General features: G+C 72.0%; 77 protein-coding genes, 2 pseudogenes and 2 riboswitches (2 of these 81 running past the window's edge). Of the genes and pseudogenes, 44 read left to right on the top strand and 35 right to left on the bottom strand.

Annotation, left to right across the window (positions count from 1 at the left end; genetic code table 11):
- The 8 genes in view from GPA10_RS12025 to GPA10_RS11990 are tightly spaced (at most 52 nt apart) and all read left to right on the top strand, a layout consistent with a single transcriptional unit that may run on beyond the window.
- Positions 1-1,155 carry the 3' end of a beta-ketoacyl synthase N-terminal-like domain-containing protein gene (locus GPA10_RS12025; protein ID WP_157165478.1) on the top strand. It extends 1,389 nt beyond the left edge of the window, so only the last 1,155 of its 2,544 coding nucleotides appear in the window; its start codon lies off the left edge, out of view; the stop codon is at positions 1,153-1,155.
- 5 nt (positions 1,156-1,160) lie between these two features.
- Positions 1,161-10,649: a type I polyketide synthase gene (locus GPA10_RS12020; protein WP_157165477.1), complete on the top strand. Its 9,489-nt coding sequence runs from the start codon at positions 1,161-1,163 to the stop codon at positions 10,647-10,649.
- Positions 10,646-12,307: an FAD-binding oxidoreductase gene (locus GPA10_RS12015; RefSeq protein ID WP_157165476.1), complete on the top strand. Its 1,662-nt coding sequence runs from the start codon at positions 10,646-10,648 to the stop codon at positions 12,305-12,307. The genes GPA10_RS12020 and GPA10_RS12015 overlap by 4 nt, the downstream gene beginning before the upstream one ends.
- A 12-nt stretch (positions 12,308-12,319) precedes the next feature.
- On the top strand, positions 12,320-12,925 hold the full coding sequence (locus tag GPA10_RS12010; protein ID WP_157165475.1) for a hypothetical protein: 606 nt from the start codon (positions 12,320-12,322) through the stop codon (positions 12,923-12,925).
- On the top strand, positions 12,918-14,153 hold the full coding sequence (locus GPA10_RS12005) for a cytochrome P450 (protein WP_058850726.1): 1,236 nt from the start codon (positions 12,918-12,920) through the stop codon (positions 14,151-14,153). Before GPA10_RS12010 ends, GPA10_RS12005 begins: the two co-directional genes overlap by 8 nt.
- 52 nt (positions 14,154-14,205) lie before the next feature.
- Positions 14,206-15,342 carry a methyltransferase gene (locus GPA10_RS12000; RefSeq protein WP_157165474.1) on the top strand — a complete coding sequence of 379 codons (1,137 nt, stop codon included), beginning with the start codon at positions 14,206-14,208 and terminating at the stop codon, positions 15,340-15,342.
- 5 nt (positions 15,343-15,347) lie between these two features.
- The gene (locus GPA10_RS11995) at positions 15,348-15,773 is read left to right on the top strand and encodes a hypothetical protein (protein ID WP_157165473.1); all 426 of its coding nucleotides are present in this window, start codon (positions 15,348-15,350) and stop codon (positions 15,771-15,773) included.
- A complete protein-coding gene (locus GPA10_RS11990; protein ID WP_157165472.1) occupies positions 15,770-17,029 on the top strand; it encodes an MFS transporter in 1,260 nt (419 codons plus the stop codon). Before GPA10_RS11995 ends, GPA10_RS11990 begins: the two co-directional genes overlap by 4 nt.
- Before the next feature lie 48 nt (positions 17,030-17,077).
- Here GPA10_RS11990 and GPA10_RS11985 read toward each other — a convergent pair whose 3' ends face one another.
- The gene (locus GPA10_RS11985; RefSeq protein ID WP_157165471.1) at positions 17,078-17,620 is read right to left on the bottom strand and encodes a hypothetical protein; all 543 of its coding nucleotides are present in this window, start codon (positions 17,618-17,620) and stop codon (positions 17,078-17,080) included.
- A gap of 1,052 nt (positions 17,621-18,672) precedes the next feature.
- On the opposite strand from GPA10_RS11985, the gene GPA10_RS11980 reads away from it, so the two are divergent.
- Positions 18,673-19,293 (top strand): STAS domain-containing protein, encoded by a 621-nt coding sequence (locus tag GPA10_RS11980; RefSeq protein WP_157165470.1) that lies wholly within the window; start codon positions 18,673-18,675, stop codon positions 19,291-19,293.
- Positions 19,294-19,409: 116 nt separating this feature from the next.
- Here GPA10_RS11980 and GPA10_RS11975 read toward each other — a convergent pair whose 3' ends face one another.
- Together GPA10_RS11975 and GPA10_RS11970 are read right to left on the bottom strand one after the other, a co-directional pair.
- Positions 19,410-20,132: a 2OG-Fe dioxygenase family protein gene (locus GPA10_RS11975; protein WP_157165469.1), complete on the bottom strand. Its 723-nt coding sequence runs from the start codon at positions 20,130-20,132 to the stop codon at positions 19,410-19,412.
- Between the two features lie 220 nt (positions 20,133-20,352).
- A complete protein-coding gene (locus tag GPA10_RS11970) occupies positions 20,353-21,972 on the bottom strand; it encodes an alkyl sulfatase dimerization domain-containing protein (protein WP_198351572.1) in 1,620 nt (539 codons plus the stop codon).
- A gap of 782 nt (positions 21,973-22,754) precedes the next feature.
- Positions 22,755-22,924, top strand: a riboswitch (cyclic di-AMP (ydaO/yuaA leader).
- 4 nt (positions 22,925-22,928) lie between these two features.
- Between GPA10_RS11970 and GPA10_RS11965 the strand changes: the two genes are divergently transcribed.
- Positions 22,929-23,645, top strand: a complete 717-nt coding sequence (locus GPA10_RS11965; RefSeq protein WP_157165467.1) for a LysM peptidoglycan-binding domain-containing protein — start codon at positions 22,929-22,931, stop codon at positions 23,643-23,645.
- Between the two features lie 77 nt (positions 23,646-23,722).
- Here the strand turns inward: GPA10_RS11965 and GPA10_RS11960 are convergent, their stop codons facing one another.
- On the bottom strand, positions 23,723-24,517 hold the full coding sequence (locus tag GPA10_RS11960) for a DUF1838 family protein (RefSeq protein WP_157165466.1): 795 nt from the start codon (positions 24,515-24,517) through the stop codon (positions 23,723-23,725).
- A 78-nt stretch (positions 24,518-24,595) separates the two neighbouring features.
- Between GPA10_RS11960 and GPA10_RS11955 the strand changes: the two genes are divergently transcribed.
- Entirely contained in the window at positions 24,596-25,162 is a 567-nt protein-coding gene (locus GPA10_RS11955) for a hypothetical protein (RefSeq protein WP_157165465.1), read from the top strand.
- Between the two features lie 19 nt (positions 25,163-25,181).
- Here GPA10_RS11955 and GPA10_RS11950 read toward each other — a convergent pair whose 3' ends face one another.
- From GPA10_RS11950 to GPA10_RS11930, 5 genes are all read right to left on the bottom strand, one after another.
- Positions 25,182-25,634: a hypothetical protein gene (locus GPA10_RS11950; RefSeq protein ID WP_157165464.1), complete on the bottom strand. Its 453-nt coding sequence runs from the start codon at positions 25,632-25,634 to the stop codon at positions 25,182-25,184.
- Positions 25,635-25,772: 138 nt separating this feature from the next.
- Entirely contained in the window at positions 25,773-26,717 is a 945-nt protein-coding gene (locus tag GPA10_RS11945) for an NADP-dependent oxidoreductase (RefSeq protein WP_157165463.1), read from the bottom strand.
- Positions 26,718-26,788: 71 nt separating this feature from the next.
- Entirely contained in the window at positions 26,789-27,877 is a 1,089-nt protein-coding gene (locus GPA10_RS11940; RefSeq protein WP_343040699.1) for a hypothetical protein, read from the bottom strand.
- A complete protein-coding gene (locus GPA10_RS43660) occupies positions 27,874-28,539 on the bottom strand; it encodes an RNA polymerase sigma factor (RefSeq protein ID WP_343040698.1) in 666 nt (221 codons plus the stop codon). The genes GPA10_RS11940 and GPA10_RS43660 overlap by 4 nt, the downstream gene beginning before the upstream one ends.
- On the bottom strand, positions 28,517-28,753 hold the full coding sequence (locus GPA10_RS11930) for a hypothetical protein (protein ID WP_058850773.1): 237 nt from the start codon (positions 28,751-28,753) through the stop codon (positions 28,517-28,519). Before GPA10_RS11930 ends, GPA10_RS43660 begins: the two co-directional genes overlap by 23 nt.
- A 342-nt stretch (positions 28,754-29,095) precedes the next feature.
- Between GPA10_RS11930 and GPA10_RS42365 the strand changes: the two are divergent.
- The 3 genes and pseudogenes from GPA10_RS42365 to GPA10_RS11920 form a co-directional block, all read left to right on the top strand.
- Positions 29,096-29,377, top strand: a pseudogene (locus GPA10_RS42365) (alcohol dehydrogenase catalytic domain-containing protein); the annotation flags it as partial.
- A gap of 103 nt (positions 29,378-29,480) precedes the next feature.
- Positions 29,481-29,960, top strand: a complete 480-nt coding sequence (locus GPA10_RS42360; protein WP_343040696.1) for a zinc-binding dehydrogenase — start codon at positions 29,481-29,483, stop codon at positions 29,958-29,960.
- Positions 29,961-30,162: 202 nt separating this feature from the next.
- Entirely contained in the window at positions 30,163-31,074 is a 912-nt protein-coding gene (locus GPA10_RS11920) for a S1 family peptidase (protein ID WP_157165462.1), read from the top strand.
- A gap of 76 nt (positions 31,075-31,150) precedes the next feature.
- Here GPA10_RS11920 and GPA10_RS11915 read toward each other — a convergent pair whose 3' ends face one another.
- A complete protein-coding gene (locus tag GPA10_RS11915) occupies positions 31,151-31,510 on the bottom strand; it encodes a YybH family protein (protein ID WP_157165461.1) in 360 nt (119 codons plus the stop codon).
- A 62-nt stretch (positions 31,511-31,572) separates the two neighbouring features.
- On the opposite strand from GPA10_RS11915, the gene GPA10_RS11910 reads away from it, so the two are divergent.
- Positions 31,573-32,547 carry a helix-turn-helix transcriptional regulator gene (locus tag GPA10_RS11910; protein ID WP_157165460.1) on the top strand — a complete coding sequence of 325 codons (975 nt, stop codon included), beginning with the start codon at positions 31,573-31,575 and terminating at the stop codon, positions 32,545-32,547.
- A 252-nt stretch (positions 32,548-32,799) separates the two neighbouring features.
- Positions 32,800-35,403: a DUF6185 family protein gene (locus GPA10_RS11905; RefSeq protein ID WP_157165459.1), complete on the top strand. Its 2,604-nt coding sequence runs from the start codon at positions 32,800-32,802 to the stop codon at positions 35,401-35,403.
- On the opposite strand, the gene GPA10_RS11900 is transcribed toward GPA10_RS11905, so the two are convergent.
- Positions 35,336-36,277 carry an endonuclease/exonuclease/phosphatase family protein gene (locus GPA10_RS11900; RefSeq protein ID WP_157165555.1) on the bottom strand — a complete coding sequence of 314 codons (942 nt, stop codon included), beginning with the start codon at positions 36,275-36,277 and terminating at the stop codon, positions 35,336-35,338. The two genes, GPA10_RS11905 and GPA10_RS11900, sit on opposite strands and share 68 nt — an antisense overlap.
- 342 nt (positions 36,278-36,619) lie before the next feature.
- On the opposite strand from GPA10_RS11900, the gene GPA10_RS11895 reads away from it, so the two are divergent.
- A complete protein-coding gene (locus tag GPA10_RS11895) occupies positions 36,620-36,847 on the top strand; it encodes a DUF5133 domain-containing protein (protein WP_058850744.1) in 228 nt (75 codons plus the stop codon).
- Positions 36,848-36,881: 34 nt separating this feature from the next.
- Here GPA10_RS11895 and GPA10_RS11890 read toward each other — a convergent pair whose 3' ends face one another.
- Complete coding sequence (locus tag GPA10_RS11890; RefSeq protein WP_107450549.1) at positions 36,882-37,325, bottom strand: ATP-binding protein; 444 nt, start codon at positions 37,323-37,325, stop codon at positions 36,882-36,884.
- A 338-nt stretch (positions 37,326-37,663) separates the two neighbouring features.
- Here GPA10_RS11890 and GPA10_RS11885 point away from each other — a divergent pair, with 338 nt between their 5' ends.
- Positions 37,664-38,131: a hypothetical protein gene (locus GPA10_RS11885; protein ID WP_157165458.1), complete on the top strand. Its 468-nt coding sequence runs from the start codon at positions 37,664-37,666 to the stop codon at positions 38,129-38,131.
- Positions 38,132-38,289: 158 nt separating this feature from the next.
- Entirely contained in the window at positions 38,290-39,741 is a 1,452-nt protein-coding gene (locus GPA10_RS11880) for an RICIN domain-containing protein (RefSeq protein ID WP_343040694.1), read from the top strand.
- A gap of 48 nt (positions 39,742-39,789) precedes the next feature.
- On the opposite strand, the gene GPA10_RS11875 is transcribed toward GPA10_RS11880, so the two are convergent.
- The 3 genes from GPA10_RS11875 to GPA10_RS11865 all read right to left on the bottom strand — a co-directional run bounded on the left by GPA10_RS11875 (position 39,790) and on the right by GPA10_RS11865 (position 42,284).
- Positions 39,790-40,602 (bottom strand): GNAT family N-acetyltransferase, encoded by an 813-nt coding sequence (locus GPA10_RS11875; protein WP_157165457.1) that lies wholly within the window; start codon positions 40,600-40,602, stop codon positions 39,790-39,792.
- Positions 40,603-40,611: 9 nt separating this feature from the next.
- Positions 40,612-41,154: a hypothetical protein gene (locus tag GPA10_RS11870; protein WP_157165456.1), complete on the bottom strand. Its 543-nt coding sequence runs from the start codon at positions 41,152-41,154 to the stop codon at positions 40,612-40,614.
- A gap of 188 nt (positions 41,155-41,342) precedes the next feature.
- Positions 41,343-42,284 (bottom strand): ATP-grasp domain-containing protein, encoded by a 942-nt coding sequence (locus tag GPA10_RS11865; protein WP_343040693.1) that lies wholly within the window; start codon positions 42,282-42,284, stop codon positions 41,343-41,345.
- Positions 42,285-42,538: 254 nt separating this feature from the next.
- Here GPA10_RS11865 and GPA10_RS11860 point away from each other — a divergent pair, with 254 nt between their 5' ends.
- From GPA10_RS11860 to GPA10_RS11850, 3 genes are all read left to right on the top strand, one after another.
- Positions 42,539-43,159, top strand: coding sequence for a DJ-1/PfpI family protein (locus GPA10_RS11860; RefSeq protein WP_058850778.1), 621 nt, complete (start codon positions 42,539-42,541; stop codon positions 43,157-43,159).
- A 616-nt stretch (positions 43,160-43,775) separates the two neighbouring features.
- Complete coding sequence (locus GPA10_RS11855) at positions 43,776-45,194, top strand: hypothetical protein (RefSeq protein ID WP_157165455.1); 1,419 nt, start codon at positions 43,776-43,778, stop codon at positions 45,192-45,194.
- Positions 45,195-45,346: 152 nt separating this feature from the next.
- Complete coding sequence (locus GPA10_RS11850; protein ID WP_157165454.1) at positions 45,347-63,811, top strand: non-ribosomal peptide synthetase; 18,465 nt, start codon at positions 45,347-45,349, stop codon at positions 63,809-63,811.
- 62 nt (positions 63,812-63,873) lie between these two features.
- Here the strand turns inward: GPA10_RS11850 and GPA10_RS11845 are convergent, their stop codons facing one another.
- Entirely contained in the window at positions 63,874-67,437 is a 3,564-nt protein-coding gene (locus tag GPA10_RS11845; protein WP_157165453.1) for a S8 family serine peptidase, read from the bottom strand.
- Between the two features lie 313 nt (positions 67,438-67,750).
- Here GPA10_RS11845 and GPA10_RS11840 point away from each other — a divergent pair, with 313 nt between their 5' ends.
- A complete protein-coding gene (locus GPA10_RS11840; RefSeq protein ID WP_343040692.1) occupies positions 67,751-68,452 on the top strand; it encodes a GNAT family N-acetyltransferase in 702 nt (233 codons plus the stop codon).
- 140 nt (positions 68,453-68,592) lie between these two features.
- Positions 68,593-69,420, top strand: a complete 828-nt coding sequence (locus GPA10_RS11830; RefSeq protein ID WP_157165452.1) for an alpha/beta fold hydrolase — start codon at positions 68,593-68,595, stop codon at positions 69,418-69,420.
- 12 nt (positions 69,421-69,432) lie between these two features.
- Here GPA10_RS11830 and GPA10_RS11825 read toward each other — a convergent pair whose 3' ends face one another.
- On the bottom strand, positions 69,433-70,221 hold the full coding sequence (locus tag GPA10_RS11825; protein ID WP_157165451.1) for a helix-turn-helix domain-containing protein: 789 nt from the start codon (positions 70,219-70,221) through the stop codon (positions 69,433-69,435).
- Between the two features lie 331 nt (positions 70,222-70,552).
- Here GPA10_RS11825 and GPA10_RS11820 point away from each other — a divergent pair, with 331 nt between their 5' ends.
- Complete coding sequence (locus tag GPA10_RS11820) at positions 70,553-71,416, top strand: alpha/beta fold hydrolase (protein ID WP_157165450.1); 864 nt, start codon at positions 70,553-70,555, stop codon at positions 71,414-71,416.
- A 36-nt stretch (positions 71,417-71,452) separates the two neighbouring features.
- On the opposite strand, the gene GPA10_RS11815 is transcribed toward GPA10_RS11820, so the two are convergent.
- The gene (locus GPA10_RS11815; RefSeq protein ID WP_157165449.1) at positions 71,453-72,166 is read right to left on the bottom strand and encodes a TetR family transcriptional regulator; all 714 of its coding nucleotides are present in this window, start codon (positions 72,164-72,166) and stop codon (positions 71,453-71,455) included.
- A 110-nt stretch (positions 72,167-72,276) separates the two neighbouring features.
- Between GPA10_RS11815 and GPA10_RS11810 the strand changes: the two genes are divergently transcribed.
- From GPA10_RS11810 to GPA10_RS11795, 4 genes are all read left to right on the top strand, one after another.
- Positions 72,277-72,969 carry a nitroreductase gene (locus GPA10_RS11810; protein WP_157165448.1) on the top strand — a complete coding sequence of 231 codons (693 nt, stop codon included), beginning with the start codon at positions 72,277-72,279 and terminating at the stop codon, positions 72,967-72,969.
- A 372-nt stretch (positions 72,970-73,341) separates the two neighbouring features.
- Positions 73,342-73,866 (top strand): GtrA family protein, encoded by a 525-nt coding sequence (locus tag GPA10_RS11805; RefSeq protein WP_157165447.1) that lies wholly within the window; start codon positions 73,342-73,344, stop codon positions 73,864-73,866.
- Positions 73,867-74,055: 189 nt separating this feature from the next.
- A complete protein-coding gene (locus GPA10_RS11800; RefSeq protein ID WP_157165446.1) occupies positions 74,056-74,436 on the top strand; it encodes a hypothetical protein in 381 nt (126 codons plus the stop codon).
- Positions 74,437-74,574: 138 nt separating this feature from the next.
- Positions 74,575-75,066 (top strand): MerR family transcriptional regulator, encoded by a 492-nt coding sequence (locus GPA10_RS11795; RefSeq protein WP_157165445.1) that lies wholly within the window; start codon positions 74,575-74,577, stop codon positions 75,064-75,066.
- On the opposite strand, the gene GPA10_RS41675 is transcribed toward GPA10_RS11795, so the two are convergent.
- Together GPA10_RS41675 and GPA10_RS11785 are read right to left on the bottom strand one after the other, a co-directional pair.
- Positions 75,042-75,368: a hypothetical protein gene (locus GPA10_RS41675; RefSeq protein ID WP_198351571.1), complete on the bottom strand. Its 327-nt coding sequence runs from the start codon at positions 75,366-75,368 to the stop codon at positions 75,042-75,044. The two genes, GPA10_RS11795 and GPA10_RS41675, sit on opposite strands and share 25 nt — an antisense overlap.
- A complete protein-coding gene (locus tag GPA10_RS11785) occupies positions 75,365-76,924 on the bottom strand; it encodes an amidase (protein WP_246259017.1) in 1,560 nt (519 codons plus the stop codon). The genes GPA10_RS41675 and GPA10_RS11785 overlap by 4 nt, the downstream gene beginning before the upstream one ends.
- 147 nt (positions 76,925-77,071) lie before the next feature.
- Positions 77,072-77,287: riboswitch (cobalamin riboswitch) on the top strand.
- Positions 77,288-77,454: 167 nt separating this feature from the next.
- On the opposite strand from GPA10_RS11785, the gene metE reads away from it, so the two are divergent.
- The 3 genes from metE to GPA10_RS11770 all read left to right on the top strand — a co-directional run bounded on the left by metE (position 77,455) and on the right by GPA10_RS11770 (position 83,156).
- Positions 77,455-79,773, top strand: a complete 2,319-nt coding sequence (gene metE / locus GPA10_RS11780; RefSeq protein WP_343040690.1) for a 5-methyltetrahydropteroyltriglutamate--homocysteine S-methyltransferase — start codon at positions 77,455-77,457, stop codon at positions 79,771-79,773.
- 208 nt (positions 79,774-79,981) lie between these two features.
- Entirely contained in the window at positions 79,982-81,988 is a 2,007-nt protein-coding gene (locus GPA10_RS11775) for an ATP-binding protein (RefSeq protein ID WP_343040689.1), read from the top strand.
- A gap of 286 nt (positions 81,989-82,274) precedes the next feature.
- Positions 82,275-83,156 (top strand): GNAT family N-acetyltransferase, encoded by an 882-nt coding sequence (locus GPA10_RS11770; protein ID WP_157165443.1) that lies wholly within the window; start codon positions 82,275-82,277, stop codon positions 83,154-83,156.
- A gap of 129 nt (positions 83,157-83,285) precedes the next feature.
- Here GPA10_RS11770 and GPA10_RS43655 read toward each other — a convergent pair whose 3' ends face one another.
- Positions 83,286-85,958, bottom strand: a complete 2,673-nt coding sequence (locus GPA10_RS43655; RefSeq protein ID WP_343040688.1) for an aminotransferase class I/II-fold pyridoxal phosphate-dependent enzyme — start codon at positions 85,956-85,958, stop codon at positions 83,286-83,288.
- Complete coding sequence (locus GPA10_RS43650; protein ID WP_343040709.1) at positions 85,955-86,689, bottom strand: VOC family protein; 735 nt, start codon at positions 86,687-86,689, stop codon at positions 85,955-85,957. Before GPA10_RS43650 ends, GPA10_RS43655 begins: the two co-directional genes overlap by 4 nt.
- Before the next feature lie 10 nt (positions 86,690-86,699).
- On the opposite strand from GPA10_RS43650, the gene GPA10_RS43645 reads away from it, so the two are divergent.
- Positions 86,700-86,924: a hypothetical protein gene (locus GPA10_RS43645; protein ID WP_343040712.1), complete on the top strand. Its 225-nt coding sequence runs from the start codon at positions 86,700-86,702 to the stop codon at positions 86,922-86,924.
- Here GPA10_RS43645 and GPA10_RS43640 read toward each other — a convergent pair.
- From GPA10_RS43640 to GPA10_RS11745, 3 genes and pseudogenes are all read right to left on the bottom strand, one after another.
- Positions 86,861-87,187, bottom strand: a pseudogene (locus GPA10_RS43640) (VOC family protein); the annotation flags it as partial. The gene GPA10_RS43645 and the pseudogene GPA10_RS43640 sit on opposite strands and share 64 nt — an antisense overlap.
- 247 nt (positions 87,188-87,434) lie before the next feature.
- Positions 87,435-88,187: a hypothetical protein gene (locus GPA10_RS11750; RefSeq protein WP_157165441.1), complete on the bottom strand. Its 753-nt coding sequence runs from the start codon at positions 88,185-88,187 to the stop codon at positions 87,435-87,437.
- A gap of 26 nt (positions 88,188-88,213) precedes the next feature.
- Positions 88,214-88,639 (bottom strand): tautomerase family protein, encoded by a 426-nt coding sequence (locus GPA10_RS11745; RefSeq protein WP_157165440.1) that lies wholly within the window; start codon positions 88,637-88,639, stop codon positions 88,214-88,216.
- 158 nt (positions 88,640-88,797) lie between these two features.
- Between GPA10_RS11745 and GPA10_RS11740 the strand changes: the two genes are divergently transcribed.
- Positions 88,798-89,289, top strand: a complete 492-nt coding sequence (locus GPA10_RS11740) for a winged helix-turn-helix transcriptional regulator (RefSeq protein ID WP_058846834.1) — start codon at positions 88,798-88,800, stop codon at positions 89,287-89,289.
- Positions 89,290-89,528: 239 nt separating this feature from the next.
- Here the strand turns inward: GPA10_RS11740 and GPA10_RS11735 are convergent, their stop codons facing one another.
- Both GPA10_RS11735 and GPA10_RS11730 read right to left on the bottom strand, forming a co-directional pair.
- Entirely contained in the window at positions 89,529-91,805 is a 2,277-nt protein-coding gene (locus GPA10_RS11735; protein WP_157165439.1) for a glycosyltransferase, read from the bottom strand.
- Between the two features lie 673 nt (positions 91,806-92,478).
- Positions 92,479-93,093 carry a TetR/AcrR family transcriptional regulator gene (locus GPA10_RS11730; RefSeq protein ID WP_157165438.1) on the bottom strand — a complete coding sequence of 205 codons (615 nt, stop codon included), beginning with the start codon at positions 93,091-93,093 and terminating at the stop codon, positions 92,479-92,481.
- Between the two features lie 155 nt (positions 93,094-93,248).
- Here GPA10_RS11730 and GPA10_RS11725 point away from each other — a divergent pair, with 155 nt between their 5' ends.
- Together GPA10_RS11725 and GPA10_RS11720 are read left to right on the top strand one after the other, a co-directional pair.
- Positions 93,249-94,142 (top strand): NADP-dependent oxidoreductase, encoded by an 894-nt coding sequence (locus GPA10_RS11725; protein ID WP_157165437.1) that lies wholly within the window; start codon positions 93,249-93,251, stop codon positions 94,140-94,142.
- Positions 94,143-94,475: 333 nt separating this feature from the next.
- Positions 94,476-95,339, top strand: coding sequence for a restriction endonuclease (locus GPA10_RS11720; protein WP_157165436.1), 864 nt, complete (start codon positions 94,476-94,478; stop codon positions 95,337-95,339).
- Between the two features lie 21 nt (positions 95,340-95,360).
- Here GPA10_RS11720 and GPA10_RS11715 read toward each other — a convergent pair whose 3' ends face one another.
- From GPA10_RS11715 to GPA10_RS11705, 3 genes are all read right to left on the bottom strand, one after another.
- A complete protein-coding gene (locus GPA10_RS11715) occupies positions 95,361-95,810 on the bottom strand; it encodes a peptidase inhibitor family I36 protein (RefSeq protein WP_058846837.1) in 450 nt (149 codons plus the stop codon).
- Positions 95,811-95,896: 86 nt separating this feature from the next.
- A complete protein-coding gene (locus GPA10_RS11710) occupies positions 95,897-96,091 on the bottom strand; it encodes a hypothetical protein (RefSeq protein ID WP_157165435.1) in 195 nt (64 codons plus the stop codon).
- Positions 96,092-96,282: 191 nt separating this feature from the next.
- Positions 96,283-97,188: an alpha/beta fold hydrolase gene (locus tag GPA10_RS11705; protein ID WP_343040686.1), complete on the bottom strand. Its 906-nt coding sequence runs from the start codon at positions 97,186-97,188 to the stop codon at positions 96,283-96,285.
- Positions 97,189-97,656: 468 nt separating this feature from the next.
- On the opposite strand from GPA10_RS11705, the gene GPA10_RS11700 reads away from it, so the two are divergent.
- Positions 97,657-98,016, top strand: a complete 360-nt coding sequence (locus GPA10_RS11700) for a hypothetical protein (RefSeq protein ID WP_157165433.1) — start codon at positions 97,657-97,659, stop codon at positions 98,014-98,016.
- Between the two features lie 144 nt (positions 98,017-98,160).
- On the opposite strand, the gene GPA10_RS11695 is transcribed toward GPA10_RS11700, so the two are convergent.
- Entirely contained in the window at positions 98,161-99,603 is a 1,443-nt protein-coding gene (locus tag GPA10_RS11695) for an aldehyde dehydrogenase (RefSeq protein WP_157165432.1), read from the bottom strand.
- Positions 99,604-99,827: 224 nt separating this feature from the next.
- On the opposite strand from GPA10_RS11695, the gene GPA10_RS11690 reads away from it, so the two are divergent.
- The 3 genes from GPA10_RS11690 to GPA10_RS11680 all read left to right on the top strand — a co-directional run bounded on the left by GPA10_RS11690 (position 99,828) and on the right by GPA10_RS11680 (position 104,420).
- On the top strand, positions 99,828-100,901 hold the full coding sequence (locus GPA10_RS11690; protein ID WP_157165431.1) for an alpha/beta fold hydrolase: 1,074 nt from the start codon (positions 99,828-99,830) through the stop codon (positions 100,899-100,901).
- Positions 100,902-101,076: 175 nt separating this feature from the next.
- The gene (locus GPA10_RS11685) at positions 101,077-101,565 is read left to right on the top strand and encodes a TetR/AcrR family transcriptional regulator (protein WP_157165548.1); all 489 of its coding nucleotides are present in this window, start codon (positions 101,077-101,079) and stop codon (positions 101,563-101,565) included.
- Between the two features lie 86 nt (positions 101,566-101,651).
- Positions 101,652-104,420 carry a helix-turn-helix transcriptional regulator gene (locus tag GPA10_RS11680; RefSeq protein ID WP_157165430.1) on the top strand — a complete coding sequence of 923 codons (2,769 nt, stop codon included), beginning with the start codon at positions 101,652-101,654 and terminating at the stop codon, positions 104,418-104,420.
- A gap of 16 nt (positions 104,421-104,436) precedes the next feature.
- On the opposite strand, the gene GPA10_RS11675 is transcribed toward GPA10_RS11680, so the two are convergent.
- Entirely contained in the window at positions 104,437-105,243 is an 807-nt protein-coding gene (locus tag GPA10_RS11675; protein ID WP_058846845.1) for an alpha/beta hydrolase, read from the bottom strand.
- Between the two features lie 238 nt (positions 105,244-105,481).
- Between GPA10_RS11675 and GPA10_RS11670 the strand changes: the two genes are divergently transcribed.
- Entirely contained in the window at positions 105,482-105,937 is a 456-nt protein-coding gene (locus GPA10_RS11670; RefSeq protein WP_157165429.1) for an SsgA family sporulation/cell division regulator, read from the top strand.
- Here the strand turns inward: GPA10_RS11670 and GPA10_RS11665 are convergent.
- The gene (locus GPA10_RS11665; protein WP_058846847.1) at positions 105,934-106,371 is read right to left on the bottom strand and encodes a cupin domain-containing protein; all 438 of its coding nucleotides are present in this window, start codon (positions 106,369-106,371) and stop codon (positions 105,934-105,936) included. The two genes, GPA10_RS11670 and GPA10_RS11665, sit on opposite strands and share 4 nt — an antisense overlap.
- Positions 106,372-106,576: 205 nt before the next feature.
- On the opposite strand from GPA10_RS11665, the gene GPA10_RS11660 reads away from it, so the two are divergent.
- The 3 genes from GPA10_RS11660 (at position 106,577) to GPA10_RS11650 (ending at position 111,415) form a co-directional block, all read left to right on the top strand.
- On the top strand, positions 106,577-109,381 hold the full coding sequence (locus GPA10_RS11660) for an AAA family ATPase (protein WP_157165428.1): 2,805 nt from the start codon (positions 106,577-106,579) through the stop codon (positions 109,379-109,381).
- An 83-nt stretch (positions 109,382-109,464) separates the two neighbouring features.
- Complete coding sequence (locus GPA10_RS11655; RefSeq protein ID WP_157165427.1) at positions 109,465-109,935, top strand: SsgA family sporulation/cell division regulator; 471 nt, start codon at positions 109,465-109,467, stop codon at positions 109,933-109,935.
- Between the two features lie 226 nt (positions 109,936-110,161).
- Complete coding sequence (locus GPA10_RS11650; RefSeq protein WP_157165426.1) at positions 110,162-111,415, top strand: cytochrome P450 family protein; 1,254 nt, start codon at positions 110,162-110,164, stop codon at positions 111,413-111,415.
- 194 nt (positions 111,416-111,609) lie between these two features.
- Here the strand turns inward: GPA10_RS11650 and GPA10_RS11645 are convergent, their stop codons facing one another.
- Complete coding sequence (locus GPA10_RS11645) at positions 111,610-113,229, bottom strand: tannase/feruloyl esterase family alpha/beta hydrolase (protein ID WP_157165425.1); 1,620 nt, start codon at positions 113,227-113,229, stop codon at positions 111,610-111,612.
- A gap of 216 nt (positions 113,230-113,445) precedes the next feature.
- A protein-coding gene (locus GPA10_RS11640; RefSeq protein WP_198351570.1) for a GDSL-type esterase/lipase family protein crosses the window boundary here: on the bottom strand, positions 113,446-115,343 show its 3' portion. It continues 2,230 nt past the right edge of the window; only the last 1,898 of its 4,128 coding nucleotides appear in the window; its start codon lies off the right edge, out of view; the stop codon is at positions 113,446-113,448.

Genomic DNA, 115,343 nt, shown 5'->3' with positions numbered 1-115,343 from the left:
GTGCTGGCGCCGCCCGTGGGCCCGTACGCCGCCGCGGATCCGGGCGGAACGGACCCGGACGGAACGACCCTGGACGGAACAGCCCCGGACGGAACAGCCCCGGACAGAGTCGATCACGAGGGAACGGGTCGCGGCGGAACGAGTCGCGGTGCCTACGGAGCCCAGGACATGGCCGCTCCGGGGGACCCCGAGCCCTGGCCGGTGGCGCTGTCCGCCCGTACGCCGGAAGCGCTGCTCAAGCTGTGTGCCGACTATCGGCGGCTGTTGACCGCCGCCGAAGTGCCGCCCTCGCTCAGGGACATCGCCTGGACAGCAGGGGCCCGCCGGGACCATCACCCCTGCCGTCTGCTGCTGCTCGCCCACACTCACGAGGACCTCCTCGAAGCCCTCGACCGCGCCCTCGCCGGGGACCCGACCGGATCCCCGGACGCAGTCGGAGAGTCCGACACCACCGGCACCGCGGCGCGACTCGTACGCCGCTACGAAGCGGGGGAGGACATCGCCTGGAGCGACACGCTGCGCCCCGGCCGCACCGTACGCCTGCCCGCGCACCCCTGGACCCACGGCCGCTACTGGGCATCCGCCGCGACCGACCTGGCTGCTGTCACACCGGCCACGACTGCCGCGACGGCCACGAGTACCGCGGCTGGCACGGCCGACCGGTGCGACGCCGTGCGCTCCCATGCCGATCCGAAGGACGCCGTCCAGGCCGTTCAGACGGTCTACGCGGTCCAGGAGGTCCAAGCGGTCCAGGAGGTCCAGGAGGTCCAGGAGGTCCAGGAGGTCCAGGATGTGCGGAGCCACGTCGCCGGCGCTGTCGAACGCGTTCTCGGGTACGTGCCCGATGCCTCCCTGCCTCTGTCCGACGCGGGCATCGGATCCCTGACCGGACTGGAGCTGCGGCACGCCCTCATGGACAGCCTCGGCCTCGACCTGGCCCCCACGCTGATCTACGAGCACCCCACGATCGACGCCCTCTGTCACCACATCCGCGACCTACGGCGCGGCGCGCCGGGCCCGGAGCAGGGAGGCGACGACCTCGACGCGGTCCTCGGCTCGCTCACCGAGCGCTTCGGTCTGCACGAGGCAGCCCGCCTCCTCGACACCGAACTCACCACGTTGTTGGCCGCCCAGGCCGACGAGGAGAACGTCTGATACCCATGAGCGCAGAGCAGCTGACCCCCCTGACCGCGGAGAAACTCCCCCATCTCACCACCGAGCAGCGGGCGCGCCTCGCCGCGCGCATCCGCGCCAGGACGGAGCGACAACCGTCCGGGAAAGCCGATGAGCCGATCGCCATCGTCGGCATGGCCGCACAACTGCCCGGTGCCGCGAGCATCGGCGAGTTCTGGGACCTGTGGTGCGCGGGGTACTCCGGGGTCGGCACGCCACCGCCGGGCCGACACGGCGACCGGCGAGCGGGCTATCTGGAAGACGTGACCCGCTTCGACAGTGCCTCCTTCCGCATCTCGCCCCGCGAAGCGGAGAGCATGGACCCGCAGCAGCGGCTGCTCCTGGAGACCGTCCTGGACGCCCTGTACGACGCGGGCATGCCGCCCGAAGCCGTCGGCGGCACCGGAGTGGGCTCGTTCGTGGGCCTCATGCACGACGACTACGGCCGGATCGGCGCGGAGCGCGGACACATAGACGGGCGCTACGTAACAGGCAACAACTCCAGTCTCGCCGCGGGCCGTCTTGCCTATGTGTTCGACCTGCGGGGGCCTGCCGTCACGGTCAACACGGCGTGCTCCTCATCCCTGGTGGCGGTGCATCTGGCCCGGCAGAGCCTGCTCCTTGAGGAGTGCGACGTCGCTCTCGCCGGTGGCGGCAACCTGCTGCTGCACCCCGACAGCACACTGATGTACGAGCAGGCGGGGGCGCTCTCCCCGGGCGGCGAGTGCCGCACCTTCGACGCGTCCGCCGACGGCTACGTACGCGGTGAGGGCGTGGGGGTGGTCGTCCTGAAGCGGCTGTCCGACGCACTCGCCGCGAACGACACCATTCACGCGCTGATCCGTGCCACGGCCATCAATCAGGACGGGCGCAGCGTGGGGCTCACCGCGCCCAGTGCCAGGGCCCAGCAGCAGTTGCTGGCGGCCACGTTGGCCCGGAGCGGCCTGAGTGCGGACGACATCGGCTATCACCAGGCCCATGGGACCGGTACGGCCCTGGGTGACCCCCTTGAGGTGTCGGCTCTGATGCACGCGGTGACGGGCCGCCGGTCCGCCCGGCAGCACCTGGCCGTCACGTCCATCAAGACCAACATCGGACACCTCGAAGCAGCCGCAGGCATCGCAGGCCTCATCGCCACCACCCTGACCGTACGCGAAGGACTCATCCCCCCACACCGCAACCTCACCCACCCCAACCCCGCCACCGACTGGGACAACGCCCACATCACCATCCCCACCACCCCCACCCCCTGGATCACCACCCACACCCCCCGCCGCGCCACCCTCAGCTCCTTCGGCATCAGCGGCACCAACGCCCACACCATCATCGAACAAGCACCATCACCGGAAAGGGCACCCAAGCCCTCGGTTCCGCGCCCGCCCCGTGGGCCCAGGGAGCGCTACTGGTGGCCGGAACACTCCCAAGGATCAAAGAGCTCCCAGGTCTCCCAGAACTCCGAGGGCTCCGAGGGCTCCGAGGGCTCCAAGGGCTCCGGCGGTACCGCGCAGGCCTTCTCAGGCGCCGAGCAGACCTCCTCGCCCGTGGCACGCGCGCCCCGCAGTTACTTCCCGCACTGGCGCCCCCTCGCCCACCCGGCACGCGTACCCGCGCGCGGCCACTGGCTGTTGCTCGACGACAGCCGGGGCACGGCCGACGTGTTGCGCGAGCGCTTGGCGCGCGACGGCGTCCGCGTCACCGTCGTCGGACATCCCGACGGCGGGGACCCATGGCCCCTGGCGGAGGTACGGGACGCGCTTGCCGCCAAGGACGTCGACGAGGTCGTGTGCCTGGCGGACGAAGCGCTCCCCCAGCGGACTGATGCGCTGCCACAGCCGACTTCGGAGTGCGACGGCGACGCGGTGCTGAGCCAGGTGACCCGCCTGACCACGGCGGTGCTGGACGTCACCCGCGCCCTGGCCCGCTCGCTGCCCGCCGCACGGCTGACCCTCGTCACCCGGGGAGGCCAGGCGACGGAGCCCGGCCAACTCGTCGTACCGCAGCAGTCCGCCGTGTGGGGAATCGGCCGCGTCATCAGCAGTGAACACCCCGAGGTGCGCTGCCGCCGCATCGACCTCGACCCCACCGGCGACGCGGGGAACGACGAGGGCCCGGCCGCCATGCACGAGGGGGACCGACTCGTCGACGACATCGCGGCATCCTCGTCCGACGGGCCCCGCGGGCGCGGCGCCGAGGACGACACGGCTCTGCGTGCCGGGACACGTTACGGCCTACGCCTGAGCGACGAGGCACCGGACGCCGTGAACGATACGGTGAAGCGCACCGGCACCCGGCACGCGGAGAAATCCGAACACGCCGAGCGCTCCGAACACGCCGAGCGCTCCGAACACGCCGAGCACTCCAGGCATGCCGAGTATCCCGTGCACTCCGCGTACTCCGGGTACGTGCCGCGCGGCGACGGAACGTACGTGGTCACGGGCGGTGGCGGAGCTCTCGGGCTGCACTGCGCCCGGTGGCTGGTAGGGCACGGCGCCGGGCGTGTGCTCCTCGTCGGCCGCTCGCCCCGGCCGCCGGAGGCCACCGCACGCGCCCTCGCCGAGCTGACCGCTGGCGGCGCCGAGCTGTCGTACACGCAGGCGGACATCTCCCGCGTGGACGACTGCACGCGGCTCTTCGACGAGCTGACGGCCGACGGCGCTCCCCTGCGGGGCATCGTCCATGCGGCGGGCGTGCTCGACGACAGCCTGATCCTGCACGCCACCCGTGAACAGGCCGAGCGGGTGCTGCGACCCAAGGTGGCCGGCGGGTGGAATGTGCACCGGGCCGCGCTGAAGCAGCGTCACACACTCGACTTCGTCGTGTACTTCTCCTCCCAGGCTGTCCTCCTGGGGACCGTGGGCCAGAGCGCGTACGCGGCAGCCAACGCCTACCTCGACGGCCTCGCCCTGCACGGGCGCGCCCAGGGGCTGCCCGCCCTGAGTGTCGCCTGGGGGCCGTGGGCCGGCGGCGGCATGGCCGACCGGGCCCCGCGCTCGGCCGGCCGGCTGTGGGACGCCGCCGGGATCTCTCTCCTCGCGCCGACCGACGCCACGGCTGAACTGGCGCGCCTCATCGGCGGCGACGCGGCGACCGCGACATGCCTGGCCGTGGACTGGGAGCGGTACCGTCGCCACCTGGGTGGCCGCACACCGGCCCGCCTGCGCACGGCCGAGGAGCCGGAACACCGCTCCGCTCCGCACGCCGCAGACCGTTCCGTCCAAAAGACCGCCGAGCGGCCGGTCCGGGACACCGCCGACCAACCGGCCCGGGGCACCACCGCACGACCAGTCAAGGACACCACCGATCGACCGGCCCAGGACGCCGCCGAAGTGCTCGACCGCGTACTGCGTGACATCCTGCGCCTGCCCCCGGAGGCGTCCGTCGACCCCGGCCGTCCCTTCATGGACCTGGGACTGGACTCCAGCCTCGCGGTGGAGCTCCGCAATCGCCTCATGGCCGATCTGGACGTGCCGCTCAGCTCGACGGTGACCTTCGAGTTCCCGACCGTCGGGGAGTTGGCGGAGCACCTCAGGGACGGTGGTGACACAGCCGTCCGTGCGCAAGGCGCGCCGGCCTCCGCCGGGTCCGCGCCGGAGGCCGGCCGGCAGCCCGTGCGGGCTGCCGACGCCCCCGTGGAGCGGACCCCCTCGGTGGCCGCCCCGAGGGAGGAGGACGAGGACGTCGTCGCGATCGTCGGCATGGCGTGCCGGTTCCCGGGCGGTGCCGACGGCGTCGACGCGTACTGGCGGTTGCTGTGCGAGGGGCGCGACGCCATCACCGATGTCCCGGCCGACCGTTGGCGTACGGAGGACCTCGCGTCCGGCGACGGCGAGCCGCTCGCCGGGTCACTGCGCCGCGGCGGCTTCCTCACCGAGCCCGTGGACACCTTCGACGCCGCGTTCTTCGGCCTCAGCGACCATGAGACCGCCCGTCTCGACCCGCAGCAGCGGCTGCTCCTGGAGACGGCGTGGGAGTCCCTCGCGGACGCGGCGATCGCTCCCGACGGGCTCAAGGGCAGCCGCGGCGGCGTCTTCCTCTCCCTGTACTACAACGACTACGCGCGACTCGCCGAGCGGGCCGGCTCGCACGACGCCCACACCGGGCTCGGCAACCTCAACAGCCTGGCAGCGGGGCGGCTCTCCTACCTGCTCGGGCTGCGCGGGCCGAGCCTGGTCGTGGACACGGCGTGCTCCTCGTCCCTGGTGGCGGTGCACCTGGCACGGCAGAGCCTGCTGCAAGGGGAGAGCGACATCGCCTTCGCGGGCGGAGCCAGCCTCATGCTGACACCGGAGGCCTCGCTCTCCCTCGCGGGCATGCAGGCCGTCGCCGCCGACGGCCGGTGCAAGACCTTCGACGCGTCCGCCGACGGATTCGGCCGGGGCGAGGGGGTGGGGGTGGTCGTTTTGAAGCGGCTGTCCGACGCACTCGCCGCGAACGACACCATTCACGCACTCATCCGTTGCACGGCCATCAACCAGGACGGGCGCAGCGCGGGGCTCACCGCACCCAATGCCAGGGCCCAGCAGCAGTTGCTGGACGCCGCACTGACCCAGAGCGGCCTGAACGCCGACGACATCGGCTACCACCAGGCGCACGGAACCGGTACCGCCCTGGGCGATCCACTCGAACTCAGCGCCCTGACGCACGCGGTGACCGGCCGCCGGTCCGCCCGGCAGCACCTGGCCGTCACATCCATCAAGACCAACATCGGACACCTCGAAGCAGCCGCAGGCATCGCAGGCCTCATCGCCACCACCCTGACCGTACGCGAAGGACTCATCCCCCCACACCGCAACCTCACTCACCCCAATCCCGCCACCGACTGGGACAACGCCCACATCACCATCCCCACCACCCCCACCCCCTGGATCACCACCCACACACCCCGCCGCGCCACCCTCAGCTCCTTCGGCATCAGCGGCACCAACGCCCACACCATCATCGAACAAGCACCACCAGCACTCGACAGGCCGACCGCGGTCGCGGACTCCGGCGGCACCCATGCGCTGCTCCTGTCGGCCCGCAGCGCCGAAGCGCTCCGCGCCCTCGCGGACCGCTATCTCACCCATCTGCGGACGACCCGCGACACCCTGCCCGACATCGCCTGCACCAGCGCCGTCGGACGCACCCACCTGCCGCACCGGCTGGCGGTGCTGGCGGAGGACAAGGAGCAGGCGCGGGCCGCGCTCAGCAGTGCCGTACGCGGCGCACGCCATCCCCAGCTCGTCAGTGGCGGCCGGGCCTCCGGGGGGACGGCCCGCGTCGCCTTCCTGTTCACCGGCCAGGGGTCCCAGTACGCGGGCATGGGACGCGAGTTGTACACCCACTGGCCGACAGCGCGGGCAGCGCTCGACACCTGCGCCCGGACGCTCGATCCGCTCCTCCCCCACCCTCTGCTGTCCGTCCTCCTGGACCCCGAGCAGAGGCAGTTGCTGGACCGCACCCAGTACACGCAGCCGGCGCTCTTCGCCGTGCAGTTCGCGCTGGTGCGGCTCTGGGAGTCCTGGGGGGTGCGGCCGGACGTCGTCATCGGGCACAGCGTCGGGGAGTTCGCGGCGGCGCACACGGCCGGTGCGCTCGGTCTCGATGACGCCCTGAGGCTGCTGGCGCGGCGCGGGCGGCTCATGGGCGCTCTGCCGGAGGGCGGGGCGATGGCCTCCGTGTTCGCCTCCCCGGACACGGTCGCCGAAGCGCTGGACCGCACGGGGGTGCGGGCGCTGTCCGTCGCCGCCGACAACGGACCCTCCCACGTCGTGGTCTCGGGTCCGCACCCCGAGGTGGAGAAGCTCCTCGGGCATCTGCGCGAGCAGGGCGTCCGCACGGTGGCTCTGAACGTGTCCCACGCCTTCCACTCGGCTCTCCTCGATCCCATGCTCGACGACCTGTCGGCGGCGGCGCGCGCCGTCACCCCGCGCACCCCCGAGATCTCCCTCGTCTCCAACCTGACGGGCGAGATCGTCCGCGACGGCGCGGACCTCGACGGCGACTACTGGGCGCGGCACGCCCGCGGCACGGTCCGGTTCCGGGAAGGGGTGCGCCACCTCGCCGACGCGACGCATCTGGTCGAGATCGGACCGGCGCCGGTCCTGCTCCAGTTCGCCCGCGCGTGCCTGCCGGAAGCGCCGGTGGCGGGCTGGCTCCCTTCGCTCCACCCCAAGCATCCGGCTTCCCGGCAGTTGCTCTCCAGCGCCGCGGCGCTGCACGCCCACGGCGTCGACGTGGACTGGTCCGCCGTCCACCGGGAACGGCCGCGTACGAAGGTGTCGCTGCCCGGATACCCCTACGACCGCAGGCGCCACTGGATCGCGGAGGCGGGCGCGTCGGCCGCCGCACCCGGCAACGCGCCCGCGCCCGCGACCGCGACCGGTGACGACGCGCTCATCGGCACCGGCGGTCCGTCCCCGTTCACCGACCACGCGGCCTTCACCGTCGAGCACCGCACCACACAGCCGCCGCTGTTGGCCGCGCACCAGGTGTACGACCGCGTCGTGGTCCCCGGCGCGGTGCATCTCGCGCGGGCCCTCGCCGCGGGGGAGCGGCTGCTCGGGCCCGGTCCCGTCACGGTCGAGCAGGCCGGGTTCACCCGGGCGTTGACGCTGGCACCCGGTGAGACGCGGCGCACGGACACCGTCTGCACGCCCGCGCCGGAAGCGGCGTCCACCTGGAACGTGCGGGTGGCCAGCAGTGACGCCCGGGATGCCGCCGGGAGGCGGCCCATGGACGCGGACTGGACGCTGCATGCGCAGTGCCGACTGCGTGCGGGCACCGGGCCCGAGGAGCCCGGTCGGCGGAAGCCCGGCCACCCTGTCGAGCCCGGCCACCCTGTCGAGCCCGGCCACCCTGCCGAGCCCCGCCACCCTGCCGAGCCCCGCCACCCTGCTGAGCCCCGCCACCCTGCCGAGCCCGGCGGACAGGGCCCCGGGCTTGGTGAGCCCGGTCGACAGGAGAGCGGCCCTGCCGGGCCCGATCGGCAGAAACCCGCTCCTGCCGTGCCCGGTCCGCGGAAACCCGGCCCCATTGAGCGCGGCGCTCAGGAGCCCGGTCGTCCGGAAGAGATCCGGTCGCGGTGCCACGAGGTCGTCACCGAGGACGCCTTCTACGAGCGGTTCTCCCGGCACGCCCTCACCTACGGTCCGGACTTCCGCTGGATCGCGGAGGTCCGGCGCGGGCCGGGTGAGTCCCTCGCGCGTATTCGCGCCGACGGGCCGCACGACCACCTGGCCGACTACCGCTGCCATCCCGGTCTGCTGGACTCCCTGCTGCAGTTGCTCGTCTTCGCCCTGCCGCAGGCGTTCGCCGCGGCGCCCGACGGCCGCGCCACCGTGCCGGTCGCGGTGGAACGCGTGACGTCCTACGGCGTTCCCGGGGGAACGATGTGGGCGCACGCCGTCGCGCACGAGGACGCGGAGGACGACCCGCACACCGGGCGGGGTGACGTCGTCCTGTGGAGGGACGGCGTGGGCCCGGTGCTGCGCCTGGAGGGCGTCGTGCTGCGGCCCGCGCCGCGTGCCACCCTGCTCGGCGAAGGGCATGCCCCCTTCCTGGCCGAGCGCCCCTCGTCCGGCTTGTCGCCGACCGGCTCGCCGCCGTTGGGGACGTACCAGCTGGGCTTCCGCGCCCTCGACGAGGCCGCGCGGGAACTGTCCCCGCGCACGTGGCTGTTGGTGGGCGGCGAGCCGCACGTCGCAGGCCGCCTGGCCGGGGAGCTGCGCGAGCGCGGGCACACGTGCCTGACGCGGCCCGCTCTGCCGGAGTCCCTGCCCGCGGGACCCGTGGAAGTGGTGTGCCTGGATGCCGTGTCGTCGAACTCGGCGAGTGTCTCGGAGATACCGAACACAGTGGCGTCAGCAGCACAGGCCGGACTCCACACCGCCCTGCGGGCGGCCGTCGGAGCGTGCCGGCGACTGCTCGCCGACGGGGCGACCGGTGCGCGCCGTCTGACGTTCGTCACCCGGCGCGCCGTCGCCCGGCGGGACGGTGACACCGTCGATCCGCGGGGTGCCTCCCTGTGGGGGTACGCACGGGTGGTCGCGCAGGAGCACCGCGACCTGGGCGCGCGGCGGCTGGACATCGGCGACATTGAGGGCGACCTGGGGGCGCTGGCCGCGGAACTGGTGGCGGACCGCGCCGACGACGAGGTGGTCATCCGCGACGGCCGTGCCACCGCGACCCGGATCGACACCGTGGAGGACGCGCTCGACACACCGGAGCACAGGTCCCCGGACCTCCAGGATCTCCAGGGCCTCCAGGATCTCCAGGGCCTCTCGGGCCTTCAGGGCCTCTCGGGCTTTCAGGACCCCCCGGACGTCCCGGATGTCCCGGACATCCCCGTGAAAGCCGCCGGGACCTACCTGGTGACCGGCGCCTCCGGAGCGCTCGGCCGGCTGACCGTCCACCTGCTGCTTGCGCGCGGTGCGGGGCGGGTCGCCCTGGTGAGCCGCGGCGGCGCGAACGCCACGCCGCCCGGACCCGCCGAAGCCGACGACCGGGTGCGCGGCTACTCCTGCGACGTCGCCGACCCCGCACAGGTCGACGCGCTGATGGCCCGGCTCCGCACGGAAGGGCCCCCGCTGCGCGGGATCGTCCACGCCGCGGGCGTGCTCGACGACGCCCCGGTCACCCACCTCACCTGGGAGCGCTGCGCCAAGGTGCTCGCCGCCAAGGCCGACGGCGCCTGGAATCTGCACCTGGCCACCCGTGCGGACCCGCTGGAGTTCTTCGTCTGCTTCTCCTCCCTGGCCGCGCTCCTGGGCACGGCAGGCCAGGGCAACTACGCCGCGGCGAACGGCTTCCTCGACGGCCTCGCCCAGCTCCGCAGGTCACAGGGGCTGCCCGCGACCAGCGTCGGCTGGGGCCCATGGAACGTCGGCATGGCGGGCAGGCTGCACGGCCCCGCCCAGGAACGGCTGCGCCGCACCGGACTGCTCCCCCAGCACGCGCACGAGTCGCTGGCCGCCGCCGCCCGCCTGATCACCGGCGGCCCCGCTGCCGGCGCCGTCGCCCGCGTGGACTGGCACGCCGCCACCGGCACACTCCACCTGCCGCACGCCCGTGACCTCGCCTCAGCACCAACGGCACCATCACCATCACCGCCACCGCCACCGCCACCGATATCGGCATCGGCATCGGCATCGGCATCGGCATCGGCGAAAGCGGACACGGACACGGACGCGGAAGCGGCCCGAGCCTCATCCGGCACCAACCCCGCATCCATGCACGACGTCCTGCTCCAGCACCTCACCGACCTGCTCGGCACCTCCGCGGTCCCCGACGCACGGGACGGGACCCAGGGCGACCTCGCCCTGTCCGACCTGGGCGTGGACTCGCTCCTGGGCACGGAGCTGCGCGGCCGTCTCAGCGCCGCCCTCGGCGTCCCGCTGCCCGTCACCCTCATCTACGACCACCCCACCCTGCGGCGGCTCACGGACTATCTGTGCCGTGCGTCGGCGAAGGGCACGAACGACGGGACACAGCCATGACATCAGCGACCGGCCCCGGAACGGCGACGGCCGCGCCCGGTGAGGTATGGGAGGCGTTCGCCCGCGCGGTGGGCAAGGAGCACGTCTCCACCGCCCCCGACGAGATCGCCGCCTGCCTCGACAACACATTGGGCATCACCCGCGCGCTCGCCGGTGTCGTACGTCCCGGCTCCGTCGAGGAGGTACAGGACGTGGTCCGGGCGGCCAACGCCCACGGGCAGCCGCTGTACCCGGTCAGCCGGGGCATGAACGTGGGCAACGGCTCCCGGCTGCCCGCCGGGGACGGTCAGGTGCTCGTGGAGCTGGGCCGCCTCGCGCGCATCCGCTCCGTCGACACCGAGCACGGGTACGCGTACGTCGAGCCCGGCGTCACCCAGCTCGACCTGTCCGCCCACCTGAAGGACTCCGGTGCCCCCTTCTTCCCCGACGTGACCGGCGCCGCCACGGGGGCCAGCGTGCTGGGGAACGCCCTGGAGGGCGGCCTCGGCTACACCAGCCGGGGCCACCACCGCGAGACCCTGTCCGACCTGGAGGTCGTCCTCGGCGACGGCACCCTGCTGCGCACCGGTGTCTTCCCCGGCACCGGCCCCGACCTGAGCGGCCTGTTCGTCCAGTCCAACTTCGGCATCGTCACCTGCGCACGTGTCGAACTCGTCCCGCGGCCCGAGGCCTACGCCTCCTTCCGTGTGGAACTGGCGCGCGACCGGGACCTGGAGCAACTCATCGACGTACTCGTACGGTTACGGCTGCACGGGCAGCTGGACTGTCTGACGCACATCTCCAACCCGCTGCGCGCCATCGGCTCCGTCAAGTCCCGTGACACCACCGCCTACCGGCCCGCCGCGCCCTGGAGCGCGCACGGCGCCCTGTACGGCTCCCGCGCCCAGGTCGCCGCGCAGCGCCGCGGCATCCGCGGGGCCCTGCGCGGCATCGCCTCCGTGCGGTTCTTCACCGACGCCGGTCTCGCCCGCAGGCGGCGCGCGGCCCACACCCTGCACGGTCTCCAGCGCCTCCCGCTCCTCCCCCGCGCCGTGTCCGCGCGGGCGGGTGCGCTGCGCCAGCTCCTGGACAACCACCAGGACATCCACGACCTGATGCGGGGCACCCCGTCGGACGCCGCGTTCGACCACATCAGCCGGAGCCTGGGCTGGGAGCGGCTCGGCCTGATCTGGTACTCGCCCAGCATCGAGGCGCGCGGCGCACGGGTACGGGACGTGGTGCGCGTCGCGGAACCCGTCTACCGCGAGCACGGCTTCGCGTTCTCCGCCAGCTTCATCATGGCGACCACCGACCGCGCGGTGGGCGTGCTCGGCCTCACCTTCGACAAGCACGACCCGCGGGACGTCGCGCGCGCCCATGCGTGCTACGGCCACCTGGTGGCGGAGATGGAGGGAATCGACGTACTCCCCTACCGGAAGAACGTCCTGGACAGTCATCTGACGCGCTACCCGGACCCAGGCCGTGCGCGGGCGCTCGCCCGCCTGAAACGCGCGCTCGACCCCGGTGGCGTCATCGCGCCCCGGCGCTACGGCATCGCCGCCGACGCGGCAGACGCTGCCGCCGCCCGACGAGCAGACGCTGCCACCGAGCAGCAAGCAGACACTGCCGCCGCCCGACGAGCGGACGCTGCCGCCCATGAAGCAGACGCTACGGAATAGGAACCGGCCCTCATGAACCTCGCCGCCTCCGGCCATCCCACCGCACTGAGCCTCAAACGCGCCGCCTCGCCCGCCGAGCGCAGGCAGGCGATGGACTTCGTCCGCCGTGAATACCTGCGCGTCTACAACACCGAACCGGGCGAGCCCGGCACCCTGTGGTACGCCGCCGACGGCCCGGACGTCGTGGCCACCGTCGGCGTGGACCTCGGCACCGCGGACGTGCCGCCAGAGCTGCACCGCATGTACGGCTGCGACGCCGTCGAGGTCGCGCCCGGCTACGCGCCCGACCGCGCCGCCCAGATCACCCGCTGGGTCTCCACCGCGCCGTTCGCCGCCACCGCGGTCATGCACGCAGCGGCCGACTGGTGCCTGGAGCGCGGACGCCCCCACCTGCTGTTCGAGGCCAAGCCGGACATCGTCCGCCATCTGGAGGGCCTCGGCCCGCACCTGCGGCCGGTCACCGACGCGACGCTGCGGTTCGACCAGGTCCCGCTGCCCGACTTCGACTACTACATGAGCGATCCGCCGCCGCGCCTGTACCACCTGCACGCCACCACCCTCGTCGGCCATCTCCGCCCCGTCCTGGAGCAGTTGGCGGGAGGTGCGGGGCATGGCTGAGTCCCCGGTGTCCCTGCGCGAGCTGATGACCCCCGAGGCGGTCACCGATCCCTATCCGCTGTACGCGCGCCTGCACCGGCACGGCGACCCGGTGGTGACGGACGCCTCCGGGGCGCACGTCGTGAGCGGATACGCCGAGTGCCACGCCCTGTTGCGGGACGCCCGCTGCGGCAGCGACGAGACCCGCTCGACGATGTTCGAGGCCATGCGCAGCCGCGGGGACCTCGACGACAAGGACGCCGCGCTCCTGGCGAAGGCGCCGTTCATGCTCCTGGACCCGCCCGAGCACACCCGGTTGCGCAGGCTCGCCCACACCTGTCTGATCCCGGCCTTCGACGGGCTGCCCGAACGCATCGCCCGCATCGTGGCGGAGCTGCTCGACACCGCCGCCGCACAGGAGTCACTCGATGTCGTCGGTGACTACGCCTTCCCGCTGCCCGTACGGATCATCTGCGAGCTGCTCGCGCTGCCGCAGGCGGACTTCCCGCGCCTGGGGCGCTGGTCGGGTGCCCTCGCCCGCAACATGGACCAGGCGTTCAACCTGGACGAGGAGGCGCGCAGGGACGGACGCGAGGCGCGCGGTGCGATCCTCGACTACTTCCACCGGCTCATTCCCGAGCGCCGCGCCCGCCCCGGCGACGACGTCGTGTCGCAGCTCGTCGCCCTCGCGGACCAGGGGGCGGCCGACACCGACGAAGTCGCCGCCGTCTGCTCCCTGCTGCTCGTCGCCGGCCACGAGACGACCGTCAACCTGATCGCCAACGGCGTGCTCGCGCTGACGTCCGACCCGCAGCTGCGCGAGACGGTCGCCGCCGCCCCGGAGGCTGCCAAGGCCCTGGTGGAGGAGGTGCTGCGGTTCGACCCGCCGCTGCACTTCCGCACCCGTGTCGCCCTCGCCGACATCGAGGTGGCCGGACATGTCGTCCCCCGCGGCGCCACGCTGGTCCTGCTGCTCGCCGCGGCCAACCGCGACCCGCGCCGCTTCGACGAACCCGATGTCTTCCGGCTCGACCGGCGCGCCAACCGCCATCTCGGCTTCGGCATCGGCCCGCACGCCTGCCTCGGTGCGGCGCTGGCCCGAGTGGAGGGCGAGTCGGCCCTGGGGGCGTTCGCGCGGCGCGTGCGGAACCCGCAGCGACCGGCCGGGCCCCTGACGTACCGCCCCGGCCTGGCGATGCGGGGACTCGCCGAGCTGCCGATCCACCACGGCGGTATCACCGCTGCCTGACAGCCCCCTCGACCCTTCAGTCCGATCAAGCCCCCTCACACGGAGGAACACCATGACGAACGGCGTCACCACCACCGGCACGACCACAACCACGAGCACGCCCGTGACCACGGCCACGACAGCGCCGGGCGCCACCCCGGCAACGAGCACGGGCACGGGCACGGGCACGATGACGGAGGACCAACTGGGTCTGATCATGCAGGGCCACGTCGCCTTCCAGGCGCTGTGGGCGGCCCACGAACTGGGCGTGTTCCCGCATCTGTCCGCGCACCCGGACGCCACGGCCGACGAGGTGGCCAAGGAGACCGGGCTCCCCGCCTCCTCCCTGGAGGTCCTGCTCGGCGCGCTGCGCGGCCTGGGTCTGGTCGAGGAGCACGACGGCCGGCTGCGCAACGCCCCGCTCGCCGAGGAACACCTCGTACCGGGCAGGCCCGGCTCCTACACGCCGATGCTGGGCTGGCAGCGGCACATCGTCTATCCAGGCCTGAGCGACTTCACGGCGTCGCTGCGCGAAGGCACCAGCGTCGGCCTGCGCAACTTCCCCGGCCCCGGGGACACGCTCTACCACCGTCTCGCGGTGCACCCGGAGTTGCGCGGCGTCTTCCACGAGGCGATGAGCGGTCTGTCCGCGCTGGCCAACCAGGGCCTGAGCGCCAGCGGCGCACTGGGCGGGAGCCGGCATGTGGTGGACGTCGGCGGTGGGGACGGCACCAACGCCATCGCGCTGGCGAGCGCGCACCCCGGGCTCAGGGTGACGGTGTTCGACCTGCCCAGCGTGACGGAGCTGGCCCGGCAGAACATCGAACGCGCCGGTCTCACCGACCGCGTGGGGGTGCACAGCGGCGACATGTTCACCGACACGTTCCCCGACGGCGTGGACGCGGTGCTGTTCTCGCACATACTGAACATCTTCGACCCGCCGGTCAGCGTGACGCTGCTGCGCAAGGCGTACGACACGCTGCCGCCGGGCGGCAAGGTCGCCGTCCTGAACATGATGCAGAACGACACCAAGGACGGCCCGGCCACCACCATGCTGGCGGCGCCGTACTTCCTGGCCGTGGCCTCCGGCCAGGGCCGCCTGTACAGCTGGTCCGAGTACGAGTCCTGGATCCGCGAGGCGGGATTCAGCGGTTACGAGCGCTTCGGCGACCTGCCGTTCTTCCACGGCCTGCACGTGGGGACGCGCTGAGTACGGTGGCGTGGCTGCCCGAGGACCGTGAGGACCAGGACGAACATGACGAACACGACGACCTCGACGACCTCGACGACCGGGATGGGAGAACAACGATGACCATCGCGTGGCACACCCTGACGCCGTCGCAACTGGCGGAACAGGAGGCCCGGTTGCTGACCCTCGACGACCTCCAGGAGCGCTGGGGGGTGTCGTCCCACGAAGTGCACTGGCTGATCATGCTGCGGGGTCTGCCCACCGTCCTCTTCGACGGGACGTGGCGGTTCGTGCCGGAGGACGTGACGGCCTGGGCCGCGGACAACGGCGGCGTGCCGGTCCTGCGGGCGTCCATCCGGGAGGCCCGCGAGCGGTGGCGGCGCGCCCGGGAGGACCTCGACGCCCGCGGCACCCACCCCGCGCTCCGGGAGAAGGCCGGCTCCGCCGAGTGACGCCGAAGAAGCCCGGACCGGCGGCGGCGACCTCGCGGGAGGACGGAACGACGGGTCGGCGCCGCCGGTTCACGCGTCTCCTCGCCGCCACGGCGGTGTCCCGGTTCGGGGACGGCCTGCATCTGACCGCGCTGCCGCTGCTCACCGCGACGGTGACGCCGGACCCCACCGCGTTCGCGGGCGTCACCGTGGCGCAGACGCTGCCGTGGCTCCTGGTGTCGCTTCCGGCGGGCGCCCTGGTCGACCGGCTCGACCGGGGCCGCGTCATCGCGGTGACCAACGGCGTCCAGGCCGCGTTGGCCGCCGCCCTTGCCGTCACCGTCCTCTCGGGTGGCATCGGCCTGCCTGTCCTGTACGCCGTGGCCTTCGCCCTGGGCTGCTGCCAGACGCTCACGGAGAGCGCGGCCGCCGCGCTCGTGCCCCAACTCGTCCCCGCCACCGCTCTCGCCACCGCCAACGGACGGCTCACCGGCGCGGACATCATCGCCGGTCAGCTGCTTGCCGTACCGCTGGCGGGCGTTCTGTTCGGTGCCGTGCACGCGCTGCCGTTCCTGGTGGACGCCGCGACCTTCGCCGCCGCGGGACTGCTGCTCACGGGCCTCGGTGCCGGTCGCGCCCGGCACCCCGACAGCGAGCCCCTCGCCTCCGTCACCAAAGACATCGCAGTCGGTGTGCGCTGGCTCGCCGCCGACCCCGGGTGCCGGTCGCTGGCCCTGGTGGGGGCGCTCATCAACACGGTGCTCACGGGATGCTTCGCCACCTTCGCCCTCTTCGCCCTGCGGCTCCTGGACGTCGGCGACGCCGGGTACGGACTGCTGATGGGCGCCGTCTCCGTCGGCGGGGTGGTGGCGGGCCTCCTCACCGGGACCGCCTGGCGCCGCGGCAGCCCCCGGTTGCTGCTCCTGCTGTCCCTGTGGGTTCCGGCGGTGGCGTGCCTGGCCATCGGCCTGACGAGCAGTCCGCTGCTGGCAGCCGCGATGCTGGCCCTCATCGGGTTCGGCGGCACCGTATGGACCGTCGTCACCATCACCCTGCGCCAAGCCGTCATTCCCGCGCACCTCCAGGGCCGGGTGATGAGCGTCTTCCGCCTGACATCGGCGGGAACCGCCCCCCTGGGCGCGGTACTCGGCGCACTCCTGGTCGACTCCTCCGGCCTGCGCGCCCCCTGGCTCGTCGGCGCGGGCGCCCTGGTGCTGGCCCCGCTCCTCGCGGGCCCGGCGCTGCGCGCGGTCCCCGAGGAGGCCTCGGCGCCCTGACGGCCGATGCCGTCGAGCACCGTCACGGCTCCCGTCCGCCGGTGCGGCCTACGGGGTGAAGGTCGCCGGGTTCTTGGCGGGCCAGGGGTTCACGTCGCCGTCGGAGTTGGCGACACCTCCGATGTACATGCGCCGGAACGCCGGGTAGGCCGTCGCCACGTCGTCGATCCGCTCGGCGGGCACGGCCGTGACCTTGAAGGGCTTGCCGTGGTCGTCGACGACCAACTGCTGCTCACCGTCCTGAGTGATCAGCTTCAGGCGGTAGGTGTACGTGCAGTAGTGCCGGTCGGTGGTGGCAAGGATGTCGAGAACCACCTGCTCCTTCTCGGCCAGGGAGATGGTGCGCCCGGGGAAGTAGGGCTTCCTCTCGTCGATGTCCCCACGCCCGTCGCGGACGTAGGGCACGGGCCGGGCCTCGTCCAGGTCCACGCCCATACGCAGGCTCGTGTCGTTGCCGGCGGGCGGCGAATACATCAGCGTGCCGGTGAGGGGGTCCGTGCAGTGGGCGTCGACCTCCATGTCCGTGATGCGCACCGGCTCCGGCCGCAGCCCCTGCACGACCACCTGTACGTTCGATTCGTGGGGGTCCACACCGCCGCGCGCCCTGGTTGCCGGTGCGGAAGATGCTGGTGGACACGGTGCGGGCACCCGGCGGGTTCTCCTCGTCCGTCAGACGTGCGACCTCGGCCCAGACGAAGGGAGTGGCCGCCAGCAGGACACCCACCGTGAGCGGGCCGATCAGGGGCTCGCGCCACCGCGCCCACCATCCGGAGCCCGGCCCGGGTGCCGGCTCCGGTACCACCGGCGGCACCGCAGGAGGGTGCGGTGGGCGTGGCGGTGGCGGGGGTGTCGTGGGGACCGGGGGTGGTTCGGTAGCAGTCATGGGAGCCCCTGCGGGGAAGTACGGCGATGGTCGAGGGTCGTCGAGGGTGGATGTCAGCGGCGGACGGCACCGGCCCGTGCGGTACGGGCCGGCGCCGCGCGAACTCGCGGCGCCCATCGGCGTCGTGCGCTGCGGCGCACCGGCTTTGCGGGTGTCCGCGAGCACGGGGGAGAGAAGTGGCCGGGACGCCGGTTCTCCCACCCGGCGGACACACAGAGTAGGCGTACGGACGCACCGTGTCCCCAAGATGGGGATATTTACTCGGCGCAGGATCGCTGCCCCGTGGGTATCCACTCGGAGCAGGACCGCCGCCCCGGCGATATCCACTCGGAGCAGGACCGCTGCCCCACCGATCGGGGCCCTTGCCCCGCCGCGGAAGCGTTCAATGCCACCGGAAGAGCGACCACCGGCCCAGGCGTCCCGGAGAACTCCACCGGCCGCTCCTGGCCGACGGGTCGCGGCAGACGCTCCGAGTGCCCGGCGGGCAGCATGATCCACTCCGAGCAGGCATGATGAAGCCTGCCCCGCGGCCCAGGGGCGCTCGTCGACACGGAGACCGCATGGGAGGCGCCTGCCATCGGTCCCTTGCGCCGACACTCGACTCCAGAGGACGCTGAAGGACGGAAGCACGCCGGCACCGGCAGCCGACCGGACGCCGACCACCCGTCCGAGAACGCTCCCCGCACGGACAGCGGACGTACGCGACGACCCATCGCGCCACTCCCGACACGCCCCACCACCCACGGAAAGGGATGGCCGGATGCCGGACACCCCCCTCGCGCCCGCCCATGCCGACAGCGTGCCGCGCGGGAGGCACCTCACGGTGCAGCAAGCCGACGACCACGTCGTGATCATGTGCCTGTCCGGCGTCCTCGACGGCCACAGCGTTCCGGCGCTGACGAGAGATCTCAAGAAGCAGCTTCAGGAGGCCGTGCACACCGGTCGGCGCCTCGTCCTCGACCTGACGGGCCTGCGCCTGATGAGCACGGCCGCCCTGCGCGTCCTGGACACCCACACGCGCCACCTCGAGGACGAACCCGTCCTGATCGTGGCCGCCGTGCCGATGGTCCGCGAGGTCTTCGCCCTCGCCCCCCTGCCGGGCTTGTGCGTGCACACCACCCTCGATGCCGCCCTCGCGACCGTGGCCGCGCTGTCCGTCCCCGGCGCCGCGCCGGAGGGCCCGCAGTTCGAAGGCGTGGCCGTCGCGGAGCGGCCGGAGATCCTGCGCTCCCGCCAACTGCGACGGCAGAGCGCACGGCTGCGCGACAGAAGCATCGCCTTCCGGCGCGCCCAGGACGAGGCCAAGAACGAGGCACTCCAGCTCCAGCACGCGTCACGGCAGCGCACGCCGGGCGAGGACGGGTCCACCGCTCCGTCGTGAGCCGGCAGCCGTGCACCCGCGACGGCGGAGAGCGCGCCTTCCTGGCGGGTCGTAGTCGGCCTCGACGAACGCTCGGCGCACCACGACGGGACCCGGGGCCGCCGCGGACGGCCGGTTCAGCCGCGGGGTGCGAGCGTGGTGACCAGGACATCCCGGCGGGCGGGTCGAGCGGCGTCCAGCGGGTGAATCGGTGAGACGCCGTGCAGCGTCGCACGGTCGTCGTTCAGCAGGAGCGTGCCGGGGGTGTCGAGCGTCGTGCTGGTCAGCTCCGTCCCGTCCGGGGCGTACACCGTGCTCTCGCCCCCGGTGGCGTTCACGCGGTCGATGAGCAGCGAGGTCACCAGGGTGACTCCGTCGCGGTGCCTGCCCTCGGGGGTGGGCTGTCCCTCGCTGCCGGTCTCGGCCACGACCCGGAACGGGTGCACCTTGACGTCCCACGCGTCCGCGTCCTCCAGACACACGGCGACCTGGCCGAGCATGCGGATCAGCGCCGCGAGCACGGGCTCGCCCATGAACGCGTCGGTCAGCGGTTCGAAGTGGCGGTCGACGTCCACGTACAGCGGGTTGCTCTCCTCCGGCTGTACGAAGGCGACATGCGGCTTCGCGTCGATTGTGCCTTCCCTCGACAGACAGAGGTGCCCGTAGCGCCGCAGCCGCCGCGTGCCGGACCTGGCCGCGTACGCGTCCGGCGCCAGCTCCTCCCAGTGCGCGGCGAAGGCTCCCCATACCGTCTCGTCCACACCGAGGCACTGCGCGACGGCAGGCGGCTCCAGCAGACATGCGCCTGTCGAGGCGAGGGCCCGGCGCGCGTCGTGAACCGGCTGCCGCACCTGCCGCATGCCGGCGGCCCCTGCCGCGTCCCTTCGCCCTGCCGCGTCCTTTCGCCCTGTCGTGCTGCTGTGGCCTTCGTCCATAAGCCCATGGTCTGGTGATGCCGCTTGCTTCGCATCCGCTGGGCGCGCGCGCCGGGGCGGCACGCTGCCCTCGTGCGTGGGAGGGCAGCGTCGGCGAACCCGGCCCGGTTGGCGAACCCGGCCCGGTTCGGGATCACCGCCGGGTTCAGAACCCCAAGGGGCTGGCGGCCGCAGCGAGGTCCGCGATGGTCCGGGGGAAGCGCGTGAGGACGCCCTTCGGATCCCGGACGTCCTGAGCAGCGGTGAGCAGGGCATTGCGGAGCCTGCCGTGGGAGGTGAGGTGGGCGAGCTGCCTGAGGGCGTCGGCCTGGAGGGTGCGGGCCTGTTGTTCGTTCTTGGAGTTGACGGCCAGCGGGATGGCGGCGGCGCAGATGACGGGGTCGAGGAGTGCGGCGACCTCGGCGTGGTTCCCGGCTCCGTACGCGCCACGGGCGGCTTCGAGCGCCTTGGCCGAACCGCCCTGGGCGAGCAGGGAGGCCTTGGCGGTGACGGCGAGTCGGGGTGCGCCGAGGTCGGTGCCGGTCAGCCGGGACCAGACCTCTCGTACGGTGCGGGTGGGGGTGTCGGCGTAGCCGGGGGTGGCGAGGAGGGGGGCCGCGGCGCCCGCGTCGGGGGCGGTGGTGGCGGCGTCACGGTGGGCGGTGAGCCATGCGGTGATCCGGTTCGCTGTCCCTTGCTCCTGCCCCGCGTCTTCGGGGGTCCTCCACACCGGTGCGAGGTAGGCGCCGGCTCCGGCGTCGGCGGCGGCGCCGAAAGCCGTGAGGGTGGCGTCCAGGAACGTGGCGCGGGCCTTGCTGGGGCCGCCCAGGAGGCCGGGGCCCGCGAGGTAGACGGTCCTGGCCGCGGGCAGGTAGAGGTTCATCTCGGCCGGGGAGGCGTGGCCGCCGGCGGGCTGAAGGACGATGCGGACGCCGCCGATCTCCAGCGCGTACAGGCCCTCGCGCCAGCCGATGCCGGTCCAGGAAGGCCACTTGGACTCGGCGGTGGCCGCCGGGAGGAGACCGCCGACGGTGTCGGTCGGCGCGAGGAACGTCGCGTCGCCCACCGAGACGGTGTGCCCGAGATCGGAGTCGACGAGTTGCGACGGGGCGATCCCGAGGCGGGTGCCGTAGGCGTAGTCGACCAGCCGGGCCGTGTGCGAGCCTTCGGTGACCTGCCGCAGCAGGGCGTCCGCGAGAAAGCCCTCGGGGGCGTAGACCTTCAGGTCCTTGGGCAAGGCGTCGCCGAACAGGCCGCGGACACCGCCGAAGTGGTCCACGCCGCTCTGGGTGTGGATGACCGCGCGCACCGGCTGCGCGGGCCCGTCCTGCTCGATGACCGAGCGATAGCGCGCCAGCGCCGCACGGGCCGTCTCGTACGAGCCCAACGGGTCGATCACGACCAGACCGCTGCCGCTTTCGACGACGGTCATGTTGGCGAGGTCGTAGCCGCGTATCTGGTGGACCCGGCAGTTCCCGCGATCAGTGACCTGGAAGAGCCCGGCGGTGGAGTTCAGTTGCCCTTGTCGCCACAGCGCCGGCGCGACCGACCCGGGTACCTCGTCGAGGCTCTGCTCCAGGAAGTCGAAGGCGGTGAAGTCCCACACCTTGCTGTCGCTCTTGCTGATGCGTGAGGGCACGAAAGGCTCGTCGGGCGGTGCGATCTGGTACCGGCCGGCGTTCTCGTAGGCAAGGCCGGCGTCCGGCAGGTTCTTGACGGCGTCCTGGTTCTGCCGGGTGACGTACGCACTCGGCTCCACGGGCTGTGGCTCTTCGTTCGTGGCCATTCGGCTGTCCTCCATAGAAGGCGACTGGACCGTATGTGCCCACATGCGGACATACGGTGATCACCGACGCTAGGGAAGCGCTCACCGGCCGACAACAACCCCCCATTCAGGCTGGCTTGAACCGCGACAGGTCCCCCGCGCCGACAGCACGGGCGCCCGGCCATGCCTGACGGGCCATTACACCCCTTCACCGCCACGATAGATGAGAGCTCAATAAATTGATCAATCGGCCGAAAGCAGCTGGCGCCGCCCGACCGCCCATTCCTCACCACAACCATGCAATACCCGTGACGAAAGGCGCAGTTGAAGCGCGCGTCACCCCAACGGCAACGCGAACTCCGCTTACCGGCCCGGCCTGTTGCAGCCTGTTGCACTTAAGCAGGGCAGGCGGCGCCACCTCGAAAAGAACCCCCTCGACATTATGTCCAGTTTTGCACCATAAGATTACTTCTCAATGCCATTGAAGGGATACCTAGACCCTTTCCCGTATTGCATGGCACACGCACGAGATAAAGCACCCCCACATGTGACGAGCAACACTTCGACCTGCACACTTTCCGTGAAATAGGTCACAACAAGGAACCGTGAGCCCGAGAGGGGCGTCCGGCGCATTCCCCTTCCGCGCACAGCGGATTGGGCTTTTCGATCACAGAATGCCGGGGAATTCGATCATCGAAGAAGGACCGCGCACATTCCCCTCCGTGAATTCCCGCCTTGTTCCTGCCCGACTTCCTCGCCTAACCTCACGGTCAATCCGGATGGAACGCCGAATCCTGCCGCTGTCCGGAAACACGCCCACTCACTCACGCACGCACGGCAGGAGCGGGGGACCCAGGTAAGACGCCATTGCCGGAATCCGGCACGGCTCGGGGTGAAGTCGCATGCACAGCTCGCGACCGGACAGCTCCCGTCCGAACCCGACAGCTCACCTCGCAGGCGCCGGAGAGGAATGCGTCATGCCCGCAAAGGGAAAGCACCGCCGCCCCAAGTCCAGCCCGCTCACCCGCGGCATCGCCGCCGCAGGCACGGGCGGAGCCGTGCTCGCGCTCCCGGTGCTCGGGGCGACCACCGCGAACGCGGCCGAGGCCGCCGCCGCGAAGCCCGCGGCGGCACCCAAGACCTACGTGGTCGTCGCGGGCGACTCCCTCTCCGCGATCGCCCGGGAGCACTCCCTGAGCGGCGGCTGGACCAAGCTCTACCAGGACAACCGCCGCGTCATCGGCGCCGACCCCAAGGTGATCCAGCCCGGTATCGAGCTCACCCTCGGCCAGGCCTCCGCCGAGCGGGCCGACCGCTCCGAGCGCACCGGCACGCTCGCCGAGCCCGCCGCCGCCCCCGCGAAGAAGACGTACACCAACGACCTCGACGGCTGGATCAGGGAGTCCCTGGACATCATGGCCCGGCACGGCGTCCCCGGCTCCTACGAGGGCATCCACCGCAACATCATGCGCGAGTCCTCCGGCAACCCGCTGGCCATCAACAACTGGGACTCCAACGCCGTCGCCGGAACCCCGTCCAAGGGGCTGCTGCAGGTCATCGCCCCCACCTTCAACGCCTACCGCCTGCCCGGCACGTCCCTCGACAGCTTCGACCCGGTCGCCAACATCACCGCCGCCTGCAACTACGCGGCCGCCCGCTACGGCTCGATCGACAACGTCAACGGCCCCTACTGAGGCTGCACGCGCCCCGGGCGCGCGGCTGCCTCGGCGGGCTGAGCTGCCGGCTACCCCTCGGCGGGCTGAGCCTCCGGCTACTCCTCAGCAGGCTGAGACGGCGTCTGCTTCGGCGGGTCGAGCTTGCGGAAGTACGTCCAGCTGGTCTCGTTCGGCTCGCTCCACCGCTCCGGAGCGTGGGCGAACTCCGGGTGGTGGCCCGCTATGTAGGCACGGGTGCGCTCGGGGACCTCGGTGTACGAGCCGAGCTTGCGGCCCCGGCAGTGGAAGGTGAGGCCGCCGGGCCGCTGCCCCCGGGCCATCCAGGGCAGCCACGGCGACATCCGGGTCCACGACATGGTGGCGGGGACGCTGGGCGCGGAGCCGTCCAGGTCGGCGCGGTCGGCGAAGAACTGGAAGAGTTCCAGGGCCTTGTAGGTGTCGCCCGCCGAGTGGACGGGATACTCCGCCACGGGCAGGGGCGAGGGGTAGGCGAGCGGTATCTCCAGGCTGAAGCAGACCTGCCCGCCGAGGTCGGTCGTCGGTATCGGGAAGGGACGCCACTTCTGGTTCGCCGGGTCGTTCCAGATGTGCACCACCGGCAGGTCCTGCCAGGTCTCCAGTATCTCGCCGCTCGCCGGGTCGAGGTAGAAGGCGGCCTCGCGGGTGAGGAGCCGGTAGGCGTGCGGGCCGGCCTCGGGGTCCTGGACCAGGCGGGCGACGTTGAGCCCTTCGAGGCCGAAGAGAAGCTGGTACGGCTCGTCGGGGGCCCAGGAGTACACGTTCCCTGTCCACCAGTACGTGACCTCGTCGCCGTCGAGCGAGGCGCGGGTGCGGGCGAAGGAGCGGAGCAGCTCCGCGGGGGTCGTCGTGCTCGTACTCGTACTCGTCATACGGAGTACTCTGCGGGACCGCGGCCGGGCGGCGGCGACCGGGGGCCCACTGACACACCCAGGGGCTAATCTCGGCGCATGCCTCTCACCGTTGATCGACTGACCGGGTACGTGGAGCGGGACCTCGACGCCGATCTGGCGCGCTGGTTCACCGACGCGCCGAAGGCCCGACTCCCGGTGTCGACCCGCCCGGTCGGTCCGTTCCTCACCGGGCTCCCCCGCGACGCCGCGGCCGCGCTGGCCGGCTTCGACCGCAGGGCCCGAGCGGGGGCCCTGCCCGAGGTGCTCGACCTGTACGACTGGTCGTACGCCTTCGACTTCGCGGGCAACGACTGCCGGATCCTCGACTCCGACCACGAGACGGAGCTCACCGACGACGACGTGTGGTCCGTCGGAGCCGACGGTGGAGGCAACTACTACGTCGTGCTCACCAACGGCCGTGTCGCGGTGTGGTTCCACGAGGAGGAGGTCATAGAGGCCGACACCCAGTACGACACCCTCGATGTCTTCGTGTGGTCGGTGGTCCGGTACCACGCCGTACGCGCCGGAGTCCTCGACCTTGCGGAGGTCGAGGCCGACTTCCGCGCCCTCGGACAGCCCGGAGTACTGGAACCGGAGCTCGGGCTCCTCGCCAGACTGTCCTGACACGAACCCCGCGGGGGCGTCATGAGGTGCGGGGAACTCCGAGGTCGTCCAGGAAACCCGTGTAGGCGCAGAGTTGGGCGGTGTAGTCACGGATCAGGGCGATGCACTCGTCCAGGTCCCAGACGCCGACCTCGGGCAACTCCCGCAAGTACTCCCAGGGTTCGTCGGCCTCGCCGGGGTGCAGCGGGTCGGCGCCCGCCTCCCCCTCGACGACGAACATCTCGTCGCGCAGCGCCACCGACACCGAGATGGAGGCCTCGCGGCCCTCGCCGCTCCGCGGGCCACCCCGCAGGCCGAAGGTGACGCCGACGACCGCGGTGGGGTGGACCGCGGGCGTCAGGGTCCCGCCGTAGCGCGGGGAGACGCCTCCCTGGTGCGTGAGGAGCTGCTCGTACCCGTAGGACTGGAAGTCGCGCACTGCTTCATTGAGCGCGGCCATGAGTCTGGCCGCCCCCGCGGCTGAGGCATCCATGGCGACAGGATAGGTCCGCCGCGCCGGCCGCCGACGGCCGATCACCGGCTGCGGGGCTGCCTGGCCTCGTAGCTTCGTGGCCTCTTGAACCTGTGGCCTCAGGAACTTGCGGCCACAGGAACTTGTAGCCTCACGGCTTCATGAGAAGTCGAGGACCAGGCGGCCACGCAGGCCTCCGGCCTCCAGCATGCGGTGGGCCTCGGGCGCCTCCTCGGCGGGCAGGACCTCAGCGACGCGCAGCGTCAGAGTGCCGTCCTCCGCCAGGCGGCGGAGCGCGTCCAGCTTCGCGGTGTCGGTCATGCCGTCCCGCACCATCACCGGTCGCACCCGGATGCCGCGCCCCGCCGGCCCCGGCCAGCCCCGCAGTTCGGCGAGCGTCCCGCCGTCGGCGATCGCGGGTACCACGTCGGTGGTCTGCACCGAACCGTCCACGAGGCCGGGGACACCGTCGGGGGCCAGCGCGCGTATGCGGTCGGCGACGCCCGAGCCGCGCTCGACGACGTGATCGGCGCCGAAGCCGCGTACCAGCTCGGTGTCGTCCGGCCCTGCGTCCGCGATCACGGTCAGCCCGTCGGCCTCGGCCAGCTCCACCGCGTACGCGCCGACGGCGCCCGCCGCGCCCGTCACGGCGACGGTCCCGCCCGGCGGCACGGCAAGGACGTCCAGGGACATGCGTGCGGTGAGGGCGTTCATGAGCAGAGTGGACGCCGCCGGGAAGTCGGCTCCCTCGGGCGCGGGCACCACGGACGCGGCGGGCACCACGACCTGCTCGGCGTAGGCACCGCCGTGCGCGCTCGTGAACAGCACCATAGCGACCACGCGTTGCCCCACGACGAGCCGGCGGTCGGCATCGGGGCCGAGCTGGTCGATCACGCCTGCGGCGTCCATGCCGGGCACGAACGGGGGCCGGCGGCCGGGCATGCGGACGGCGTGGCCACCGGTCCGCAGCATCACATCGGTGGGGCTCACCGCCGCCGCGTGCACCCGGATGCGGACCTCACCCGGACCCGCCTGCGGTTCGGGCAGGTCCAGGACCCGCAATGCTTCGGGGCCGCCGAATTCATGGACACCAATCGCCTTCATGCCGTGCGCAACTTCCGCTGTGAGCAGAGTATTCCGGCGTGTCGGCGTTCCGGCGTTCCGGTGCCCAGGGTTCACGCCTCGGCGCGCAGCACCCTGTCGGAGGGCTCCGCGGCAACGACGAGGACTCCCCGGTGGTCCTCGGAGGGCAGCGACGCACGCCGGACGAGGGTTTCCCATTCCTCCGGCCAGATGGTCGTGGCGTCCCAGAGGACCCCTTCGAGGAGCACGCCGTCCAGCTTGGCGCCGCTGAGGTCCGCCCCGACGAAGTCGTTGCTGGCACGCTGGACTTCAGCGACGGCTCTGGCCAGGGCGTCGGCCTGGTCGCAACCCTGGGCCAGGTCGTCGACGAGGTCCTGTGCGACGGTGTCGACGCCCAGCAGGTGCAGGGGCGGGGACGTCCGCAGGGAGGCGATGGCCGGTACCAGTTCCTCGTCGAGCAGTTGCCGGATGTGGCGCAGGGCGTCCAGGAGGCGACCCGCGGGTTCGGCGAGGAGGGTCTCGACCGTCACGAGGTAGTCGAGTCCGGTGAGGGTCACCGGGGATCGCTGCGGCTTGGGCAGCTGGAGCACCGCCCGCAGTTGTTCCCTCAGCCGGTCCACGACTTGTTCGGTGGTGTGGACGGGCTGAGCGGCCTCTTCGAGGAGGTCGCTGAGCGCGTGGACGGAGTGGACCGCTGTCCGCATGTTCTCAAGCAGGTCGGAGGGCCAGTAGCGGCCCGCGAGACGCAGGGCCTGCTGCCGGTACTTGACCCGCACCGACGAGGGCCGGTCGTACAGCGGCCCCCGCTCTCCCGGGTGCGCGTCGAGAGCCAGGGTCCGCTGCGCCAGGGCGGCGCGTGCCTCACGGGACCGGCGGCGGCTGACGGCGGTGCCGACGGAGCGGTGGGTGGCGGCAAGGAGCCGGTCGAGGGCGAGGTCCGGCGGGCGCAGCTCGGGCGGGCCGCCCTGGGCGCTGACGCGGTCGGTGACGGCGGTGCCCAGGTGCTTGTGGGCTTTGGCCAGCAGGGCTTCGGGGTTGTCGTTGCCGTGGTTGCTGTCGTTGCCGTGGTTGTTGTCGTTACTACGGTTGCTGTCGTTGCTACGGTTGCTGTCCTTGGTGCGGTTACTGTCATTGCTGCGGTTGTTTTCGTTGCTGCGGTTGTCGTGGCCGTGGTCCGTCACGTCGCCCTCCCCTCGTCGTAGCCGTGGCCGTGGCCTTCCAGGCGCAGCCCTTCCCGCAGAGCCGCTCTGGCCCGGGTCAGGTTCTGGCGCACGGCCACCTGTGTGGTGCCCATCGCGCGAGCGCTCTCCCCGGTGGTGAAGCCGTCGAGATGCCAGGCCATGGCGGCGCGTTGCTTGGCGGGAAGTTGCAGGAGCAGGGAGATCACCCGGCGCTCCTCCTCGCCGAGTTCGGCCGCGTGGGCCGGGGTCTGCCAGCGCAGCGTGGTCGGCGGCTCGGGGATGTCGGCGCAGGCCTCTTCGGGTTTCACCTGCTGGCTCACCCACGACCGCCAGGCCACGGTGCGCAGCCAGGCACGGGGATGGGTCAGGGACAGGCCGGGCGCGCACATCTGGGTGAAGGCATCCTGTGCGGCGTCCTGGGCCTCCGCCCAGGACGCGCCGTGCAGGAGCAGGAAGCGGATCAGTGCCGGGTACTGCTCGTGGTGCAGGGCCTCGGCCAGCGCGATGCCGGGCTGGGGGCCCGCGCCGATGCCGACCTGGCCGACGAGGCCGGTGGCGGGGTCGAGGTCCGGGTCGATGTCAGGGTCGATGTCGGGAGTGGTGCCGGGGTGGGGGCCGTAGTCGGTGCCGGGGTCGATGTCAGTGCTGAGTGCTTCCTCCACGGCGGCTACCTCCGTCCAGGTCTGCTGGCAGGGACCGGAACGGACCGGGGCGGAGGTCGCGGGCCGTCGCGTGGCGGATCAGGTCGGACCGGCCGGTCTCGGTGATCCGCGCTATCTCCACGTCGGCTTCCCAGCGCCCTTTGACGGCCTTCACTATGCCGTTGACGATACTGACGGCCACGGTCGCCACCGCTCCGACGATCACAGGATCCATGCCGCACATTCCCCTTCCGGATGGCGTGCGCGGGCGTCGTCCGCGCGACGCACGCACCACAACAGTGCGTATGCGGAGGGGAGTTGTGACATCTGGCTGGTCACAGGGCTCTCCGCTTGAAGCGTGCTCACGTCAACCGCGCGACAGCCCTGCCCCTGCGGGCGGGTAGGGACCGAGCAGCCTCGAACAAGGGACAGCCGGGCTGTGCTTCCCGGCGTTCCTGCTGGTGGGGCTGTTGCCCACGCACGCCCAGGAGGCACACGGTTGACCGGCGCCGCCATGGAATACCGGGCTCCGTAAGCGGGTTCATCGGACATCCCCGGCACAAAGGATGAGTGAGCGATGAAGTCCGTGATCCGTACGGCAGGCGGCGGTCCCGAGGTCCTCCGGTTCGTGGAGCGTCCGGTTCCCGAGCCCGGTCCGGGCGAGGTGCGGGTACGGGTGCACGTGTCGGGTGTCAACCCGACCGACTGGCGCAGCCGCAGGCGCGCGCTTCCGCCGGGCATGGACGAACAGGTGCCCCACCAGGACGGTGCCGGGGTGATCGACGCGGTCGGCCCGCAGGTCGACCCCGCTCGGGTCGGGCAGCGCGTGTGGCTCTGGGAGGCCGCGTGGCAGCGGCCCTGGGGAACGGCACAGCAGTACACGCTCGTCCCCGACGCACAGGCCGTCGCCCTGCCGGACCAACGCGGCCGTCCAGCTCGCCCGCTGGGCCGGGGCGCGTGTCGTGACGACCGTCAGCGGTCCCGTGAAGGGGGCGCTGGCGCGTGCCGCAGGAGCCCACCACGTGGTCGACTACCGCGCGCAGGACGCTGCCGCGGCGATCTCGGCCTTCGCCCCGGGCGGCGTCGACATCGTCGTGGAGGTCGCACCGGGGGTCAACGCCGCCCTCGACGTCGCCGTGGCCGCGCGGGGTGCCGTGGTGGCCTACTACGCGGCAGGCGAGAACGAGCAGTTGTCGGTCCCGGTGCTCACCACCCTGTCGGCGAACCTGCGCTGGCAGAGCGTCTTCGTCTACACCGTGCCCACCGAGGCGAAGCAGCGAGCCTGCGCCGATGTCGCGGCAGCCGTGCACGCGGGCGCCCTGCGCGTGGGCGAGGAGGCCGGACTGCCGTTGCACCGCTTCCCGTTGGAGCGGACCGCCGAGGCCCACACCGCGCTCGAAGAAGGGGCGGTGGTCGGAAAGGTCCTTGTCGACATTCCGTGATGCGGCTGCGCTGTCGCCGAGTTGTGCCTGATACGTGCCTGCTGCCGGTCGGAAGTCTTCCGGGCCCAGGATCGTCGCGACGAACGCGGACGGCGGTGGTGCCGACCGCGGCACGGGCTCGCCGGATTCGCCCCCGGCGGCAGACCGAAGGAGTGCACTCTTGCGCACGTCAAACACCTCTCGTACGTCGGGTGTATCGCGTATGCCACGTACGTCAGGTAAGTCGATCAGCCTGCGCGCCGGCACGGTTCTGGCCGGCGCGGGTGCGTTGGGCCTGGTGTGGGTCGGCATGCCCTCCGCCGCTGCCATCGTCGGCGGGAAGCCGGTCGGGGACGGCGAACGCCCCTTCGTGGTGCAGATCCAGCAGCGGGGTGACGACGGAACCTGGTCGCACTACTGCGGCGGGGCACTCGTCGACAGCCGGGTCGTCGTCACGGCGGCGCACTGCGCCAAGTGGGCCGAGCAGGGGAAGGTGACGATCAGGGTCGTCCTCGGGCGGTCGGATTCGGGGACCGGTCAGGGGACGGTGGTGACCAGGAAACATTTCACCGTGCACAGCCACCCCGCGTTCTCGACCGAGACCAATACCGACCTCGGCCTCGTCGTGCTCGACACCCCCGCCCGTCAGAAGAGCGCGAGCCTGCCGCCCCTGGGGGCGAGGCCGGAGGTGGGCCGCGTGTTGCGGGCGGCGGGCTGGGGGCGCACCGACCTGAACAGCGAGGCCAAGCCCACGCGCCTCCAGGAGGCGGCGCTGCCGGTCACGGAGTTCGACACCGAGGGCGGGACCTGGGACAAGAACTTCCTGTGCGCCGGTACCCCCGAGGTGCGGGTCGGGCCCGGGGACAGCGGAGGGCCGTTGTTCGCCCCGCCCTCCCCCGGCGGGACGGTCGCCCACGGCACCGGCGGTACGGTCGCCCACCGCACCGGCAAGGCAGTCGTCCACGGCCTGGTCACCGGGGACACGAACACCTGCCCGGGGCTGTTCACCAACCTCGCCGACCCGGCCCTCTGGAAGCCGTTCCGCGCCGTCCTCGCGGCGAAGGGGCTCGCACATGTCATCCCGGCCGTCACTCCGGGCCGGGCAACCGGCAAGCCACAACGAAACCTGCGGTGACCCACGTGGGCCACCGCCAGCCGGGCGGCGGCGGGCCGGGACGTACCGACCCACCGCCACCCCGCGCCGGCGCCCGCTACGCGGTGAGTGCAGGCTGGTCCACGGCCCACAGCCACGTCCCGTCCGGCTGACGCCGGGCGATCTCGACGGTCACGTCGCCGTTGGTCAGCGAGGCCGCGGTGATGGCCACGTCGCCGCCGCCGTTCACCAGGGCGAGATGCTGTCTGCCCGGTGAGAGCACCGGCGCCGCCGCGACGAACTGCTCGTACACTTTGCGGATCTCCGCATGCCCGGTCGCGATGTGCCCCGGCGGGAACGCCAGGACGGCGTCCGGCTCGTACAGCGCGACAAGGCCGTCGACGTCGCCCGCGTTGGCGCGCTCGATGAAGTACCTGCCCAGATCGTTCGGCTCGGTGGCCGCTTTGTTGGTTGTCATGCAGGCCAGCCTCCCAATCAATACACGACACCCTTTGTCACGTATTCCAGTAGAGTTTTCCCATGCGCGCCGACCGGTTGGTATCGCTGGTGCTGCTGCTGCGGCAGCACGGCCGGATGTCCGCTGCCGCGCTGGCCCGCGAGTTGGAGGTGTCCACGCGCACCGTGCTGCGCGACATCGAGGCGCTGTCCGCCGCCGGTGTCCCGGTCTTCGCCGAGCGCGGCCGCAACGGTGGGTTCGCGTTGCTGCCCGGCTTCCAGACCGAACTCACGGGGCTGAACCACGACGAGGCACTCGCCCTGCTGGTCGCCGGATCGCGGCGCGGCGCGCAGGCGTTCGGCCTCGGTGCGGCGCTCGCCTCGGCCATGCGCAAGGTGGTGGACGCGCTGCCCGAGAGCTGTCGGGCCACGGCGGCCGGTGCGGCCCAGCGTCTGCTCGTCGATCCGGAGACCGACCTCCTCTCGCGCCGCCTCGACCCCGAGGACGTTCCTGACGCCGTCGTGGCCGAGGTCCTGCGCGCGGTGTTCGACGGACACAAGCTGCGCATCCGCTACGCCGCCGTGGGCCAGGACCCGAAGTGGCGCACGGTGGACCCCATCGGCTTGGTCACCGTCCGCGGCCAGGGCTACTTGCTGGCCACGAGGTCCGGCGCCGACCGCACCTACCGGCTGTCCCGCGTCTCCGCCGCCGAGGAACTCACCGAACCGGCGCAGCGGCCGGACCGGGTCGACCTGGACCGGACCTGGCAGGAACGCAGCACGCGCTTCCGCGCCGGCGGCGACCAGGTCACCGTCCTGGTACGGGTGGATCCGGCGCGGCGCCAGGAACTGGCGGACACCGCGCTGTCCGTCCGCGCCGAAGAAGCCGACGTACCCGGTGCCGACGGCCGGCTGCGCCTCGAAGCGACCTTCCAGGACGCGCGCCACGCCGAGTGGGCGCTGTGGCAGCTCGCCACGAGCGCGGAGGCCCTGGCCCCGCAGTGGTTGCGCGACTCGCTGCGCCAACGGGCCGCCGCGATCGTCTCCTGCTACGAGTGACTGGCCGCACCGGATTCGATCATTGTTCGACCCCCTTTGACGTATGGCTCCGTCAGAAACCGGAGGGCACGCTGAGGCGCAGCAAGCGGCTGAGGTGGAGCGAGTGTCTCGGGGGGCCTGGTGGCGGCATGGTGCAGATGGTTCATCTCATGGCAGGGCGGTGGGCGAGGAACGTGGCGCGCACGCCCCAGGCTTCCTGGGCTTCCCGGGCTCCGCAGGCTTCCTGGGCTCGTTCTTACCACCCTGCCCTGCATGTGGCTCCTGAGTGTGTGCCTCGCGGCACCCGCAGCTGCCGCGTCCGACGACATCTGCGCTTCGGCCGGGCTGCGAGCGACTCGCGTCCAGGCGGAGGCACGTATCGACCACGACGACCGCACCTACTCCAAGGTGTTCAGCACGGTGACGCTCACGGTGCCGATGTCGTGGACGTACGCGGACGAGTTGCTGCTGAGCAAGGACTCCGACGCCTACCGGAAGGCCATGCGGTGTCTGGCCCGCGGCAGCATGAGCGGCCTGGACACACGCTGGGAGGAGTGGCGGTCCGCGGAGCCGGAGGTGACGCCCACCGCGGATCCCACCGGGGTGCGGACATCCCGTGACGAATGGCTGCGGGTCCGCCTGGTCGCCCATGCCTGGGTCGACCAGGAGGGCTCCTTCCCCGTCGGCCCCTGGACCCTGGACGTGGGCAAGGCCCATTGGACGCTCCGCTTGACGCCGCCCGCCGCTCTGAAGTCCGCCTGGTGGGAGCAGGTCACCGTGGACCCGGGCCGACCGGGCGCCCTGTCGGCCGCGGCGGACGGCGTGGACCCGGACGGGGACACGGCACCGGGAACCGGCGCCACGGCGCCGCGAGCCGGCACGGACAAGGGCCGAAGTGTCCTGGTCTGGCCGTCCGACACCGCCGTGGGAGCACCGGCGGTCGCCGTCCGGGTCGAGCCCTCGTGGCCCCGCTCCTTCTCGGCGCAGGACGACTCGTCGCCGTACGCGGCGTTCGACGCGGCCGGCGGCCTCCTGTGGACCGTGGCCCTCGTCCTGACCCTGTGGTACGCGCTGAGGGTCCTGCCCCGGCACGGCGTACCCGATCCGGTCGAGCAGCGAGCCGTCGCCAACCTGCGCGGCTGGAGTCTGGCGCTCCTGGTCGTCAGCGTCGTCGTACGAGGTCCCGATATCTACCTGGGCGCGATCGGTGCCTTCGGCGGTGACGCCTCCGAGGAGTGGGACGCGCAAGCCGTCCATGCCCCGTGGGCCTGGCTGACGTCCGCGGTGGCCGGTGCCGTGCTGCTCTACTTCGCACGGGTGCCCCGCTGGCTCGCTCTGACGGGCGGTGTGCTCGGTGCGGGTGCCGTGGTGCCCGCCGTGCTGTGGGCGGTGGGGGGTTTCGACCCCGGGCGGTTCGTGCGGCCGGGCTCCCCCGGCGGCTGGACCGTGGCGGCAGTGGTGGTCGCCGGGGTCTGCTCGTTCGCGCTTCCCCTGCTGGGCGGAGCGGCGGCCGTGCGCCGCCTGCTGGTCGACGGGGGCCTGCGCCCGAACCGGCGCGCGCGGCCGCGGCCGTGGCCCCTGATCGGTGGAGTCCTCGCTGTCGTCGCGGTCATCGGCGTGTGCTACCTGGTGGCCTCCGAACGGGACTGGAACCGGGCCAGCTGGCTCTCGCCGCACATGGGGGCGCCCGACTACGGGGGGTGGCATCGCTCCGACCTCCGCAACAACTTGCTGTGGTTCACCCCCAACGCGCGCTGGTGGTGGTTCGCGATGCTGTGGGTTCCCACCGGCCTTGCCGTCCTCGCGGTGCTGCGCAGCCGTGTGGCCGGCACGGCGGCCGACAGCCTCGCACGCCGCGGCCCCCAGGGCGCCGACCGGCTGCTGCTCCTGCTCCTCTTCCCCGTCATGGCGGCCATGGACCTCGGCGTGTACACAGCCAGCGGCGCGTTCGTGTGGTGCTGGTTCTTCCTCTACCTCGTCGCGCTCGCGTCCGTCCTGCGTCTGACCCGCGGCCGCGCGGTGGCGGCTCGGCCTCTCGACAGGTCGGGGGAGCCGCTCGGCACCGCGTTGTCGGCGTCCCACCGTGCCGGGCTGCTCGACCGGGCGCGCCGTCACCGGGAGCTGCACGCCCAGTTGCGGCGCCTGGACCAGGGACAGCCCGACGAAGGGACGTCGCGGCGGGACCTGGAAACGCGGCTGCGCCGACTCCACCGCTGGCGCACGGCGGCCGGACGGCCCGACCGGCTCCCCAGCGGTGTCTCCGTGGTGGACGCAGCGCTGGCGCTCGGGCCCTGCCGCACCTGGTGGGAGAACGGCGTCAAGGCGGCGCGCCTCACCCAGCCGATCGCCCTGCCGCTCAGCGCGGGCCTCGTCTGGACGAACCAGCTCCGCGGCGAGGCGCTGACCGGCACCCTGTACGACCGTCTCGGCCTGCCGGACGTCCTCACCCAACTCGTGCTGTGGCAGGTGGGGTACGCGGCCGCCGGGTTCCTGTTCGGGGCGCTCTGGCAGGAACTCCCCGGGCGGCGCGGCCCGGTCAAGGCCATCCCGCTCGCCCTCGCCTACGCCGCGCCCATCGGCGTGTTCGCCCTGGGCAACTGGGGTCTCGGCGAGGAGCAGACCGCTCTGGCCTTCGGGGCGATGGCCATACTTCTCGTCCTCACCCTGACCGGCCTGATGATGGACCTGGAAACGTTCCGCGGCGAACACCCCTACTGGCGGGGCAGGCTGAGCCTGCTGCGGTCCGTCTACCAGATGCGTTACATGTCCGTTCAGCTCGCGTGGGTCCTCGCCCAGGCAGCGGCCGTCGTCACCGTCCTGCAGTACCTGGCCGACAACGGCGGGATGCCGCCGCAGTTCGGCGGCGGCGGGCGGTGACCGAGGCGGGAGGCGTGGGGCGTGTCGTCACCCTCTCTCCCGCCCCGCGCCGACGGCTCTGGCGCGTGGGCGCCACGTCCGTGTGCACCAAGTGGTGGTCCGAGTACGCGGACGGGCGCACCCCTTGCTCGATCGCGGTGAAGTCCCGCAGGAAGACGTAGTCGAACTTCAGGTGCCAGTCGGTGGTCGGTTCGCAGGTGCCGGTGCCGGACCCGGTGGGCGCGGGCAGGCACTGGGGGTCCGCGTCGGTGGCGAGGGCCCACATCCGTGCGAGTTCAGGCGTGTCGGGTACGGCGTTGAAGTCGCCGAGGACGATCGCACGCTCGTGGCGTGCGACCGCAGCGGCAAGAACGCGGGTCTGGCCCGCGCGGACGGCTTCCTGGCGCCGTTGGGCGAGGTGGGTGTTGAACACGCGGACGGGCTTTCCGCCCACGCGGGTGGTGACGGCCATGTATCCACGGTCCTCGGAGCCGCCGTCGGGGTACTCCACGTTCACGCGGTCCGTCATCGGCGCCGCCGAGAGGATCGCCTGCCCGAAGGCGCCGGGGCTCCACGGCCAGCCTCCGCAGCGGCTGCGCTTGCGCAGGACCGACCCGTACTCGACGTGGTAGACGAGCCCGTGCAGGTGCTTCAGGTAGTCCCGGATCCGCTCCACGTCCCGCACGCACGCTTCCTGGAGGCCGACGACCTGGGGCGCGTACGCGGCGATCTCCGCGGCCCTGCCGACGTTGTTCTCGTCGCAGGGGTTGCAGATGTTCCATGTCGCGACCCGGTTCGGCACGGCGTCCTTGACGTCTCCGACGGGCAGCGACCTGGCCCAGAGGACGCCGCTCGGTGCGCTGGGGCCGACGAGCAGCAGGCACACCACGGCCATGGCGCCCCCGAGCAACCGCGTGCCGCTTCCGAGCACCCTTGCCTCCTCACCGTGGACACGTGTGGCATCCGGCGACCTCCCCACGTCGTACGGCACGAGGTTATGCGACGGGGTTGTCAGGACGGCATGCGGTCCACCGGTCCCGTGTCGGCCGCCTGCCGAGGAGTGCAGGACCGCAGGCGGCGGCTCGTTGGCGGGCCACGGCACCACCTCGGGGACGGCGCCGAAGCTTTCGGAGCGTGTTGCCGAGGTCACGGAAAGACCGGGGAATGACGGCGGGGACCCCGGGCACAAGGTGCCTGCATGAACCCGTGCGATTAGAGGCGAAGAGGGAGATACCCCATGCTCATGGCACACCCCGCCGTGCTGAAGAACCTGATCGAGCAGTACGAGACGCTGCGCACCCTGCACGCTGAGAAGGGCACCGCGGAAGCACGGCAGCGGATGGACGACGTCGCCTACACGCTGTGCGTGTCGACCGGCACCCGTGACATCGACGCCGCTCTGATCGCCGCCCGGCACCAGCTTCCCGGCGCTCGTACCGAGGACGACTCCCTCCTCGCCGCCTGACCCGGGCCCGCCGGCCGACCGGACGCCGCTCCGGTCAGCCGGCGGGGCCGTCGGCCAGCGCGACGACCGCGGTGATGCGCTTGCCCACCGGCTCGCGGCGCACCGCGAAGCTCTGGCTGACAGCTATGACGATCTCCAGGCCGTGCTGGCCGACCCGCGCCGGATCCGGCGGCAGGATCGCGGGCAGCGCCGTACTGCTGTCCCACACGGCCACGGCGACGGCGCCGTCCTGGATCTCCAGCGACAGCAGGCACGGCCCCGGCGCGTACTTGCGGGCGTTGGTCACCAGCTCGCTGACCACCAGCTGCACCGTGCCAAGCGCCCGGCCCGACACCGGCCGCCCCAGCACGGCCTGCACATCGGCCAGAAAGCCCCGGGACAGATCCCGGGCAGCCCCGATGTCCTCGCTGTCCTCGAACGCCGCCGACACCGAGAGGACGTCGCTGACCAGCGACTCCCGATCGTCCATGGCCACCATCTCGTACATGCGGTCCGCCTTGTTTCCCAAGCAGTCCTGTTTCACCCGGACCGTATACCCACGAAACGCGGGGACACCGGCCAGGGGGCGAACTGGTTTCGACACGGACCACTGCTCCGCGCGCCCGGCCCCGGCGGTGCCTCCGGCGCGCGGCCCCGGAGCTCCCCCGTGCGGCCTTGGCGCGGGCTCCACACCAGCTTCGTGCGGCTCGGGTACGAGGACCGGCCGTGCACCCCGGGACCCGGCTGGCCCTCGCGGAGTGGCACAGGCGATGGTCGGCACCCAGCCTGTTGAGGGACACGCCCGCTGTCGACCCGCTATCGAAAGGCACCGTTGCCATGTCCGCTCTGCCTCGCGCCGCCGCGACCGCCCTCATCGCCTCACTCGCCGTCCTGGGGACCAGCACCGCCGCCGCGGCGGCCCCCGCCGCTCCCGCCACCGCTCAGGAGCAGCCCGCCGACCCCGCACCCGACCCCGGGAACGGCCTCGGCGGTGTCCTCAACGGGCTCACCGGTGTCGTGACCAAGCTCATCGACTCCCTCAAGCCGCCGCAGCTCGACCAGAACGTCCCCAAGAGCACCGACCCCAGCACCACGACGGGCAGCGCGACGGACACGACGACGGGCACCGCGAGGGACACCGCGACGGACCTCACCGGCGCGACGGACACCACGCCGAGCGGCACCCGCCGGCCCGCCGGTGAGGATGCCCTGGAGATCAACCTCCTCGGTCTCGATGTCCTGGACTCCACCCCCGGCGACCCCAGCGGCCTGGACGCCGGAGCGATCCGCCAGACCACACGCTGACCTGCGAGGGCTCGGAGCGCACCCGGCGGCGTCCACGTACCGGCGCCGAGACCCCGAGGCACCGGATGAACTCCGGGGCGACCGGCCTGCCCACCGGGGCAACCCGGTCTGCCTCTAAGGCCGCTGCCCGTCCCCCGCCGCTGCCATAGCGTCGAGCAGTGAGCCTTTGGACCTCTCTTGAACCAGCATCGGCCACGGTGGAGCCGGGCAGCAGCACGACCGTGCGACTGCGTCTGCGCAACACCGGTGACGTGGTCGACGAGTACCGCTTCGAGCCCGTCGGCGCCCTCGCGCAGTGGATCACCGTGGAGCCGCCCTCGCTACGGCTCTACCCGGGCACGACGGGAACGGTGGAACTCACCCTCGCCCCGCCCCGCACGCCCGACGCGACGGCCGGCCCGAACGCGTACGCGATACGCATCACCCCGACCGAGCACCCGGACGCGGTGACCGTCCCCGAGGGGAACCTGACGATCGCGTCGTTCACCGAGGTGCGGGCCGAGCTGGTGCCGCCGACGGTCAAGGGCCGCCTCCGGGGCCGGCCGAAGCTGGCCGTCGACAACCTCGGCAACACCAAGGTGACCGCGTCGCTGAGCGGCAGCGACAACGGCGAGCAGCTCTCGTACGACATCCAGCCGGGCAACGTGCAGATCGAGCCCGGCCGGGCCGCGTTCGTGAAGGCCACGCTGCGGCCCCGGGAGATCATCTGGTTCGGGTCCAAGCAGGAGCGGCCGTACACCCTCGCGGTGAAGCGGTCGGGCGTGGCGCCGCTCGACGTCGAGGGCACCTATGTGCAGCGGACCTTCCTGCCGCGCTGGCTCGCCACCTTCCTCGGCGTCTTCCTGGCGCTCGCCCTCACCTTCGTCATGCTGTGGATCGCGTACAAACCCAAGGTCTCCAGCGCTGCCCGGGAGCAGCCGCAGGCCGCCGCCAACGCCCTGCCGCCGTCACCGTCGCTGAAGCCGCCCAAGCCCTCCGAGCAGCCCGAGGAGCCGAAGTCCCCCGAGGCGGAGAAGTCCACCGAGGAGGACCCGCCGGACGAGGATGACGAGAAGAAGGACAGCGGCGGAGGCGGAGGCGGGGGCGGCGGAGGCGAGGAGTCCCGGAAAAAGAAGAAGAAGCCCCGGAAGCTGCTGCCCGCCTCCGACATCATGCTGCGCAATCCGACCACCAAGATGTGCGCGGCCCTGCCCGCGGCCGACTCCGAGTCGGCGGGCCGGGTGGTGCAGTCCGCCTGCGACGAGAGCGCCGACGGGCAGCGGTGGGACCTGGAGGTCAAGTACCGCAAGCGGGGTCCCGGCGGCACGGCCCTCTTCCAGATCCGCAACGGCGAGGACCGCAAGTGCGTGGACCTGCCGGACTACGGGGCGCAGCCCACCAGGTCGCCGATCCTGGAGTACGACTGCGAGGGCACGACCGCCGACAACCAGATGTGGTGGCTCGACAAGCAGAAGAGCGGCAAGTACTGGATCCGCAACTACGCCAGCAACAACGAGTGCCTGGACGTGGCGGGTTACAGCACCGGCGGTGAGGGCGCCCACCTGACCCTGTTCACCTGCTCCAACACCGACGACCAGGAGTGGCAGATCGTGCGGCCCTCGGAGGACTGAGGGGAAAAGGGCTGAGGGACTGGGCAGAGAGGCAGGGCTGAGGGGCCGTCAGCCGCGCTGGAAGCAGTGGGAGCGGCCGATGGCGGTGAACCCGCGGCGCTCGTACCACCGCCGCGGCCAGTCGTCCGCGTCTGCCGTCAGGAAGCGGGTCGTGCAGCCCTTGTCGACGGCCCGGCGCAGCGCGGTGGAGAGGACGGCGTCGGCGTGGCCGCGCCTGAGATGGGCCTCCGAGGTGATCAGGTCCTCTATCTGGGCCGTGCCGGTCGCCGGGTCCAGGTAGAGGTCGGCCCACGAGGCGATCTCGCCGTCCTCCGTCCGGGCACCGAGGAACTGGACGACGTCGGCGCCGCGGTGGCGGGCCTCGCGGCGCTCGACGAGGTGGTGGATGACTTCCTCGCCGACATCCGGCAGGAGGCTGCGCCACCGTCGGGCGAGCGGGACCCGCAGCACGTCGAGGTCCACCTCCTGGGCGGCGCCCTGGTCCGGGACCGGGACCGGGCCCGCGTGCAGCATGACGAGGAAGCTGGAGTGGCTGTATCCGGCGCGGATCAGCGGATCCGCGCACGCCCTTCCGGCTTCGTCGTCGAAGACGGTGACGAGCCGGTGCGGCAGATGCCCCAACGCCTCCTCCGCGATGCCGGGCACCGCGTCGAAGTCGACGGTGCCGACACCGGCAGCTCCTCCGCCGGCAGTTCCCTCGCCTGCGGTCAGGTCGATGAAGACCTGGTTGTTCCCCCGGGAGTGGGCGAAGGCGTCGTCGTACACGGCGAACCCGCCCGGCACGTCGACGACACGGGCCGCCTGACGGCGGGCGAAGGCCGACTGGAAGGACATGATCCGCTGCAGCTCCGAGTCCGGCATGGCAGCAGCCTACGGCGTGCGGAGGCCCTCCTCGACAGCATTTTCGACAGCGCCGGACAGGCTCTGGGGGATCGGCCTGCCGGTGCGCGCGTCCAGCAGAGAACGGCCACCCACGGGACGGTCCAACTTCACCGTCTTTCGCTGCGTCCGCACCTGCTTGGTGCAGTCGCCGGTCTCTTCGCGGCCCTTGACGGAGCTCCACAGCACGACGCTGCCGCCGGTCTCCAGGCTGCCCACCGAGGCACCGGCGTCGCAGGCCCCGTGGAGGGCCACCACGGTCACCGAACGCCCGTCCGGGGCCGCTCGGACCAGTCGGTGGAGCGGATGGCCGGGGACGTCGGCGGCCGATCCGATCGATGGCACGGCCGCTGGGGCGGCGGTGGCGCCGTCCCAGGCCTCCGCGACCCGCCGAGCACGGTCCGCGAGCGCATCCGTGTCGCTTCCGGTCCCCTGTTGGCCGCTGCCGCAACCGGCGACTGCCGCCAGTGCGACGACGACGGACACGGCAACTCCGGTGAGCGGACTGCCGGGCGGCATGGTCCTGGTACGCATATGGCCTCCCTCGTACGGGGCAGCGGCAGTCGCCCCTTCCGGGCCTTGGACGCGGCCGGGACGGGAAACGTTCACTGGTCGCGGAGGCGCCTGCCTCAACGGCTGCGGCGCGGCTGCCTCAGCGGCCGCGCCTGCGTCTGCGTCAGCGGCCACGCCTGCGTGCGCGTCAGCGGCCGCGCCGCGCACGCTCACCGCCGGGCGGACATCCTCTTCGCCACGCATGCCGTGACGGCGGGAAGGATCGTCGCGGCGGCCTCGGGGCGCCAGCCCGGGACCGCGTTGACCTCGCAGACGGTGTAGGTGTCGTCGGAGGTGAACAACAGGTCCACTCCGGCGATGTCCAGGCCGAGGGCGCGGGCCGCGCGGACGGCCAGTTCGTCCGCCTTCGGGTAGCGGCCCGTGCACACGGTGGCGGAGCCGCCCTTGGCGATGTTGGCGGTGAGGCCGCCGTCGTGGGAGGTGTGCAGGACCGCGCTCACGGGTTCGCCGTCGACGACGACGACGCGCAGGGTCCGGCCGTGCGACGAGGCCACGTGCTCCTGGAAGAGGAAGGGCGTCTCGCGGGTGAGGCTGCCCGCCACCTCGCGCAGCAGGTACGGGTCGGGGGCGAGGAAGACCTGTCCGCCCTTGGCGCCGCTGACGGACTTCACCACGCACGGCGTGCGCAGGTCGGGGCTGCGGACGACGCCCTCCAAGGGGGCGGTGGCGTAGGAGAGGGTGTCGGGCACCGGCACTCCGGCCACGGCGAGCTCCTGGAGCTGCGAGACCTTGTTGCGGGACCTGAGCTGGGCGTCCAGGGTGTTGACGAGGGTGCTGCCCATGCGTTCGAGGTGCCGGAGCAGGGTGACCTCGCGGTCGCTGCGCATGGGTCCCGCCACCTGGCGTACGCACACCACCTCGGGGGCGGGCAGGTCCGCGCCGCCCAGGGTGCGCAGGACCAGCTTCCCGCCCTGGACGCCGAAGAGCAGTTCGTCGGTGTGCCAGACCGCGAAGCGGGGGCCGTGGACGTCGGCGAGCGCGGTGGCGAGTTCGCGGGTCGACCTGCGCAGCACGGCGGGCCGCTGCCGCACCAGCATCCACACCTCGGCGGGTTCCGCAACGGCCGACAGGGCGTGGCGCGCTGTGTCCACTCCGGCTCCTCATCTCTCGCCGCCCCCGTCTGCCGGCCGCCGGCGGGCCGGTCTCGTTCCACGGGAGGAGCCCGCCGAGTCTACGTCAGCCGGAAGTCCGGCTCCTGTCGTCCGGCTTCCGCTCCTCCGTCCGGAGCCCGAGCAGGACCTCGTCCATGAACTCGCCGACGCCCCAGGCCGAGGACCGCGGCACGCCCTCCCCACGCTTTCCATCCGACCGGGCTGACCTGCGGCAAACGGTTATGCTGCGGCGCATGGACATCGTCATACCGCTGTTCGACCGGTTCGAGCCGCTCGACGCGATCGGACCGTACGAGATCCTCGGCTACGTTCCCGGCGCCACCGTACGGTTCGTCACGGCGGAGCCCGGCCTGGTGCAGGACGTCCTGGGCTCCCTGCCGGTGCATGTCCCGACCGCGTACTCCGAAGTGGAGAGCTGCGACGTCCTGCTGATCCCGGGCGGGGGCAGTTTCCTCACCATGGTGGACGACCCCGACTTCCTCGACTGGGTCCGCCGCGTCCACGCCCGCACCCGGTTCACCACCTCGGTGTGCACCGGCTCCCTGGTGCTCGGCGCCGCCGGGATCCTCGACGGCCTGACCGCCACCACCCACTGGGACGCCGTCGCCTCCCTGGAGTCGTACGGCGCCGTCTACACCGCCGAGCGGGTCGTCCGGCACGACCGGGTGATCACCTCGGCCGGGGTCTCCTCCGGCATCGACATGGCCGTGCAGCTGGCCGCCCTGCTCACCGACGAGGTGACCGCGCAGGCCATCCAGCTCTACACCGAGTACGACCCGCAGCCGCCCTTCGACACCGGTTCGGTGGCCAAGGCCCCGGCGGAGGTCCTCGCGCGGGCCCGCACCCTGGGCTGAGCGGCACCGGGTCCGAGGGGCCGACGTACCGGTACTCGGTGCGTCCGCCGCGCTCCTCGAACAGCTCCAGCCAGGCGGTCGGCTTCACCCGCTGGTCCACGGAGCGCACCACCTCGGGCTTTCGTTCGGCGACGACCGCCACACCTCGTATCCGGCCTCCAGAAGCCCCGACGCATCGGCCGACCGTCCGCAGCGCCGGGCAGCGCGCTGCCGGTCAGCCTGCGGCGCACCTTTCCTAGCGTGTTTCTGACGCGTTCCTGACGTGTTCCTGATGCGTTCCTGACGCACCCCCCGAGTGTCGATACGCACTTTTACCCATACCCCCGGCTCCGTGGTTGGGCGAGCCTGATCTCGCCAACCAGCGCGGGAGCAGGACCAGTTGGCCTGCCGAGCAGTCGAGCGGACCCCGCGGTCGGCACCCAGGGCGTCCAGTCGGCCACCACGCGAGAACGCGTGTCCCGGCGACCGGACAGGACACGTGTGAACCACTTCGATCACCTCCGACGCGGTGCCGGTACGGCGCGCGTCAACCCGCGTACGGCTTATGACGGGCGCCGTCCGACAGCGGACCGGCCGGTGCCCGACGGCACGTCAATCGATTGCTAAGGGGAGACTCATGCCACTCGAACCTGCCGCCCAGTTTCCTGACACCCGGATTCCCGAGACCCGGCGACCCGCCGCCGAGAACGAACGCGGTGTCATCGCCGAGCACTACTACGCCCTCCAGAGCCTGCGCGCGATCGAGGACGCCCGTACGGAGGCGACCGCGGAACCTGTGACACCCGAGGCGCTGCTCGTCGGGCTCTACCAGTCGGCCGAGATCGCCATGTACAACCTGACCGACCTCCTCGACCGCGCGAGCGGCCACCTGCGGGCGCTGGACGTCGACCGCTGCGTCTCCGCCCTGCACTGGGTGCGCAGCTTCCACCGGGTCCTGGTCCGGCTCAGCATCGCCGCCCTGCGCGTCAGCGGCGGTCTGCGCCCCGACACGGAGCGCTGGGACGTGGAGGCGACACCCGCGTACGCCGAGTTCGAACCGGCGCTGCGCCGTTTCGACCGGCAGCTTGCCGAGCTCGCCGAGCAGGGCCGCGTCGACGTCGACGCGGTCATCGCCGAGCGCGGCCTCGAAGACGCGTGGTTCGGAGTGCTGCACTGCGTACGTGTCGCCAACCACGACGCACGTGTGTGGAGCGCCAACCTCGCCAAGTCCGCCCACCCCGCGCCCGGAGCCGTACCGGAGCGACTGCTCGCCGCCGACCGGCTGCGGTACGCCGTGCACGAGCACCATCTGGCAGGCGACACCTACTTCACGCAGTTCCGCGCCCTGCACCAGATACCGGAACTGCTCGTGCGGGAGATCAACGACCGCATCGAGGCGGCGATCCTGCACGCCCGCAAGGGCGACATCGCCCTTGCCGTCGACGTCCTGGACGGCGCCGCCGAACTGTTCGACCCGGTCGAGGTGTGCCTCCCGCCGATCGTCGACAACCTCAGCACCCACGACTACCACCAGATCCGTGAGAACCTCGGCCTGACCAGCGGCAGTCACTCGGTCAGCATGCGCTTCCACCTCTTCACCGACCTGTTCGACCAGTTCGGCGAGGAGCTGGCGCGGCTGCGCGACGAGGGCTGCGAGGACCCGTTCCTGTCGCGCCTCGAACGGCACGGCGTGGGCCTGCGGGTGTTCATCTTCGCCTGGCGCGACATGCACCTCCACCTGCCGCGCAACAACCTCGGCGGCATGGAGACCAAGTCGCTCACCGGTGCCCCCGACGCCATCCGCACCGTGCGCAAGATGCGGGACAACGCGGCCCAGGCCGACCCGACCGCGCGCCTCGACAAGGGTCCGCACATCCCGCTGAGCGCCACCGGCAGCCCCCTCGCCGCCTACCTCGACGGGCCCGACTCCACCGACGGGATGCTCCTGGCCGCGACGGGCGCCTCCACCCAGCTCAACTTCCAGGACGTGCAGGAGCGGCGCGAGTTCTTCTCCCAGCCCTGCCCGTTCAGCAGGCCGCAGCGCCGCGTCGTCTGACCGAGCCCCACGTCCGGTCGTCCAGGACCGCCCGCCGTCCGTGACCCGCCGCGGTCACGGACGGCACGCGGCGTTGCGGCACGAGCCGCCGTACGCCGTCACGCCCCCCACACCTGCCACCCACACGCACCGTCCCAGCTCCGGGAGCTTTTGTGTCGCACCTTCAGGACCCCTCCCCCGCCGGCCTCTCCACGGGCACGCCCCGTGACCTCACCACCTTTCCCAGCCTCTTCCAGGAGCAGGTCGCGTCGGCTCCGGACGCGCCGGCCGTCGCCTCGGGGGACCTCTCGTGGTCCTACGCCGAGTTGAACGCGCGGGCGAACCAGATCGCTCACTGGCTCATCGACCGGGGTATCGGTCCGGAGCGTCCGGTGGGTGTGGCCCTGCCCCGTTCCGCCGAGCAGGTGGCGGTCGTCCTCGGCATCCTGAAGGCGGGTGGCGCCTACCTTCCGATCGACCTCGACTATCCGGGCGAGCGGATCCGCTACATGGTCACGGACGCCGCGCCCGCGCTCGTCCTCACCACGCGGGAGGCGGCGGGGCCGCTGTCCGCGAACCTGACGGCTGCGGGGCCGCTGTCCGTGGATCCGACGGCGGCGGGGCCGTCGGCGCCCACCGGCACAGCGGCAGTCCCCGCGCTCGTCGCCGTCGACAGTCCCGACGTTCGCGCGGCGTTCGCGCACTCCCCCGCCACCGACCCCGCCGACCCGGACCGCACCGTCCCGCTGCTGCCCGCGCATCCCGCGTACGTCGTCTACACCTCGGGCTCCACCGGTCGCCCCAAGGGAGTGACCGTCACCCACACCGGCATCAGCGCCCTGAACAGCGTGCATCTGACCCGGTTCGGTGTCGCTCCGGGCTCCCGCGTCCTGCAGTCGGCCTCGCTCAGCTTCGACGTGGCGATCTGGGACCTGATCATGGGTCTGACCACGGGCGCCACCCTCGTTCTTCCCCAGCGGCAGCGCGTGGTCGGCGACGACCTCGTCGAGGCCCTCGCGCAGGAGCGCGTGACCCATGCCACGCTGCCGCCCAGCGTCGTCGGCACGCTTCCGGCGCACGCCCCGCGGACCCTGACCGACCTGCGTGTCCTGTCGCTCGCCGGGGAGGCGGTGCCGCGCGACCTGATCCGGGACTGGGCGCCCGGCAGACAGGTCATGAACGGCTACGGACCCACCGAGATCACCTGTGCCGCCACCGTGGCCCGGCTCACCCCGGCGCCCCGCGTCCCCATCGGCACCGCGATCCCCGGCACCGATGTGTACGTCCTCGACGAGCACCTCGCCCCGGTGCCCCCGGAGACGCCCGGTGAGCTGTACGTCGCCGGTCCCGGCGTGGCCCGCGGCTATCTGGGGCGGCCCGGCCTGTCCTCCACGCGGTTCCTCGCCGACCCGTTCGGCAAGCCGGGGAGCCGTATGTACCGCACCGGCGACCTGGTGCGCCTCGGTGACGACGGGCAGCTGGAGTACCTCGGCCGCACCGACGAACAGATCAAGCTGCGCGGCCTGCGCATCGAGGTCGGCGAGATCGAGGCCGCGCTCACGGCCCACCCCCGGGTGGCTCAGGCCGTGGTGACCGCCCGCGAGGGCCGCGGCACCGGCAAGCAGCTCGTCGGGTACGTCGTCCCGGCGGCGCCGGACACCGCGGGGCGCGGCGACCGGGGCGGGCAGGGCGGTGGGACCGGCTATCTGGACCTCGGCGCGCGCTGCACGCCGGGCGAGTTACGCGAGTTCGTGGCGCGGCGGCTGCCGGACTTCATGGTTCCGGCGACGGTGCTCGTCCTCGACGGGCTGCCGTTGACACCGAACGGCAAGGTGGACAAGAAGCGGCTGCCCGAGCCGGAGTTCAAGGGCGGCGTGTACCGTGCTCCGCGCACCCCGGAGGAGGAGATCCTCGCGGGCGCGTTCGCCGCCGTTCTCGGCCTGGAGCGGGTCGGTGTCGACGACGACTTCTTCGCCGCCGGCGGTGACAGCATCCAGTCCATCCAGCTCGTCTCCCGGGTCCGGCCCGAGGGCCTGGAGGTCAGCGCGCGGGACGTGTTCGAGTGCCGTACCGTGGCCCGGCTGGCCGAGGCCGCCCGCCGGGGTACGGAACCGGCGGCCGTCCTGGAGGAGTGGGAGGGCGGCGGTGTCGGACGGATGCCGCTGCTGCCCGTGGCACGGATGCTGCGCGGCCGGGGCCCCGGGTTCGACCGGTTCCTACAGGCGATGGTGCTCGAACTGCCCGCCGGCATCGACGAGGAAGGCCTGGCCGCCACTCTCGGCGCCGTCGTCGACCGGCACGACCTGCTGCGCGCCCGCCTCGTGGACGACGACGGTCCGGGCACCGAGGGCACCGGGGGCGCGGAGGGCGCCGCCGCGCTGGAGGTCGCCCCTGCCGGTTCCGTCGACGTGGCCGCCCTGGTGCGCCGTGTCGCGTACGCCGACCCCTGGGACGAGGCCTGGCAGGAGTGCCTGCGGGCCGAACTGGACGCGGCCGCGGGACGTCTCGACCCCGGGGCGGGGGTCGTCGCGCAGTTCGTGTGGTTCGCCCCGGAGGACGGCAGCCGCGCGGGACGGCTGCTGGTCGCCCTGCACCACCTGGTCGTCGACGGTGTCTCCTGGCGCATCCTGATGCCGGACCTCGCGGCGGCCTGGGAGAGCGTCCGCCAGGGCCGGGCCCCGGAACTGCCGCCGGTGGTCACCAGCGTGCGCCGGTGGGCCCACGCCCTGGCCGCCGAGGCGGCCGACGACAAGCGCGTCGCCGAGCTTGAGCTGTGGACGTCGATCGCCGACGGGCCCGACCCGGTCCTCGGCACCCGCCGTCTCGACCCGGCCGTGGACGTCGTCGCCACCCTCACGGAGACCCGTGTCCAGCTGTCGCCGGACACCACGGAGGCCCTGCTGACCACTGTCCCCGCCGCGTTCCACGGCGAGGTCAACGACGGCCTGCTGGCGGCTCTCGCGCTGGCGATCGCCGCGTGGCGGCGGGCCCGCGGGGTCGGGGAGCAGTCCTCCCTGATCCGTCTGGAGGGCCACGGCCGCGAGGAGTCCGCCGTTCCCGGTGCCGATCTGTCCCGCACGGTGGGCTGGTTCACCAGCGTCTTCCCCGTGCGCCTCGACCTGGGCGGCGCCGACCTGGACGACGCCTTCCGCGGCGGCCCCGCCGCCGCCCGGGTGCTCAAGGCCGTCAAGGAGCGGCTGCGGGCCGTCCCGGACAAGGGCATCGGCTACGGGCTCCTGCGCCACCTCAACCCCGAGACCTCCGGCGTCCTGGCCGCGTACGGGCTCGGGCAGGTCGGCTTCAACTACCTGGGCCGGTTCTCCGCGGCCCAGGACCTCCCCGAGGACCTGCGCGGCCTCGGCTTCACCCAGGTCGCCGGCATCAGGGAACTGGAGGCGCTGGATGCGGGGCAGGACGGGCGCATGCCGGCCCTGGCGGAAGTGGACATCAATGCCTCGGTGACGGACACCGGGCAGGGGCCGCGCCTCGGCGCGCTGTTCACGGCGCCGTCCGGGGTGCTCGCGCGGGACGAGGTGCGGGAGCTCGCCGACCTGTGGGTGGCGGCCCTCGAAGGCCTCGTCCGGCATGCGACCCGGCCGGGCACGGGGGGCCTCACGCCGTCCGACGTGCCGCTCGTCGACGTCACCCAGGACGACATCGAGGCCTGGGAGCGGCAGTTCCCGGGGCTCGCCGACATCTGGCCCACCTCGCCCCTCCAGGCCGGGCTGCTCTTCCACTCGATGATGACGGCCGAGTCGGGCTCGGCGTTCGACGCCTACCAGGTGCAGTACGTCCTCGAACTGGCGGGACCGGTGGACCCGTCCCGGCTGCGCGCGGCCGGGCAGGCCGTCCTGGACCGGCACCCGGCGCTGCGTACCGCGTTCGTCCGGGCGGCGGACGGCGGCGACCTGATCCAGCTGGTCGTGGACGGCGTCGAACTGCCGTGGCGGGAGGCCGACCTGAGCGGGGCCGCCGGGGTCGGCGAGAGGGCTGGGGCCGCCGGGGTCGGCGAGAAGGCTGGGACCGTCGGGGTCGGCGAGAGGGCTGGGACCGTCGGGGTCGGCGAGAGGGCTGGGACCGTCCGGGTCGGCGAGAGGGCTGGGACCGTCCGGGTCGGCGAGAAGGCTGGGACCGCTGACGCGGTCGTGTCGGCTGCGGCAGCCGAGGCGGCCGGCGCGGAGCGCGACGCGGCGTTCGAGCGGTTCCTCGCCGACGACCTGGAAGCCCACTTCGACCCCGCGAGGCCGCCGCTGCTGCGGATGTCCCTCGTCAAGCGGGACGCGGACCACAGCGACCTGGTCCTCACGGCCCACCACGCGCTGTTCGACGGCTGGTCGCTGCCACTGATCGCGCGGGACCTGCTGCGCGCCTACGCCGACGGCGGCGCCCCGTCCGCGCCGCCCGCCCACACCTACCGCGACTACCTGGAGTGGCTGGCCCGGCAGGACGACGACGGGTCCGCGCGCGCCTGGCGGGACGAGCTGAGCGGCGTCGACGAACCCACGCTGCTCGCGCCCGGCACCGGAGCGGGCACCGACAGCACCGGCATCGGCCAGGCCGACGTGCCGCTGCCCGCCGCCGAGGCCCGCGACCTCGCCCGCCGGGCGGGCGAACTCGGCGTCACCCTCAACACCCTGGTGCAGGGCGCCTGGGGCATCCTCGTCGGGCAGTTGACGGGTCGTCAGGACGTGGTGCTCGCCGCGACGGTATCCGGTCGTCCGCCCGCGCTGCCGGGCGTCGACTCCGTCGTCGGCATGTTCCTCAACACCGTCCCGGTCAGGGTGCGGTGTGCGCCCGGTGCCTCGCTCGCGCAGCTCCTGACCGGGCTCCAGGGGCGGCAGGCGGCGCTGCTCGACCACCATCACCGCGGCCTGCCGCAGATCCATGAGGACACCGGGCTCAAGGCGCTGTTCGACACGATCATCGGCTTCGAGTCGTTCCCGATGGACCGCTCCGGCATCGCCGAGGCGAGCGAGGCGGCGGGGATCGGCGTCACCGGCATCCGCGCGTTCACCGCGAGCCACTATCCGGTGACCGTGTTCGTGTACCCCGACGGGCCCCACCCGCGGCTCGACATCCAGTACCAGCGCACCGTGTTCGACCAGGCCACGGCCGACGACCTCGCCGCACGCCTCGGCCTCGTCCTGCGCCAGGTGGCGGCGGACCCGGCCCGCCTCGTCGGGCACGTGGAGCTCACCGCGCCCGCCGAGCGCGCGCGGGTCGTCACCGAACTCAACGACACCGCGGCGCCCACACCCGCCCTGACCGTCCCCGGTCTGATCGAGCGGCAGGCGGCGGCGACCCCCGACGCGGTCGCCGTGGCGTGCGGCGCGGTCTCGTACACGTACCGCGAACTGCGGACGCGGGTGAACCGGCTTGCACGCGAGCTGACCGCCCGGGGCGCGGGCCCGGAGACCGTGGTGGGCCTGGCCCTGCCGCGCTCCGCCGACCTCGTCACCGGCCTGCTCGGCATCCTCGCCGCCGGCGCCGCCCACCTGCCCATCGACCCCAAGTACCCCAGTCACCGCCTGGACTTCGTCATCGGCGAGGCCCGGCCGCGGCTGCTCCTCACGGACCGGGACACGGTGGCGGCGCTGCCGGAGACGGACGTCCCGAAGCTGTACCTGGACGACCTCGACCTGGCGGGCACGGTCCCGGACACCACGCCGGCTGCCGGGCTCCGGCCCGACCACGCTGCCTACGTCATGTACACCTCGGGCTCCACCGGCACCCCGAAGGGTGTCGTCATCCAGCACGCGGGTGTCGTCAATGGCGTGACCCGGCTCGCGGAGCGCGTGGGCTCCGGCATGCGGATCCTCGCGGGCACCTCGGTCAACTTCGACGTGTCGGTGTTCGAGATCGTCACGGCGCTGTCCACCGGCGGCACCGTCGAGGTCGTCCGCGACGCGCTGGCCCTGGGCGAGCCCGGCGCCCCGGCGGTGGACGTGGTCAGCACAGTGCCCTCGGTCTTCGCCGGACTCACGGACCAGGTCGCCGCCGACTTCCGCCCCCGGACCCTGGTGTTCGCCGGTGAGGCGCTGCCCGCGTCCCTGGTGCGCCGCGCCCGCGAGGCGCTGCCGGGCGTGACGGTCGTCAACGCCTACGGCCAGAGCGAGACCTTCTACGCCACCGCCTTCCGGCTGTCCGCCGACCGGGACTGGCAGGGCGTGGGCAGCACCCCCATCGGCACGCCGCTCGGCAACATGCGGACGTATGTGCTCGGCCCCGGCCTGACCCCGCTGCCGCCGGGCGTGGCGGGCGAGCTGTATGTCGCCGGGAGCATCGGGCGCGGCTATCTCGGCCGTCCCGGCACGACCGCGGACCGCTTCGTCGCCGACCCGTTCGGTCCGGCGGGGACCCGCATGTACCGCACCGGCGACCTGGCCCGCTGGAACGCCGACGGTGATCTTGAGTATGTGGGGCGGGCCGACGCGCAGGTCAAGGTGCGGGGCTTCCGCATCGAGCCCGGCGAGGTCGAGGCCGCCGTCGTGGACCACCCGGACGTCGATCGGGCGGTGGTGGTCGCCCAGGACGACGGCTCCGCGGCCGGGCGGCGCCTGGTGGCGTACGCAGTCCTGCGTGACGGTGCCGAGGAGGTCGCCGGGTCGCGGAACGGGGGCGGACTGCGGGACGGCGGCGGACTGCGGGACTTCGTGTCCGCCAAGCTGCCCGAGTACATGGTGCCCTCGGCGTTCGTGGTCCTCGACCGGCTGCCGCTGACGCCCAACGGCAAGGTGGACCGCGGGGCACTGCCCCGGCCGGAGTTCACGGGCGCGGCCCACCGTGCGCCGCGCTCGCCGCGCGAGGAGACGCTGTGCGCGCTGTTCGCCGAGGTCCTCGGCGTGGAGCGGGCCGGGATCGGCGACGACTTCTTCGACCTGGGCGGGCACTCGCTGCTCGTCACCAAGCTGATCAGCCGCATCCGTACGGTGCTCGGCGTGGAGGTGCCGCTGCGCACCCTCTTCGCCCACCCCACTGTCGAGCGGCTCGACGCCGCGCTCGCGGACGCCGCGGCCGGGCCGACCGCGCGGCCCCGCCTGACCGCCGCCGCCCCCCGGCCCGAGCGGCTGCCGCTGTCGTACGCCCAGCAGGGCCTGTGGTTCCTGTACCGCCTTGAGGGGCCTTCGGCCACGTACAACATGCCGTACGCCCTCCATCTGCACGGCGATCTGGACGTCGCGGCCCTGGAGGCGGCACTCGGTGACGTCGTCACGCGGCACGAGGCGCTGCGCACCGTGTTCCCCATGGCCGACGGCAAGCCGTACCAGCACGTCCTGCCCCCCGATGAGGCCCGGATCGAGCTGCCGGTGCGGCACATCGACGAGGAGGACCTCGACGCGTCTCTCGCCGTCACCGCCCGGTACGCCTTCGACCTGGCGGGCGAGGTCCCGCTGCGGGCGCGGCTCTTCACGTTCGGCCCGTCCCGCTCCGTGCTCTCCCTGGTGATCCACCACATCGCCACCGACGGCTGGTCCCTGGCCCCGCTCACCCGCGACCTGACGACCGCCTACACCGCGCGCCTCGCCGGGAGGGCGCCGCAGTGGGCGCCGCTGCCGGTGCAGTACGCCGACTACACGCTGTGGCAGCACGAGCTGCTCGGCTCCGACAGCGACCCCGAGAGCCTCCTCAGCCGGCGGCACGCCTACTGGGCCGACCATCTCGCCGGCCTGCCGGACCAGGTCACCCTGCCCTCCGACCGCCCGCGCCCGACGACCGTCACGCACGCCGGTGCTTCCGCGGTGTTCACGCTCGACGCCACCGTGCACCAGGGGCTGGTGGAGCTGGCCCGGAGTGCGGGCGCCACCGTCCACATGGTGCTCCAGGCGGCCCTCGCGGCGCTCCTGACGCGCATGGGCGCCGGGAGCGACATCTCGGTGGGCAGCGGCATCGCGGGGCGCACGGACGAACAACTCGGCGATCTCGTCGGGATGTTCACCAACATGCTGGTGCTGCGCACGGACACCTCGGACGACCCGGCGTTCACGGATCTGCTCGCGCGGGTGCGGGAGACCAGTCTGTCCGCGTACACCCACGACGTGCCCTTCGACGTGCTCGTCGAGAAGATCAACCCCCACCGGTCCGCGTCCCGGCACCCGCTGTTCCAGGTGGCCCTCGCCCTCCAGAACAACGAGGAGGCCCGGTTCGACCTGCCGGGCCTGCGCGTGCGCACCGAGGCCCTGCACACCGGGACGTCCCGTTACGACCTGCTGCTCAGCCTCTCCGAGGCCTTCCACGACCGGGGCGGCGCCGCCGGTGTCACCGTCGACGTCGAGTACTCCACGGAGATGTTCGACGCGGCGGCCGTGGAGACGTTCGTGGCCAGGCTGCGGCGCCTGCTCGTCGCCGTGATCGCCGATCCCGCCCGTCGCGTCGGGGAGGTCGACCTGCTCACGGCGGCGGAGCGCGAGTGGCTGCTGACGGGCGATCGTGTGCCCGCCCCGGCCCCGGAGACGTTCGCGGCGCTCTTCGAGGCCGCGGCCGGTTCGGTACCCGACGCCCTCGCGGTCGAGGACTCCCGGTACGCCTGGTCCTACCGGGAGCTGAACGAGCGGGCCAACCGCATCGCGCACTGGCTCATCGGCGAGGGCGTCGGCCCCGAGGACCTCGTCGGCGTGGCCCTGCCGCGTTCGTCCGAGCAGGTCGCCGCCGTCCTGGGCATCACCAAGGCGGGCGCCGCGTTCCTGCCCGTGGACGCCGACTATCCGGCCGAGCGTGTGCGGCTCATGGTGGAGGACGCCCGCCCGGTGCTGCTCCTGTCGACCCGGTCCGGCGCGGAGCGGCTTCCGACAGGCCTCCCCACGCGGGTGGTCGCTGTCGACGACCCCGACCTGCGGGCCCAGTGGGAGCGGGCAGCCGTCACCGATCCGACGGACGCCGACCGCACGGCGCCCCTCACCTGCGACCACACCGCGTACATCATCTACACCTCGGGCTCCACCGGCCGCCCCAAGGGCGTCACCGCCACCCACAGCGGCCTCACCGGTCTGGGCGCCGACCTCACCGACCGGGGCCGTGTGACGCCCGGCAGCCGCGTCGTACAGCTGTCATCGGCCAGCTTCGACGCGTCCATCCTCGAATACGCCATGGCCTTCCACTCCGGTGCCGCCCTGGTGCTGCCGGATCAGCCGCGCCTCGCGGGCGCCGAGCTGGCCCGGGTCCTGGCCGACGGCCGCATCACGCACGCGTTCATCCCGCCCTCGGTCCTCGCCACCCTCCCCGAGGACGCCCCCCGCACCCTGACCGATCTGCGCACTCTCCTCGTCGGCGCCGAACCCTGCCCACCCGACCTCGTCACCCGCTGGGCCACCCCCGAACGCCACTTTCACAACGTCTACGGCCCCACGGAGTCCACGGCGCTCACCACCATCAGCCGGCCTCTCACCACCCCGCACGTGCCCATCGGCACCGCCCTCCCCCATACGCACCTGTACGTGCTCGACGAGCATCTGCGCCTCGCCCCGCCCGGGGCCCCCGGCGAGTTGTACATCGAGGGTTCCGGACTGGCCCGCGGCTACCTCGACCGCCCCGCACTCACCGCCGACCGCTTCGTCGCCAACCCCCACGGACAACCCGGCTCCCGCCTCTACCGCACCGGCGACCGCGTCCGCTGGAACACCGACCACCAACTCCACCACCTCGGCCGCACCGACAACCAGATCAAGGTCCGCGGCTTCCGCATCGAACCCGCCGAAATCCACACCGCACTCACCGCACTCGATCAGGTCTCCCAAGCCGTGGTGACCACGCACGAGGCCGCACCCGGCGACCAGCGACTCATCGCCTACCTCGTCCCGGCCCCCGGCGCCGCGACCACCACGGCCGACATCCGCACCAGCCTGCGCGAACGGCTCCCCGAGCACATGGTTCCGACGACGTTCGTCACGCTCGACGAGCTCCCGCTCACGCCCAACGGAAAGGTCGACCACCGCGCCCTGCCGGAGCCCGGCCGCGCCTCGGGCGGAGACGGGCGGGCACCGCGCACGCCCCGGGAGGAGACGCTGTGCGCGCTGTACGCGGACACGCTCGACGCGACCGGGGTGACCATCGACGACGGCTTCTTCGAGCTGGGCGGGCACTCGCTGCTCGCGACGAAGCTCATCAGCCGCATCCGTTCCGCGCTCGGGGTCGAGGTGCCGTTGCGGACGCTGTTCGAGCATCCCACGGTGGCCGGGCTCGCCGCCCACCTGGACGCGGCGCCGGACACGCAGGCACCACTGGTGCCCGTCACCCGGCGGCCCGAGCGGCTGCCGCTGTCCTTCGCCCAGCAGCGCCTGTGGTTCCTGCACCGCCTGGAGGGCCCGTCGGCGGCCCACAACATGCCGTTCGTGCTGCGTCTCACCGGTGACCTGGACGTCGCCGCCATGACGGCGGCCGTGCAGGACCTGGTGGCCCGGCACGAGACGCTGCGCACCGTCTTCCGTACGGCGGACGGGTCCCCGTACCAGGACGTCCTGGACCCGGAGCAGACGCCGACAGCGCTGACGGTGCGGCAGGTGTCGCCCGCGGACCTGTGGCCTGCGGTGGAGGAGGCCGCCCGGTACCCCTTCGACCTGTCGGCCGAAGTGTCCCTGCGGGCCTGGCTGTTCCGGTCCGGCCCCACCGAGTCGGTCCTCGCGCTCGTGGTCCACCACATCGTGGCCGACGGCTGGTCCCTCGTCCCGCTGGTACGGGACCTCACCACCGCCTACACCGCGCGCCGCGCGGGCACCGCACCCGGCTGGGATCCGCTGCCCGTCGGCTACACCGACTACACGCTGTGGCAGCACGACCTGCTCGGCTCCGACACCGACCCGGACAGCCGCCTCAGCCGCCAGTACGCCTACTGGGCCCGGCAGCTCGCGGACCTGCCCGAGCTGGTGACCGCCCCGGCGGACCGGCCGCGCCCCGCGCAGCTCGCGTACACCGGCGACATCGCGCTCTTCCCCCTGGACGCCGAACTGCACCAGGGCATCACCGAGCTGGCGACCGCCCACGGCGCCACGCCGTTCATGGTCCTCCAGGCCGCGATGGCCGCCCTCCTGACGCGGCTCGGCGCGGGCACGGACATCCCCATCGGCAGCGGCGTCGCCGGGCGTACCGACGACAACCTGCGCGATCTGGTCGGCCTGTTCGTGAACACCCTGGTGATGCGGACGGACACCTCGGGCGACCCCACGTTCGCGGCGCTGCTCGCACAGGTGCGGGAGACCAGCCTGGCCGCCTACTCGCACCAGGACATCCCCTTCGAGGGTCTGGTGGAGAAGCTCAACCCGCAGCGCTCCGCGTCCCACCACCCGCTGTTCCAGATCGCGCTGGTGCTGCAGAACAACGAGCAGGCGCACTTCGACCTGCCGGGCCTGACGGTGCGCCCCGAGAACGTCGGCACCGGCACGTCCCGCTACGACATGCTGCTCAGCCTGTCGGAGTCCTTCCGCGAACGGACCACGCCGGACGGGGTGACCGTCGAGGTGGAGTACTCCACCGAGCTGTTCGACGCGGAGACCGTCGAGGCGTTCGTGGCCCGCTGGGAGCGACTGCTGCGGGCCGTGGTGGCCGACCCCGGGCTGCGCGTCGGCGCTCCGGAACTCCTTACAGGCGCGGAGCGCGCGCAGCTCCTGGAGCGGTGGGGCCGCGCCGACCAGGACGTGCGTCAGGACACCTGGCCCGCCCTGTTCCAGGCCGTCGCGCACGCGGCGCCCGACGACCCCGCCGTCGAGGACACCGAACAGTCCTGGACGTACGGGGAGTTGAACGAGCGGGCGAACCGGATCGCGCACTGGCTCATCGGCGAGGGCATCGGCCCCGAGCAGGTCGTCGGTGTGGCCCTGCCGCGCTCGTGCACGCAGGTGGCCACCGTCCTCGGCATCACCAAGGCGGGCGCCGCCTATCTGCCCATCGACCCGGACTACCCGGACGAGCGCATCGCCTACCTCGCGGACGACGCCCGCCCGGCGCTCGTCCTCACCGACGCGGCCCTGGCGGAGCGGTGGCCCGCCGCCGCGCCCGCCCCGCTGGTCGCGGTGGACACGCCCGAGGTGCGGGCCGCCTGGGAGCGGGCCGCCGCCACCGACCCCGCCGACGCCGACCGCACCACCGCGCTCACCTCGGCGCACCCCTCGTACGTGATCTACACCTCGGGCTCGACCGGCCGCCCCAAGGGCGTCTCGCTCACCCACGCGGGGCTCGCGTCGGTGCGCGCCACCCAGCTCCGTGACCTCGGCCCCGGCCCCGGCGCACGGGTCCTTCAGTTCGCGTCGCTCAGCTTCGACGTGTCGATGTGGGACCTGGTGGCGAGCCTCACCACCGGCGCCACGCTGGTCCTTCCGGCGCAGGCCAGGGTCGCGGGGGACGAGCTGGCGGGTGCCCTCGCTTATCTGCGGATCAGCCATGTGACCCTGCCGCCGAGCGTCATCGGCACGCTTCCCGACGACGCCCCGCGCACCCTCGGCGGGTTGCGGGTGCTGACCCTCGCGGGCGAGGCCTGCCCGCCCGACCTGGCCGCGCGATGGGCACCCGGGCGGCGCCTGGTGAACGGCTACGGACCCACCGAGACGACGTGTGCCGCCTCGATGGCGCAGCTCACCGGGTCCTCTCGGATCCCGATCGGCGTGCCCGCCGTCAACGCGCGGCTCTACGTCCTCGACACCCGCCTCCGCCTCGTGCCGCCGGGCGTCCCCGGTGAGCTGTACGTGGTGGGCCCCGGTCTGGCCCGCGGCTATCTGCACCGGCCCGGGCTGACCGCCGAGCGCTTCACGGCCGACCCCTACGGCGCGCCGGGCGACCGCATGTACCGCACCGGTGACCTGGTGCGGTGGGGCGGCGACGGGCAGTTGGAGTACCTGGGCCGCAGCGACGAGCAGATCAAGATCCGGGGCTTCCGCGTGGAACCCGGCGAGGTCCAGGCCGCCCTGACGGCCCATCCCGCCGTCGCGCGTGCCGTCGTCACCACCCACGACACGGGCGCGGGCACCGGCACGGCCAGCGGCGACCGGCAGCTCGTCGCGTACGTGGTGCCCGCCACCGACGACACCACGGGCCACGAGCACGTCACCGAATGGCAGACCATCTACGACTCCGTGTACACGGAGGTGCCCGCCCTGCCGCTCGGCACCGACTTCCACGGCTGGAACAGCACGTACACCGGAAAGCCCATCCCGGTCGAGGAGATGCGGGAGTGGCGGGACGCCACGGTCGCCCTCATCCGGGAGCACGAGCCCCGCAACCTCCTGGAGATCGGCGCCGGTTCGGGGCTGCTGCTCGGCCCGCTCGCACCCCATGTGGAGTCGTACTGGGCCACCGACCTGTCCGCCGCGTCCGCGGACCGCCTCGCGGAGCAGACCCGGCACTGGGACCACGTCCACGTACGGCATCAGCCCGCGCACGACTTCACGGGCCTGCCGACCGGGCACTTCGACACGATCGTCGTCAACTCGGTGATCCAGTACTTCCCCGGCCGCCGCTATCTGACCGACGTCCTCGACCAGGCCCTGCGGCACCTGGCGCCCGGCGGGCGGATCGTCGTCGGCGACGTCCGCCACCACGCCCTCCTGCCCTCCCTGCGCACCGCCGCCGCGGCCACCGCGGCCACCGCCGCGACGACATCGGCCCTCTACGACGCCGTCCAGCACGCGGTGCTCAGCGAGGAGGAACTCCTCGTCCATCCGGCCTACTTCACCGACCTCGCACGCCGTCACCCCGACACCACCGGCGTCGACATCCGCCTCAAGCACGGCACGGCCCACAACGAACTCACCCGCCACCGCTACGACGCGGTCCTGCACACCGCACCCGACCCGGCCGACCTCGGCACCCTGCCCGCCGTCCCCTGGCCCGGACACGACCACCCCGGCGAGAGCCCGGACGCGGTCCTGGCGCGCCTGACCGCAGGCACCGCCGGCCCGCTGCGTGTCACCGGCATCCCCAACGCGCGCCTGACCCGCGAGGTCGCCGCCCACCGGGCCACGACGGACAACACCCCGCTGGAGCACATCCGCAGGCTCCTCGACCGCCCCGACCCCGCCGCCGTCGACCCGCAGACCGTCCACATCTGGGCCGAGACCAACGGCCTGCACGCCCGCACCACGTGGAGCGCGCACGCCCTGGACACCTTCGACGCCGTGCTCCTGCCTGCGCCCGTAGGCGGCGGCGTCTGCGTCGGCACGTACGACTCCGTCACCGTGCCGCCCGCGGTCACCAACACGCCCGCGAACACGACGGCGACGGCAGCCGTCCTCACCGACGTGCGGCAGCACCTCAAGGAGCAGCTTCCGGGACATCTCGTACCGTCCGCGCTGATCCCCGTCTCGGAGATCCCGCTCACACCGAACGGCAAGGTCAACTTCCGCGCGCTGCCCGGCCCCGGACACCGCTCCCCCGGTGCCGGCCGTGCCCCGCGCACGCCCCGCGAGGAGACTCTGTGCGCGCTGTTCGCGGAGATCCTCGCGCTGCCCGCGCCCGTCACCGTCGACGACAACTTCTTCGACCTGGGCGGACACTCACTGCTCGCCACGAAGCTGATCAGCCGCATCCGCGCCACGCTGGGCGTGGAGGTCCTGCTGCGGACGCTGTTCGCGCACCCCACGGTCGCCGGGATCGCCGCGCACCTGGACGACGCCGAGCAGGCACGGACGCCACTGGTCCCGGCGGCGCAGCGGCCCGAGCGGCTGCCGCTGTCCTTCGCGCAGCAGCGCCTGTGGTTCCTGCACCGTCTGGAGGGCCCTTCGGCCACGTACAACATGCCGTTCGTGCTGCGTCTGACCGGTGACCTCGACGTCGCGGCCCTGGAGGCGGCGCTGCACGACGTCGTCACCCGGCACGAGACGCTGCGCACCGTCTTCGCCGTCGCCGACGGCAAGCCCCACCAGCACCTCCTGACGCCGGACGAAGCCCGGCTCGACCTGCCCGTACGCCACATCGACGAGCACGACCTGGACGCGTCACTGGCCGCCGCGGCACGCCACGCCTTCGACCTGGCCACCGACGTGCCGCTGCGCGCCCAGCTGTTCACGCTCGACCCGACCCGGTCGGTCCTGTCCCTGGTCTTCCACCACATCGCGGCCGACGGCTGGTCCCTGGCGCCGCTCACCCGCGATCTGACGGCCGCCTACACGGCACGGCTGGACGGCGCCGCGCCGGACTGGGAGCCGCTGCCCGTCAGCTACGCCGACTACACGCTGTGGCAGCACGAGCTGCTCGGCTCCGACACCGACCCCCGCAGCCTCCTCAGCCGCCAGCACGCCTACTGGGCGCACCACCTCGCCGACCTGCCCGAGCAGGTCACCCTGCCCACCGACCGGCCGCGCCCGGCCGTGCCCGCCCACACCGGCGACCTCGCCGAGTACACGCTGGACGCCGCGCTGCACCAAGGCGTCACGGACCTGGCGCGGGCCTCGGGTGCGACCGTGCAGATGGTGCTCCAGGCCGCGCTGGCCGCCGTGCTGACACGCATGGGAGCGGGCACCGACATTCCCGTCGGCACCGCGATCGCGGGCCGCACCGACGCGAACCTCGACGGCCTCGTCGGGTTCTTCGTGAACACTCTCGTCCTGCGTACCGACACCTCGGGGAACCCGTCCTTCGCGGGCCTCCTGCGGCAGGTGCGCGAGACCAGCCTCGCCGCCTACACCCATCAGGAGGTGCCCTTCGACGGCCTGGTCGAGCGGCTCAACCCGCCGCGCTCCGCGTCCCGGCATCCGCTGTTCCAGGTGGCCCTCGCCGTGCAGAACAACGAGGAGGCCCAGTTCGACCTGCCGGGCCTGCGCATCCGCACCGAGGGCACCGGCACCGGCACGTCCCGGTACGACCTCTTGTTCACTCTCTCCGAAACCTTCGCGGAGGCCGACGGGAGCCGGCCCGTGGCCGCGGGGATGGCCCTCGGCGTCGAGTACTCCACCGAACTGTTCGACGCGGAGACCGTCGAGGCGTTCGTGGGCCGCTGGCGGCGGTTCCTGGCCGCCGCGGTCGCCGACCCGGAGCTGCGCGTCGGCGACGCCGACCTGCTCACGACGGCCGAACGGGAGCTGCTGACCCGGCGGGCGGAGGTCACCGAGCAGGTGGCCCCCGCCACTCTGTCCGCTCTCTTCGAGACCGCGGTGCGCTCGGCCCCCGACGCCCTCGCGGTCGAGGACTCCCGGTACGCCTGGTCCTACCGGGAGCTGAACGAGCGGGCCAACCGCATCGCGCACTGGCTCATCGGCGAGGGCGTCGGCCCCGAGGACCTCGTCGGCGTGGCCCTGCCGCGTTCGTCCGAGCAGGTCGCCGCCGTCCTCGGCATCACCAAGGCGGGCGCCGCGTTCCTGCCCATCGACCCCGACTATCCGGCGGAGCGGATCGCCTACCTCGCCGGGGACGCCGCGCCCGCCCTGATCCTCACGAGCCGGGCCACGGCCCGGGGCCTGCCGCGGGAGGTGTCCGCGCCACTGGTCGCCGTCGACAGCCCGAAGCTGCAAGCGCAGTGGGAGCGGGCAGCCGTCACCGATCCGACGGACGCCGACCGCACGGCCCCGCTGACCTGCGACCACATCGCGTACATCATCTACACCTCGGGCTCCACCGGCCGCCCCAAGGGCGTCACCGCCACCCACAACGGCCTCACCGGTCTGGGCGCCGCCCTCACCGACCGGGGGCATACCACTGCCGACAGCCGCGTCCTGCAACTCTCCTCGGCCAGCTTCGACGCGTCGATCCTCGAATACGCGATGGCCTTCCGCTCCGGTGCCGCCCTCGTCGTCCCCGACCAACCGCGCCTCGCCGGTGGGGAACTGGCCCGGGTCCTGGCCGACGGCCGCATCACGCACGCGTTCATCCCGCCCTCGGTCCTCGCCACCCTCCCCGAGGACGCCCCCCACACCCTCACCGACCTGCGCACCCTCCTCGTCGGCGCCGAACCCTGCCCCCCCGACCTCGTCACCCGCTGGGCCACCCCCGAACGCCACTTCCACAACGTCTACGGCCCGACCGAAGCGACCGCGCTCACCACCATCAGCCACCCCCTCACCACCCCGCACGTGCCCATCGGGCTGCCACTGCCGAACACCCGCCTCTACGTCCTCGACGAGCATCTGCGCCTCACCCCGCCCGGGACCCCCGGCGAGTTGTACATCGAGGGTTCCGGACTGGCCCGCGGCTACCTCGACCGCCCCGCACTCACCGCCGACCGCTTCGTCGCCAACCCCCACGGACAACCCGGCTCCCGCCTCTACCGCACCGGCGACCGCGTCCGCTGGAACACCGACCACCAACTCCACCACCTCGGCCGCACCGACAACCAGATCAAGGTCCGCGGCTTCCGCATCGAACCCGCCGAAATCCACACCGCACTCACCGCACTCCCCCAGATCTCCCAAGCCGTCGTCACCACCCACGAGGCCGCACCCGGCGACCAACGACTCATCGCCTACCTCGTCCCGGCCCCCGGCATCGGCACCGGCGCCGGGAGCGGCTTCAGCTTCGGATTCGGATTCGGCACACAGCTCAGCACCGCCGACATCCGCGCCGGCCTGCGTGAGCGCCTCCCCGAGCACATGGTTCCCACCACCCTCATCACTCTCGACCAACTCCCTCTCACCCCCAACGGAAAGATCGACCACCGCGCCCTGCCCGCACCCGATCTCGCCGACGGCACCGCGGGGCGGCCACCGCGCTCGCCGCGCGAGGAGGTCCTGTGCACCCTGTTCGCCGAGGTTCTGGGGATCGGCACGGTCGGTGTCGATGACAACTTCTTCGAGCTGGGCGGGCACTCGCTCCTCGCGACCACGCTCATCAGCCGCATCCGGGAGACACTGGGCGCCGAGGTTCCCCTGCGGACCGTCTTCGCCCACGCCACCGTCGCCTCGCTCGCCGGACACCTCGCCGACGGCACCGACGACAGCTCCGTGGACATCCTGCTGCCGCTGCGCACGACAGGCGACATGCCGCCCCTGTTCTGCCTGCACCAGGGCAGCGGAGACTGCTGGAGCTACGCCAACCTGCTACCGCTGCTGAGCGCCGACATCCCGGTGTACGGACTCCAGTCCCGCATGCTGGGCAGCCCGGACGACCTGCCCGCGAGCGTCGAGGAGATCGCCGCGGACTGCGTCGAGGCGATGCGGAAGGTCCAGCCCGAGGGCCCGTACCACCTGCTCGGCCACTCGCTCGGCGGCATCGTGGCCCACGCCATGACGGCGCAGCTCCAGCGCGCCGGGGAACGGGTCGAGGTCGTGTTCGCCCTGGACTCCGAGCCGGCCAGGGCCCTGCGGCAGGAGGAGTGGGACGAGGTGAACCGGCCCGGCCAGACCTACGAGGTGCTCCTGGAGGCGATGGGGGTCGAGTTGGAGGAGCCGTGCCGCACCTACGAGGAGTTCGCCGAGGTCGCCCGGACCACCGGCACCGCCCTCGGCTCCCTCTCCGAAGCGGAGATGCTGGCTCTGCAGCGGCGCAACCAGCACTTCCTGCGCCTGACCAGCGACCATGAACACGGGCGGGTCGCCACCGACCTGATCCTGTTCGCCGCGACCGACCGGCCGTTCTCGGTCCTCGGCACGGACACCTGGCGGGACCACATAGACGGCGACGTCACGTGCCACTTCGTGGACTCCAAGCACCACACGATGGTGACACCGGGCGTACTGGACGGGATCGTGCCCCTGATCGAGGAGCGCCTGCGCAGGTCCCGGCGCTGAACACGCGGGCGGGCGCCGCCTCTGAGAGGCGACGCCCGTCCGGCACGGGTGCGTGTGCCCGCTCAGGGAGCGAGCCGGTACGCGTTGGTGATCGTCTCGGTCGTGGTGTTGCCCGCCGTGTCCTTCAGACTCACGCGGTACGACACGGCCTTGGCCGTCGCCGGGTGGCGCACGCTCGCCGAGCGTGCGCCCTCGGCGCCGGTCGTGACGGGGGCCGACTTCCAGGTGGTGCCGCCGTCGTAGGAGACCTTGACCGTCAGCGAGTCGATCCTGCCGCTGCCCGCGGCGGCGCCGGCCACCTTCAGCGGCACGGTCAGCGTGCCACCCGCCGGGGCCGTGCCGTCGAGCGCCAGTTTCGGCGCGAGGCGGACGGTGGACAGGGGCAGGTCGGTGGGCTCGTCGGGGGTCTTCGCCGAGCTGAACGTCCAGGCCACGGAGACCTTCGTGCTGGTCCTGGTGTCCTTCGCCGCGCGGCTCGCCTCCATGGTCAGACGGTAGGAGGCACGGGCGCTCGGAAGGTCCGCGAAGAGCGCCCCGGGTTCACCCGTCGCCAGGGTGCGGCCGCCGGACTCCAGGCGGCTGAAGCCCCCGGTCACGGGCGAGTCGCCCGCGTGCCCCGCCCCGTCGTTGAACAGCCGTACGTACGCGTCCATGGAGTTGCCCGCACGGCGCGCGCCCTGACCGTCGTCGGCCTTGAGGTCGGGACCGACGACGCCGGTGTTGAAGTTCAGCGTGTAGCGCTTGCCCGCCTTGTACGTGGTCGGGTCGGTGCCGTAGCTGATGCGCGGCTCGCCCGCGTCGTCGAGCTGCGCCATGGACCAGATCCAGCGCACACCCGCGGTGTTGACGTAACTCGTGCTGGACGCGGGGAGGCTCAGTGTGGTCAGCGGCTGAGTGCTCGGGCCGAAGTCGTTCGCGCCGACGGGGACGGCGGAGAGAGTGCCCTTGCGGCGGGCGGCGGAGGCGCCGAGACCGAGCTTCACCTCGGCGACCTCGGCCTTGGTCGTGGCGTGCTTCAGACCGGTGAACCAGCTGCCGGTACGGGGGAAGGCCAGCCGGTAGTCGACCTTCTTGCCCGCCGTGCCAGGGACCTTCCAGACACCGTTGTACTGGGCGTTGAAGGTGGCCGACGACGAGCCGAGCCCGGCGGTGCGGACGACGGTGCCGGGGCCGAGGTCCCAGTTGGCGGCGACCCCGACGAGCGGGTCCTCGTAGCTGATGTTCGACGTGACGAGGCGCGCCGCCCGGTCCGGTGCGGTGACGGCGACCGGCTCGGCCTTGCGGGAGTCCAGCGTGAGCGTGGTCCTCGCGGCCACCTTCAGTTTCGGCTGGACGAAGACCGCGAAGCTGTCGGGGCCGTGGATCGAACTCTCCAGGACGTAGGTGCCCTTGGGAAGGCGCACGGTGACCGTTCCGCCGGTGGTGGGGACCTCGGTCTTCTGCTGCGTGGAGCGTTCGGTGAGCGTGGTGGCGAAGCTGCCGGTGCTCGCCCCGTTGATGTTGAGGTGCTTCAGCGTGACGTCGTACGACTCGGCCTCGCGCTCGACGACGAGCCCGGTGCGCACCGACTGGCCGTCGCCGCTCGCAAGAACGGTCCCGCCGAAGGTGCCGTCGGTGCTGCCGAGCTTCGTGTCGACGGTGACGGTGGTCTTCGCGGTGCCACCGGCCGGGACGGTCAGCTCGGCGTCCTTGATGGTGAACATGCCTGCCGGAGCGGGGCGGCCGCCGGGGCCGACCGCGGTGGCGGACAGCGCGAGCGTGACGGGCCTCGTGCCCAGGTTGCGGTAGGTGAGCGTCTTGCGTACGGGCTTGTCGTCGGTGTGCGGCCAGGACTGCGTGCCGAAGCCGAGCGTGCCGGGCTGGGAGACGACGGACGCGGAGACGGCGCGCGTCAGATCCACGCGGCCCGCTCCCTGCTGGTACGCGTCGAGCGTCCGGATGGGCTTGGCGGAGCCGGTCAGTGCGGCCTTGAGCTGCGGGCCGGTCCACGTGGGGTGCTCCTGGAGGAGCATGGCGGCGGCTCCCGCGACGTGCGGGGTCGCCATCGAGGTGCCCGACATGGAGGTGTAGCCGTCGCCGTCGCCCTGGTCGGCGAGGTGGGTGGAGCGGGCGGCGGTGATGTCCTCGCCGGGGGCGGTGAGGTCCGGCTTGGCGACTCCGTCGGCCGTCGGGCCGCGGCTGGAGGTCTCGGCCATCCTGTCGCGCTTGTCGACCGAGCCGACGGTGAGGGCGTCGGGGGCGCTGCCGGGCGCGTTCAACGTCCGCGGGCCGGGGCCGTCGTTGCCCGCGGCGATGACGAAGAGCGCCTTGTCGGAGAGCCGGTCGACGGCCTCCTCCAGGGGTTCGGTCCCCGGCGTGTCCAGGCTGCCGAGGCTCATGTTGACGATCTTCGCGTCGTTGTCGACGGCCCACTGCATGCCGGCGGCGATGCTGGAGTCGGTGCCGTAGCCGTCGTCGGCGATGACCTTGCCGTCCAGGACGCGGACGCCGGGGGCCACGCCCTTGTACTTGCCGCCGGACTTGGCTCCGGAACCCGCGAGCGTCGAGGCGACGTGCGTGCCGTGGCCGAGGCGGTCCTTGGCGTCGGGGGACTCGGTGAGGTTCTTCTCCGCGATCTCGACGTTCTTCAGGTCCGGGTGCGTCTGGTCCACGCCGGTGTCCAGGACGGCCACCTTGACGCCCTTGCCGGTGTATCCGGCCTGCCACATGGTGGGGGCGCCGATCTGCGGCACGCTCTTGTCGAGGGTGGCGCGGACCTTCGCGTCCAGCCAGACGTGCGCGACCTCCGGGACGACGGCGGCACGGGCGTTCGTGCGGCCGCCCGTGCCCCGGGTGAGCGCCGACCACAGGTCCGCCGCGCCGGACTTGGGCGTGTCGAACGCCTCGCCGCCCAGCGCGGGGAGGACGCGGCGGTCACGGGCGTGGCCCTGGAGGGTGTCGGCCGCCCTGAGGCGGTCGGACCGTCCCGGCCGGTATCCGACGATCAGCGGGAGCGACGCACGGTGCGCGTCGTCGTACTTGTCCTCGACGAGCTGCGTGACGTCGAAGAGCCGCCGGTCGAGCCTGCCCGCCGAGATCAGGTCCTGGGCGTCCTGCGGCACGACGTAGGTGTGCCCGGCCTCGCGCCGCACGGAGATCGTGACCTTCTCGCGGCCCTCGCCGCGGAGGATCCGGACGACTTTGCCGCTCTGTGCGCCGCCGTGCGCGCCGCCGTGCGCGACGCCGTTCGCGACGCCGTTCGCGCCGTCTTTTGCGCCGTCGCTTGCGCTGCCGTTCGCGCTGGCTTTTGCGCTGCCCTTCGCGCCGTCTTTTGCGCTGCCCTTCGCGCCGTCTTTTGCGCTGCCCTTCTGGCCGCCCTGCGGACCGCGTGCGGCACCGTCTCCTGTTTCGACCACCACTCGGTCGCCGGTGATGAGTGTGACGGTCGCCGTCTTGCCGTGCTCGGCGCGCCGCCCGCTGCCGGTGCCCGCGGGCGCGCCCTTGCCAGTGGCCGTGCTCGCGGCCGTGCCCGTGTCCGCGGTGCGGTCCGACGGTGCCCCGGCGTCGGCTGCCGCCGCGCCCGTGAGCAGCGCTCCGGACACCACGACGGCCATCGCCGCCGCCCCCACCCTTGCTATGCCTGTCACCCGAATTGCCCGTCCCTTGAGCGTGTACGTGTGCTGCTGTGTCGTTATATGTGTGGGCGAGCGTGCTGACGCGTACGTGTACGCGTGCGCGCTCGCCGATGAGATCTCCCGTAACACGCGATCTTCGATACGCGTGGTTCTCCGGAGACAGTAGAGATTACGGGGAACGTCGGCACACGTGCCGCCATAGGTACTCAAGGGCACTCAAGTCGCCCTTGCGGGCACACTTCCGCGGCGCCCCTGCCCCACGCGGCACGGCCCCCTGCTGCACCCCGCTGCCGATGAGGGACGCCGTGGTGCAAGGATCAGGCCCGTGAACAGTGATATCGCCGTGATCGACAACCCCGTGGCCGAGTCCCTGCTCGGGCCGCACTCGCCTCTGGGCCGCCGACTGGGGCAGGCTGCCACGTACCTGCCGGGAGTCTCGACCTTCTGTGCGCTGCCGACCAAGCCCGAGGCGGCCGACTGGTCCGATCTGGCGGAGCTGCTCGGCAGCGGCGGCTTCGCCGACATGTTCAGCAACCCTGCGGTCCCGCCGCCGGACTGGGACCCGGTGTTCGAGCTCGAGGGGCGGCAGATGATCTGGCCCGAGGGGCTCCCCGCCGGTGCCGGGGAGGCGGCGGCCGACGCCGAGACGGTGGAGCTGGGCCCGGACGACGTGCCCGAGATGCTCGACCTCGTCGCGCGGGCCGCGCCGGGACCGTTCGGGCCCCGCACCTGTGAACTCGGCGTCTACGTCGGCATACGCGTACAGGGAGACCTGGTCGCGATGGCGGGCGAGCGGCTGCGGCCGCCGGGCTGGACCGAGATCAGCGCCGTGTGCACGGCACCCGAGGCGCGCGGCCGGGGCCACGCCGGCCGCCTGGTGCGGGCTCTGGTCGAACGCATCCTGTCCCGGGGCGAACGGCCGTTCCTGCACGTGGCAGACGCGAACACCGGCGCCGTCGCGCTCTACGAACGGCTCGGTTTCACCCACCACGCGGCGGTGACCTTCCGCGGGTACCGCACTCCTTGACCTCGCACGCCTAGGATCGTCGGAGATCGGGGGCGGGGACAGGGGCACGGTTGGGGTCGGGGTCGGGGTCGGGGTTGGGGTCGGTGTCGGGGTCGGGGTCGGGGTCGCGGTGGGGATCGGGACCGGGATCGGAGCGGATCATGAAGGCTCTGCGCTGGGAGGCGCTGGGAGACACGGCTCGGCGCCCTGCCGTGGTGCTGCTCCACGGCGGTCCGGGGCTGCCGGACTACCTCGGCGAACTCGCCCCCATGGTCGCGGACATCGCGCCCGTCTACCGGTACGACCAGCGTGGCACGGGCGGATCCCCGTGGTCGGGCACCCACTCCCTCGCCCGGCACGTCGACGATCTCGCCGAGCTGCTCGACGCGTGGGACGTGCCGAAGGCCGTGCTCATCGGCCACTCCTACGGCACCGACCTGGCGAGCAGGTTCTGCCTGCGGCACTCCGACCGCGTCGCCGCGATGCTGCTGATGTGCGGGCCGTTCGTGGGTGACTGGCGGACCGGGTACCGGGCGGAGCGCCGCCGCCGCATGTCCGCGGCGCAGCAGGAGCGGCTCGACGCGTTGGCGGAGCTGCCGCAGCGTACGGAGGAGCAGGAGGTCGAGCTGCTCACGCTGTCCTGGTTCACCGATCACGCCGATCCAGGGCGCGGATGGCACTGGGCGGCCCAGGACGCCCGGCGGCGGCGCCCGGTCAACTGGTCCATGAACAGGCAACTCGGCAGGGACGGCCGTGCGGACCCGCTCGACGCGCACCTCACCGACCTCCGCGCGTGCCTGCCCGCCCGGACCGAACTACTCGGCGGGACCGAGGACCCCCGTCCGATCGCGGCCCTCGAAGCGCTGGCGCTGCGGCTCGCTCTTCCGCTGACCCGGATCGAGGGGGCGGGGCACGAGCCGTGGTTGGAACGGCCCGACGAGGTGCGTGCGCAGCTGCGGCGCTTCGTGGGAGGGGCCGTGGCGGGCTGACGTCGTGGCGGGCTAGCGCCGTGGGCGCTCGCTGCTCTGGGGCCCGAGGCTCGGCCAGGCCACGTCGTCCACCGTCAGGAACGGTTCGCTCACCACGGTCGCCGGGGTCCTACCCGTGAACGTCATGACGTCCCGATGCAGATGGGACTGGTCGCAGTAGCCGCCGTCCGCGGCGACTCGCGCCGCGCCCGCGCCCGCGACCAAGCGGTGTACGGCGTGATCGAAGCGCACCAGCTTCGCGGCACGCTTGGGCGGGATGCCGAGCTGCGCGTGGAACCGCGACCACAGTCGCTTGCGGCTCCACCCGAGTTCGGCTGCCAGGTGGTCCACGCGTACGAGGCCCTTGCCCGCGGTGATCCGCCGCCAGGCCCAGGCCACCGCGGGGTCCACGGGCGACCGCGTCGCGCGGCGGCGGGCGAGCAGCGCGTCCGTGAACGCGAAGCGCCCCTCCCAGGTGGGGATCGCACCCAGTTGCTCGCGGATCCGGGCCGCCTCCCGGCCCCACAGATCGTCGAGCGACACCATGCTTCCGGCCAGGTCTGCCGGGCAGACCCCCAGAGTCGCGCCGGCGACCACCGGGGACAGACGCACCTGCACACACGCGACATGTTCACCCCACGCCCGCACCCCGCCACCGGATCCGAATCCGGGCCCGGCGACCACACTTCCCGGATGCCGCCGCCCGACACCGTCGTCCAGGGTGGATCTGCCCGCCCCGAACTCGAGGATCAGCATCACGGCCGGGTGAGGAATCACCCGCAGGCTGTCGACGGGCAGGCCGGGGACCTGGAAACCGGTCATGTCGACGCCGGGTGTCCGGCTCGGCCGCCGTGGCCGCGCGACACCCCACAGCGCGGGATCCCCTTGCTCGTCCTGTTCCCTCTGCGCCCCCTGTTCCCCTTGCGCCCGCCGTTCCCCTAGCTCCCCCTGTTCGCCTTGCTCCCCCTGTTCGCCTTGCTCCCCCTGTTCGCCTTGCCCCCTGTGCCCTCTCTGCTTCCTCAGCTGTTTCGCCGCGGTCCTCGTACTCACCACCACCACGTGCGCTGCGCTCCCCATGGTCCGCATGCTAAGCGGGCCGCGCGGGGAACATTTGTCCAAGCCGCCGGAGCGGGTCCCTGGCGACAGTGGGCCCATGACTCCTTCCGACGAACACCCGCAGGTGGACGGCACATTCGGCGCCACCGACGAGACGGTCCTGCCCATGGAGCACGGTGACGTCCGCGTGCTGCGGGACGGCCCCCTCGATGCCCCCGTACTCCTGCTCGTCCACGGATCCGCGGCGTCGAGCCGCTCGTGGGACGCGCTGACACCGCTGCTGTGCACGCACCATCGCGTCATCCGCGTCGACCTGCCGGGACACGGCGGCTCCGCCGAACCGCCGGGCGGCGACTACACACTTCCCGAGCAGGGCCGCAGGATCGGCGCGGTGCTGGACCGGCTGGGCGTCGAGCACGTCGTGGCCGTCGGCCACTCCAGTGGCGGCTACGCCGTCACCGCTCTCGCGGAGCAGCGACCCGACCTGGTGACCGCTCTCGTACTCATCAACACGGGCCCCGGACTTGACGCCTTCATCGCACCGGAACGTCCTCCGTTCAGCCCGGAACAGTGGCCGCCGACCGACGAGCAGATCCGTGTGTTCGCACGCACCGGCTTCCGGGAGGGGTTCCGGGTCCCCCAGGAACTCGTCGACGAGTTGCGCGGTATGAGCTTCCACGCGGTCGCCGCGGCGATGCAGGCCGCCACCGACTACCTGCGTCTGCAACCGCTCCCCGATCGGCTGACGGCTCTCGGCAGACCACTGCACGTGATCTTCGGCGAACTCGACCGCCGCTGGCGGCCCTCCTCCGCGGCTGACTACCGCGTGGTTCCGGGTGCGAGAGTCGACTTCCTGCCGGACGCCGGACACACCCCCATCCTGGAGGAACCGCAGCGGACGGCGGCGCTGCTCCTCGCCTCCACCGGAACTCCGACTGCCGAGGCGCCGCAGGGTACTTGACCGGGCCCGGCCGGCGGCGCTCTCCCTCCGGGACGCTCAGGTCGCCTCGGCCAGCGCCCGTTCGAGGAGGAACTCCGCGGCCACGCGCGCGTGGCGGCCGTAGTCCGGCTCGTTCAGGACCATGGCGCGACTGGCGGCCCCGTCCGCGAGGGTCACCAACTGCTCGGCGAGCGGTCCTGGTTCGGCGCAGCCCAGCTCGGTAACCAGCTCGGTGACCAGCTGCGCCATCAACAGCTTCTGTTCGCGGGCGTAGACGTGGATCGGGTTCCGCGGGTCGGGGAACTCCGCCGCGGCGTCGATGAAGGGGCATCCCCGCACGGCCGCCGAGTCGACGGCCGCCACGTCGACGGCGGGCGCATCGGCGGGAGGAGAGGCTGCGAGCGAAGAGGCCGCGGGCGGAGAGGCGGCGGGCGGAGAGGCGGCGAGGGGCGCGTCGAACAGCCGCAGGATCCGCTCCCGAGGGTCGAGGTCGGCCCGAGTCAGGACGCCCCCCAGAGTGCTTCCCGACGAGGCGAGCGCTTGCAGATGGGCGAGCACCAGGTCGCTCTTGGTCCGGAAGTGGGCGTAGAGCGTGCGCTTGGAGACCGGCGCCTCCTCCGCGACCTGCTCCATGCCGGTCGCGGTGATGCCCTGGCAGGCGAACAGCCGGTCGGCGGCGGCCAGGATGCGCTCTCGCGCGCCGTTCCCCCGCCGCGACGGCTCCCCGTCACGCGCTCCTGTGGCCTTCGTTGTTCCCTTCTCGGCACCCATGCAGCCAAGTATACGGCCGCGTTTACTTCTGGCGACGCAAGCGGTTAGAGTCGGAAACCGCAGAAGTAAACGTGACCGTTTACCACCCGGCGACCACCCGAGGAGTGCACATGGACCTGCCCCGCCCCACCGAGCTGAGCGGCAGCACGGAGAAACTGATCCGCAGCCGGCACGCCGTCCGCGCCTTCCGACCCGATGCCGCCGTACCTCCCGAGACGATGCGCGCGATCTTCTCGCTGGCGGGCGCGGCCCCGTCGAACTCCAACGCGCAGCCGTGGCGGGTGGAGGTGGTCAGCGGCGCGGTGCGCGACCGCCTCGCGGAATCCCTGCGGGAAGCCCACGCCACTCAGCGCACTTCCGTCGACTTCTCGTACGAAGAGGCCATGTACTCGCCCGCACAACAGGAGCGACGGGCCGCGTTCGGCGCCCAGCTGTACGGCACCCTGGGCATCGCCCCCGCGGACCACGCGGCGCGCGCGGCCTACGACGCGGAGAGCCTGCGGTTCTACGGCGCGCCGCACGTGGCGTTCCTCTTCGTGTCCGACAGCGACGACGCACGACTGGCCGCGGACGTCGGCGCCTATATGCAGACGCTGCTGCTCGCGATGACGGGATATGGCGTGGACAGCTGCCCTCAGGGTCTGCTGAGCTTCTACGCCGACACCGTGCGCGACGAACTCGGCATCACCGGCGGGAAGCTGCTCGTGGGGGTCTCGTTCGGCTACGCCGATGACACCGCGGCGGTGAACCGGGTGACCACCGGGCGCGCCGCGCTGGAGGCGACGACGACATTCCACGGCTAGGACTCGACGGAATCACCGCGGCATCACCCGCATCGACCGGAACGCCCAGATCGACCGGAACAATCAGATCGGCTGGAACAACCGGAACAGCCGGAACAACCGGAACCACCAGGAGGGATTGCCGCGCCCCCTGCTGGCGCCATGAATTACCTCGCGGCACCACCCGCCGCGCGAGTAGCATCAACCCCTTGACCTGCACATATCCACAGATCGAACCACTCCGGGCGCCAGCGACACCAAGCATGGCATCACAAATGGCTCGCCATGGCACCATACATGTGCCATGATGGCATCACGAACAACGCACCCCTGGTCTCACCGATCGCGGGGTGCGCGTTCCGCGCAGTGAGCCGTCGAAGGGGTGGGCAGGGCATGAAGAGAGCACAGAGCCAGGAGCAGGCGGCGCCCGGCGCGTTCGTGGCTTTCGCCCGCTTCGTGCTCTGCGGCGGCGGGGTGGGAGTCGCCTCCAGCTTCGCCGTGGCGGCCCTCGCCTCCTGGATCCCCTGGGTCCTCGCCAACGCCCTGATCACCGTGGTCTCCACGCTCCTCGCCACCGAACTGCACGCCCGCTTCACCTTCGGCGCGGGCGGGCGCGCGACCTGGCGCCAGCACGTCCAGTCGGGCGGGTCCGCGGCGGCCGCGTACGCGGTGACATGCGTGGCGATGTTCGCCCTCCAGCAGTTGGTGGCGGCGCCCGGAGCGATGCTGGAGCAGGTCGTCTATCTGTCCGCGTCCGCCCTCGCCGGTGTCGTGCGGTTCGCGGTACTGCGGCTGATCGTCTTCGCCCGGCACCGCTCGCAGGCCGCGGCCACGGCCCGCACCCCGCGTCCCGTGCCCGCGGCCCTGACCGCCGCCCCGGCTCCGACCGGCCCCGCCGCACTCTGCCGAGCCGCCTGACCGCCCCGCCCCCAGGGGTCGTTCCGGGGGCTTCCGGACTGCATCAGGTCAGCGGGAGGCACCGGTGGTGCGGCGCGCGAGCGCTGCTCCGCCGAGCGGAACCGCGCACGCCATCTCGGTGACAGGTACACGTACGATCATCACGCGCCCTCGGGCGTGAGCACAGGCACAGCAGAACTGGAGCACCCTTTGAAGAAGCGTCTCATCGTTCCCGCGGTCGTCGCGGCCCTGTCGCTGACGGGGTTCGTACCGGCGTCCGCCGCGACCGTCGCGACCGCCCACCAGGGCGGCACCGTGGCCGCCGCGCAGAGCGGCACCGTGGCCACCGCCGCCGCGGCGAAGTGCAAGGCCCTCAAGTCGCTGAGCACTCTCAACATCCGCAAGAAAGCCACCACCAAGTCCACCATCCTCGGCACCTGGCCGAAGAAGGCCAAGGGCTGCGACATCTCGGGCACTCTCGGCGGCACGTACAAGAACACCTGCGGAATCGCCAAGTACAACGGCTGGCGCAAGGTCAACTACAGGGGCACCGTGGGTTACGTTCCCAACGTCTGCGTCGTGTACGTGTAGCAGCACCGCTCCGGCGAACGCCGCACTGGTCGCAAGTCACCGACCGGTGCGGCGTCACACAGTCCCAACCGGCCTGCCACGCACCTGGACGAGCCCGGCCGTCAGGCCCTCGTCCCCGCCTGGTGGTGTCATGGACCCATGGACGAGCTGACACCCATACGCGAGGTCGCGGACCGTTTCGGCCTTCCCCTCTCCACCTTGCACTACTGGGAACGGCGCGGGCTCGTGGAGCCGCACCGGCGGTCGGGGCGGAGGTACTTCGACTCGGAACAGGTCTACCGCGTCGCGCTGATCCAACTGTGGCGGGAGACCGGTCTGATGTCCGTCGGCGAGATCCGCACGCTGCTCCAAGGGGACGCCGGGCCCGTCCCCGGTCCCAGCCCGAGCCCCCGTGCCGGCACGGACACCAACCCCGACCCTGGCACCAGCCCCGGCACCGACTGGCGCCAGACCGTCCTCGGTCGTGTCGCGGCCCTCGACGCCCACATCGCCCGGCTCGGCGCGGCCCGCACCTACCTCACCCACCTGCTCTCCTGCGACCACGGGCCCGACCTGGAGCGGTGCCCCGACTTCCGGGCCACCGTTCCCGGCGTACGCCCTCCCGCTCAGGCCACTGGCCCGTCCGCCTGAACGTCCCTGCGCAGCACGGGCAGGGCGTGTCGCGCCTCCGGCAGGTCGTAGAGCGCGTCCAGGGCCGGGCGCTGCGCGGCGTACGCCGTCACGAGCCCGGCGAACTGGTGCTCGTCGGCGGGCAGCCGTGCCCCGGCGAGAAGGCCGCGCACGATCAGGGGCAGGCAGTGCCCGTCCTCCGTGGTGTCCGAGTTATTCGGTGTCTCAGGGGTGCACGGGTTCTCCGGGTTTTCCGGGGTCCACGGGGTGTCCGGGGTCTGCGCGGTGCGCGGCGTCTCCGGGGTGGCGTGCGGTCCGCTCATTCGTGCGGCTCCTCGTCCGTCGTGCGGGCCGGGTCGCCCGTCCGCTCCCGCGCGTACGCGGTGCGGTCGGGGGTGCGCAGGTGCCAGTCCGTTTCCCGCTGGAAGGCGTCCCCGGTCCGCAGGACCGTCGCCTCGGCCGCCACCGGACCCGCCACGTGCAACGACAGCGGAAGCCCGGCCTCCGTGAAGCCCATGGGGAGCGCGAGGACGGGGTTGGCCAGCGGATTCCAGTACGGCGTATGGACCTTGCCGAAGACGCCCGCGTGGTCCTGGTGCCCCGCGTCGTCGGCGAGGGCGTCGAAGAGCGGCGCCCCGATCGACGCGGTCGGGCACACGATGACGTCCACGTCCGCGAACAGCGCGTCCACGGCGTGCTGCGCCACTGTCCGCACCCGCTGCGCCTGGACGTAGTCCGCGCCGGTCACGAGGGCGCCCATGGCGAGCAGCCCGCGCGAGGCCACGCAGTAGTCGTCCCAGCGGCGGGACAGATCGGTGCGGTGCTGGGCGAGGCCCTCGGCCGCCACCGTCACGAAGGTGGCGGTGATCAGTTCCCGCCAGTACGGCAACCGCACCTCCACCACGCGCGCGCCGAGCCCGGTGAGCACCCCCACGGCCGCGTCGAACACCCCGGGCAGGGCGGGGTCCCCGTCCGCGGGGAAGTGGTGCTCCCGGACGACACCGACCCGTACTCCTGTGAGATCGGCGTCGAACCGCGGTTCCGTATACGGGACGTACCAGGTGTGCGAGATATGCGAGAGGTGCGAGGCGCGTAAGGCGTACGAGGTGTACGAGGCGTGCGGAGTGCCGGAGCGGGCGTCCCGTACGGGAGCCAGCGCCGCCAGGACAGCCGAACAGTCCCGTGCGCTGCGGGCGATCGGGCCCACGCGGTCAAGGCTGTACCCGAGAGGTACGCAGCCGGACACGGGAACCCGTCCGAACGTCGGCATGAGTCCCGTGACACCGCAGAACGCGGCGGGCATCCGGATGCTGCCGCCGGTGTCGCCGCCCAGGGCCGCCGCGAACATCCCGGCCGCCACCCCGCTCGCCGAACCCGAACTGGAGCCCCCGGCCCAGCGGTCGGTCCGCCAGGGATTGCGCGGGAAAGGGAACGGCTTGTCCTCCTGCGGCAGTCCGATGCCGAACTCCATGGCCGTGGTCTTGCCCGTGAGCACCGCGCCCGCCGCGCGGAGCCGGGCCACCACGGGGGCGTCGCGTCCGGCCCACCGACTGTCGTCGTGGACCAGGCTCTGTGCCGTCGTCGGCCCGTCGGCGACCGCGACGGTGTCCTTCACGCCGAACGGAATGCCGTGCAGCGGTCCCCGGTCCAGGCCGCGCGCCAACTCCTCGTCCGCGCGCCGGGCCGCGGACCGGGCCTCCTCGTCGAAGCGCCTGAGGTACACGCCCAGCGCGGCGTCCGCGTGTTCGGCCTCCGCGATGGCCGCCTCCACGAGTCCGACGCTGGTCACCCTGCCCTCGCGCAGCGCCTCGGCAGTCGCCGTGAGGGTCGTCGCCCGCCCTCTGACTGTGCCCGTGTCCTTGTCCGTGCGCATGACCATGGTTCACCTCCCCGTACACGCCGTCTGGCCGACGGCCGGTGAAGCAACCGTTCCAACTCAAGCCGGGTTGAACGCAACCGCCCGCACCGTGTCCGAGATCACCTTCCGCTCCGCGGACAGCGCTGCCCAAGAAGCCGGGGACCCTCTAACGTGACCTGTGCAGCTGGTTCGCCCTGTCCGCCAGGCAGACGCGTCGTAAGAGGGAACCCGGTGGGAATCCGGGACTGCCCCGCAGCGGTGAGTGGGAACGAACGCCGTCATACGCACTGGACCCGGCCGGGTCTGGGAAGCGACGGCCAGTAGGAGTCTGCTTCGGCAGGCGCGTCCACGAGTCCGAAGACCTGCCCGTTGCCCGCACGTGACCGATCGCGTGCGGACATCTCGGTGACCTCGTGGGCGGGTCGGCGTACATACCGGCGGAGAACCGTGTCAGTACGAGCACGCGCGTTCACTCCGCCCGGTTCGTCATCCCTTCGCGTCCGTGTCCCGTCACCGGGATCCTCAGGAGTCATCTCGCGAAGGAGATTTCCGTGACAGCGAAGCCCGCAGCCGCGGCAGCACGGGCCACCGTGTACGGCTACCCCCGCCAGGGTCAGAACCGTGAACTAAAGAAGGCCGTCGAGGGCTACTGGAAGGGCCGCGTCACCGCGGACGCCCTCCGGGGGACCGCGGCGGACCTGCGCCGCTCCGCCTGGCAGCAGCTGGCCGACGCAGGCATCCACGAGGTGCCGACCGGTGATTTCTCGTACTACGACCACGTCCTGGACACCAGTGTCATGGTCGGCGCCGTCCCGCCACGACACCGTGCGGCCGTCGACGCCGACGCGCTCGACGGGTACTTCGCGATGGCCCGCGGCACCCAGGACGTGGCGCCGCTGGAGATGACCAAGTGGTTCGACACCAACTACCACTACCTGGTGCCCGAGTTGGGGCCCGACACCGTCTTCACGGCCGACTCGGCCAAGCAGGTCACCGAGCTGAAGGAGGCCCTCGCGCTCGGTCTCGCCGCCCGCCCCGTCCTGGTCGGCCCGGTCACCTACCTCCTCCTGGCCAAGCCCGCGCCCGGTGTCGCCGCCGACTTCGAGCCGCTGACGCTCCTGGACCGCCTCCTTCCCGTATACGCCGAGGTCGTCGCCGACCTGCGCGCGGCCGGCGCCGAGTGGGTGCAGCTGGACGAGCCCGCTCTGGTGCAGGACCGCACCCCGGCCGAACTCAACGCCGCGACCCGCGCCTACCGCGACCTCGGCGCCCTCACCGACCGGCCCAAGCTGCTCGTGGCGACCTACTTCGACCGGCTCGGCGACGCGCTGCCCGTCCTCGCGAAGGCTCCCGTCGAAGGCCTCGCCCTGGACTTCACCGATGCCGCCGCCGCCAACCTCGACGCGCTCGCCGCGGTCGGCGGACTGCCCGGCAAGCGCCTGGTCGCGGGTGTCGTCAACGGCCGCAACATCTGGATCAACAACCTCGAGACCTCGCTGTCCACCCTCGGCACGCTCCTCGGCCTCGCCGACCGGGTCGACGTCGCCGCTTCCTGCTCCCTCCTGCACGTCCCGATCGACGCCGCGGCCGAACGCGACATCGACCCGCAGATCCTGCGCTGGCTCGCCTTCGCCCGGCAGAAGACCGCCGAGATCGTGACGCTCGCCCGCGGCCTCGCCCAGGGCACCTCGGCGATCACCGCGGAACTGGCCGCCAACCGCGCCGACCTGGCCTCCCGCGCGAACTCCGCCCTCACGCACGACACGGCCGTACGGGCCAGGGTCGCCGCGATCACCGACGCCGACGGCCGCCGCTCCCAGCCGTACGCGCAGCGCACCGCCGCCCAGCGGGCCCACCTGAGGCTGCCGCTGCTTCCGACGACGACCATCGGCTCGTTCCCGCAGACCGCGGAACTGCGCGCCGCCCGCGCCGACCTGCGCGCGGGACGCATCGACGACGCCGGTTACGAGCAGCGCATCGAGAGCGAGATCCGCGACGTCCTCGCCTTCCAGGAGCAGGCAGGGATCGACGTCCTGGTGCACGGCGAACCCGAGCGCAACGACATGGTGCAGTACTTCGCCGAGCAGCTCACCGGCTACCTCGCCACCCAGCACGGCTGGGTCCAGTCGTACGGCACCCGCTACGTCCGCCCGCCGGTCCTCGCGGGTGACATCTCCCGGCCCGAGCCGATGACGGTGCGCTGGACCGCGTACGCGAACTCCCTCACCGAGCGTCCGGTCAAGGGCATGCTGACGGGCCCGGTGACGATGCTCGCCTGGTCCTTCGTCCGCGACGACCAGCCCCTCGGCGACACCGCACGCCAGGTCGCGCTCGCCCTGCGCGACGAGGTGAACGACCTGGAGGCGGCCGGGACCTCGGTCATCCAGGTCGACGAGCCCGCGCTGCGCGAGACGCTGCCGCTGCGCGCCACCGACCACGCCGCGTACCTGGCCTGGGCCACCGAGTCCTTCCGGCTCACGACCAGCGGAGTCCGGCCGGAGACACAGATCCACACGCACATGTGCTACGCCGAGTTCGGTGACATCGTCCAGGCCATCGACGACCTCGACGCCGACGTCATCAGCCTGGAGGCGGCCCGCTCGCACATGCAGGTGGCCCGGGAACTCGCCGCCCACGGCTACCCGCGCGAGGCGGGCCCCGGTGTCTACGACATCCACTCCCCCCGCGTGCCCGACGCCGACGAGGCCGCCGCCCTGCTCCGCAAGGGACTTCAGGCCATTCCCGCCGAGCGGCTCTGGGTCAACCCCGACTGCGGCCTGAAGACCCGCGGCTGGCCCGAGACCCGCGCCTCCCTGGAGAACCTCGTCAGCGCCGCCCGCACCGTCCGGAACGAACTGCCCACCTCCTGACCTTCCCCGATCCAACTCCCGGCCGGGGCGCGCCCCCACGCGCCCCGGCCCACCGGAAAGGGTGAACTTGCCGGGAGCCGGCGCAGGCGTTGGGCAAAGGTGGCCGGTTCCGTGGGGGCCGGTATCCCTCCACTCGGCGGACGACGGCCGTCCCCCGGGTGACAATGACGGGATGTTGGGCGAGATTCCACAGCAGACGAACTCCTTCGTGGGTCGTGCGCTTGACCTCCACCGAGTCGGCTCCGCGCTCGCGTCCCACCGGATGGTCACGCTCACCGGCATGGCGGGCGTGGGCAAGTCCCGGCTGGCCGTCGAGGCCGTGCTCCGCGACGCGCGGGCACCGCGGCCGCTCCCTTCGCGCACCGTGCGGTGGGTGGATCTGGGGCAGGTGTCCAGCGCGCACAACCTGCTGTCGGCCGTGGCCAGTGCCGCGGGCTTCGCCGACCACACCCACGGTGTCGCGCTCGACGCCCTCGTCGGCTGGCTCTCCGGCAAGCGCATGCTGCTGGTGCTCGACGCGTGCGAGCACCTCGTCTCCCCGTGCGCGCAGCTGTGCGCCCAACTCCTCGACGCTTGCCCGGGTCTGTCCTTCCTGGCCACGAGCCGCCAGGCCCTCACCGTTCCGGGCGAGGTCTGCCAGGAGGTCCCGCCGCTGCCGCACGACGAGGCCCGCGAGCTGTTCACCGACCGGGCCGTGACGGTGGCCCCGGCGCTGCGCACGCGTACACAGCAGCAGGACGAGCACGTGTCGACGATCTGCCGTCTGCTCGACGGCGTGCCGCTGGGCCTCGAACTGGCCGCGGTCCAGCTCATGTACGCCACGCTGGGCGGCCTCGCCGGGCAGCTCGGCACGGACCGCGATCTGCTCGCCGCTCCGACGTGGCCCTCCCGGCACCCGTCGCTGCGGCTGGCGATCGGCTGGAGCCATCAGCTGTGCGCGCCGCTGGAACGCCTCCTGTGGGCGCGCCTGTCGGTGTTCCCCGGGCACTTCGACCGGGCCGCCGCCCGTGGGGTGTGCGCGGAGGGCCCCCTGGCCGGGGTGGCTTTCGACGCGGCGCTGACGGGGCTCCTGGAGAAGTCGGTGGTGCGTGCGACGACGACCGGTCTCTTCCGACTGCCCCACGCGGTACGCGACTACGGGGAGATGTGGCTCGCCGAGCTGGAGGAGGGGGCGCCGAACGCGGCCCGGCACGCCGGGTACTTCCTCGACCTGGCCCGCTCCGCCGACGAGGGCTGGACCGGGCCGGGGCAGACCCTGTGGTACCGCAGGATCGCGGCCGCGCACCCCGACCTGTGCGCGGCCATGGACCACTTCGTACGCCACGAGCCCGGCCGCGCCCTGGAGCTCGCCGGACGGATCGGCTTCATCTGGTCGTGCTGCGGCCATCTGCGGGAGGCACGCGCGTACCTCGAAGAGGCCCTGCGGGCGAGCCCGAACCACAGCCTCGTACACGAGCGGGCCACCTGCGTCCTCGGCATCGTCGTCCTGCTGCAGGGCGATCACGACCAGGCCGAGCGGATCGGACGCCGCTGCGCGCGGGTCGCGAAACGCTCCGACGACCGGGAAGGCATGCTCGCGGCCGCCTATCTCCTCGGTATCACCCACCTGTTGCAGGGTGACGCCGCGCGGGCCGAGTCGGTCGTCGACGCGGTGCTCGGCGACAGCACCGAGCCGGTCTTCACCTCGGCGTTCTCCCTGCGCTGCCATCTGGTGAAGGTCTTCGCCCTGACCGGGCTCGGCCGGATGCCCGAGGCCATGAAGGCGGCGCTCGCCCTCCGCGCCCGGTGCGCGGCGCGCGGGGAGCGGTGGACCCGCGCCTACGCCAACTACCAGATCGCGCTCATCGCCCTGGCCACGGACATGCCGGACCTCGCGGTCGTGCACGCGCGCGCCATGCTCGACGGCATGCGCAGCCTCACCGACACGTTCGGCATCGCTCTGGGCCTGGACGTCCTCGCCGCGGCGGCCGCGAAGCGGGGCCAGGGCGAGACGGCCGCGCTGGTGTCCGGGGCGGCACAGACCTGCTGGGCGTCCGTGGGGCACGAGCAGCGGGGCACGCCCGAGCTGAGCGATCTGCGCAAGGTGTGCCAGCAGACGGCCAGGGCGTCCGTGGGAGACGACGCCTTCGAACGCGCCCTGCACCGCGGCGCCGCCGCGGAACTCGGCTCGGTCCTCACGCTGGTGATCGAGGAGAGCCCCATGGAGAGCACGTGAGCTTTGGGCCCACGGGCGGCGGCGGGTGCGAGCGAGCGGGTGTCAGCGGCGGCCGGCGGGTGTCCGGGCAGGTGAGCGGAACCTGTTGCCAAGGGACAGGCGGTTCGGCTTGCCAGGGAGCGGGCGGTTCGGTGTTGCCAGGTAACAGGCAGGTCAGCTAGGTTCACCCAGCCGCCGGTGTCGTCCACCGGCGCCGTCGACGAGGAGGTGTGGAGCATATGCGCAGGACTGCCCAGGAGTTGAGCTCGCGTACAGACCCTTGCCACCTCCTGACGACGGAGACACCTTGTCGCTTCGTATCACCCCACTGACCGACCCCGCCCACGACCCGCACGGGCAGCGTCTCGCATGGCTGGCGTCCGACGCCGACGCCAGTCCGGTCGGCTCGGCCTTCCTGCGTCTGTTCGCAGGCTCCGGACAGAGGCACCTGGCCGAACTGACCCTCCAGGTCCACCCCGCGGAGCGCCGCAAGAGCGTCGGCTCGCGGCTTCTCGACGCCGCCGTGGCCGCCGCCCGGGAAGACGCCCGGCGCTGCGTGGTCGCACAGTCCGAGGCCGGTTCGCCCGGTGACCGGTTCCTGGCCGTGCACGGCTTCCGCAAGGTCCTCACCCTGAGGTACGCGCGCCTGTCGTCGGCCGACGTGGACACCTCCGCCCTCGCCGAGATCGTCGACCGCCCGCGTCCCGGCTACCGGCTGGCCTCGTGGCAGGGAACCGTCCCCGACCACCTCGCCCCGACGTTCGCCGCGTCCCGCCGCGCCATGGACGACATGCCCATGGACGACACCGACCACGGCACCGTGGCCTGGGACGTGGACCGCGTACGGGCCGCGGCGAAGGCCGTCGAACAGCGCGGCGACCAGCTGCACACCGTCGTCGCCCTCGACACATCGGACGGTTCGATCGCCGGGTTCACGGAACTCGTCGTCCCCGGCGACGGCACCGGCGACGCCCAGCACTACGGCACCGGTGTCCTGCCCGAACACCGCGGACACGGCCTCGGCACCTGGATGAAGGCCGAGTCGATCCGACAGGCCCACAGCAACTACCCGCACCTCGGCGGCCTCTTGACCGACACCGCCGAGAGCAACACGTACATGCGGCACATCAACGACGGCTTCGGCTACACACCCACGCACACGACACACGAGCACCAGCTCGACCTGTAGCAGCGCAAGGACGGGCCGGGCGCGGACATCACCGTGCCCGGCCTGCGCCGTACGGGGTCACCGGGCGGCGTACGGGGGTCACCGGGCGGCGTACGGGGGTCACCGGGCGGTTCGAGCCGGCGGGTCGAGTCAGCGGGTCGAGCGGGCGGCCGGACGGTCACCCGGCCGCGAACATCGTTCCGCCACCAGCGCCGCAAGCCGGTCGAGCCCCTCCTCGATCTCGTCCTCGGTGACCAGGCTGACCGACAGCCGCAGTTGACGGTCTCCCCCGGCGCCGCTGTAGAAGTGGCACATCGGCGTCCACAGCACCCCGTACCGGCGGGCGGAGTGCTCCAGAAGGTCGTCGTCGACGGTGAACGGCACGGTCAGCACGACGAAGAAGCCGCCGGTCGGGGTGTTCCACTCGATCCCGACCGTGTGCGGCGCCCCGGCCCTGGACCGAAAGCGCCGGGCGAGACCGTCGAGGACCTGGTCGAGGTTGCGGGCGTACCGCTCCCGCGCGCGGGCGTTGGCGTCGGCCAGGTCGTAGCCGTGCTCGATGAGCTTTCCCCCGACGACGGCCTGGGCGATGGGAGAGGTGTTGACCGTGAGCATGCTCTTGATCTTCGACAGATGGGCGGCGAGCGGCGCGGTCCGGCCCGTCGCGGAATCCCTGACGGGCTGGTCGGCCACGGCGTATCCGACGCGGGCGCCCGGCAGGACCGTCTTGGCGAAGGAGCCGAGGTAGATCACCCTGCGCGCGCGGTCGAGAGCCTTGAGGGTCGGCAGTCGTTCCCGGTGGCCGTGGAAGAGGCCGTAGGGGTTGTCCTCCAGGAGGAGGATGTCGTGTTCGTCGGCGAGGGCGAGCAGGCGGTGACGGTCGTCCAGCCCGATGCCGGCACCGGACGGGTTGGCGAAGTCGGGCACGAGATAGCAGGCCCGCGGTCGCAACCCCGCGGCTCTGGCCCGGCGCACCTGCGCGACCAGGTCGTCGAGGTCGACCCCGGTCGCGGCGGTACCCGCGACGGGCCGTACCGGCAGGTCGAGGAGCCGGGCGGCGCCGGTGAGTCCCACGTACGCGGGTTCGACCGCGAGCAGGACGTCCCGCTCGTCGGTGCGCAGCGCACGCAGCACGAGGAAGAGGGCCTCCTGGAAGCCGACCGTCATCACCACGGTCGCGGGGTCCACGTCCATGCCCTCGTCGGCCGCGAGGTTCCGGGCGACCAGCTCCTGGATGATCCCGTTGGTGGGGCCGTACTGGCAGAGCGTGCGGTCCACCTGGGCCGTGGTGAGGCCGCGCTCCTCGGTGAGGTAGCGGCAGAAGGTGCGCAAGTGGCGGTGGATGTCCTCGGCGGCGAAGAAGTCCTCGCAGGGGCGGCCGGGGGCGAAGGAGATGGCGTCCGGGAAGCGGTGGGCCACCTCGTTCAGCAGGTTCATGGACGAGAGGACGGGGTCGGTCAGGGACGGGTGGAGGGTGTCGGTGGAGAGTTCGAAGGGGGTGTGGGGGTCGGTGGACGGTTCCGAGGGGGTGCGGGGTTCGGTGGACGGTTCCGAGGGGGTGCGGGGTTCGGTGGACGGTTCCAAGGGGGTGCGGGGGTGGTCGGGGTCGGGGCCCGGTCCCGCCCCCGAATCTTTCGGTGCGGCACTGCTCTGCATGGCGTCGCCTTCCTCACCGTTTCCGCCGGTGCGCAGTCGGCCGGCCGCCGCCGCGTCGGGGCAGCCCGTCAGGGTCAGCGCCTCGACGAACTCCGCCCGCAGCAGGTCCAGGACCAGAGCGGCACCGGCCTCCCCGTCGGCTGCCAGGCCCCACAGCAGCGGTCGTCCCACCAGTACGCCCGATGCCCCCGACGCGAGCGCCCTGAGGACATCCGTTCCGGTACGGATGCCGCTGTCCAGCCAAGCCTCGCAGCCGCTCCCCTCGTCCGCCAGGGCGTCGACGACGGGCGGCAGCGCGTCGATGCTCGCGGGCGCGCCGTCCAGCTGCCTGCCGCCGTGGTTCGACACCACGACGGCCCGGACGCCTTCCGCTGCCGCCGTCCGGGCGTCGTCGGGGTGCAGGACGCCCTTGAGTACCAGCGGCAGGGCGGTGCGGGCGCGCAGCCAGGCGATCTCCCGCCAGCCGATGGACCCGTCGACGACCGCGCCGGTGTGGGCGGCGACCGCCGACGCGTGAGGACGCCGGACGGACGCCTGCCCGCGCTCCTGGGGACTCAGGTGGGCCGCGGTCACTCCGGCGGGCAGGGCGAAACTGTGCTGCAGGTCGCGGGGCCGCCGTGCCATCACGGGTACGTCGACGGTGACCATCAGCGCCCGGCAACCGGCGTCCTCGGCGCGTCGGACCAGTTCGAGCAGGACACCGCGGTCGCGCAGCCAGTACAGCTGGAACCACAGGTCCGCGCCGACCCGGGCGATCTCCTCCACCGGGCAGCTGCTGAGCGTGGAGACGGTGTACGGCACACCGGCCGAGCGTGCGGCCGACACGAGGGCGAGTTCGCCGTGCGGGTGCACGAGGCGCTGGTAGGCCATGGGCGCGACTGCGACGGGCAGCGCCGAGCGCACGCCGAGGAACTTACCGGCGGGGTCGGGTGTGCCTGCCCCCGTGAGCATCCTCGGGTACAGGGTGACTCGGTCGAGGGCCGTGCGGTTCGCGGTGAGGGTGCGTTCGTCGCCGCTGCCGCCCGCGACGAAGTCATGGATGTCGGCGGGCAGCCGCGCCGCGGCGGACTGCTCGATCTCGGCGAGGGTCCGGGGCGGGTCCGTCCGCTCGCCCCCTACCCGGGCGGGCCCGCCGACACCGCAGCCGTCACCGTTGCCCGTGGTCACTCGCCCGTACCGATGACCGGCTGCCCCTCCGCCTGCTGGTGTTCCACCGCCTCGTACAGGGCCTTGATGTTGCCGCTGCCGAACGTCCGGGCACCTCGGCGCTCGATGAGTTCGAGGAAGAAGGTGCCGCGCGGGTGGACGGACCGCGTGAAGATCTGGAAGAGCTGGCCGTCGCTGTCCTCGTCGGCGAGTACGTCGCCTGCGCGGAGCTCGTCGACGGAGTGGCGCAGCGGTCGCATCCGTGCCGCGAGGCCGTCGTAGTACGCCCGGGGAGTGGACAGGAACCGCACCCCGGCGGCCCGCGTCGCGGAGACGGTGCGCACGATGTCGTCCGTGGCGAAGGCGATGTGCTGGACGCCGGAGCCGCGGTGCTCCTTCAGGTACGCGTCGATCTGTCCGGGCCTGCGGGAGGTGTCCGGCTCGATCAGGGTGAGGGTGGTGCCTCCGCACGCGCTGCGGACCACGGTGGAGTCCATGGCCTGGGAACCGACGACGACGCGCTCGCTGTAGACGGCCTGGAAGTCGAGGACGCGCTGGTAGAACTCGACGGTCGGTTCCAGGTGCCCCGGTTCGAGGCAGACTGCGATGTGGTCGATGGCGGTGAGCCCGGTGGTGGAGGCACCAGGATTTTTGTGGGTGGTCTCGCCGACGCCAGGCATCTCGGCGGTGCCAGAGATCCCGGCGCCCCGGGGACGCTCCACGAAGGTGTGCACGACATCGCCGAAGGCCATGATCGACGCCGTGGCGGCACCGTCCGCCGCCGACGTCGCCGCCGCCGACATGGCCGACGATGTCCCCGTCGGCATCGATGTCCCCGTCGGCGTCGATGTCCCCGTCGGCATCGACGTCGCCGTCGGCGCAGCCACCGGCCGTGCACCACGCCGGACCGCCTCCTCGAAGGCCTCGGTCGCGCTGCGGACCCGCAGCGCGATGCACCCGACTCCCTCGCCGTGCCGGTCGGTGTAGGCCGCCGCGGGGTGGTCCGACGCCGTGGCCTCGGTCAACACGAGGCAGATGTCATGGCTCCGCAGTCCCACGGAACGGCAGCCCCCTCCCCCGCCCGCAGCCCCGACCGACGCGTCCGGCCGGAAGCCGTACCCCCGCTCCAGCCACTTCTGCGACGCCCGCAGATCTGGGGTGAAGAGTTCTACGTGGTCGACGGCTGCGGGATCGAAGGGGGACGGGGGCGAAGAGGAGGATGAGGGGGCGGAGGAAGAGGGCAGGGCCATCGTCTATGTCTAGGACAGGGGGGCATGGGGCGCGAGTTGGCCCGGCCGGGAGGCCCCCTTCCGGGTGAGCGCGACGATCGGGCCACCGCTGCTTGGAGTGGCAGATCCGGACCTGACACGGCGGACCTGACACGGCGGGCCGGGCATGGGCAGACGGCAGACGGCAGACGGCAGACGGCAGACGGCAGACGGCAGACGGCAGACGGCAGACGGCAGAGGCTAGCGCTTCACCGCACGGCCTGTGCCCTCACGCCCCCTCCGCCCGCCCCGCAGCGACGGAACGCAAGCCTTGCCCCGCCGCCCAGACGCGCAGCGCCGTCTCGGCCGCCTCGCGGGACTGGGGGCCGTGGTCGATGTGGAGTTGCTGGAGGTGGCGAATGGCCGCGCCTATCGTCCGGCCTTCAGGGATGTCGAGCAAGGCGCTGATGTCCTTGCCGTTGAGGGGCACCGGGATGTCGGGCAGCCGCTCGTGGAGGGCGCGCTCGGCTGCGGCACGCTGCTCGGACTCCCGCTCGGCCTGATCACGTGCGTGCCACTCGTCGTAGTCGGCCGCGTCGGAGGCCTTCAGTGCGGCCCCGCGCCAGTCCTCCTCGTCCCGTCTTCGGCCGAGGCCCACTTCCACGAACAGATCGTGGTGGTCCGGCGCACCGGGGCCGGGCGGTGCCGCACCGAGTCGCGCGAGCGCCGCGTTGATGGGCCAGGACTCCCGCGGCTCACCGAAGTCCGAGGTGTGCACCGGGCCCCACTCCTGTACGCCGGCCCGCCACACCGCGGCGGTCTGCTCCCCGTCGCCGCCCCAGAAGTCCGCTGCCACATGGGCCACCTGTCCTGCCTGTGAGAGATCGCCAAGGATGCGCGGCAGGTCACCGCGGAGATCGGCGGAGAGTTGCAGGAGTCCCAGGCGTTGCCCGAGCGGGGCGACCACCGCCCCGGGTACGCCTTCGGCCCAGGACCGCAGGCGGTCGAATTCGCCTACGACGGCGTCAAGTTCGTACGACATCTGCGCACAGTAGCCGCGCCGACGTCTCAGTAGGGTGACGTCGCGTTGTCCTTGGCCCAGAGCTTCTCCGCGCCGGAGCCTGCCGGCGGCGGCACCAGCCCGTTGATCATCCAGAGGTCGTCGCTGGTCTCGTCGACGTGGAACTCCCAGTGCAGCCCCGCGTTCCGCTCCAGGTGGGGCTGGAGCATGCCCCGGATCCACTGGGCGGTCCTGCGGCGGCTCTCCTGGTCGGGGTTGTGGCGGGCGATGTGGTCGATGGTGATGCGGACCCCGGCCGGGGCGGGCTCCCCGCCGACGAAGAAGTCCTCGGGCCGGGTCTCGTGGAACAGCGTGACCACGTAGAACCGGGGCAGCCCGACCTCTTCGTAGTGGTCGGCGACACGCGCGGCGAGTTGGTGCTTATCCGCGTCCGTGAAGGTGCCGGGCGTGTGATGAACGGTCCACAAGGGCATGGCGGTTCGCAACTCCTCACAAGACAAGACAAGACAAGGCAGGGCAGGGCAGGGCGGGAGGGGGCAAGGTGCCGTCCATCTGAGTAACGGCATCATTAGGTAGAGGGAATCACGCCCAGCTGGGTAACGCAATCGTTAGTTACTATGGCGGGGTGGCGATGAACTTCGAGGAACGGCTGCGCGACCGGGACGCCTGGTCGGTCGGCGACGGATGCTCGGCCGCCCGGGTCCTCGACCTGCTCAGTACCAAGACGGTTTTCCTCGTGGTCCGCGAGTGCTTCTACGGCACCACCCGGTTCGAGGACTTCGTACAGCGGATCGGGGCCTCGGCGCCGGCGGTCTCGCGGGCGCTCAAGCAGCTCAAGGCCGCGGGGGTCGTCGTGCCCGCGCTCTACCGGGAGCCGGGCAGCCGGGCCCGCGACGAGTACCGGCTGACGGAGGCGGGCGAGGACCTGCTGCCGGTGTTCCTGTCACTCATGCGATGGGGCGACGAACATCTGCAGGACGGCCGCCCGCCGCTGGCGTTCACCGAGGCGGGTACCGGCCGTCCTGTACGGGTCCGCGTCACGGCCGACCCGGCACCCGAGACGGCGTCCGGCGACATCGAGATCCGCCTGCATCCCGCCTGGGAGCGGACGGGATCCGACTGACTCCGCTGACCCGACCGACTCGGCTGACCGGACCGACTCGGCTGACCCGACCGAGTCCGCTGACCCGACCGAGTCCGCTGACCTGACCGAGTCCGCTGATCCGAGTGATTCATCCGGCGGCCGGGCGCGAGCCACCGGCTCCGACCGACTCGGCTGATCCGAGTGATCCATCCGGCGGCCGGGCGCCGAGCCACCGGCGACGATGCCGGTACCCGCGCCGCTGCCGCTGCCGCTACCGGTCAGCCCACCGTCTCCCTGGGCTGGTCCGCCTCCGGAGCCTGGGGCATCGCCTCGGCCTCTCGGGCCACCGCCTCGGGCGTCCGGATCACCACCTGGGGTGCCGGCGCTGCCTCCCGGGGCTCCGGCGTCCCGGGCTCCGGGGCCTCTTCCGTGTCCCGCAGGCTCAGCGCCAGGTCGTTGGTCACGGTGAAGAACGGCTTCGCGCGGGTTTCGCCGCGCGTGCCGTGCTGCAGGAGCACGGCCGGGACGACGTCCGTCTTCTTGCGGTCGACGATGTCGCCGCCGATGCGGCCGATGGTCACCGGCGGGCTCGTGTGCCCCAGGTGGAGGCGCAGGTCCCACAGGTCGTGGCTGCTGTTGCGCAGGGCGAGCGCACGGGAGTAGGGCAGCGTGAAGGAGAACTCCCCGGCCCTCGCGGCGGATCGGGTGACGGGGAGCGTGAAGTCGTGGGGCTCCCCCTCGCGCGAGACGGCGATCACCGTGGCGCCGTCCATGGATTCGGGGGCGTCCGCCCCGAAGAGCCGGGCGGTGACGGTGGCGTGGTCGTCGCCGATGGCGATGTCGGTCACTTCGGCGTGTGCGGTGCGCTGCCAGACGCGCAGGGCCAGGAACCCGTCGGCCGTGGCGTAGGGAAGCCACGCCGACACCTCGCCGTCGAGGAGCAGCGGGTCACGGCCGACGCTGCGGGATCGTTCCGCCATGGCGCAGACGAGCCGCGCCCTCTTCCCGGCCGTGCCCTCGCCGACGACGTAGCAGTCCCAGCGGCCTTCCGACAACGCGTGCTCGGCCGGGTCGAGCGTGACGTGAACGTCGTACGGGCCGGAAGCGGCGGGCACGGGCGCCATCGGGACGCGAACGTGCCGCCCCTTGGGGTCGCGGCGCAGGCGGGCCAGGAAGTCGAGAGGGCCGGGCGGCAGGGTCGCCGGGTCGAGGCGGAGGGTGATGCCGCCGCCGGCGGTGGCCCTGGCGAAGACGACGGGGCGCACGACGGGCTCGGTGCCGGGGTCCGCCTCCTGCGCGGGCGACGGTTCGCTGTGCGCCTCGGGCCTGCTCGGCAGCGAGGCTTTCAGCCGGGTCCACAACGAGCCGAGGTTCCCTGCCTTCGGCGAGCGTCGGGGGGCCGGGCCGGAGAGTTCCTGGAACAGCGTCTCGTACCGCCGGGCGATGGCGGGCGGCGCGTAGGCCGCGGCCCGCTTGAGGGCCGCCGCGCCGAGGCGGGCACGCAGGGGCGCGTCGGCCATGAGGCGGTCGAGGGCCGCGGCGTACCCGTCCACGCCGGTGTCCAGGGGGACGAGGACCCCGTTGGTCTCGTCGAGTATTTCCGCGGGGCCGTGCGGGCAGTCCGTGGAGATCACGGGGACGCCGCAGTGCATGGCCTCCACGATGGTCATGCCGAAGGACTCCATGTCGGAGGAGACGGCGGCGAGGGAGCCCTTGGCCCACTCCGTCTCGATCGGGGAGACGGGGCCCATGAGGGAGATGCGGTTGTACAGGCCGAGTTCGTCGATCTGCCGGCGCAGTTTCGGCCGTTCGGGCCCGCGCCCGTAGAGGCGCAGCGTCCACGTGGGGTGGTTGTCCGCGACCTTCGCGAAGGCGCTGATCAGCCGGTCGTAGCGCTTGACGCCGGTGAGCCTGCCCGCGGCGACGATGACGTCCGAGCGCTGCTCGGAGGGTTCGACGGCGGGCTCGGGGACGCTGTTGGGGATGCACAGGATGCGGGCGGTGACGTCCGGCAGTGCCCGGCGGTACTGGGCGGCGTCGGCGTCGGACACGGTCACGAAGGCGTCGAGTCCCGCGATCGCCTTGTTCTGGTGTGCGCGCAGCGTGGCGTTGTGGGCGTCCAGGCTCAGGTGCTCCTGGCCGATGCGCAGATACCTGCTCTGGCCGTCGCGGGCGAGGTAGCCGTTGAGGTCGGGCCGGGTGGCGATCACCACTTCGGCGTCCGTGGCGCGCAGCCAGGCGCCGATGCGCTCGTCCTGGAGCGCCGAGTAGGGCAGGCGCGCGGAGTTCGCGGCGGCGCCGGTGTCCGGGAACATCGTGCACGGCTGCGCGGTGAGCGGGTGGTCGCCCTCGTAGGTGGGGCTGTCCCTGCGCATGTCGATGAGGGCGCTGAGCCGAACCCGCCCGTCGAAGGCGAGTTCGGGCTCGTCGTTCACCTGGTGCACGCTCACGACCTCGACGTCGTGCCGGTCGGCCAGAGCACGGGAGAGGTTGACGGTGGCGCGGATCGTCCCGCCTATGCCATAGGCGTTGTTGATCAGAAACGCGATCTTCATTGCTCTCTCCCCCACGCCGTCGCCCTGGTCGAGGGCGCGCGCTGTTCGCCCCGCGTGGGAGGTCGGCGCCACGCAGGGAAAGTCCTCATTCGGTTGTTCGCAACGTGCTGCGACCGGTTGTTCGCAAGGTGCTGCGACGCGGCCATGCGTCGCCGTATTCGGCCCGGCTTGATTCACCTTGAATCTATTCGCCACGGGGCGACGCACACGTAAAGAGGTTTCGCTGAGCGATTCCGCCCGAGCACGCCCGTCAGGACAGCAGTGAGCCCCCACTTCTCCTACTGCGCTTCCAGTACGCGAACGCGACCATTCAAATCCACAAAGTGTTCACATGTCCAGCAGGGCATTGAGGTCATATGGGATTCACTTGGACATCAAGGTTAAAACGGAGGGGGCGCTAGGCGCCGCGATCCAGACAGCCGGGTGGCGGAGCCGTGAAGATGTGGAGGGCTCGATTCGGCCTGCATGCCATACGTCACGAGCGCACATCAAGTTGCGAATGACCGCGAATGGCTGTGCATGGTTGCGCGTGACGGAGCGCATGATGGAGCGCATGTCGGAGCGCGTGACTTTACCCAACAAGCTTGCTTAATTTCCTGCACTCGACGCAAAGCAGAAGCTGTTTCAGGCCGAAAGCAGAGACTGCTTCAGACCGGAAAACGACCGCCGGCCTCTACCGGCCGTCGGCGGGAACAGCCCCTCGGGGGCCCGGGGCAGCGCCGGCGACCTCCCAGGCCGCCTCGATCATGTGGAAGATCTCGTCCACTGCGGCCTCCGGGTCGTCCGCCTCTCGGGCCACCGAGTAGGCGTCGATCACAAATCTCGCGAGCGCACGGGCGGCGGTCGCGGTCTGCGAAAGGCCGGGGTCTGCGGCGATGGCGGCCGCCAGCGACTCCGCGTGACGCAGCCTCATGGAGTCCTCGTACTCACGCAGGGCGGGGGAAGCGTCGATCATGCGCCAGATCGGTGCGGCGCCGCTCCCCGTGCAGTGCCGCACCAGGGCGTGGGTCTCGCGGCGCAACCCGGGGAGGAGCGGCTCGCCCGGGGCCCGGCCGGTGACCGCTCCCGTGAGGCGCCGCTCGAAGTCCTGATCCTGTTCGAAGACCAAGGCCTCCTTTGCGGCGAAGTGGGAGAAGACCGTGGTCACAGCCACGTCGGCCTCATTGGCCACATCGCGGATGCCCACCGCGTCGTACCCGTGCTCCAGGAAGAGCCGCAGCGCGGTGTCGGCGATCTTCTGACGGGTCGCGGCCTTCTTTCGCTCCCGGCGCCCCGGCGGCATGGTCATGCTCTGACGCTACCAGGCGCAAAGCCGCAACGGCTGCTGAAGCGTAACCGCTAGCCCTATCCCCGGCCGGGCGCCAGTCGCGGCCGACCGATCACTATCAAGGCCAATACTGAACTCGTTGTTAAACCCTAACCGTTAGTGTTACGTTCCTCGGCATGAAGAAAGTGAGCTTCGCCGAGTTCGGCGGCCCCGAAGTCCTGCACCTCATAGACACCGAGAAGCCCCGCACGGGCCCGGGTCGGATACGTGTCGCCGTACGGGCGGCGGGAGTGAACCCCGTCGACTGGAGGGTCCGCGAAGGCCAGGTCCTGTCCGCGCATCCCACGCAGCTGCCCGCCGGAGTCGGGATCGACGCCGCCGGAGTGGTGGACGAGGTCGGCGAGGGCGTCGACGACGTCAAGGTCGGCGACCACGTCTTCGGCGAGGGCGCGAGCACCTACGCCGAGTTCGCCGTCCTGTCGGCCTGGGCCCGCATGCCCGAGGGCCTCACGTTCGCAGAGGCCGCCGGGTACCCCTCCGTGGTGGAGACCGCGCTGCGCGTCATCCGCGAGGTCGGCGTACGGACCGGGCAGACACTGCTGGTCAGCGGCGCGTCCGGCGGCGTGGGATCGGCGGTGCTGCAGATCGCCCGCGTGCGCGGCATCAAGGTGATCGGTACGGCCGGGGCCGCGAACCAGGACTATCTGCGGAGCCTGGGTGCCCTCGCGACGACGTACGGGGACGGCTGGGTCGAGCGGGTCCGGCAGCTCGGCCGTGTCGACGCCGCTCTCGACCTCGCGGGATCGGGTGTGATCCGCGAGCTGGTCGAGCTGACCGGGGACGCGCAGCGGGTGATCTCCATAGCCGATCTCGGGGCGCCGGACCTCGGCGTCCGGTTCTCCGGCGTCGCCGGAAGCGTGCCCGACGCCCTCGCCGAGGCCGCCGACCTCATCTCGCGGGGCGAGCTCCACATCCCGGTCGAGAAGTCGTACACGCTCACCGAGGCCGCCGCCGCGCACGCCGACAGCCAGGCCGGTCATACGCGGGGGCGCCGGGTCATCGTCGTCTGAGACGTTTCCGTTGCCGGTGGGGGGAGCCGCTTTGGCGCGGCGGCTGGATGCTCAGCCTCGGGGGCGAGCCGGGCCAGCCGGGCGCGCCGCTCCGGTGGAGCGGGACGCGCAACTTCGGTACGAGCGACACTCACACGACACGTGCCGGTTCGAGCGCGTCGAGGTCGCACACGTACCGGCCGCCGTGCCGAAGTCCAACTCGGCGGCGCACGCGCCGATCCCGTCCGGGCCCGCCGTCCCCCACTCGGTGGGGGCTGTCTACTTCCTTTTGGTGACGGCGATCCCGGGCACGTGAAGACACATGATCTTCGTCGTCGACCGTTGAGGAGCGGAATGACCGTACCCGCGCGCCCGGTGCACGGCAGGGACCGTGATCGGCGCTTCGATCTGCGCACGACCGCCCTGTTCTTCGTTCTTGTGGCCATCGCCCTGTCCGGCACGGTGTTTCTGGTGCGTGCCGTGGCACACATGGCCGAGAGCAGCCCGCTGTGGGTGGGCTCCCTCGTCGTCGTGGGTGTGGGCGCCACCTGCCTGGGCCGGTCCAGGTGGCGCCGCTTCTCCGCGGCGAGGTGTGCGCGTCGTGCGGCGGAGGTCCTGGAGGAGGCGGCCGAGCGGGCTGCCGCGAGCCTCGACACCGTGGCGGACGACCGCACCGTGCTCGACGGCACCGCAGTCGACGGCGATTGGCTCGACGGCTACGGACCCGACAGCCACGATGTCGACAGCGGCGATGTCGACAGCGGCGATATCGACACCCACGGCGTCGACAGCGACGGCTTCGAGCGGGCCGTAGCCGACCTCTGTGTGCGTGACGCGTGCCAGGAGGTGGAAGTCGTGGGCGGTGCGGGGGACTTGGGCGCCGATGTCCTCGCGGTGGCCCCCGACGGGCGCCGGATCGTCATCCAGTGCAAGCTTTACGGCGAGGACAACAAGGTCGGCTCACAGGATCTGCAGCGCTTCGGCGGCACGTGTTTCACCGTTCATGGAGCCGACGTCGCGGCTCTCGTGACGACGAGCGACTTCACCGCCCCCGCTCTCGCATACGCGCAGACCTGCGGCATCGTCTGTATCGACGGCACGGAGTTGCAGGCGTGGAGCGACGGTACCGGACCGAGCCCGTGGGAGCTGGTGGCCACGGAGCCCGACGCGAGCGGTGAGAACCACTACGGGAGCGGTGAAGTCGGCGACTGGAGCTGAAGCCCGCGTCGAGCCGGATGCTTACGGGCAGTAGAACCGCAGGGAGGAAAGCCTGTCGTTGTTGTACGAGGCGGGGGCACCGTAGCCGTAGTCACCCTTCAGGCCCCAGTGCCACGACGCTGCGACGTCCAGGATGGAGGGGTGCAGCTCCCCGTTGGGGTCGTCCCAGAACTCCACCTGGCACTGCGAGTTGTTGATCCAGGAGGACACCTGGTTGTCGGCCGGTTCCTTGTTCAGGAAGTGGGTGTTCGTGAGTCTCTGTATCTTGGAGTTCCCGCCCGCCGCCGGTGGGGTGACGATCACCTTCGAGCCCGTTCCGCCTCCGTTCTGGTAGAGGCAGAGTGCCCATTCCGGGCAGCCGCTGTAGGGCGCGTTGTCGGCGGACGCGGGTGCCGCCGAGAAGAGCAGGGCCGCCCCGGCAAGGGCACTCGCGGTGGCGGCGGCGGTCAGCTTGAACGATTTCAGCTTCATGGATTTCTCTCTTCCTGGTGCTACGTGTGACTTGCAGGCACATGTTAGCAGTAGATACGTGTGCACATGTGTGCCCGCAGGTACCACTACAACCCCAGGTCGAGCGCCAGGCACGAGTAGTACTTCCATGAGCCTTCGGTGGTGTACGAGCCGTGCTCTCCGCTGCTGCGACCGGCCTCCACCTCCTCGGACATGTCCTCGAAGCGGATGCGCTCGGGAAGCGCGCCGTACCGCTCGTACCGCGCCGCCGCAGCGGCATCGTTGCTGAGTTCCTTACGCATGTCCGGTCTCCACTTCTTCGTCGCTCATGAGGAAGGTGACTTCATGAGCTCATCGCCCGCAAGAGTGCCTTCGTCGCTCATGAAGGTCGCCTTCGCCGGCTGGTACCGGGTGCTCCCGCCAAGCCCTGGCCGAGCCCTCGCCGAGCCCTCATCGCCACTGGTGACGGATATCAGCGTGCCTCTGCCATCCATCACCTGTCAAGACGGTGATGCATCGCATCCGCCTCCACGATCGCCTCGGTGAAGGCCCCGGGCTGCTCCTGGGGCAGGTTGTGCCCGGCGCGCGGGACGAGGTGGTGCGTCCAGGGGCCCGTGAAGTGCTCGGCGTGCCCGCTTCCGTCGGTCGGCGGGACGACGCCGTCGGCCTGCCCGTCGAGCGTGACCGCGGGAACCGTGATCTTCGGCTGGGCGAGGAGCCTCCGCTCCAGTTCCGCGTATCTGCGGTCACCGGGGGCGGCACCCATCCGGTGCCGGTAGCTGTGCAGCACCACGTCGACGTAGTCCGGGTTGGCCCACAGCGCCGCCGCCTCCGCGAACTCGGCCTCGGTGAACCGCCACTCGGGCGAGTTGCGGCGCCAGACGACGCGGGCCAGGCCCTCCCTGTCCCGCTGGAGCCCCTTCCGCCCGCGCTCGGTCAGGAAGTAGAAGAAGTACCAGCAGCCCTCCTCCACCGCGGGGGCGAGCGGCCCCTGGCTGACGGCGAGGTTCTGGATGAGGTAGCCGTTGACGGAGACGAGGCCCGTGCAGCGCTCCGGCCACAGCGCGGCGGCGACGCCTCCGGCCCGCCCGCCCCAGTCGTACCCGGCGAACAGGGCCCGGGGAACACGCAGGGCATCCATGAACGCGACCAGGTCCACGCCGAGTGCCGCCTGTTGACCGGACCGGAAGGTGTCCGCTCGCAGAAAGCGGGTCCGCCCGTGACCTCGCAGGTAGGGGATGTAGCAGCGGTAGCCGCGCAGGGCGAGGGCAGAGGCCACCTCCCGGTAGGAGCCGACGGGACTGAAGGGCCAGCCGTGCAGGAGGATCACCGGTTTGCCGCGGGTCGGCCCGACGTCGTGGTAGGCGATGTCGAGTATGTCGGTACGGGTTCTGCGCACCGGGCCGAGTGCATACCCCGACGGTTCGGGCCCCGAGCGCTCCGGCCCTGCGCGTTCGGGCCCCGAGCGCTCCGGCCCCGAAGGTTCGGGCCTCGCGGCCGAGGTCTCGATCGTCACTGCCGCTCCCGCCGTCGCAGCCGTCTTGGCCCGGGTCAGTTTCCGCCTGTCGAGCATGTCGCGTCCTCGCGTTCTCGCGTTCTCGCGCCCTCGGTTCGATCCGGGGCGTGCGCGCATCGCACTCACCCACAGAGGGCGTCACCACACTAACAGGTTACGACGACTCGACAAGTGACATCCCACAGCCATGCGAGACACACCTTGAGGCACCAACCAGCCACACGTACGTGTGACTTGTTTTCTCCTCGCCGACATATGGTTGAACATGTAAAGATCCGCACACCTGTCCAGCTCTCGGGCCGGTCGCACCGGTGCTCCACCGGTGACTCCCACACACGAAAGAGTGGTTGCATGTTCACCTCCAGGACGAGGCTCCGCGGCGCCTCCGCTGCCGCCGCCATGACAGTGGCTCTGATCGGCCTCGGGGCCGGAGCGGCAAACGCCGCCGACTGGCCTCCTCTGCGGGAGGGCGCCCACCTCTACTCGGGCACCCATGGGACGGGAACGGTGTCGACAGCCGACCTGAACGACTTCGGCACATGTCACACCCTGTCCGTGCCGGCCCGCTCCGTGCAGGTCGTCTCCGGCTCCGCGTCCGTGGTCCTGTACCCGGGGCGCGGCTGCACCGGCGCCTCCGCGTGGGCCTCCGGTTCCCTCGCTCAGTCCGACCTTCCCTGGGCCGCGCTGAGCTACCGCGTGGTGCCGGCATAACGAGCGTTCGGGTGTGCCCGGCACGGACACCCTGCGGCCGCGTCCGGCACACCTCGGCGGCGGGCGGGGGAACGAGTGTGCCTGCCCGCCGTCGGCGCACCCCTCACGATCGATCCGCCGTCCGCCACTGCCCCGTACGAGGGCTCACACCGTGATGGTCTTGTACTCCGTGTAGGTGCCGAGGCCGACCGCGCCGTACTCGCGGCCGATCCCGCTGGCCTTGACCCCGCCGAAGGGACCGTCGAATCCGACCGGGGCGCCGTTGACCGTGACGGTGCCGGTGCGGATGCGGCGGGCGACCGCCAGAGCACGCTCCTCGTCGGCGGACCAGACGCCTCCGGAGAGGCCGTACTCGGAGTCGTTGGCGATGCGGACGGCGTCGTCCTCCTCGTCGTAGGCGATGACGACCAGGACCGGGCCGAAGATCTCCTCCTGCGCGACGCGCATGGAGTTGTCGACGTCGGCGAAGACCGTGGGGGTGACGTAGTTGCCCTTCTCCAGGCCTGCCGGGACGTGCGGGCCGCCGGTGACCAGCCGGGCACCTTCCTCGATGCCGAGCCGGATGTAGTCGCGCACGCGCTGCTGCTGGTCGGGCCGGATCATCGGGCCGATGAACGTGTCGCGGTCGTTCGGGTCGCCGACCCGCAACGACTCCACCAGGTCCTTCAGCGCGTCGACGACCTCCTCGTAGCGGCTGCGCGGTGCCAGGATCCGGGTCTGGGCGATGCACGACTCCCCGTTGTTGAGCAGTGATCCGAACTTCACGCCCGCCACGGCCTTCTCGATGTCGGCGTCGGGGAGGAGGACCGCGGCGGACTTGCCGCCGAGCTCCAGGCTGACCCGCTTGAGCTGCTCGCCCGCGATCGAGGCGATGCGGCGGCCCGCCCGCGTCGAGCCGGTGAAGGCGATCTTGTCGACCCCCGCGTGCGACACCAGGTACTCGCTGGTCGCACGGTCCGCGGGCAGGACACTGACCACACCCTCGGGCAGACCCACCCGCTCCAGGAGCCCGGCCAGGAAGCCCATGCTCAACGAGTTCTCCGGAGACACCTTGAGGACCACCGAGTTGCCCGCGACCAGGGCGGGGATGAGTTTCGACGTGGCCGAGGAGAACGGTGAGTTCCACGGGATCACGGCGGCCACGACACCGATCGCCTCGCGGCGCACCACACTGCGCACCGGGGACGCCGCGTCGGAGGGTGCGAGGGTCTCCTCCCAGCCGAAGTCCTCCGCCGCCCTCAGATAGGCGTTCGCCTGCCGGGTCAGACCGGACTGTCCCGCGTGGGTGAACCAGCCCGCCGAACCGTTCTCCAGCGAGATCAGGCGGGCGATCTCCTGCGCGCTCTCCTCCCGCAGCGCGTTGAACCGCCGCAAGGCGGCGATCCGGTCCGCGGGCGGGGTCAGCCGCCATGTGCCCGCTTCGAAGGCCTCCCGAGCCGCGGACAACGCCCGGTCGATGTCCGCCGGTTGCGCCTGGGCCGCGCGGCCCACCACCGACCGGTCGTGCGGTGAGGCGATGTCGAGCAGCTCCGGGTCGCTCGGCTCGACCCAGGAACCCCCGATGAAGAGGTGCCCGTAGGTGATCATGCCTGTTCCCTCTTTCTTCTTTCCGCAGGTGCCGGTTCCCTCGACATATCGTTCTTCGCTAACTGTCTCAGCAATGTAGCATTTATTTGTTTTACTACCACATAAAACTGGCCGAACGATCGGAGGTGCGTCACCTGCTTGACCGGTGACTGACGGTGTGCGAGAGTCCTCGCGCCGGCACCGCACCGCTTCGCACTGCCGCACACGTATGACGGAGGTCTCAGATGATCAACAGGCGTACTTTCAGCAAGGCCCTGGGCTTGAGCACCGGCGCCGCTGCCGTCTCCCTGCCCGGCCCGCACGCCCAGGCGTCCGCCGCGACCGCGACCGCCAGCCCCCGGCCTGGCGGCAGCACCACTCCCCCGGTGCCCGTCACCACCCCGGGCACGCACACGCATTTCCCCAGGATGAAACAGGTCAAGGCGGGCGTCCTCGACGTCGGTTACGCCGAGGCCGGTCCGGCGCACGGGCCCGTCGTCCTGTGTCTGCACGGCTGGCCGTACGACATCCACAGCTACGTCGACGTCGCCCCGCTCCTCGCCCGCCAGGGCTACCGCGTGATCGTCCCCTTCCTGCGCGGACACGGCGGCACCCGCTTCCTCTCCGGGCGCACCCCACGTACCGCCGAACAGTCGGCCGTCGCGCTCGACATCCTCGCCCTGATGGACGCTCTCAAGATCCAGCGGGCGGTCCTCGCCGGCTTCGACTGGGGTTCGCGCACCGCCGACATCATCGCCGCCCTGTGGCCCGAACGCGTCAAGGCCCTCGTCTCGACCGGCGGTTACCTCATCACCGACGTCAAGGCGCAGTCGGAGCCCGCAGCCGCGGCCGTCGAGCACAACTGGTGGTACCAGTGGTACTTCGCCACCGAGCGCGGCAAGAAGGCCATGGAGGACGTGGAAAAGCGGATCGCCCTGTGCCGCCACGTGTGGACACTCGTCTCCCCCACCTGGGACTTCGACGACGCCACGTTCGAACGCACCGCCCGGTCCTTCCGCAACCCGGACTACGCCGCCATCGTCCTCCACAACTACCGCTGGCGCATCGGCCTCATCAAGGGCGAACCCCGCTACGACCGGTACGAGAAGCAGCTCGCCGCGCGGCCACCCATTCACGTACCCACCGTCACCCTCGACGCGGCCCTCGACCCCTTCACGCTGCCCGGCGACGGCTCGGCCTACCGCGACCACTTCACAGGCCCCTACGAGCACCGCACCCTCGCGGATGTCGGCCACAACCTGCCGCAGGAGGCACCCACGGCCTTCGCCCAGGCGGTCGTCGACGCCGACCACCTGTGAGCACCGGCCTCGGCCGCTGAACAACACCTGTCACGAAGGTGTGCCACATGTGCTACTTGTGTTCACACTCTTGTGGCGCTAGAAGCGTCAGGCTCCACATTCCACGGCTAGACTCGGTGCGGTGAGAGCCGACGCAGCACGCAACCTGGAAACGGTCCTGGCCACCGGAGCCCGCATGCTCGCCACCGACCCGGGAGCCAGCATCGCGAGCATCGCTGCCGAGGCGGGGGTGGATCGGCGCACCGTCTACCGGCGCTTCGCCTCCCGCGACGAACTCCTCGCCGCCATCTACGAAGCCCGCCTCACCGCCATCGAAGCGGCCATCGAGGACGCCCGGCTGCGCGAAGCACCCGTCGCCGTCGCCCTGCACCGCTACGTCGAGAACATCATCACCGTCAACCGGACCTGGCCCGTCGACCTCACCCGCATGCTCACCGACGACGCCGTCCGCAGGCGCAGGGACACATCCGTCCAGGAAGTCGACCGCTTCCTGCGACGGGCCACCGACGAGGGTCTCCTGCGCCACGACCAGCCCGAGGGCTGGGCGAACGCGCTCCTGCCCCAGCTCATGCACCTGGTGTCGCGCCGACTGCCGGAGCTGAGCCCCGGTCAGGCGGCGGACCTCGTCGTCGACACCCTGCTCCGGGGCCTCGGGGTGTCCTGACACACCTGCTTCGGCAGCTGAAGATCTTGAAGAGTTTCACACCGCTGCCGGTAAGGGCCGGTTCAGCGCAGGAGGATGTGGGGGCGATGGAGTCGATCGACGCGAGGATCGTCGGCCGTGAACGCGAGTTGGAGGAGCTGTCGCGCTTCGTCACGGCCGCGGGGGGCCGGGCCCTGGTCCTCCGGGGCGACACGGGTGTGGGCAAGAGCGCCCTCCTCGACCACGTCGTCGACCTCTCCGCCGCCGAGCAGCACCGGGTGGTCAGGGCAGCCGGGGTCGAGGCCGAGTCGGGGCTGCCGTTCGCAGGCCTGCACCAGTTCCTGTATCCGCTGCTGCCGTCCATCGAGCGCCTCGACGACCAGCACCGGAGGGCCTTCGACGTCGTGTTCGGCAGGGGCGAGGGCTCGCCTCCCTCGGTCATGGCTCTCGGCATCGCCGTCCTCGACCTGCTCTCCCTCGTCGCGTCGCAGCAGCCGCTCCTGCTGGCGCTCGACGACGGCCAGTGGTTCGACACCGCAAGCATCGAGGTGTGCGGGTTCGTGGGGCGACGGCTCACCGGCAGCTCCGTCAGGCTCGTCGTCGGGCTGCGCTCCGACGTGCCCTCCGGATTCGACACGGCCGCGCTGCCCCGACTCGACGTGTGCACACTGTCGGAGGCGGCCGCCGCACACCTCCTGGATCTGCGCAACCCCGGACTCGACCCCCGGACCCGCCGTCTGATCCTCGACGAGGCGCAGGGAAACCCGCTGGCTCTGCTGGAGCTGCCCCCACATGTGCTGCGCGGCGGCCGGGCGGTGGGCGAGCGGGAGGCCCTGCCCGGATACACCGGCATCCCCCTGCCGCTGCGTCTTCAGGACGTGTACGGCGCCCGGGTCGCGGCGCTCGACGACGCCGTCCGCGCGGAACTCCTGCGGGGCGCCCTCGACGGCGTCGGAGCGGGCACGGCGACCGGGCACGGCCCCGGCACGCGCTACCGCATGCGGGACGCCGACGAGGCCGCGGCGGCCGGTCTGCTGGACATCGATCCGCTCACCGGGGACTTCGTCTTCCGGCACCCCCTGGTGCGGTCGACGGTCGTCCAGAAGGCGACCCCCAACCAGCGGCGCGCGGCACACGCCGCCCTCGCGCACGTGCACCGCGAGGACGTGGAGCGGCGCGCCATGCACCTGGCGGCTTCGACCATCGACCCCGACGAGCAGGTCGCGGCCGCCCTGGAGGCGGCCGCCGACTCGGCCACCCTGCGAGGCGGCTCGCTGGCCGCCGTGTCCTGGCTGACCCGCGCGGCGGAGCTGAGCGAGAGCCACGAGGCGCGGTCCCGAAGGCTGGGCAGCGCCGCGTTCGTCGCCGGTCACGCCGGACTCCTGTACCGGGCGCGGGAACTGGTCCGTTCCGACACCGCGCCGGGCACGGACGAATCCCCGGCCGCGGTGGTCGCCTCGGCCTACGTCGCGCTCTACGAGGACGGCGACGTGCGGTCCTCGCAGCGCCACGTCCTGGCCGCGATCGAGAACCTCCGCGACCAAGGTGTGCGGCAGCCGGACGAGGTGCTCACACGTCTGGTCAACCTGCTCCTGGCCGTCAACCAGTACGCGAGCGACGAGGCTTCGTGGCAGCGGGCACACGAACTCCTGGGCTCCCTGGGTGACCTGGTGCCCCCGAACTCCCGCATATACGAGGACGCCTGGGGCGACGTGGTACGGCGCGGCACCGGCGTGCACGAGCGGCTGAAGGGCGCCCTCGCCGACCTCCACCGGCTCGAACCCTGGGAGATCACCCGGCTGTGCGTCGCCGCCTACCACGTGGACACCCTCGGCCCCCACCGGCCGCAGCTGCAGCGCATCGTCGACCGCGAGGTGGAGACCGGAGCCGTCGCGTCGGGCATGACCATGCTGCACCTGATCATGCTCGACCAGATGGCGACCGGCGACTGGGACGAGGCCGAACGGACCGGGCGGCGCAGCCTGGACCTGACGACGTCGCACGACCACGCGCTGTTCGCCCACCACACCCGCGCCTACCTCGGTCTGCTCGCCGCGATGCGCGGCGACACCGAACAGGCACGGGAACTCCAAGTCACCGTCGACGCCTGGGCCCGCCCGCGCGGCGTCGGCTTCCTCACCCAGATCGCCGACGCCATCGGCACCACCGCCGCGCTCACCGACGGCGACTACGAAGCCGCCTACCTCCATGCCATCGGCATCACACCTCCCGGCACCTTCACCCCGTACGCCCACCAGGCCCCCCGCACCCTCCTCGACCTCGTCGAAGCCGCTCTGCACACCGGCCGCACCGACCAGGCGCGCCGGCACGCCCTCGCCGCACACCGCGCCGGGCTCCCCGCCGTCTCGCCCCGGCTCGCCCTCGTCACGTACGGCGCCCTCGCCATGACCGCCACCGACCCCGGCGAGGCCGACGACATGTACCAGCGCGCCGTGTCCCACCCCGCCGCCGCGGATTTCCCCTTCGAACTCGCCCGGATCCACCTCGCCCACGGCATCCGGCCGCGTCACACCCAGGGTCGTAAGGCCGCACACCTTTCCCTGACACTCGCCGCCGAGACCTTCGAACGGCTCGCCACACCCGCCTGGGCCGAACGGGCCCGAGCCGAGCTCCGCGCCACCGGTGCCCCCGCGCGCACCTCCACAGCGCGCCTCGCCACCCTGACGTGGCAGGAACACCGGATCGCCGATCTCGCCGCGGGCGGTCTCACCAACAAGGAGATCGGCGCACGCATGCATCTCTCGCCGCGCACCGTCAGCTCCCACCTCTACCGGGTCTTCCCCAAACTCGGCATCACCTCCCGCGCCGCCCTGCGCGACGCCCTCGGCACGCTGCCCGACGACCGGGGCGTGTGACGTCGGCCGAGCGCGCTCACACCTTCACGGACCGGGCGCGGACACCCCGCTCGTGCAACCAGCCGAGCACGTGGTCGGCGACCTGGCGCCAGCCGCTGTCGATGACGAGCGAGTGGGCGCGGTCCGCGAACTGCTTCAGGTCGGTCACCGCCGCGGTGTCGCCGTACAGCTTGTACACCGCGCGCGTGACCGAGTCCGGGACGAGCCTGTCCTCCTGTCCCGAGACGAGCAGGAGCGGGCCGCGGGCCGTGTTCCCGGCGTCCGCAGTGGCGCGCGGGCTGCGGTCCGCGCCGCCGCACCCCAGGTCGGTGAGCACACGTACGGGGACCGGTACCGCGTAGCGCTCGTGGAGCCGGCGGGACTCCTCCGCCGCGACCGTGTTCGCGAAGACCTGACGGAACTGCTCCGGGTGCAGGGACACCGGCTCCGCGGCCGGACCGGGCCGGGCGCGGAGCCGGAGCCGGGCGGGAGGCGCGGGCAGCGGGACGTCGTTGACCGGGGCGGGGGCGATGGCCACCGCGGCGCGGCCGACGCCTGAGGTGATGAGGTGCTGGGCGATGAGCCCGCCGACGGAGTGGCCGACGAGCACCGGCGCGGTGTCGAAGGAGCGCACAATGCCGGCGTAGTGGTCGGTGAGCGCGTCCAGACCGACACGGCCGAGGGCACCCGGTGCCTCGCGCGTGTCCCGGGCGGTGGCGGACTCCCCCGGCCACCCGGGAGTGACGGCACGGTACCCCCGGCTCGTGAAGCGCTCCGCCCACCGCTCCCAGGACCGCGCGTGCATCCACGCGCCTTGGATGAACACGACGGGAGTACGTTCCACGGCTGGCTCCTCCGAGCATGACGACCATCCGGCACCGGCACGGCGGTGACCTGCTTCAGCATCGTTCAAGCCCGGTCCGGGGGCGACAGTCGAATGACTCAACGTGCCCGGCCCGCCGCACGGCCCGGATTCCGCCACGCCGACGGAATCTCGACCGTCAACTTACCTATGTACGCCGCGCCGCCGGGGTCGAGAGTAGGTCGAGCCAACCTCCCCCACAGCGAAGGATCCCAGCGGCATGAGCGGCTTTCCCTCAGGTGTACAGGCCGAATCGACGGCACGGCACGGTCGCCCTCAGCTGACCCTGGACGTCGAGCGTGTCCTCGGTGTCTCCGTACGACAGGCGATCAGGGCCGAGTTCACCTTCGACCCGAACACCCCTCTGGCCGTGTGTGCGCGGTTCGAGATCCAGGGCGGACCCTGTGTCCTGTGGCGCATCGGCCGGGATCTGCTCCGGCGGGGTTTGCACACGAGGAGCGGCAGCGGCGACGTCCAGCTCTGGCCGTCGCCCTCGGAGAACCGGCCGACCGCGTGGCTCCGACTGGCCTCCGGGGACATGGCGGCGCTCTTCGAACTGCCGGCGCAGCCACTCGCCGAGTGGCTGGAGCACACCTACGACCTCGTTCCCGCGGGCCGTGAGCTCTCGGAAGTCGACTGGGACGTCACTGCCGCGGCCCTGCTCGACAGGCGCTAGTAGGTCGTCACGAGAGGCTTCGTCTCGTCGACGGTGTACGTGGACAGCATCATCGTCGTCACCCTGCCGACGTTGCGCGCGTTGTGAATGGCACCGGTCGGGATGAAGAACGGGTCCCCCGTGCGCAGGCGCAGCGGCGGCCTGTCGTCGAACTCCATCAGGACGTCGCCGCGGATGATGTAGCCGACCTCGATGCCGGGGTGGCTGTGCCGTCCCGACTCCTTGTGCCGGGGTATCTGCACGAGTGTCTGCACGGCCTTCCAGCCCTTGGCGGGGGAAGGGTGTTCCTGGAGGAGTGTGCGTGTGACACCCGAGGTGGGGTCGGTGTGCCCGCCGGACTCCGTGGCACCGGCGGGCACCGACAGTGCGGCTGTGCCCAGCGCACCGGCCGCCGCGGCACCGCTCGTACGCAGAAGAAGGCGTCGATTGATCATCGTGTCTCGCAACTCTTCGAAGGGAAAGGACGGTCGGAGCCGTGTGGAGAGTCGGCGACCGTGTGTTCCCTCAGGCAACCAGGTGTCAGAAACACACACAAGGCCAAAGTTGGCCAACTCACACGTGTGTGCTCATCCGCCCTCACCGCTCACACCTCAGCCCTCGTGTGCTTCTACAATGGCGGGGCACCGATGGGGGACACAGATGGCACACTTCACAACGTTCACACCTGCTCCGGCTCCGAGTGAGCGGCTGGTGGGACGCGAACAGGACCTGGACCGTGTCTCCGCGGCGCTCTCCAGGGAAGCGGGTGGCGCCCTACTCCTGTCCGGGGACCCCGGTGTCGGCAAGTCCGCCGTCCTGGACGCCGTGGCCGCGGCAGCCATGGCGAGCGGCACGCAGGTGCTGCGTGCGGCCGGCGTCCAGTTCGAGGCGGACATCAGCTACGCGGCCCTGCACCAGATCCTGCTGCCGCTGCACGGCAACCTGAGCCGCCTGAGTGCCCCCAGCCGGGAGGCGATGGGCGTCGCCCTGGGTTTCGGGGCCGGCCCGCCGCCCGAGCGTCTGATCGTCTGCACCGCCGCCCTGCACCTGCTGCGGTCGGCGGCCGAGGACGGCCCCGTCCTGCTGATCGTGGACGACCTCCCCTGGGTCGACCGGGCCAGCGCCGCCGTCTTCGGCTTCCTCGCCCGCCGCCTGTCCGGTGAGCGCGTCCGCTTCCTCGGCGCCTCCCGTACGGGCGTGGACAGCTTCTTCGACGGCAGCGGACTGCCCACGTACGAGCTGCCCGCCCTGGACGCGCCGTCCGCCGCCCGCCTGGTCGACGTGCACTTCCCCGACCTGGCGCATCCGGTGCGCCGTCGCCTCCTCGACGCGGCGCAGGGCAATCCGCTGGCCCTGCTCGAACTCCCCGGCGCACTGCGCACGGACCAGCGCCGGGCGCGGGAGGTCCTGCCCGCCGTCCTGCCGCTGGGCGAACGCCTCCAGTCCCTGTTCGTCTCCCGGGTCCGCTCCCTGCCTGCCGCCACCCGCACCCTGCTGCTGCTCGCCACCCTGGACGGGACCGGCGACCTCGGGGTGCTGTCGGCCGCCGCGCGGGACACCCGCGGCCACGCCGACCTGCGGGACCTGGATCCGGCCGAACAGGACGGCCTCGTACGCGTGGAGGAGTCCCCGCGCCGCCTGGCCTTCCGCCACCCACTGATCATGTCGGCCGTCGTCGAGGCCGCCACCAGCAGTGCGCGGCGGGCGGCACACCGCGCCCTCGCCCGCGTGCTCGCCGACAACCCGGAACAACGGGCCTGGCATCTGGGAGAGGCCACGCTCGAACCCGACGAGGACGTGGCGTGCCTCCTGGAGCTGGCCGCGCGGCGCATCCTGGACCGCGGGGACGCCGTCGCCGCGATCGCCGCGCTCACCCGGGCCGCGGACCTAAGCCCGCTGGGCGGCGACCGCGCGCGCCGCCTCGCGGAGGCGGCCTATGTGGGCGCCGAGGCGATCGGCGCGCTGCACAGCGCATCGGAGCTCCTCGAGGACGCCTGGCGGGCGGATCCCGGGCACGGCGCGTCACTGCGGTCCGCGACCGCCGCGGTCCAGCTCGTGCTCAACGGGGACGGGGACCTGGTGACCGCCCACCGCCTCCTGGTCGGCGCCATCGAGGAGGGCGGCCACGGCTACGACGCCGACGACCCGGCGCTCGTCGACGCCCTGCACTTCCTGTTGCTGCTGTGCAACTACGGGGCCCGTGAGGAGCTGTGGGCGCCGTACTGCGCGGCCGTGTCCCGGCTGCGGCCCGCTCCCCCGCCGCTGCTCCTGGTCGCCGCCCGGACCTGGGGCGATCCGGCCCACGCGGACGCGGCGACGCTGCGCGCCCTCGACGAGATCATCGACGACACGACGAAGGAGACCGATCCCGCCCGCGTCGTACGGGTGGGGACCGCCGCGCTCTACCCGGACCGGCTGCACGCGGTGCGCGAGGCGGCCTGGCGACTGGTCCGGCAGGGGCGCGAGGGCGGCCCCGTACGCAGGCACATCGGCGCCCTGCTGCACCTGGGCCTCGACGACTACCACCGCGGCGAGTGGGCCGAGGTCCGGGAGCTGTCGGAGGAGGGCCTCACGCTGTGCTCGACATCCGGGTACACCGTGTGCACCTGGTTCTTCCAGTACACCAAGGGCCTGGTCACCGCGTCCCAGGGCGACACCGCCACGGCGCACGCGCTCGCCGGCGCGATGACGAACTGGGCGGCGCCCAGGGGCATCCAGGCAGCGGTGCACTGCGCGCAGCACGTCCACGCCCTCGCACACATCGCAGACGGCGACTTCGACGCGGCGTTCGGACGTGTGCACACCATCAGCCCCGCCGGGACCATCCTCCCGTATGTACCGCACGCGGCATGGGTGTTCTTCGACCTGGTGGAATCCGCCGTACGCACCGGTCGGCGCGCGGAAGCGTCCGCACATGTGCGCGCGCTGCGCGGAACGAACGTGGCCGGGCTCTCGCCCCGCCTCGCCCTGCTCGCCGGCGGCGCCGAGGCCCTCGCAGCGGAGGACGGGGCACAGACGGCCCGCCTGTTCGCCGCAGCGTTGGCCGTGCCGGAGGCCGAACGGTCACCGTTCGCCGTGGCGCGGGTGCGGCTCGCCCAGGGCGAGTGGCTGCGCCGCTCGCGGGCCCTGTCGGAGTCCAAGGCTCCCCTGGCGGCCGCCCTGGAGACCTTCGAGCGGTTGGGGTCCGCGAGCTGGGCCGAGCGCGCCCGCAAGGAACTGCGGGCCGCGGGCCGTGCCGTACCGCCCGCCGACGGCGTGCCCGGGTCGTCCCTCACCGCTCAGGAGCGGGAGATCGCGGAGCTCGCCGCCACCGGACTGACGAACAAGCAGATCGCCGAGCGCCTGTTCATCTCGCACCGCACCGTCGGCGCCCACCTGTACCAGATCTACCCGAAGCTCGGCATCGCGTCCCGGACGGCGCTGCGGGACGCGCTCCCCCCGCCGGTCCGCCCGGCTGAAAGGTGACAGTCAGGTGACCGATGTGCGCGTCCCGTCCCCTGGCGAAGGGTGAGGGCGGCAGACGTCGTACCACGAAGGGGAACCCAGCCATGCACCGTGACCAGTCACCCCTGCGGGCTCACCCGGCGACCGAGCAGGTGCCTTCGCTGCTCGTCGACCTCGACCTGATGCTCGACGAGTTCACCCGGCGCCCCCTGCAGGCCGAGTTCCGCTTCGACCCGGGCACGCCCGCCGTGATCGGCGTCGAATTCCTGGTGGAGCGGGGAGCGAGTCGCTCGTGGAACATCGGACGTGAACTCCTGCACCGCGGCCTGACGTCGATGAGCGGTCTCGGTGAGGTACGCATGTGGCCGACGCTGCCCGGCGGACCGCCCTCGTCCTGGCTGCTCCTCGAATCACCGGAGGTGGAAGCCCTGTTCGAGCTGCCCACGGCACAGCTCGCGAGGTGGCTCGACGCCACCTACCGGATCGTCTCGGCCGAGGCGGAGTGGGACGTCCTGAACTGGGACGGACTCCTCGACGAGTTGACCGGGGGCCCGGGAACGCCGACCGACGCCTGACGGAGCAGCTCCCGACGACTCTCGCGCGCCTTCCGGCACTTGACGGAACCAGCACCAGGCGGAGCCGGCACTGCAAGGACACCCCTTCAAGGACGACATAGCCAAGGACGACATATTCAAGAACGACCACCGGCCTCGCATCGTTCCCATGACGACAGCGTGATCGCCGTGCGAGGGTGCCGGGTACGGCAGGGCACCGCCGCACGGCCCGAACAGGAGGCGCTCCATGAGCCCGCACGAGCAGTGTCCGCACCGGAACGGCACGGTGGTCCTCGATCCCGCCTTCAAGGCGGACGCGCCCGCACGGTACGCCCGGCTCCGGGAACTCGGCCCCCTGCACCCGGCCGAGTTCCACCTCGGCCTGAAGGGCTGGGTGGTCGTCGGCTACGACCTGGCCCGGGAGGCACTGACCCACCCCCACCTGCTCAAGGACTCCGCGCCGGCCGCCGAGGCCCTGGCCGCCGCGGGCTATGTCCTGCACAAGCCGTCGGTCGGGCTCGGCGCGCAGATGATGGAGGCCGACCCGCCCGAGCACACCCGGCTGCGCCGCCTCGCCGCGGCGGCCTTCACCCCGCGCCGTACGGCCGACATGGCGCCCCGCATCGAACAGATCGCGCACGAACTCATCGACGCGATGCCGCCGTCGGGGGAGGTCGACCTGGTCGAGGCGTTCAACGCGCCACTGCCCGCCACGGTCGTCGCCGAGCTTCTCGGCATCCCCGACCAGCACCATCTGGACTTCCGGCGCTGGTCGGGGCAGGCGCTCCAGGTGGCGTCCCCCGAGCACCGCCCGGCGCTCGCCTCGCTGCACGGCCTGCTCGCCGAGCTGCTCGCGGACAAACGCCGCCGCCCCCAGGACGACCTGCTGTCCGCGCTGGTGGCCGTGCGCGACCAGGAGGACGGGCGGCTGTCCGAGGAAGAGCTGGTCGGCACGGCGATGATGCTGGTCGTCGCGGGCCACGAGAGCACGGTGAACCTGCTGGGCAACGCCGTGCTGTCCCTGCTGCAACACCCCGACCAGCTGCGCCTGTTGCGGGAGCGGCCCGAGCTGATGCCCGGCGCGGTGGAGGAGTTCCTGCGCCACGACACTTCCGTCGAGCGCTCGACCAGCCGCTACGCGTCGCGGGACCTCGAACTGGGCGGGGTGCCGATCCCCCGGGGAAGCATGATCGTCGTGGCCCTCGGTTCGGCCGGTCACGACGCTCCCCAGGCGTCCGGTGACATCCCGCCCGTCTTCGACGTCTCCCGTTCCGGTGCCCGCCATCTGGCCTTCGGACACGGCGTCCACTACTGCCTGGGCGCCCCGCTCGCCCGCTTGGAGACCACCATCGCCCTTCGCATCCTGCTGTCGCGCGTACACGACCTGGAACTTGCCGTTCCGCGGGAGTCGTTGGAATGGATCGGTTCGGGGATCATTCGCGGGGTGTTGTCACTTCCGGTGCGCTGCCGCGTCGATGACGCACGCCGCCGCGCCGGCTGACTGCGTACGTCGGTGACGGCGCCGGCCGGGGCACGAGCGGTGCGCGGGCGGGGGTACCGCACCGGACTTCCGACACCCACCGCACCGGACTTCCGGGCCCCCGCACCGGACTTCCGGCACCCACCGCACCGGACTTCCGCACCGGCCTCCCAGGAACCGCAGCCGCCGGTCACCGGAGTCCGCAAGCGGTCCGTTCAGCGCCGGGGCGTGGACACGCAGCGGAAGCTGCTCGCGGCGGACGGGTCGCCGTGGCCCTTGTAGCGGGAGACCTGCGGGTATCCGCACAGGTCACGGGTGACGTTCTTCCCGTGGGCATTGACGAGCGTGGCGGGCAGCGTCCGGGGGGCCTTGCCCTGCTCGACCCAGGCCCGCAACGCGCCGAGGTCGTCGGTGGTGCCGTCGCCCTTGTTGAGTCCGCAGTGCACCGTGCCGGGGGCGAGGAAGAGGCGGTGGAAGCCGTCGACGCGCCGGGCGCCGCCCATGGCCCGCTCGACCTGACGGCGGTACTCGACGGTGCCGTGGCTGGGAATGTACTGGTCGGCCTGCCCGTGCCAGCTGAGGAGCTTGCCGCCGGACGCGCGGAAGGCGGACAGGTCGGGGTCGTCGGTGCCGACGACCTTGTCGTACTCGGCCTCGGACTGCTTGAACAACTGGGTGAACTCGCCGTACGTGATCGTCGACACGTCGAACGACGGCTGCTTCTTCAGCCAGGTGGTGACCCACAGCCGGGGTACGGGGAACGGCTCGCCCCGCACCTGGCCGCTCTCGTCGGGCCCGGACACGCCGGCCAGTCCGGACAGGTCGGCACCGACCGGGACACCGGCCCACAGCCGCTTGCCCGACGTGGTGCGCGGGCCGTCCCATATCTTGCGGACCACGGCCGCGTCGGCGGCCGTGAGGGTCAGCCTCCTCCCGTCGCACAGCACCGTGGTGCCGATCAGGCGGCGCGGGTCGAAGCCGCACCGTGCCGGGTCGCCGACCAGACCGTCCTCGACGCCGTCGAGCGGGTCGCAGGCCTCGACGGCGGCGTCGGTGAAGGCCTTGAACTCGCAGGCGGACGGATAGGTCTTCTCGTTGTTCATGACCACCTGCGGCCACAGGGTGGCGACCTCGAACTCGTCCCAGTGGACGGCGGGCGCGTTGGCGAGGATGCCGTCGTAGTCGTCGGGGTACCGCTGGGCCTCCATGTAGCCCTGCCGTCCGCCCGTGGAGCAGCCGTTGAAGTACGAGAAGGAGGGGCGCCTGCCGTAGACGTCGTCGACGACGTCCTTGCCGACGGCCGCCGCCTCGTGCTGGGAACGGGAGGCGAAGTTCTTCAGGAGAGGCGTGTTGACCCGTCCGGCGCGGTCGAGCGCCCAGCCCGTGTCGAGCACGTCGCCGAGCCCCGCGTCGGTGGTGGTCGCGGCGTAGCCGTTCTTGACCGCGCCGGCCAGTCCGACACCGTTGTCCCCGGCCGCGTAGGCACTGCCGCCCAGCGCTTGGAAACGCCCGTTCCAGCCGCTCACGGGAAGCCAGGTCCGTACTGCGGCGTGATCGTCGGCGCCAGGGTGGGTGAGAGTGACCGTCACCTCGCAGTAGGCGGGGACCCCGGTGACCGTGCCGCCCAGGATCCCGCTGCCGTGGACCGTGCCGCCCTCCTGACGGACGGCCGTCACGGACTCCACTTCGGTACCGGCGGGAGCCGACACGGACGGCACGGAGCAAGTCGCCCGCACGGGGCCGGTATCCGCCCTCGGCGCCGCCGATGCCGTCGGCAGACACACTGCTGCGGCCAGCGGCACACCTGCCGCGAGGGCGGTCAGGAGTCGTCTCATGTTCTTCCTTCCGGGGAATGGCCTGATGACCAGGTGGGTGGGCGCGCGAAGACGTAGGTGTGCATAGGCGCACACATGTGTGCCCTTCGCGCCGCACACTCAGACCGTATCACCGGTTAAGAGGGTGACGACAGGAGAAGGTGATCCCTGACCGCACGCGGAACGCCCGTTCCCGGCGAACCGGAGTTCGCCGGGAACGGGCGCGGAGGCCGTACCTCAGGAGCGGTAGTCGCGCAGGAACAGCGAGGTGGCGGGGTCGCTGCGCGAGGCGTCGACGCCGTTGCCCCCGCCGTAGTCGTTGCGCTCGTTGTCCGCCCAGTCCTGGATGGGGCCGCCCGAGGTCCTCAGGTGCTGGAAGGCACCCGCGTCACCGGCGGCGGACCCGAACTGGAACAGCCGGGAGGTGTCGGCATAGGGACGATAGGGCTCGTACGGGCCTCCTGAGGTGGTCTGCTTGGTCAGGGTGTTGTTGAAGAAGACGTTCTGCTGTCCGCTGGACCCGGACCAGCCGATGCCCTTGCTGCCGGCCGCCCAGTAGATCGGCCACCAGGTGCCGTTGTCGCCGCCTCCGCCTTCGCCACCGCAGTTGGTGTCGCACTCGCTCGACGAGTGGTTGTAGGGCACGTGCACGGTGTTGTTCTCGAACAGGTTGCGACGTTCCCAGCCGCCGTGCAGGTTCAGGTCGGAGTCGAAGTCGTTGCCGATGGCGACGTTGCCGGAGGACGACCACTGGAAGGTGAAGTGCCGCAGGTTGCGGCTGGTGTTGAAGGCGTACAGGGAGTCCCAGACGCGGCTGCCGCGCAGGTATCCGTTGCCGCCCTTGCCCTTGTTCCAGGCGCCGTCGAACACGTTGTGCTCGATCTGGATGTTCCTTGCCACCTCGGTGACGATCGGGTGTGAGCCGACCATGTCGGCGCGGACACCGCGCACCCAGGAGTCGGCGGCCCACTTGAAGACGATGCCGTGCATGGCGTACTCGGGCGCCATGTTGCCGTAGTTGTGCACGGCGTTGGCCGGGGTGAACTGATACGTGCCCCCGTTGAGCTTGGGCAGGCCGTTGATGTCCTGGGTGAAGGAGAAGTCCTCGAACCCCACATCGGTGATCATCTTCAGCGCGGTGACCTTGCTGGCGTAGGGCTTGCCGCCCACACCGAGGGGCGGGGAGCCGTCGGAGGTGGAGTCGACCGGTACGTCGTACTCCAGCGGCTTGTCGATGGTGACGGTGTGCTTGCCGGCGTCCACGGAGGCGATGGTGAACACCTGCTGGCGCATGTGGAGGTTCTCCAGCCGGCCGTCGTCCGCAGAGGCTCCCGCGACCTCCTGGGTCTGGTAGAACTTCAGGCTGTTCGCCGCCCCCACCCACAGGTCGCCGCCAGGCTTGAAGGCGTCCATCTTCGCCTTGGAGTTCAGCTGGATGGTCCGGTCGCCCTTGCGCGCGGCGTAGTGCGCGTCGGCGGTGGATCCGCCCACGGCGACACCCGACTCCCAGTGCTGGTTGATCGAGCCCTCGAAGAGGTCACGGCGATTCTCCGGGATCTTGTCGGGGAAACCGCAGATCTTGAGGTACTTCTCGGCGGCCTCCCGGGTCTGGACCCGGAAGAGGCCGCGGCCCGGCCAGATCCAGCCGCCCGTTCCGACGTTGTTGCCCGTCGTGAACTCGCACTTGTGGGTCATGGCGGTCTGGTTCCAGCGCTCGCCCTTCTCCGTCAGCTTGTCGTACCGGGTGTTCTCGTCGGGGCGGAAGACGATCCGTGAACCGTTCGCCGGGTCCGACCCCTGCCCCCGGATCACGAGGTAGGAGGCGTCCACGGCGAGCTGCTTGCGGACGTCGAGCACACCCTTGGGCAGCTCGATGACCGACAGCCTTCCGGGATTCGCGCTCGGCGAGCAGGAGTCGCGGATCTGGTCGATCGCGCCCTGCAGGCCCGCCGTGTCGTCCTGCCCGTCGTCGGGACGCACCTTGAACCGCTGGTCGAGGGCGGACGGGGTGATGTGGCAGGTGGGGTCGGAGTTGCGGGAACCGGCGCCCGGCAGCACCTCACCGGCGCGGTATCCGGCCCGGCTCCAGTCGGGCAGCCCCGCTACGGGCGCGCGCCGGTTGCTCCTGCTCAGCA

This window comes from Streptomyces typhae (assembly GCF_009755605.1).
GTDB classification, from domain to species: Bacteria; Actinomycetota; Actinomycetes; order Streptomycetales; family Streptomycetaceae; genus Streptomyces; species Streptomyces typhae.
The sequence above is the reverse complement of the archived record's forward strand: the minus strand, read 5'-3'. Positions and strand labels throughout refer to the sequence as shown.

What these genes read in the sequence shown, in the direction of transcription:
- GPA10_RS12020 (WP_157165477.1), top strand. Translation starts at nt 1,161, where the DNA reads ATGAGCGCAGAGCAGCTGACCCCCCTGACCGCGGAGAAACTCCCCCAT.
- GPA10_RS12015 (WP_157165476.1), top strand. Translation starts at nt 10,646, where the DNA reads ATGACATCAGCGACCGGCCCCGGAACGGCGACGGCCGCGCCCGGTGAG.
- GPA10_RS12010 (WP_157165475.1), top strand. Translation starts at nt 12,320, where the DNA reads ATGAACCTCGCCGCCTCCGGCCATCCCACCGCACTGAGCCTCAAACGC.
- GPA10_RS12005 (WP_058850726.1), top strand. Translation starts at nt 12,918, where the DNA reads ATGGCTGAGTCCCCGGTGTCCCTGCGCGAGCTGATGACCCCCGAGGCG.
- GPA10_RS12000 (WP_157165474.1), top strand. Translation starts at nt 14,206, where the DNA reads ATGACGAACGGCGTCACCACCACCGGCACGACCACAACCACGAGCACG.
- GPA10_RS11980 (WP_157165470.1), top strand. Translation starts at nt 18,673, where the DNA reads ATGCCGGACACCCCCCTCGCGCCCGCCCATGCCGACAGCGTGCCGCGC.
- GPA10_RS11975 (WP_157165469.1), bottom strand. Translation starts at nt 20,132, where the DNA reads ATGCGGCAGGTGCGGCAGCCGGTTCACGACGCGCGCCGGGCCCTCGCC.
- GPA10_RS11970 (WP_198351572.1), bottom strand. Translation starts at nt 21,972, where the DNA reads ATGGCCACGAACGAAGAGCCACAGCCCGTGGAGCCGAGTGCGTACGTC.
- GPA10_RS11965 (WP_157165467.1), top strand. Translation starts at nt 22,929, where the DNA reads ATGCCCGCAAAGGGAAAGCACCGCCGCCCCAAGTCCAGCCCGCTCACC.
- GPA10_RS11960 (WP_157165466.1), bottom strand. Translation starts at nt 24,517, where the DNA reads ATGACGAGTACGAGTACGAGCACGACGACCCCCGCGGAGCTGCTCCGC.
- GPA10_RS11955 (WP_157165465.1), top strand. Translation starts at nt 24,596, where the DNA reads ATGCCTCTCACCGTTGATCGACTGACCGGGTACGTGGAGCGGGACCTC.
- GPA10_RS11950 (WP_157165464.1), bottom strand. Translation starts at nt 25,634, where the DNA reads ATGGATGCCTCAGCCGCGGGGGCGGCCAGACTCATGGCCGCGCTCAAT.
- GPA10_RS11945 (WP_157165463.1), bottom strand. Translation starts at nt 26,717, where the DNA reads ATGAAGGCGATTGGTGTCCATGAATTCGGCGGCCCCGAAGCATTGCGG.
- GPA10_RS11930 (WP_058850773.1), bottom strand. Translation starts at nt 28,753, where the DNA reads ATGGATCCTGTGATCGTCGGAGCGGTGGCGACCGTGGCCGTCAGTATC.
- GPA10_RS11920 (WP_157165462.1), top strand. Translation starts at nt 30,163, where the DNA reads ATGCCACGTACGTCAGGTAAGTCGATCAGCCTGCGCGCCGGCACGGTT.
- GPA10_RS11915 (WP_157165461.1), bottom strand. Translation starts at nt 31,510, where the DNA reads ATGACAACCAACAAAGCGGCCACCGAGCCGAACGATCTGGGCAGGTAC.
- GPA10_RS11910 (WP_157165460.1), top strand. Translation starts at nt 31,573, where the DNA reads ATGCGCGCCGACCGGTTGGTATCGCTGGTGCTGCTGCTGCGGCAGCAC.
- GPA10_RS11905 (WP_157165459.1), top strand. Translation starts at nt 32,800, where the DNA reads ATGTGGCTCCTGAGTGTGTGCCTCGCGGCACCCGCAGCTGCCGCGTCC.
- GPA10_RS11900 (WP_157165555.1), bottom strand. Translation starts at nt 36,277, where the DNA reads ATGGCCGTGGTGTGCCTGCTGCTCGTCGGCCCCAGCGCACCGAGCGGC.
- GPA10_RS11895 (WP_058850744.1), top strand. Translation starts at nt 36,620, where the DNA reads ATGCTCATGGCACACCCCGCCGTGCTGAAGAACCTGATCGAGCAGTAC.
- GPA10_RS11890 (WP_107450549.1), bottom strand. Translation starts at nt 37,325, where the DNA reads ATGGTGGCCATGGACGATCGGGAGTCGCTGGTCAGCGACGTCCTCTCG.
- GPA10_RS11885 (WP_157165458.1), top strand. Translation starts at nt 37,664, where the DNA reads ATGTCCGCTCTGCCTCGCGCCGCCGCGACCGCCCTCATCGCCTCACTC.
- GPA10_RS11875 (WP_157165457.1), bottom strand. Translation starts at nt 40,602, where the DNA reads ATGCCGGACTCGGAGCTGCAGCGGATCATGTCCTTCCAGTCGGCCTTC.
- GPA10_RS11870 (WP_157165456.1), bottom strand. Translation starts at nt 41,154, where the DNA reads ATGCGTACCAGGACCATGCCGCCCGGCAGTCCGCTCACCGGAGTTGCC.
- GPA10_RS11860 (WP_058850778.1), top strand. Translation starts at nt 42,539, where the DNA reads ATGGACATCGTCATACCGCTGTTCGACCGGTTCGAGCCGCTCGACGCG.
- GPA10_RS11855 (WP_157165455.1), top strand. Translation starts at nt 43,776, where the DNA reads ATGCCACTCGAACCTGCCGCCCAGTTTCCTGACACCCGGATTCCCGAG.
- GPA10_RS11830 (WP_157165452.1), top strand. Translation starts at nt 68,593, where the DNA reads ATGAAGGCTCTGCGCTGGGAGGCGCTGGGAGACACGGCTCGGCGCCCT.
- GPA10_RS11825 (WP_157165451.1), bottom strand. Translation starts at nt 70,221, where the DNA reads ATGACCGGTTTCCAGGTCCCCGGCCTGCCCGTCGACAGCCTGCGGGTG.
- GPA10_RS11820 (WP_157165450.1), top strand. Translation starts at nt 70,553, where the DNA reads ATGACTCCTTCCGACGAACACCCGCAGGTGGACGGCACATTCGGCGCC.
- GPA10_RS11815 (WP_157165449.1), bottom strand. Translation starts at nt 72,166, where the DNA reads ATGGGTGCCGAGAAGGGAACAACGAAGGCCACAGGAGCGCGTGACGGG.
- GPA10_RS11810 (WP_157165448.1), top strand. Translation starts at nt 72,277, where the DNA reads ATGGACCTGCCCCGCCCCACCGAGCTGAGCGGCAGCACGGAGAAACTG.
- GPA10_RS11805 (WP_157165447.1), top strand. Translation starts at nt 73,342, where the DNA reads ATGAAGAGAGCACAGAGCCAGGAGCAGGCGGCGCCCGGCGCGTTCGTG.
- GPA10_RS11795 (WP_157165445.1), top strand. Translation starts at nt 74,575, where the DNA reads ATGGACGAGCTGACACCCATACGCGAGGTCGCGGACCGTTTCGGCCTT.
- GPA10_RS41675 (WP_198351571.1), bottom strand. Translation starts at nt 75,368, where the DNA reads ATGAGCGGACCGCACGCCACCCCGGAGACGCCGCGCACCGCGCAGACC.
- GPA10_RS11785 (WP_246259017.1), bottom strand. Translation starts at nt 76,924, where the DNA reads ATGGTCATGCGCACGGACAAGGACACGGGCACAGTCAGAGGGCGGGCG.
- GPA10_RS43650 (WP_343040709.1), bottom strand. Translation starts at nt 86,689, where the DNA reads ATGGCCTTCGGCGATGTCGTGCACACCTTCGTGGAGCGTCCCCGGGGC.
- GPA10_RS11750 (WP_157165441.1), bottom strand. Translation starts at nt 88,187, where the DNA reads ATGTCGTACGAACTTGACGCCGTCGTAGGCGAATTCGACCGCCTGCGG.
- GPA10_RS11745 (WP_157165440.1), bottom strand. Translation starts at nt 88,639, where the DNA reads ATGCCCTTGTGGACCGTTCATCACACGCCCGGCACCTTCACGGACGCG.
- GPA10_RS11740 (WP_058846834.1), top strand. Translation starts at nt 88,798, where the DNA reads ATGAACTTCGAGGAACGGCTGCGCGACCGGGACGCCTGGTCGGTCGGC.
- GPA10_RS11735 (WP_157165439.1), bottom strand. Translation starts at nt 91,805, where the DNA reads ATGAAGATCGCGTTTCTGATCAACAACGCCTATGGCATAGGCGGGACG.
- GPA10_RS11730 (WP_157165438.1), bottom strand. Translation starts at nt 93,093, where the DNA reads ATGACCATGCCGCCGGGGCGCCGGGAGCGAAAGAAGGCCGCGACCCGT.
- GPA10_RS11725 (WP_157165437.1), top strand. Translation starts at nt 93,249, where the DNA reads ATGAAGAAAGTGAGCTTCGCCGAGTTCGGCGGCCCCGAAGTCCTGCAC.
- GPA10_RS11720 (WP_157165436.1), top strand. Translation starts at nt 94,476, where the DNA reads ATGACCGTACCCGCGCGCCCGGTGCACGGCAGGGACCGTGATCGGCGC.
- GPA10_RS11715 (WP_058846837.1), bottom strand. Translation starts at nt 95,810, where the DNA reads ATGAAGCTGAAATCGTTCAAGCTGACCGCCGCCGCCACCGCGAGTGCC.
- GPA10_RS11710 (WP_157165435.1), bottom strand. Translation starts at nt 96,091, where the DNA reads ATGCGTAAGGAACTCAGCAACGATGCCGCTGCGGCGGCGCGGTACGAG.
- GPA10_RS11700 (WP_157165433.1), top strand. Translation starts at nt 97,657, where the DNA reads ATGTTCACCTCCAGGACGAGGCTCCGCGGCGCCTCCGCTGCCGCCGCC.
- GPA10_RS11695 (WP_157165432.1), bottom strand. Translation starts at nt 99,603, where the DNA reads ATGATCACCTACGGGCACCTCTTCATCGGGGGTTCCTGGGTCGAGCCG.
- GPA10_RS11690 (WP_157165431.1), top strand. Translation starts at nt 99,828, where the DNA reads ATGATCAACAGGCGTACTTTCAGCAAGGCCCTGGGCTTGAGCACCGGC.
- GPA10_RS11685 (WP_157165548.1), top strand. Translation starts at nt 101,077, where the DNA reads ATGCTCGCCACCGACCCGGGAGCCAGCATCGCGAGCATCGCTGCCGAG.
- GPA10_RS11680 (WP_157165430.1), top strand. Translation starts at nt 101,652, where the DNA reads ATGGAGTCGATCGACGCGAGGATCGTCGGCCGTGAACGCGAGTTGGAG.
- GPA10_RS11670 (WP_157165429.1), top strand. Translation starts at nt 105,482, where the DNA reads ATGAGCGGCTTTCCCTCAGGTGTACAGGCCGAATCGACGGCACGGCAC.
- GPA10_RS11665 (WP_058846847.1), bottom strand. Translation starts at nt 106,371, where the DNA reads ATGATCAATCGACGCCTTCTTCTGCGTACGAGCGGTGCCGCGGCGGCC.
- GPA10_RS11660 (WP_157165428.1), top strand. Translation starts at nt 106,577, where the DNA reads ATGGCACACTTCACAACGTTCACACCTGCTCCGGCTCCGAGTGAGCGG.
- GPA10_RS11655 (WP_157165427.1), top strand. Translation starts at nt 109,465, where the DNA reads ATGCACCGTGACCAGTCACCCCTGCGGGCTCACCCGGCGACCGAGCAG.
- GPA10_RS11650 (WP_157165426.1), top strand. Translation starts at nt 110,162, where the DNA reads ATGAGCCCGCACGAGCAGTGTCCGCACCGGAACGGCACGGTGGTCCTC.
- GPA10_RS11645 (WP_157165425.1), bottom strand. Translation starts at nt 113,229, where the DNA reads ATGAGACGACTCCTGACCGCCCTCGCGGCAGGTGTGCCGCTGGCCGCA.